General features: G+C 61.8%; 94 protein-coding genes (2 of these 94 running past the window's edge). 38 read left to right on the forward strand and 56 right to left on the reverse strand.

Annotated elements, in window-relative coordinates; translation table 11 throughout:
* Together I9018_RS15265 and I9018_RS15270 are read right to left on the reverse strand one after the other, a co-directional pair.
* Positions 1 to 314, reverse strand: the 5' portion of a protein-coding gene (locus I9018_RS15265; protein ID WP_124346828.1) for a paraquat-inducible protein A. The gene continues 343 nt to the left of window position 1, outside the view; 314 of the gene's 657 nt are visible here — the first part of the coding sequence; it begins with the start codon at positions 312 to 314; its stop codon lies beyond the left edge, outside the window.
* Positions 315 to 345: 31 nt separating this feature from the next.
* The gene (locus I9018_RS15270; RefSeq protein ID WP_241110150.1) at positions 346 to 909 is read right to left on the reverse strand and encodes a helix-turn-helix domain-containing protein; all 564 of its coding nucleotides are present in this window, start codon (positions 907 to 909) and stop codon (positions 346 to 348) included.
* A gap of 162 nt (positions 910 to 1,071) precedes the next feature.
* On the opposite strand from I9018_RS15270, the gene I9018_RS15275 reads away from it, so the two are divergent.
* Genes I9018_RS15275 through I9018_RS15300 form a run of 6 tightly spaced genes read left to right on the forward strand, consistent with a single transcriptional unit; the run spans position 1,072 to position 10,339 of the window.
* Positions 1,072 to 2,217 carry a MexC family multidrug efflux RND transporter periplasmic adaptor subunit gene (locus tag I9018_RS15275; protein ID WP_241109992.1) on the forward strand — a complete coding sequence of 382 codons (1,146 nt, stop codon included), beginning with the start codon at positions 1,072 to 1,074 and terminating at the stop codon, positions 2,215 to 2,217.
* A 27-nt stretch (positions 2,218 to 2,244) separates the two neighbouring features.
* A complete protein-coding gene (locus I9018_RS15280) occupies positions 2,245 to 5,376 on the forward strand; it encodes an efflux RND transporter permease subunit (protein ID WP_241109993.1) in 3,132 nt (1,043 codons plus the stop codon).
* A 5-nt stretch (positions 5,377 to 5,381) separates the two neighbouring features.
* Positions 5,382 to 6,821, forward strand: a complete 1,440-nt coding sequence (locus I9018_RS15285; RefSeq protein ID WP_241109994.1) for an efflux transporter outer membrane subunit — start codon at positions 5,382 to 5,384, stop codon at positions 6,819 to 6,821.
* Positions 6,822 to 6,880: 59 nt separating this feature from the next.
* The gene (locus I9018_RS15290; protein ID WP_241109995.1) at positions 6,881 to 7,501 is read left to right on the forward strand and encodes a paraquat-inducible protein A; all 621 of its coding nucleotides are present in this window, start codon (positions 6,881 to 6,883) and stop codon (positions 7,499 to 7,501) included.
* Positions 7,494 to 9,797 carry an MlaD family protein gene (locus tag I9018_RS15295; RefSeq protein ID WP_241109996.1) on the forward strand — a complete coding sequence of 768 codons (2,304 nt, stop codon included), beginning with the start codon at positions 7,494 to 7,496 and terminating at the stop codon, positions 9,795 to 9,797. The genes I9018_RS15290 and I9018_RS15295 overlap by 8 nt, the downstream gene beginning before the upstream one ends.
* Before the next feature lie 38 nt (positions 9,798 to 9,835).
* On the forward strand, positions 9,836 to 10,339 hold the full coding sequence (locus I9018_RS15300) for a transcriptional regulator (RefSeq protein ID WP_241109997.1): 504 nt from the start codon (positions 9,836 to 9,838) through the stop codon (positions 10,337 to 10,339).
* Between the two features lie 43 nt (positions 10,340 to 10,382).
* Here the strand turns inward: I9018_RS15300 and I9018_RS15305 are convergent, their stop codons facing one another.
* Positions 10,383 to 10,940 carry a transcriptional regulator gene (locus I9018_RS15305; protein ID WP_241109998.1) on the reverse strand — a complete coding sequence of 186 codons (558 nt, stop codon included), beginning with the start codon at positions 10,938 to 10,940 and terminating at the stop codon, positions 10,383 to 10,385.
* Between the two features lie 452 nt (positions 10,941 to 11,392).
* On the opposite strand from I9018_RS15305, the gene I9018_RS15310 reads away from it, so the two are divergent.
* Together I9018_RS15310 and I9018_RS15315 are read left to right on the forward strand one after the other, a co-directional pair.
* Positions 11,393 to 12,919 carry a sensor domain-containing diguanylate cyclase gene (locus I9018_RS15310; protein ID WP_241109999.1) on the forward strand — a complete coding sequence of 509 codons (1,527 nt, stop codon included), beginning with the start codon at positions 11,393 to 11,395 and terminating at the stop codon, positions 12,917 to 12,919.
* Between the two features lie 415 nt (positions 12,920 to 13,334).
* On the forward strand, positions 13,335 to 13,715 hold the full coding sequence (locus I9018_RS15315) for a helix-turn-helix domain-containing protein (protein WP_241110000.1): 381 nt from the start codon (positions 13,335 to 13,337) through the stop codon (positions 13,713 to 13,715).
* A 77-nt stretch (positions 13,716 to 13,792) separates the two neighbouring features.
* Here I9018_RS15315 and I9018_RS15320 read toward each other — a convergent pair whose 3' ends face one another.
* The 4 genes from I9018_RS15320 to I9018_RS15335 form a co-directional block, all read right to left on the reverse strand.
* Positions 13,793 to 14,041 (reverse strand): metalloregulator ArsR/SmtB family transcription factor, encoded by a 249-nt coding sequence (locus tag I9018_RS15320; protein ID WP_346780107.1) that lies wholly within the window; start codon positions 14,039 to 14,041, stop codon positions 13,793 to 13,795.
* A 327-nt stretch (positions 14,042 to 14,368) separates the two neighbouring features.
* A complete protein-coding gene (locus I9018_RS15325; protein ID WP_241110001.1) occupies positions 14,369 to 15,298 on the reverse strand; it encodes an MBL fold metallo-hydrolase in 930 nt (309 codons plus the stop codon).
* Positions 15,299 to 15,414: 116 nt separating this feature from the next.
* Positions 15,415 to 16,026, reverse strand: coding sequence for a glutathione binding-like protein (locus I9018_RS15330; protein WP_124346842.1), 612 nt, complete (start codon positions 16,024 to 16,026; stop codon positions 15,415 to 15,417).
* Positions 16,027 to 16,095: 69 nt separating this feature from the next.
* Positions 16,096 to 16,704, reverse strand: coding sequence for a glutathione S-transferase (locus tag I9018_RS15335; RefSeq protein ID WP_068576873.1), 609 nt, complete (start codon positions 16,702 to 16,704; stop codon positions 16,096 to 16,098).
* A gap of 132 nt (positions 16,705 to 16,836) precedes the next feature.
* Between I9018_RS15335 and I9018_RS15340 the strand changes: the two genes are divergently transcribed.
* Together I9018_RS15340 and I9018_RS15345 are read left to right on the forward strand one after the other, a co-directional pair.
* Positions 16,837 to 17,757 (forward strand): LysR substrate-binding domain-containing protein, encoded by a 921-nt coding sequence (locus I9018_RS15340; RefSeq protein ID WP_068576875.1) that lies wholly within the window; start codon positions 16,837 to 16,839, stop codon positions 17,755 to 17,757.
* Between the two features lie 85 nt (positions 17,758 to 17,842).
* Positions 17,843 to 18,919 (forward strand): saccharopine dehydrogenase NADP-binding domain-containing protein, encoded by a 1,077-nt coding sequence (locus tag I9018_RS15345; protein ID WP_124346843.1) that lies wholly within the window; start codon positions 17,843 to 17,845, stop codon positions 18,917 to 18,919.
* Between the two features lie 102 nt (positions 18,920 to 19,021).
* Here I9018_RS15345 and I9018_RS15350 read toward each other — a convergent pair whose 3' ends face one another.
* A complete protein-coding gene (locus tag I9018_RS15350) occupies positions 19,022 to 20,005 on the reverse strand; it encodes an acetoacetate decarboxylase (ADC) (RefSeq protein WP_124348357.1) in 984 nt (327 codons plus the stop codon).
* Between the two features lie 288 nt (positions 20,006 to 20,293).
* On the opposite strand from I9018_RS15350, the gene I9018_RS15355 reads away from it, so the two are divergent.
* The 4 genes from I9018_RS15355 (at position 20,294) to I9018_RS15370 (ending at position 24,835) form a co-directional block, all read left to right on the forward strand.
* Positions 20,294 to 21,019: a type 1 glutamine amidotransferase domain-containing protein gene (locus I9018_RS15355; protein ID WP_241110002.1), complete on the forward strand. Its 726-nt coding sequence runs from the start codon at positions 20,294 to 20,296 to the stop codon at positions 21,017 to 21,019.
* Positions 21,020 to 21,156: 137 nt separating this feature from the next.
* Positions 21,157 to 21,810: an XRE family transcriptional regulator gene (locus I9018_RS15360; protein ID WP_241110003.1), complete on the forward strand. Its 654-nt coding sequence runs from the start codon at positions 21,157 to 21,159 to the stop codon at positions 21,808 to 21,810.
* Between the two features lie 370 nt (positions 21,811 to 22,180).
* Positions 22,181 to 23,542 carry an amino acid permease gene (locus tag I9018_RS15365; protein WP_241110004.1) on the forward strand — a complete coding sequence of 454 codons (1,362 nt, stop codon included), beginning with the start codon at positions 22,181 to 22,183 and terminating at the stop codon, positions 23,540 to 23,542.
* A 9-nt stretch (positions 23,543 to 23,551) separates the two neighbouring features.
* Positions 23,552 to 24,835, forward strand: a complete 1,284-nt coding sequence (locus tag I9018_RS15370; protein WP_241110005.1) for an FAD-dependent oxidoreductase — start codon at positions 23,552 to 23,554, stop codon at positions 24,833 to 24,835.
* Here I9018_RS15370 and I9018_RS15375 read toward each other — a convergent pair.
* The gene (locus I9018_RS15375; protein ID WP_241110006.1) at positions 24,811 to 25,662 is read right to left on the reverse strand and encodes an oxaloacetate decarboxylase; all 852 of its coding nucleotides are present in this window, start codon (positions 25,660 to 25,662) and stop codon (positions 24,811 to 24,813) included. The genes I9018_RS15370 and I9018_RS15375 overlap by 25 nt on opposite strands.
* A 110-nt stretch (positions 25,663 to 25,772) precedes the next feature.
* Between I9018_RS15375 and I9018_RS15380 the strand changes: the two genes are divergently transcribed.
* On the forward strand, positions 25,773 to 26,666 hold the full coding sequence (locus I9018_RS15380) for a LysR family transcriptional regulator (RefSeq protein ID WP_241110007.1): 894 nt from the start codon (positions 25,773 to 25,775) through the stop codon (positions 26,664 to 26,666).
* A gap of 58 nt (positions 26,667 to 26,724) precedes the next feature.
* Positions 26,725 to 27,630 carry a LysR substrate-binding domain-containing protein gene (locus I9018_RS15385; protein ID WP_241110008.1) on the forward strand — a complete coding sequence of 302 codons (906 nt, stop codon included), beginning with the start codon at positions 26,725 to 26,727 and terminating at the stop codon, positions 27,628 to 27,630.
* 8 nt (positions 27,631 to 27,638) lie between these two features.
* On the opposite strand, the gene I9018_RS15390 is transcribed toward I9018_RS15385, so the two are convergent.
* On the reverse strand, positions 27,639 to 28,547 hold the full coding sequence (locus I9018_RS15390; protein WP_241110009.1) for an MBL fold metallo-hydrolase: 909 nt from the start codon (positions 28,545 to 28,547) through the stop codon (positions 27,639 to 27,641).
* A 203-nt stretch (positions 28,548 to 28,750) separates the two neighbouring features.
* Here I9018_RS15390 and I9018_RS15395 point away from each other — a divergent pair, with 203 nt between their 5' ends.
* Positions 28,751 to 29,362 (forward strand): LysE family translocator, encoded by a 612-nt coding sequence (locus I9018_RS15395; RefSeq protein ID WP_241110010.1) that lies wholly within the window; start codon positions 28,751 to 28,753, stop codon positions 29,360 to 29,362.
* A 201-nt stretch (positions 29,363 to 29,563) separates the two neighbouring features.
* Positions 29,564 to 30,160 carry a hypothetical protein gene (locus tag I9018_RS15400; RefSeq protein WP_068576893.1) on the forward strand — a complete coding sequence of 199 codons (597 nt, stop codon included), beginning with the start codon at positions 29,564 to 29,566 and terminating at the stop codon, positions 30,158 to 30,160.
* Between the two features lie 38 nt (positions 30,161 to 30,198).
* On the opposite strand, the gene I9018_RS15405 is transcribed toward I9018_RS15400, so the two are convergent.
* The 10 genes from I9018_RS15405 to I9018_RS15450 form a co-directional block, all read right to left on the reverse strand.
* A complete protein-coding gene (locus I9018_RS15405) occupies positions 30,199 to 30,597 on the reverse strand; it encodes a hypothetical protein (RefSeq protein WP_124346849.1) in 399 nt (132 codons plus the stop codon).
* A complete protein-coding gene (locus I9018_RS15410) occupies positions 30,594 to 31,160 on the reverse strand; it encodes a hypothetical protein (RefSeq protein ID WP_124346850.1) in 567 nt (188 codons plus the stop codon). The genes I9018_RS15405 and I9018_RS15410 overlap by 4 nt, the downstream gene beginning before the upstream one ends.
* 338 nt (positions 31,161 to 31,498) lie before the next feature.
* Entirely contained in the window at positions 31,499 to 33,331 is a 1,833-nt protein-coding gene (gene asnB, locus I9018_RS15415) for an asparagine synthase (glutamine-hydrolyzing) (protein WP_124346851.1), read from the reverse strand.
* Positions 33,332 to 33,480: 149 nt separating this feature from the next.
* The gene (phzG, locus tag I9018_RS15420) at positions 33,481 to 34,149 is read right to left on the reverse strand and encodes a phenazine biosynthesis FMN-dependent oxidase PhzG (protein WP_124346852.1); all 669 of its coding nucleotides are present in this window, start codon (positions 34,147 to 34,149) and stop codon (positions 33,481 to 33,483) included.
* On the reverse strand, positions 34,146 to 34,982 hold the full coding sequence (locus I9018_RS15425) for a PhzF family phenazine biosynthesis protein (protein WP_124346853.1): 837 nt from the start codon (positions 34,980 to 34,982) through the stop codon (positions 34,146 to 34,148). The genes phzG and I9018_RS15425 overlap by 4 nt, the downstream gene beginning before the upstream one ends.
* A gap of 2 nt (positions 34,983 to 34,984) precedes the next feature.
* The gene (locus tag I9018_RS15430) at positions 34,985 to 36,898 is read right to left on the reverse strand and encodes an anthranilate synthase family protein (protein WP_241110011.1); all 1,914 of its coding nucleotides are present in this window, start codon (positions 36,896 to 36,898) and stop codon (positions 34,985 to 34,987) included.
* Positions 36,895 to 37,518: an isochorismatase family protein gene (locus I9018_RS15435; protein ID WP_124346855.1), complete on the reverse strand. Its 624-nt coding sequence runs from the start codon at positions 37,516 to 37,518 to the stop codon at positions 36,895 to 36,897. Before I9018_RS15435 ends, I9018_RS15430 begins: the two co-directional genes overlap by 4 nt.
* A gap of 15 nt (positions 37,519 to 37,533) precedes the next feature.
* Positions 37,534 to 38,730 (reverse strand): 3-deoxy-7-phosphoheptulonate synthase, encoded by a 1,197-nt coding sequence (locus tag I9018_RS15440; RefSeq protein ID WP_241110012.1) that lies wholly within the window; start codon positions 38,728 to 38,730, stop codon positions 37,534 to 37,536.
* Positions 38,731 to 38,756: 26 nt separating this feature from the next.
* Positions 38,757 to 39,248 (reverse strand): PhzA/PhzB family protein, encoded by a 492-nt coding sequence (locus I9018_RS15445; RefSeq protein WP_178083967.1) that lies wholly within the window; start codon positions 39,246 to 39,248, stop codon positions 38,757 to 38,759.
* A 30-nt stretch (positions 39,249 to 39,278) separates the two neighbouring features.
* Entirely contained in the window at positions 39,279 to 39,764 is a 486-nt protein-coding gene (locus I9018_RS15450) for a PhzA/PhzB family protein (protein WP_241110013.1), read from the reverse strand.
* A gap of 428 nt (positions 39,765 to 40,192) precedes the next feature.
* Between I9018_RS15450 and I9018_RS15455 the strand changes: the two genes are divergently transcribed.
* Positions 40,193 to 40,918, forward strand: coding sequence for an autoinducer binding domain-containing protein (locus I9018_RS15455; RefSeq protein ID WP_124346857.1), 726 nt, complete (start codon positions 40,193 to 40,195; stop codon positions 40,916 to 40,918).
* Between the two features lie 40 nt (positions 40,919 to 40,958).
* Here I9018_RS15455 and I9018_RS15460 read toward each other — a convergent pair whose 3' ends face one another.
* Complete coding sequence (locus tag I9018_RS15460; protein WP_241110014.1) at positions 40,959 to 41,549, reverse strand: acyl-homoserine-lactone synthase; 591 nt, start codon at positions 41,547 to 41,549, stop codon at positions 40,959 to 40,961.
* A 184-nt stretch (positions 41,550 to 41,733) separates the two neighbouring features.
* Here I9018_RS15460 and I9018_RS15465 point away from each other — a divergent pair, with 184 nt between their 5' ends.
* A complete protein-coding gene (locus I9018_RS15465) occupies positions 41,734 to 42,339 on the forward strand; it encodes a TetR/AcrR family transcriptional regulator (protein WP_241110015.1) in 606 nt (201 codons plus the stop codon).
* Positions 42,340 to 42,375: 36 nt separating this feature from the next.
* On the opposite strand, the gene I9018_RS15470 is transcribed toward I9018_RS15465, so the two are convergent.
* Entirely contained in the window at positions 42,376 to 43,296 is a 921-nt protein-coding gene (locus tag I9018_RS15470; RefSeq protein WP_124346860.1) for an SDR family oxidoreductase, read from the reverse strand.
* A 408-nt stretch (positions 43,297 to 43,704) separates the two neighbouring features.
* Here I9018_RS15470 and I9018_RS15475 point away from each other — a divergent pair, with 408 nt between their 5' ends.
* Together I9018_RS15475 and I9018_RS15480 are read left to right on the forward strand one after the other, a co-directional pair.
* A complete protein-coding gene (locus I9018_RS15475; protein ID WP_241110016.1) occupies positions 43,705 to 45,396 on the forward strand; it encodes a SulP family inorganic anion transporter in 1,692 nt (563 codons plus the stop codon).
* A gap of 197 nt (positions 45,397 to 45,593) precedes the next feature.
* Positions 45,594 to 46,748 carry an ankyrin repeat domain-containing protein gene (locus I9018_RS15480; RefSeq protein ID WP_241110017.1) on the forward strand — a complete coding sequence of 385 codons (1,155 nt, stop codon included), beginning with the start codon at positions 45,594 to 45,596 and terminating at the stop codon, positions 46,746 to 46,748.
* A gap of 79 nt (positions 46,749 to 46,827) precedes the next feature.
* Here I9018_RS15480 and I9018_RS15485 read toward each other — a convergent pair whose 3' ends face one another.
* A complete protein-coding gene (locus I9018_RS15485; RefSeq protein WP_241110018.1) occupies positions 46,828 to 47,487 on the reverse strand; it encodes a hypothetical protein in 660 nt (219 codons plus the stop codon).
* Between the two features lie 173 nt (positions 47,488 to 47,660).
* Between I9018_RS15485 and idi the strand changes: the two genes are divergently transcribed.
* The gene (idi, locus tag I9018_RS15490) at positions 47,661 to 48,176 is read left to right on the forward strand and encodes an isopentenyl-diphosphate Delta-isomerase (protein WP_241110019.1); all 516 of its coding nucleotides are present in this window, start codon (positions 47,661 to 47,663) and stop codon (positions 48,174 to 48,176) included.
* Positions 48,177 to 48,236: 60 nt separating this feature from the next.
* Here idi and I9018_RS15495 read toward each other — a convergent pair whose 3' ends face one another.
* From I9018_RS15495 to I9018_RS15505, 3 genes are read right to left on the reverse strand one after another with little or no spacing between them, the layout of a single operon-like run.
* Positions 48,237 to 48,368, reverse strand: coding sequence for a hypothetical protein (locus I9018_RS15495; protein WP_241110020.1), 132 nt, complete (start codon positions 48,366 to 48,368; stop codon positions 48,237 to 48,239).
* 55 nt (positions 48,369 to 48,423) lie between these two features.
* A complete protein-coding gene (locus I9018_RS15500; RefSeq protein ID WP_241110021.1) occupies positions 48,424 to 48,921 on the reverse strand; it encodes a hypothetical protein in 498 nt (165 codons plus the stop codon).
* A complete protein-coding gene (locus I9018_RS15505; RefSeq protein ID WP_241110022.1) occupies positions 48,911 to 49,285 on the reverse strand; it encodes a hypothetical protein in 375 nt (124 codons plus the stop codon). The genes I9018_RS15500 and I9018_RS15505 overlap by 11 nt, the downstream gene beginning before the upstream one ends.
* 143 nt (positions 49,286 to 49,428) lie before the next feature.
* On the opposite strand from I9018_RS15505, the gene I9018_RS15510 reads away from it, so the two are divergent.
* The 4 genes from I9018_RS15510 to I9018_RS15525 all read left to right on the forward strand — a co-directional run bounded on the left by I9018_RS15510 (position 49,429) and on the right by I9018_RS15525 (position 52,635).
* Positions 49,429 to 49,911: a hypothetical protein gene (locus I9018_RS15510; protein WP_241110023.1), complete on the forward strand. Its 483-nt coding sequence runs from the start codon at positions 49,429 to 49,431 to the stop codon at positions 49,909 to 49,911.
* Positions 49,912 to 49,990: 79 nt separating this feature from the next.
* Positions 49,991 to 50,368 carry a cytochrome c gene (locus tag I9018_RS15515; RefSeq protein WP_068576910.1) on the forward strand — a complete coding sequence of 126 codons (378 nt, stop codon included), beginning with the start codon at positions 49,991 to 49,993 and terminating at the stop codon, positions 50,366 to 50,368.
* A 246-nt stretch (positions 50,369 to 50,614) separates the two neighbouring features.
* On the forward strand, positions 50,615 to 51,475 hold the full coding sequence (locus tag I9018_RS15520; protein ID WP_241110024.1) for an RNA ligase family protein: 861 nt from the start codon (positions 50,615 to 50,617) through the stop codon (positions 51,473 to 51,475).
* Positions 51,476 to 51,489: 14 nt separating this feature from the next.
* On the forward strand, positions 51,490 to 52,635 hold the full coding sequence (locus I9018_RS15525) for an AAA family ATPase (protein WP_241110025.1): 1,146 nt from the start codon (positions 51,490 to 51,492) through the stop codon (positions 52,633 to 52,635).
* A 117-nt stretch (positions 52,636 to 52,752) separates the two neighbouring features.
* Here I9018_RS15525 and I9018_RS15530 read toward each other — a convergent pair whose 3' ends face one another.
* Positions 52,753 to 53,835 (reverse strand): hypothetical protein, encoded by a 1,083-nt coding sequence (locus I9018_RS15530; RefSeq protein ID WP_225926535.1) that lies wholly within the window; start codon positions 53,833 to 53,835, stop codon positions 52,753 to 52,755.
* A 41-nt stretch (positions 53,836 to 53,876) separates the two neighbouring features.
* On the opposite strand from I9018_RS15530, the gene I9018_RS15535 reads away from it, so the two are divergent.
* Positions 53,877 to 54,443 carry a hypothetical protein gene (locus I9018_RS15535; protein WP_241110026.1) on the forward strand — a complete coding sequence of 189 codons (567 nt, stop codon included), beginning with the start codon at positions 53,877 to 53,879 and terminating at the stop codon, positions 54,441 to 54,443.
* Positions 54,444 to 54,555: 112 nt separating this feature from the next.
* Positions 54,556 to 55,521 carry a bifunctional GNAT family N-acetyltransferase/nucleoside diphosphate kinase regulator gene (locus tag I9018_RS15540; protein ID WP_241110027.1) on the forward strand — a complete coding sequence of 322 codons (966 nt, stop codon included), beginning with the start codon at positions 54,556 to 54,558 and terminating at the stop codon, positions 55,519 to 55,521.
* Between the two features lie 265 nt (positions 55,522 to 55,786).
* On the opposite strand, the gene I9018_RS15545 is transcribed toward I9018_RS15540, so the two are convergent.
* The 6 genes from I9018_RS15545 to I9018_RS15570 form a co-directional block, all read right to left on the reverse strand.
* A complete protein-coding gene (locus I9018_RS15545) occupies positions 55,787 to 56,947 on the reverse strand; it encodes a M20 aminoacylase family protein (protein ID WP_206600635.1) in 1,161 nt (386 codons plus the stop codon).
* Positions 56,948 to 57,037: 90 nt separating this feature from the next.
* Positions 57,038 to 58,216 (reverse strand): aminotransferase class I/II-fold pyridoxal phosphate-dependent enzyme, encoded by a 1,179-nt coding sequence (locus I9018_RS15550; RefSeq protein WP_241110028.1) that lies wholly within the window; start codon positions 58,214 to 58,216, stop codon positions 57,038 to 57,040.
* Complete coding sequence (locus I9018_RS15555) at positions 58,213 to 59,043, reverse strand: 2,3,4,5-tetrahydropyridine-2,6-dicarboxylate N-succinyltransferase (protein ID WP_068576924.1); 831 nt, start codon at positions 59,041 to 59,043, stop codon at positions 58,213 to 58,215. The genes I9018_RS15550 and I9018_RS15555 overlap by 4 nt, the downstream gene beginning before the upstream one ends.
* Positions 59,044 to 60,303, reverse strand: a complete 1,260-nt coding sequence (locus I9018_RS15560; RefSeq protein WP_241110029.1) for a diaminopimelate decarboxylase — start codon at positions 60,301 to 60,303, stop codon at positions 59,044 to 59,046.
* A gap of 34 nt (positions 60,304 to 60,337) precedes the next feature.
* Entirely contained in the window at positions 60,338 to 61,033 is a 696-nt protein-coding gene (locus tag I9018_RS15565; protein ID WP_068576926.1) for an oxin biosynthesis protein, read from the reverse strand.
* A gap of 16 nt (positions 61,034 to 61,049) precedes the next feature.
* Positions 61,050 to 62,447, reverse strand: coding sequence for a hypothetical protein (locus tag I9018_RS15570; RefSeq protein ID WP_241110030.1), 1,398 nt, complete (start codon positions 62,445 to 62,447; stop codon positions 61,050 to 61,052).
* A gap of 853 nt (positions 62,448 to 63,300) precedes the next feature.
* On the opposite strand from I9018_RS15570, the gene asnB (I9018_RS15575) reads away from it, so the two are divergent.
* From asnB (I9018_RS15575) to I9018_RS15600, 6 genes are all read left to right on the forward strand, one after another.
* On the forward strand, positions 63,301 to 65,166 hold the full coding sequence (gene asnB, locus I9018_RS15575; protein WP_241110031.1) for an asparagine synthase (glutamine-hydrolyzing): 1,866 nt from the start codon (positions 63,301 to 63,303) through the stop codon (positions 65,164 to 65,166).
* 48 nt (positions 65,167 to 65,214) lie between these two features.
* Positions 65,215 to 66,078, forward strand: a complete 864-nt coding sequence (locus I9018_RS15580; RefSeq protein WP_241110032.1) for a TauD/TfdA family dioxygenase — start codon at positions 65,215 to 65,217, stop codon at positions 66,076 to 66,078.
* On the forward strand, positions 66,075 to 68,159 hold the full coding sequence (locus tag I9018_RS15585) for a GNAT family N-acetyltransferase (RefSeq protein ID WP_241110033.1): 2,085 nt from the start codon (positions 66,075 to 66,077) through the stop codon (positions 68,157 to 68,159). The genes I9018_RS15580 and I9018_RS15585 overlap by 4 nt, the downstream gene beginning before the upstream one ends.
* The gene (locus I9018_RS15590; RefSeq protein WP_068576936.1) at positions 68,146 to 69,108 is read left to right on the forward strand and encodes a DMT family transporter; all 963 of its coding nucleotides are present in this window, start codon (positions 68,146 to 68,148) and stop codon (positions 69,106 to 69,108) included. Before I9018_RS15585 ends, I9018_RS15590 begins: the two co-directional genes overlap by 14 nt.
* Positions 69,105 to 70,364: an ATP-grasp domain-containing protein gene (locus I9018_RS15595; protein ID WP_241110034.1), complete on the forward strand. Its 1,260-nt coding sequence runs from the start codon at positions 69,105 to 69,107 to the stop codon at positions 70,362 to 70,364. The genes I9018_RS15590 and I9018_RS15595 overlap by 4 nt, the downstream gene beginning before the upstream one ends.
* Positions 70,365 to 70,472: 108 nt before the next feature.
* Positions 70,473 to 71,777 (forward strand): MFS transporter, encoded by a 1,305-nt coding sequence (locus I9018_RS15600; protein WP_068576940.1) that lies wholly within the window; start codon positions 70,473 to 70,475, stop codon positions 71,775 to 71,777.
* Positions 71,778 to 72,032: 255 nt separating this feature from the next.
* Here the strand turns inward: I9018_RS15600 and I9018_RS15605 are convergent, their stop codons facing one another.
* Positions 72,033 to 72,863 carry an alpha/beta hydrolase gene (locus tag I9018_RS15605; protein WP_022644483.1) on the reverse strand — a complete coding sequence of 277 codons (831 nt, stop codon included), beginning with the start codon at positions 72,861 to 72,863 and terminating at the stop codon, positions 72,033 to 72,035.
* A gap of 530 nt (positions 72,864 to 73,393) precedes the next feature.
* On the opposite strand from I9018_RS15605, the gene I9018_RS15610 reads away from it, so the two are divergent.
* Positions 73,394 to 74,839, forward strand: coding sequence for a tetratricopeptide repeat protein (locus tag I9018_RS15610; RefSeq protein WP_241110035.1), 1,446 nt, complete (start codon positions 73,394 to 73,396; stop codon positions 74,837 to 74,839).
* 48 nt (positions 74,840 to 74,887) lie between these two features.
* Here the strand turns inward: I9018_RS15610 and I9018_RS15615 are convergent, their stop codons facing one another.
* The 22 genes from I9018_RS15615 to I9018_RS15720 form a co-directional block, all read right to left on the reverse strand.
* Complete coding sequence (locus tag I9018_RS15615) at positions 74,888 to 75,658, reverse strand: hypothetical protein (protein WP_241110036.1); 771 nt, start codon at positions 75,656 to 75,658, stop codon at positions 74,888 to 74,890.
* A gap of 43 nt (positions 75,659 to 75,701) precedes the next feature.
* Positions 75,702 to 77,021 carry a hypothetical protein gene (locus I9018_RS15620; protein WP_068576946.1) on the reverse strand — a complete coding sequence of 440 codons (1,320 nt, stop codon included), beginning with the start codon at positions 77,019 to 77,021 and terminating at the stop codon, positions 75,702 to 75,704.
* Between the two features lie 15 nt (positions 77,022 to 77,036).
* A complete protein-coding gene (locus tag I9018_RS15625) occupies positions 77,037 to 81,071 on the reverse strand; it encodes a hypothetical protein (protein ID WP_241110037.1) in 4,035 nt (1,344 codons plus the stop codon).
* Positions 81,072 to 81,104: 33 nt separating this feature from the next.
* Positions 81,105 to 81,428 (reverse strand): hypothetical protein, encoded by a 324-nt coding sequence (locus I9018_RS15630; protein WP_068576948.1) that lies wholly within the window; start codon positions 81,426 to 81,428, stop codon positions 81,105 to 81,107.
* A 350-nt stretch (positions 81,429 to 81,778) separates the two neighbouring features.
* Complete coding sequence (gene gspD, locus I9018_RS15635; protein WP_241110152.1) at positions 81,779 to 83,980, reverse strand: type II secretion system secretin GspD; 2,202 nt, start codon at positions 83,978 to 83,980, stop codon at positions 81,779 to 81,781.
* A gap of 35 nt (positions 83,981 to 84,015) precedes the next feature.
* Complete coding sequence (locus I9018_RS15640; RefSeq protein WP_241110038.1) at positions 84,016 to 84,552, reverse strand: general secretion pathway protein GspN; 537 nt, start codon at positions 84,550 to 84,552, stop codon at positions 84,016 to 84,018.
* Complete coding sequence (gene gspM, locus I9018_RS15645; RefSeq protein WP_241110039.1) at positions 84,549 to 85,148, reverse strand: type II secretion system protein GspM; 600 nt, start codon at positions 85,146 to 85,148, stop codon at positions 84,549 to 84,551. Before gspM ends, I9018_RS15640 begins: the two co-directional genes overlap by 4 nt.
* A complete protein-coding gene (locus I9018_RS15650) occupies positions 85,123 to 86,220 on the reverse strand; it encodes a PilN domain-containing protein (protein WP_241110040.1) in 1,098 nt (365 codons plus the stop codon). The genes gspM and I9018_RS15650 overlap by 26 nt, the downstream gene beginning before the upstream one ends.
* Positions 86,217 to 86,930: a type II secretion system protein GspK gene (locus tag I9018_RS15655; RefSeq protein ID WP_241110041.1), complete on the reverse strand. Its 714-nt coding sequence runs from the start codon at positions 86,928 to 86,930 to the stop codon at positions 86,217 to 86,219. Before I9018_RS15655 ends, I9018_RS15650 begins: the two co-directional genes overlap by 4 nt.
* Positions 86,927 to 87,538, reverse strand: coding sequence for a prepilin-type N-terminal cleavage/methylation domain-containing protein (locus tag I9018_RS15660; RefSeq protein WP_241110042.1), 612 nt, complete (start codon positions 87,536 to 87,538; stop codon positions 86,927 to 86,929). The genes I9018_RS15655 and I9018_RS15660 overlap by 4 nt, the downstream gene beginning before the upstream one ends.
* Positions 87,535 to 87,915: a type II secretion system protein gene (locus I9018_RS15665; protein WP_124347607.1), complete on the reverse strand. Its 381-nt coding sequence runs from the start codon at positions 87,913 to 87,915 to the stop codon at positions 87,535 to 87,537. Before I9018_RS15665 ends, I9018_RS15660 begins: the two co-directional genes overlap by 4 nt.
* The gene (locus I9018_RS15670) at positions 87,912 to 88,376 is read right to left on the reverse strand and encodes a GspH/FimT family protein (protein ID WP_241110043.1); all 465 of its coding nucleotides are present in this window, start codon (positions 88,374 to 88,376) and stop codon (positions 87,912 to 87,914) included. Before I9018_RS15670 ends, I9018_RS15665 begins: the two co-directional genes overlap by 4 nt.
* A gap of 2 nt (positions 88,377 to 88,378) precedes the next feature.
* Complete coding sequence (gene gspG / locus I9018_RS15675) at positions 88,379 to 88,801, reverse strand: type II secretion system major pseudopilin GspG (RefSeq protein ID WP_068576964.1); 423 nt, start codon at positions 88,799 to 88,801, stop codon at positions 88,379 to 88,381.
* 12 nt (positions 88,802 to 88,813) lie between these two features.
* The gene (gspF, locus tag I9018_RS15680; protein ID WP_241110044.1) at positions 88,814 to 90,025 is read right to left on the reverse strand and encodes a type II secretion system inner membrane protein GspF; all 1,212 of its coding nucleotides are present in this window, start codon (positions 90,023 to 90,025) and stop codon (positions 88,814 to 88,816) included.
* A gap of 2 nt (positions 90,026 to 90,027) precedes the next feature.
* Positions 90,028 to 91,728, reverse strand: a complete 1,701-nt coding sequence (gene gspE / locus I9018_RS15685) for a type II secretion system ATPase GspE (RefSeq protein ID WP_241110045.1) — start codon at positions 91,726 to 91,728, stop codon at positions 90,028 to 90,030.
* 73 nt (positions 91,729 to 91,801) lie between these two features.
* A complete protein-coding gene (gene plcR / locus I9018_RS15690; protein ID WP_241110046.1) occupies positions 91,802 to 92,398 on the reverse strand; it encodes a phospholipase C accessory protein PlcR in 597 nt (198 codons plus the stop codon).
* A 17-nt stretch (positions 92,399 to 92,415) separates the two neighbouring features.
* Positions 92,416 to 94,605 carry a phospholipase C, phosphocholine-specific gene (locus I9018_RS15695; RefSeq protein ID WP_124347612.1) on the reverse strand — a complete coding sequence of 730 codons (2,190 nt, stop codon included), beginning with the start codon at positions 94,603 to 94,605 and terminating at the stop codon, positions 92,416 to 92,418.
* Positions 94,606 to 95,020: 415 nt separating this feature from the next.
* Positions 95,021 to 95,464 (reverse strand): phospholipase C accessory protein PlcR, encoded by a 444-nt coding sequence (gene plcR / locus I9018_RS15700; RefSeq protein WP_124347613.1) that lies wholly within the window; start codon positions 95,462 to 95,464, stop codon positions 95,021 to 95,023.
* A gap of 410 nt (positions 95,465 to 95,874) precedes the next feature.
* Complete coding sequence (locus I9018_RS15705) at positions 95,875 to 97,881, reverse strand: neutral/alkaline ceramidase (RefSeq protein WP_241110047.1); 2,007 nt, start codon at positions 97,879 to 97,881, stop codon at positions 95,875 to 95,877.
* A gap of 474 nt (positions 97,882 to 98,355) precedes the next feature.
* The gene (locus I9018_RS15710) at positions 98,356 to 98,550 is read right to left on the reverse strand and encodes a hypothetical protein (protein ID WP_068588115.1); all 195 of its coding nucleotides are present in this window, start codon (positions 98,548 to 98,550) and stop codon (positions 98,356 to 98,358) included.
* A complete protein-coding gene (locus I9018_RS15715; RefSeq protein WP_124347615.1) occupies positions 98,547 to 99,986 on the reverse strand; it encodes an efflux transporter outer membrane subunit in 1,440 nt (479 codons plus the stop codon). Before I9018_RS15715 ends, I9018_RS15710 begins: the two co-directional genes overlap by 4 nt.
* A gap of 62 nt (positions 99,987 to 100,048) precedes the next feature.
* Positions 100,049 to 100,864, reverse strand: coding sequence for a helix-turn-helix transcriptional regulator (locus I9018_RS15720; RefSeq protein ID WP_241110048.1), 816 nt, complete (start codon positions 100,862 to 100,864; stop codon positions 100,049 to 100,051).
* A gap of 309 nt (positions 100,865 to 101,173) precedes the next feature.
* On the opposite strand from I9018_RS15720, the gene I9018_RS15725 reads away from it, so the two are divergent.
* Together I9018_RS15725 and I9018_RS15730 are read left to right on the forward strand one after the other, a co-directional pair.
* A complete protein-coding gene (locus I9018_RS15725; RefSeq protein WP_241110049.1) occupies positions 101,174 to 102,871 on the forward strand; it encodes a cyclic peptide export ABC transporter in 1,698 nt (565 codons plus the stop codon).
* A gap of 461 nt (positions 102,872 to 103,332) precedes the next feature.
* Positions 103,333 to 115,343 carry the 5' portion of a non-ribosomal peptide synthetase gene (locus I9018_RS15730; protein ID WP_241110050.1) on the forward strand. It continues 7,231 nt past the right edge of the window, so the window shows 12,011 of its 19,242 coding nt (coding positions 1-12,011); it begins with the start codon at positions 103,333 to 103,335; its stop codon lies off the right edge, out of view.

Here is a 115,343-nt window from a genome sequence, read left to right on the forward strand (position 1 = left end):
CCCTGCATGCCGCTGTCATAGAGCCCGACCACGCCTGTCCAGAGCGTGTCGCTGCGGGTCTGCCCAAGTAGGGTCAGGTGCATGATCGGCAGGAAGTTGGCCGGTATGTAGAGGAGCAGTGCAGTCAGGACCAGGGCAAAGCAGCGACGCCGCCACTGATGGCGGTGCGCGGCCAATTCGTAACCGCAACGCGGGCAGCAGCTTTTTTCACCGGCCGCCAGAGGTTCGCGGCGCATGAGCAGGTCGCATTCATGGCAAGCGATCAGGTCCTGCAGAGGCAGATTGGGCAAACCGGTGGGCTTGGGGTGCGGCATTGAATGGATCCTGTCAGGGCATGGCCTGGATTTAAGCGGGTGGCAGGCTGGAAGCGCCATACAGAAACATCTGTTCGAGAGTATGGGCGGAGTTGGCACTGGCTGCCCGCCCGCGTCGCTCCGCATCGACCATGCCATAGACCAGGGTGAGGAAGAGCTCGGTGAACACCGCGGCGGTAACGTCGATGCGAAATACTCCGCGATGCTGCCCGCGCAGGAAGAACGCATCCAGTGAGTCGATGTAGGACTGCCAGCGGGCGCCATCGAACTCGGGGTCGAGGAAGTCGGGGCGGTACTGGAACACCAGGAAGATCAACACTTCGCGATGGGCCAGATGCTCCTTGATCAGGTCATGCAGTGCCGACAGGGGCTCGGCACTCTCAAGGCAAGAGGATTCGATGATCTGGTGCAACACGTCCTTGCCATAGGATTCGAGCATCTCGAGCAAGTGGTCACGGGTTCCACAGAAGCGATGCAGGGTAGCGCGGCTCATGCCGGCGGCTTCCGCCAGCTCCTTAAGCGTGGCTCGCGGATGGTCGACGATGGCAACGGCCAGCGCCTTGATGAATCGTTCGTCATGGGGCGTCAGGGTCATCAGCAGGTCCCAGTTGAATCTTGCAGTGCACATCCGTGCGCAAGAATTTCGTAGTGCTTCTTAAAGAGAGTTGAGACAAAAAAGCTCATGTGAGACGTTATTGACTCATTTATGGTTTGAAAGTACCATTCTGGACATTATCAATCAATAGTTGGGTGTGCCATGGTCGATTTGCGTGCAATAGGAAGGATCAGTGCATTGGCAGCTGTCATTGCGTTGGCAGGATGCGGCCCCTCGGCCGAGCAACCACAACAGGCGGAAATGGTGCTGCCGGTGGATGTCGTTGCAGTGAAGACCGAGTCCCTGGCTCTGACTTCGGAGTTGCCAGGACGTATCGAACCGATGCGGGTCGCCGAAGTGCGCGCCCGGGTGGCAGGCATCGTCATGAAGAAGCGCTTTGAAGAGGGCGCCGATGTCAAGGCCGGGGACCTGCTGTTCCAGATCGACCCCGCGCCGCTCAAGGCTGCGGTGTCCCGCGCCGAAGGCGACCTGGCACGAGCCCAGGCCGGCCTCAAGGAAGCCCAGGCGCGAGTCAAGCGCTACGAGCCGCTGGTGAAGATCGAGGCCGTCAGCCAACAGGACTACGACAAGGCCAGCGCCGACCTGAACAGCGCCCAGGCGGCCACTCGCTCGGCCCAGGCCGATCTGGAGACCGCGCGCTTGAACCTGGGGTATGCCTCGGTTACTGCGCCGATTTCCGGCCGGGTGGGCCGTGCCCTGGTGACCGAAGGCGCCTTGGTGGGGCAGGGGGATGCAACCTTGATGGCGCGTATCCAGCAGCTCAATCCCATCTATGCCGACTTCACTCAGACCGCTGCCGACGCCTTGCGCCTGCGTGAGTCGCTCAAGAGCGGCAGCCTGGCCGAAGGGGATGGCAAGGCCCTGACGATTCGAGTCGAAGGCACTTCTTATGAGCGCAAGGGCGCATTGCAATTCGCCGATGTGGCGGTCGATCCTGGTACCGGCCAGATCACCTTGCGCGGCAAGTTCGACAACGCCGATGGCGTCCTGCTGCCAGGTATGTACGTGCGGGTGAACACCCCACAGGGCACTGACAACCACGCCATCCTGGTGCCGCAGCGTGCCGTCAAGCGTGCCAATGACGGCAGTTCCCACGTGATGGTCGTGGGGGCGGACAGCCGGGCCGAGGCTCGCAGCGTAACCACCGGCACCATGCAGGGTTCGCGCTGGCAGATCACCGAAGGCCTCAAGGCCGGTGACCAGGTCATCGTCGGTGGCCTGGCCGCCGTGCAGCCGGGCGTCAAGGTCACTGCCAAGCAGGCTCAGGAAACCGAGCAGAAACAATAAGCCCGGTTACGACACGAGGATTTTTTGATGTCCGATTTTTTCATCAAGCGCCCGAACTTCGCCTGGGTGGTGGCTCTGTTCATCTCCCTGGCCGGCCTGCTGATCATCTCCAAGCTGCCAGTGGCGCAGTACCCCAACGTTGCGCCACCGCAAATCACCGTGACCGCGACCTACCCGGGCGCTTCGGCCAAGGTATTGGTGGAGTCGGTCACCAGCGTGCTCGAAGAGTCGCTCAACGGTGCCAAGAACCTGCTGTACTTCGAATCGACCAACAACTCCAGCGGTGTTGCTGAGATTGTCGTGACCTTCCAGCCGGGCACCGACCCGGACCTGGCCCAGGTCGATGTGCAGAACCGCCTGAAGAAGGCCGAGGCGCGCATGCCCCAGGCCGTACTCACCCAGGGCTTGCAGGTCGAGCAGACCAGCGCCGGCTTCCTGTTGATCTACGCCCTGAACTACAAGGAAGGCGTAGAGCGCAGCGACACCACGGCTCTGGGCGACTATGCCGCGCGCAACATCAACAACGAACTGCGTCGCCTGCCGGGCGTCGGCAAGCTGCAGTTCTTCTCCTCCGAAGCCGCGATGCGGGTCTGGATCGATCCGCAGAAACTGGTGGGTTACGGCCTGTCCATCGAAGACGTGAGCAATGCCATCCGTGGACAGAACGTGCAGGTTCCGGCCGGTGCCTTCGGCAGTGCGCCAGGCACCAGTGAACAAGAGCTGACCGCGACCCTGGCAGTCAAGGGCACCCTGGACAACCCTCAAGAGTTCGGCCAGGTCGTCCTGCGCTCCAATCCCGATGGCTCCACCGTCAAGCTGGCTGATGTCGCTCGTCTTGAAGTGGGCCAGGAAAGCTACAACATCTCCTCGCGCCTGAACGGCACGCCAGGCGTGGGGGGCGCGATCCAGTTGTCCCCGGGCGCCAACGCCATCGAGACCGCATCCCTGGTCAAGGCGCGCCTGGCCGAGCTGTCGCAATTCCTGCCCAGTGACATGCAGTACTCCGTCCCCTACGACACCTCGCGTTTCGTCGACGTGGCCATCGAGAAGGTGATCCACACCCTGCTCGAAGCCATGGTCCTGGTGTTCCTGGTGATGTTCCTGTTCCTGCAGAACGTGCGCTACACCCTGATTCCATCCATCGTGGTACCCGTGTGTCTGCTCGGTACCCTGGCCGTGATGTACCTGCTGGGCTTCTCGGTGAACATGATGACCATGTTCGGCATGGTGCTGGCCATCGGCATCCTGGTGGATGATGCCATCGTGGTGGTGGAGAACGTCGAGCGGATCATGGCCGAGGAGGGGCTGTCCCCGACCGACGCGACGATCAAGGCGATGAAACAGGTATCCGGCGCCATCGTCGGTATCACCCTGGTACTGTCCGCGGTGTTCATGCCGCTGGCCTTCATGAGCGGCTCGGTGGGCGTCATCTACCAGCAGTTCTCGGTATCCCTGGCGATCTCGATCCTGTTCTCCGGCTTCCTGGCCCTGACGTTTACCCCGGCGCTGTGCGCCACGCTGCTCAAGCCGGTCCCCGAAGGGCATCACGAAAAACGTGGTTTCTTCGGTGCCTTCAACCGTGGCTTCGCCCGCGTCACCGAGCGCTATTCGGTGCTCAGTTCCGGGCTGGTCAAGCGTGCCGGGCGCTTCATGCTGGTGTACGCCGGTATCGTCGCTCTGCTGGGCTACACCTACTTGCGCCTGCCGGAGGCCTTCGTCCCGAGCGAAGACCTGGGCTACATGATCGTCGACGTGCAACTGCCGCCCGGCGCCAGCCGCATGCGTACCGATACCACCGGCAAGGAGCTGGAGCAGTACCTCATGTCGCGCAAGGCGGTGGACGCGGTCTTTCTCGTCTCCGGCTTCAGCTTCTCCGGCCAGGGCGACAACGCGGCGCTCGCATTCCCGGTTTTCAAGGATTGGTCGGTACGCGGCAAGGACGAGTCTGCTGCTGCCGAAGTAGCGGCGTTGAACGAGCATTTCGCGCTGCCGAGCGACGGCACCGTCATGGGCGTTTCGCCACCACCCATCGATGGCCTGGGCAACTCCGGCGGCTTCGCTTTGCGCCTGATGGATCGTGGCGGCCTGGGACGCGAGGCCCTGCTGCAAGCACGGGACACGCTGCTGGGCCAGGTCAACGGCAACCCGAAATTCCTCTACGGCATGATGGAAGGCCTGGCCGAGGCGCCGCAGTTGCGCCTGGTGATCGACCGTGAAAAAGCCCGAGCCCAAGGCGTCAACTTCGAGACCATCAGTTCCACCCTGTCCTCGGCTTTCGGCTCCAATGTGGTCAACGACTTCACCAACGCCGGTCGCCAGCAACGGGTGGTGATCCAGGCCGAGCAGGGCGCGCGGATGACTCCGGAAAGCGTGCTCAAGCTCTACGTACCCAACAACAAAGGCAACCAGGTTCCCCTCAGCGCCTTCGTGACCAGCAAGTGGGAAGAGGGTCCGGTACAACTGGTGCGCTACAACGGCTATCCGTCGATCCGTATCGTCGGTGACGCCGGCCCAGGCTACAGCACCGGCCAGGCCATGGCCGAAATGGAACACCTGGCTTCGCAACTGCCACCGGGCATCGGCTACGAGTGGACCGGCCTGTCCTACCAGGAGAAGGTCTCTGCCGGCCAGGCATCGGGCTTGTTCGCCCTGGCGATCCTGGTGGTGTTCCTGCTGCTGGTGGCCCTCTACGAGAGCTGGTCGATCCCGCTGTCGGTGATGCTGATCGTACCGATCGGCGCCGTGGGTGCGGTGCTGGCGGTGATCTTCGTGGGCATGCCCAACGACGTGTACTTCAAGGTCGGCCTGATCACCATCATCGGTCTGTCGGCGAAGAACGCGATCCTCATCGTCGAGTTCGCCAAGGAGCTGTGGGAGAAGGGCTACAGCCTGCGTGATGCCGCTATCGAGGCCGCTCGCCTGCGCTTTCGTCCGATCATCATGACGTCCATGGCCTTCATCCTCGGCGTGGTCCCCCTGGCCATCGCCACCGGTGCCGGTGCGGCCAGCCAGCGCGCCATCGGGACCGGGGTGATCGGCGGGATGCTCAGCGCCACCTTCCTGGGCGTGCTGTTCGTGCCTATCTGCTTCGTCTGGCTGCTGTCGGTGCTGCGTACCAAACGGCCTGCTACCGAACAACCAGCCCTGACCCAGGAGTGATCAGCATGCGTATTCCTGCTTTTACCGTATCGGCGCTGCTGATCGCCCTGGCCCTGGGTGGTTGCTCCATGGCCCCGACCTATGAACGTCCGGCTGCGCCGGTCGCCGATAGCTGGAGCGGCGCGTCCGCCCAGCAGGGGCGCCAGGCCAGCGAACTGGATTGGCAGAGCTTCATTGTCGATCCGCAGTTGCGCAAGCTGGTCGGTACCGCCCTGGACAACAACCGTTCGTTGCGCCAGACCTTGCTGGACATCGAACAAGCCCGGGCGCAGTACCGCATCCAGCGGGCCGATCGCATCCCGGGACTGAACGCAGGCGCCTCGGGTAACCGCCAGCGCCTGCCGTCGGACCTGTCCAGCAGTGGCCGGGCCGGCGTGGCCAGTACCTATCAGGTCGGCCTGTCGCTGCCGGAGTACGAAGTCGACCTGTTCGGTCGGGTCAAGAGCCTCAGCGATGCCGCATTGCAGCAGTACCTGGCCACCGAGGAGGCGGGGCGCTCGGCACGTATCGCGCTGATCGCCGAGGTCACCCAGGCCTACCTGGTCCATGACGGCGCCCAGCGCCGCCTGGCCCTGACCCAGCAGACCCTGATCAGTCGCGAGTACTCCTTCGCCTTGATCAGTCGGCATCGTGCCGTGGGTAACGCCACCGCGCTGGACTACCAGGAAGCGCTGGGGCTGGTTGAGCAGTCCCGGGCCGACGAAGAGGCCGCCCTGCGCCAGAAACAGCAGGCATTCAATGCCCTGGTGTTGCTGCTGGGTACCCCGGATGCGGCGAAGTCGATTCCCCAGACCCAGCAAGACAAGCTGTTGCTGGTACAGGACATCGCTGCGGGCTCGCCGTCGTCGCTGATCGAGCGGCGTCCGGACATCCTGGCCGCCGAACACCGTCTGCAAGCGCGCAATGCCGACATCGGCGCTGCGCGGGCGGCGTTCTTTCCGCGGATCACCTTGACCGGCAGCTTCGGCACCTCCAGTGCACAGATGTCCGGCCTGTTCGATGGCGGCTCACGTTCCTGGAGCTTCATACCGACCCTATCGTTGCCCATCTTCGATGGTGGGCGTAATCGTGCAGGCCTGAGCCTGGCCGAGGCCCGCAAGGATTCGGCCGTCGCGGCGTACGAGGGCACCATCCAGACCGCGTTCCGCGAAGTGGCGGACGCCCTGGCGGCCACCGATACCCTGCGCCGCGAGGAGCAGGCACGCCGGGCCCTGGCCAACACCAGCAACGAATCGCTGAAGCTGGCCAAGGCTCGTTATGAAGGCGGTATCGATAGCCACCTGCGTTACCTGGACGCCCAGCGCAACAACTTCGCCAACGAGACGGCGTTCATCGAAGTCAGCACTCAACGGCAGATCGCCCTGGTGGACCTGTTCCGCTCCCTGGGTGGCGGTTGGAAAGACAACCAGGACCAGCAACTGGCGCAACGCCAGGCGCAGCCCTGATCGAGTGCCGGCGCCTACCCGGGGTCGCCTGGGCAGGTGCCGGTCAAGGAGGGTCATTGATGCGTGCAATCGATGCAGGCATTTGGGTCTGCGGTGAATGTCATCAACTCAACCCGGCCAGCCAGGAGCGATCACCGCGCTGCAGCCGCTGCAGTGCGGTGTTGCATGCGCGCCGCCCGAACAGCATCAGGCGCACCTGGGCCTTGCTGATCACCGCGATGATTTTGTACATCCCCGCCAACCTGTTGCCGATCATGACCGTCAACATCTTCGGCAGCGGGTCGCCGGCCACGATCATGAGTGGTGTGGTCAGCCTGGTCCAGCTGGGGATGATCCCCATTGCCCTGGTGGTGTTCGTGGCCAGCATCGTGGTGCCGACCTTCAAGCTGGTGGGCATCGCGCTGCTGCTTTATTCGGTGCAGCGCCACCAACCGATGTCCGCCCGCCAGCGGATCATCATGTACCGCTTCATCGAATGGGTAGGGCGCTGGTCGATGCTCGACATCTTCGTCATCGCCATCCTGGTGGCCCTGGTGAACTTTGGCCACCTGGCGCGGATCGAGGCCAATCTCGGTGCCGCCGCCTTTGCCAGCGTAGTGGTGCTGACCATGCTGGCCGCTGTGACTTTCGACCCACGACTGATATGGGACAACACCCAATTGGACAAAGAAAATGAGTGACTTGCCTGCCCCGAAAAAACACCAGACCAGCAACTGGTCGGCGATCTGGATCCTGCCCCTGGTGGCCCTGGTCATCGGTGCATGGCTGGGCTGGCGTGCCTACAACGAAGCGGGAGTGATCATCCAGGTCCGCTTCGAGAGCGGCGACGGTATCCAGGCCAAGAAGACCGAGGTGCTGTACAAGGGCATCTCGGTCGGCAAGGTGGTCGACTTGAATGTCAGCGAGGACATCAAGGGCGTAGTGGCCTCGATCGAAATGACCAAGGAGGCACAGGAGTACCTTAACCACGGCACCCGTTTCTGGCTGGTCAAGCCGCGGGTCTCCCTGGCGGGCGTGACCGGTTTGGAGACCCTGGTCTCGGGGGTCTATATCGCGGTGGATCCGGTGAAGGGAGACGAGGGCGTAGATTCATTTACCGCCCTCAAGGAACCGCCACCGATGTCCGAGCAGGTACCTGGCCTGCACATCACCCTCAAGGCCGACCGCCTGGGTTCCCTGGAGCAGGGCAGCCCGGTGTTCTACAAGCAGATCCTGGTGGGCCAGGTGAAGCACTTCCAGCTCGGCGAGGACCAGCGCACCATCGAGATCAAGGTCCATATCGAACCGGCCTACGCCGACCTGGTGCGCAAGCACACGCGTTTCTGGAACGCCAGCGGCATCTCGATCTCCGGCAGCCTGTCGGGCTTCAAGGTGCGCAGCGAATCGCTGCTGACCCTGGCCGCGGGCGGTATTTCCTTCGCCACGGCGGACAACCACCGCGACAGCCCACCCACCGACCCGACCAAGCCGTTTCGCCTGTATGAGGACTACGACGCGGCCCAGGTCGGCCTGCGGGTGAAGCTGAAGATGAAGGACCTGAGCGAAATCGAGCCCGGGCGCACCCCGGTCATGTACAACGGCGTGCAGGTCGGCCTGGTCAAGACCGTCGACATGAACCAGGACTTCAGTGGCGCCACCGCCGAGCTGGCGATGGACCCGCGGGTCGAGGCCCTGCTGCTGGAGGGCACCGAGTTCTGGACCGTAAAGCCGAATATCTCGCTGGCCGGGATCACTGGCCTGGATGCCCTGGTCAAGGGCAACTACATCGCCGTGCGTTTTGCCAAGAGCGGGGCGCCGCGCCGGGAATTCAGCACCCGCTTCAAGGCGCCGCCCATGGACATGAACGTACCGGGCCTGCATCTGGTGCTGACCAGTGACCGGCGCGGTTCGGTAGAGGTCGGGGCGCCGGTGCTCTACCGGCAGATCCGTGTCGGTAGCGTGCAGAGCTACCAGCTGTCGGCGGACAACCAGCAAGTGCTGATCGGGGTGCATGTCGAGCCCGACTACGCGCGCCTGGTAAACAGCTCCACGCGCTTCTGGAACGCCAGTGGCGTGACCCTGAGCGGCGACTTCACCGGGGTCAAGGTCAAGAGCGAGTCGCTGCAGACCTTGATCAATGGCGGTATCGCCTTCGACACCCTGGACCCCAAGGCGTCGTCCTCGGGCAAGGACCGCCGCTTCGCCCTCCACGACAGTGAGGAGGCCGCCATGGCCCGGGGCGTGGAGCTCCAGCTGGGTGTCGAGGACGCCGAAGGCCTGCGCGAAGGTACGCCGATTAGGTTCAAGGGGCTGGTGATCGGCAAGGTCGAAGGCATCGGCTTGAAGAATGACCTGTCCGGGGTGTTGCTCAAGGCGCGTCTGGGGGCCAATGGCGAACAGTTCGCCCGCAGCGGCACGCGCTTCTGGGTCGTACGGCCGGCACTGGGGCTGTTGCGCACGGAAAATCTCGGCACCCTGGTCAGCGGTCCCTACATCGAGGCCTTGCCGGCGAGCCGTCCGGGAGAGCGCCAGACGCGCTTCCAGATCCAGGAAGAAGCCCCGAACCTGCTCGGGCTCGGCGATGGCTTGCGATTGACCCTGAGCGCTGCGGACAAGGGCTCGATCAAGCTCGGCAGCCCGGTGACCTATCGCAAGATGCCGGTGGGCAAAGTCATCGACATGAGCCTGGGGCAACAAGCGGACCGGGTGCTGATCAGCATTCTTATCGAGCCGCGCTATGCACCGCTGGTGCACACCGCAAGCCGCTTCTGGAACGCCAGCGGGGTAGGCATCGAGGCGGGTCTGTTCAAGGGGGTATCCGTGCGCACCGAGTCCCTGGAGGCGCTGGTGGCGGGCGGTATTGCCTTCGCCACACCGAACAATCCGCAAATGGGCGAACAGGCCAGGCCAGGGCAGACCTTTGCCCTGTTCGATGCCGTCAATGATGAATGGCTGGAATGGGCACCGAAGATCGCGCTCAAGGAAGCCTCGTGGTGATCAAGCTGTTTTCAAGCCAATGTAAAAGGAGTCACGCCATGTCCAGGCGCTTGTTGTGTACCGCACTGTTCACCGCCGGCCTGTGTTTTGTCGCGCAGGCACAGGAGCCTTTGCCTTCGGTCCAGGAGGTAATGAGCGAGAACAAGGAGAAGATCAAGAACCAGATCGAAGCCCTCAATTACAAGCGCAAGCGCATGGTGGAGGCAAACATGGAACTCGATAGCGAGCAGGCCGAGGCCTTCTGGCCGATCTACACACGCTACCGCAATGAAATGGATGGGCTGAACAAGGACTCGTTCCAACTGCTGGTGGAGTATGCGCGGGCCTACGGCTCCGGGTCGGTGAGCAATGAGGAGGCGGCAGGAATGATCAAGACCTACAAGGCCCTGCACGAGAAGCAGCAGAAGGTCCTGTATCGCTACATTGATGAAGTCGCACGGCAGATGTCGCCAAAGATTGCCATGCGTTTCCTGCAGATCGAGGCGCAACTGGATGCTGCAGACGTACTGCAGACGGGGCAGCAAATACCGCTGCTCAAGTAAATGACAAACCATGGTCGGCTGGGGGCGACCCCGCCGGCCATTTTCATTCCGGCAGGTGGCTGGCGGCCGAGGCGACGCTGCCGTGGAGGAATATCTGCACCAGGGTGCTGGCCGACTTGGAGCTGGCTGCGCGCCCGCGGCGTTCGGCGTCGACCATGCCGTAGACCAGATTGATGAACAGCTCGGTAAAGGCGGCGGCGCTGATATCGATGCGGAACACCCCCAGGTGCTGCCCCCGCAGGAAAAATGCATCCAGGTCCTTGGCGTAGGATTCTTCGTGCTCCAGGGCAGGAGTCTTCGGACGGTTCTCGAATAGCAGCAAGGCCAGCATGTCACGGTGGGTGAGATGCTCCTTGATCAGGTACTGCAGGGCGTGCAATGGCTCGGCGCTGTGTAGCTCGGCGGTGCGGGTGATCTGTGCCAACACGCCCTTGGCGTGCGCCTCGAGCTGGTACTCCAGGTTCGCTCGAGTGCCGTAGTGGCGGTTCAGCGTCGCCTTGCTGACGCCGGCCAGCACGGCAAGATCCTTCATGGTCGCACGGGGGTGGTTGACTATCGCGGTGGTCAGCAACTTGAGAAGGCGTTCATCATCAGGGGCCATGGGATCATTCATTTCCAGACAGATCGGGAAGGGCTTTAGCAGCAAATTATTTTTGCTCGTATTGGGCATTGTAATTCAGAAATGAGTCTTTTTTGGTTCATTTGAGTCAAAAAATATGTTGCCTTGGCTCTTTGTCCTCCCGGGATCGTTCGATTCGTTCACCTGCCAGTCACTTGTCGCTCAAGTCGCGCCTTCACTGGCACAGCAGCAGTGCAGGCCCTTGAGGGGGCCGGGCATCGTCCAGCATTTTTTTCAGTGGTTACCTAAAGTTAATGCCTGCCGGGCAGAAAACCCTAGGCAATGGAAAGCCTATGCGCCCGGATGATCCCGGGTGTTTCTGTCTGGCCCTGATCCCGTGTATCGATAAGCTCCGGCAGCCTGCCTTCCTGGCGCTACTGGTGGCTGCCCGCCGTCACGGAAATCGGCCTATTCGATTCCCGGACCCCGCTCCCATGAATGCCTTGTTGTTCTCTCCGGTACTGCTGGGTACCAATATCCTGATTGCCAGCGCGATCATCTGCCTGGCCCTGTGGTACTACTCGCGGCCGTATCCCGGCCCAGGATTGTGGACCTTGGGAATATTGCTGCTAGTGCCGGGGCAATACCTCGTCCTGGGCGGCAGTTATTCCTCTTCGCTCTTGCAAACCCTGTTGAGCCACACCTTGCAGGTCTGCGGCGAGGCAATATTGGTCATCGGAGTGTTTCGCTTCCTCGGTCGGGTGGCACCCTGGTGGTTGCTGCCAGCGGTCTGCCTGAGCGCCGTACCCTGGTTGCTCTGGCACTGGCTGGTCAGGCCGTTGGAGCCTGAAGTCGTGATCGCACTGTATACCTTCGTTAGTGCATTCATTCGCGCCCTGGCCTGTCGAGCCCTGTTGTGCCTGCCTGGCGACCGGCGCTTGCGCAGCGTACAGGTCTTCGCCGCCTCGACCTTCGGGTTGCTAGCCTTGAGCGCCGTGTGGGGAGGCATTCTCAGCATGCTCGATGACACTCACGGCACCGGTGCTGTGCAAGGCTTCGAGTCGGTTTCTGAACTGCTTTCCTTCAACATCGGCTATCCGCTGTGGATACTCTGCCTGTTCGGCTTGACGCTCTTGAGCCTGCGGCGGTTCCTGCTGGCCTCCGAGCGTAGTGCCACACGTTTCGAACGCCTGATGAAGATCACCAGTGCCGGGGTGGTGATCGTCCGTGACGGACTGATCGTCGATGCCAATCCGATGCTCGACCGGCTCCTGGGGTGTGAGCGCAGCTACTACCATGAGCGCCCCCTGGAACACCTGTTCGAAACCGACGAAGACCTGCGCAACCAGTTACTCGCCCTCGATGGTGTGGCCCACGACCGGGTAGCCTTGCGCGGCGATGGCAGCCCGTTTGCCGCCGAGTTGACCGTGGCAGCCCTGGACGACGGTACCCATGTGGCGGAGATTCGCGATGTCAGTGGGCGCAAGTCCCTGGAGCAGGAGTTGCGCCTGAGTGCTTCGCGAGATGCATTGACTGGTGCCCTCAACCGTCGGGCATTCACCGAGCGAGCCTTGCACGAGTTGGCCCAGGCAAGGCGTCATGATCGTAGCCTATGCCTGGCGATCCTGGATATCGATCACTTCAAGCGTATCAACGACAGCCACGGGCATCTGGTCGGCGACGAGGCCCTGAAGACCTTCAGCTCGACCTGTGAGCGGCAGGTCCGACGCACGGACATCTTCGCCCGCTTTGGCGGTGAGGAATTTGTCCTCTTGTTGCCGGATACCCACTGCGAGCAGGCTTTTGCCTTGTTGGAGCGCTTGCGGACATCGTGGAGCGCCCAGCGTTTGCCGGTTCCGAGCGGAGAGTTGCAATCAACGGTTAGCATCGGCCTGGTCCGGGTCGGTGGCGAGGCCTCGCTGGATCACTGGATCAGCCTGGCCGACCAGGCGCTTTATCAAGCCAAGAACCAAGGGCGCAACCGGACACAGGTGGCTACCGAGGCCGATAGGTCGGTATGAGGCCAGACACTCCCAATACCCGGTGGTAGTCACCTAGCAAGCGCTCCATCGCTTTGCCCAACGATAGTGCTTTAGCCGAGGCAGAACGCTTGCCATTCATCGGTAGCCCAAGCCAAACGCCGCTGGACTTGCCTGAATCGTGCCTGGCCGACCTCCTGGTAGTCAGGCGTTGCAGCGCCTTCTCGAAATCCAGCAGGGCAATCTGGACCTCCTCTTGGTCCATCCTGACGAAGACATGCTTGAGGTGCACACAGCTATGCTGCCAACGGTGCAGGTTGAGCCTGGCCAGCACCTCCCTATTGATTGTCAAAACCATTGGCGTACTAAGGAACCCTTCAAGTGCGGCGGTGACCATCAGCGCCTGCCAGACGCCATGTTTCTTCCTGACCTGGCATAGACCACGTCGGGGGCATGGATGCCGATCTCCCAGACCGCTTTTTTGCCGCTGCTGGTGGAGCGCGAGCATGGCGATTCGCTGGTCAGCCAGGCGCAGCATTGGCTGCAAGGCAACATGCAGCATGAAATCCGCATGACGCAGCTGGCCAAGGCCTTGTGCGTGAGTGAAAGGACCCTGGTCCGGCGCTTCAAGTCAGCATTGGAGATGACACCGCTGAATTATCTGCAAAACCTCAGGCTCGATGCGGCCCGGGCGCTTCTGGAACTGGGGGATCAGAACATCGACCAGATCGCCATCCAGGTGGGTTACCTGGATGTCAGTTCATTCTCGCGCCTGTTCCGTGAGCGCATGGGCATCAGCCCGGGAAGCTATCGCAGTCGCTTCGCCATGGGCGCTTGAAAGCTGCTAGCGGCGTGAGGTCAAGCACCGTTGCCCATCACCCATGCTGCCCCTGGAACTGGCCGCATTTGTGCAGCTCACGGACGGTAGATGCTCTTGAGCGTGGCGATGATCTTCTCCACGTCCGGATTGTCGATGCGGTAATACAAGGTTTGTACTTCGCGGCGGAACGCCACCAAGCCTTCCTCACGCATTTTCGCCAGGTGCTGCGACAGCGCCGACTGGCTCAGCGAGATGCGCTGCAGCAATCCGCCGACGGTAATTTCCCCTTGCTCGATCAACAGGCACAGCACCTGCAAGCGGTATTCGTTGCTGATCGCACGCAGCCGGCTTGCTGGGCCACTTTGCGCATGGAGGTTGCGACATAGCCTTGGTGGGCGATCATTGTGACCACCGCCTGCAGCAACCGGGTGCGTTTTTGCTGGTGATTACCCACCGGCCGGCCACGACGGACCGGGGGCTTCGGCGCCTGAGATCACGACGTGAAGTTCGGCGCTGGGATTCAGGCATGGACAAGGAATGCATTCCACTGGAGGCCGGATGAACAAGGCACCAGCATAGAAAAATCTGTCCTAAAGCACCTGCTGGTAACCCTCTGGGCAAACCGGGTCAGCGCTGCTACAGACCCTGGTTACGCGGCCTGTAGTGGGGCATTAGCCGAGGTGATAGAGCCCCTGGTCGTCGCGCTGGACCTGGCCGCCGTGCTGCAACTCGTCCAGGTGTTGCAAGAGGGTCCGAGCCTCGGCAGCAGTCACCCAGGTCCCGGTAAAGCCTGTCGGGTACAGCAGGCGTTTCTCGACCATCTGGGCCAGGTTCAAGGGTCGCTCCTGCAACCAACCCAACAGGCGCCTCTCTCGCTCGTCGATCTTGGCGGTGAATGCCTGCAGATCCTCCAGGAAGCGCTGGCGGTCGGTGTAGACACCGCGATGGTGGGAAGTCACCCAGGTCCTGGCGGGAATCTGCGGCAGGCGCTGGAGGCTGCGTCGAAAATCCACCAGGTTCGAACTGGCATCGCCGTAATAGGGGCCGAAGCTGCTCAAGTCGATGTCACCAATAAAGGCCACGCCTTCCGGCTCCACCAGCAGCACGGTGTGGCCTGCCGTATGGCCGGGCAGGTGAACGGCATGGATGCTGGAGCCTCCCAGGTCCCAGGATGCACCGTCCTCATAACCCAGGGCATCGGGGCGTGGGGCATAGAAGAATTCATCCTGCAAGCGCTTGAGCATCTGCTGGATGGCACAAGCCTCGCTGAGGCCGAAGGCCGCGGCCATTCCTTCCCAACTGCGCGCTGCCGGCAAGTCTGCCTGGTGCACATGGACTTGCGCATCGGGAAGCCGATGCAGGCCGGCCATGTGGTCTTCATGGGCATGGCCCAGGACGACCAGTTCGGTCGCGTCGAACAGGGGGCCGATGCTGTTGGAGCTGATCGGGGTATCCAGGGCTGCCAGGGTGTCCGTGCCCTTGATCAGCACCTGGTTGCCGTCCGGGTATTTGCCGTTGCGCTCGCCCAGGAACACCGATACGCGCCCGAACGCCAGGTGGTCCATGCCATTGGTTGAGTCTCGGTGGTTGCCAGTCATCATCTCGGGCCTCGCACTCGCTTAGGGTATCTGGCGTCACTGTAATGATTTAGTGGCGATGATGGCGAGAAACATCACTTGGCGGCGAGCATCCTCGCAACGCTCGGGAAAACGGCGGCTCAGGCTTGCGCGCCCTTGGCATAGGCGCTGATGACTTCCTCCCGCGCAGCCAGGCGCTGCAGGTAGGCGGTGATATTGGGCAGGTCGTCGATATCCACATTCAGCTGGGCGTGGATGCGTAGCCAGGGATAGATGGCCATGTCGGCAATGGAATAGTCGTGGCAGATGAAATCCTGGTCCTGCAGGGCGTTTTCCAGCGTATCGAACAAGGCTGCAGTCTGCTTCAAATAACGGTCGCGGGCGTAATGGTGGGCCTGTGCATCGAGCTGGAGGAAATGATAATGCTGCCCGGCCATGGGGCCCAGGCTGCTGATCTGCCAGGCCAGCCAGTGCAATACCGCATAACGTTGCGTACCCACCGCTGGCAGAAAGCGCGAGTGAGTCTCCGCCAGGTACTGCAGGATGGCGCCTGACTCCGGGAGGACCAAGGCTTGTGCGTGGTCGACCAGCAACGGAATCTTTGCATGGGGCGTCAAGCGTGCGAAGTCCGCCCGATGCTGGTCGCCCAAGGCGAGGTCCAAGCGCTGGATTCGATAAGCAACGTCCAGCGCTTCCAGCATGATCAGGATCTTGTGGCCATTGGCCGTCGGCGCGAAATACAGGGTGTACATGGCGATGGCTCCCATGGCCGGGAATAGGCAGGGCGGCGCGGTCAGGCTGGCTCGATCCGCGCCGACGACTCAGGCGATGGGATAACGCTTGAACAGGTCGCTGCATTCCAGCCGCTCGGCATGGGCTCCCAAGCTCGGGAAGTCATCGGCCTTGACCACATCCGGGAGCATCAACTGCATGAAGGACCAAGCCACTGCGCTGGTGATGGCGGCCTGGTCGAGGCGTGGCTCTTGAGCCCGCTCGGCCAGAAGCTGTTGTTCCAGCTCGGTGCAGGCGGCCAGCAGTTGCCGGGTGACACGCTCGAGCCAGGGCTGATGCAGTTTCTCGGCTGGCCGAAGGTTGTGTTCATAGACGATCTGGACGGTTTTCTCGCAAGCCGCCAATGCCAGGCCCAAGGTACGCAGGGCCTTGGCCAAGGCCTGGGGTTGTTGGGGCAGCAGCTTGCCGGAGGCAGGGCTGGTGGCTTCGAAGTAGTCGAGGATCAGCGTCGAGTCCATCAGCACGCTACCGTCGTCGAGCACCAGGCTGGGGGCCTTCACCGCCGGGTTGATCCTGGAAAAAGCTTCGAAGGTGCTGAACACCGACAACGGCTCATGCTCGAACGCCACGCCGTACAGCTCCAATGAAATAGCCACCCGCCGGACATAAGGCGAATCCAGCATGCCAATCAGTTTCATTCGTCACTCTCCCTGGTTTGTATGGCGCGCTGTGTCACATTTCAGGCCACAGCTTCACTGTTTCTTACGTTAGGAGAATTTGGCCGACTAGAATATCGGTATTTCCCTTCATCAATGGTAAGTAGAGCTTACATGTCGAGCATCCCGCCGATTTCCTGCCTGCGCAGTTTCGAAGCCGTTGCCAGGCTAGGCAGCGTCACCGCCGCCTCCAGGGAACTGCACGTCACCCACTCGGCCATCAGCCAGCAGATCAAGGTCCTGGAGGAGTTGCTTGGCGTGACCTTGTTCGTTCGCGAAGGGCGTGGTGTGCGGGTCAGCGAAGACGGGCGCCTGTATGCCTTGCAGATCCGCGAGGCACTGGGCGGCATCGACGAAGCGACCCGAATGATCAAGACCCAGCCTAGGTCCACCGAGCTGGTGGTCGCCGTGTTGCCATCGTTCGGGCTGAACTGGCTGTTGCCGCGTTTGCCGCGCTTCCAGCAATTGCATCCTCATATCAATGTGCGCCTGCAGGCAGGACTGGCGGTATCGAACCTGAACCGGGAGTCCGTGGACCTCGCCATCCGCATGGGCAAGGGTGATTGGGAAGGGCTGGAGCAGCAGGTGCTGTTCCACGATGAAACGCTGGTGGTCGCATCGCCCCGGTTCAACGACGGGGTCCTGCCCAGAACGGCGCAAGAGATCATCGACAGCAGGATCGTCTTCAGCATGGAGTCATGGCAGCCCTGGTGCCAGGCCGCAGGGCTGGACGTCGATATCCCGCGGACCGGGCTGTGCAGCAATGATTCGAACCTGGTGCTGCAGGCGGTGCGCCTCGGCCAGGGTATCGCACTGGAGCGCCGCAGCCTGGTGCATGACGCCATCCAGCGTGGAGAGCTGGTGCAGTTGGGCCAGGTCACGGCGCCTTATCCCTATCCTTACTGGCAGGTGCTGCCCGATCGCGAGCATTCGAAGGCCAAGCAAGCGGCCTTCTCCAGCTGGCTGGCCGCCGAAGTCGAGGCCTACCTTGATGAGCTGGCCACGCAGGAGGCGGCGCTGGCAATTGCACCTTGACCTTGAACCAGGCTTCAACGTTAGCGTCGGTGACTGATCGAGGAGGGCGCCAATGCCGCCTCACCACCCTGTCAGGAGCAGCATCATGAACGAGCACGCCAGCCCCGAACCCACGTCATGGATGATCTATGGCGCCTATGGCTACACCGGCGAACTGATTGCCAGGGAGGCGGTCAAGCGCGGATTGCGCCCCGTGCTTGCCGGCCGCAGCCGTGCCAAGGTCGAGCCACTGGCTCGTGAACTGGGGCTGGCGATGCAGATATTCGGCCTCGATGATGCCGCACAACTGGCCACGGAGCTCCAGGGGCAAGCCCTGGTCCTGCATTGCGCCGGGCCATTCTCCGCAACGGCGGCGCCGATGATGCAGGCTTGCCTTGAGGCCAGGGCGCATTATCTGGACATCACAGGGGAGATTGCCGTCTTCGAACAGGCCCAAGCCCTGAACCTGCGGGCCCGGGAAGCCGGCGTGGTGATCTGCCCGGGCGTGGGTTTCGATGTGATTCCTACCGATTGCGTGGCCGCTGCGCTCAAGGCAGCACTGCCCGATGCCACGTACCTGGCCTTGGGGTTCGACTCGCGCTCGAGTTTTTCCCCGGGGACCGCCAAGACATCGGTGGAGGGGTTGGCGCAAGGCGGCAAGGTACGGCGCGATGGCAAGATCGTCTCGGTGCCGCTGGCCTATCAGGTGCGGCGCATCGATTTCGGCGCCGGAGAGAAACTCGCCATGACCATTCCCTGGGGCGATGTCTCCACCGCTTATCACACCACTGGCATTGCCAACATCGAAGTCTTTATCCCGGGTTCTGCCGGCATGGTCCGTGGCGCCAGGCTGGCTAACCTGGTGCGTCCCTTGCTCGGCCTGGCTTGGGTACAGAAGTGGCTCAAGGCGCGCATCAGCAAGACCGTGGTCGGCCCGGACGATACCAAGCGCGCCGACCAGGGCACCTTCGTCTGGGGAGAAGCACGCAATGCCCGAGGCGAACGCAAGGTGGCTCGCCTGCATACCGCCAATGTGTACAGCCTGACCATTACCGGCGCCCTGGCGGTGGTGGAGCATCTGCTGCAGGCGCGGCCCAGTGCCGGCGCCTATACCCCGGCGAAGCTCTTGGGGGCTGAGCTGGTGACCCGCCTGCCAGGATCGGGAACGCTGCGGATCGAGTGAGCCGCTCGCCCGTGCCGGCCAGGTTCATTCGCCGGCAGGAAGCGGGGTCATGACCCCGCTTCCTGCGCCGAGATTCCCCGACCGGCCGCGATCGGCATGACCTCAGTGAACGTCTTTCAGGCTGGCCAGGGGCTTGGGTGCATAGAGCGCGCTCTGGAATTCAGGGACGTACTCGTACTTCACCAGCTTGCCCAACTGCAATGAGCGGATGTAGGTCGACAAGCTGCCGTCACCGAGTATCAGGCGTGCAGCATCGGCACTGGAGCTGGAGGCGTGGCGGGTCTGTCGGGACGTGGCATAGCCGTAGGTCAGCTGGCCGTTATGGTCCAGGTTGGTGAAGCTGTTGGTCACCATGCCCACGTCGTGGGAGAGGTCATCGAGTTTTTTCGCCTTGAAGATCACGTCCACGTTGCCGGTCTGGCTATCGATGATGTCGTAGGAGAGGCTGGCGCCTTCCTCGCGACGGCTGATGTCGGTCAGCCACTTGGGCAGGTTGTAGCCCACGACACCCCGGACCCTGGCCAGCTCGGTATTGACCGGCAACTTGAGGACATAGCCCCAGAAGTCCTTCGATATGGCCTGGCCGACCAGGGTCAGTGGGCCAAGGTTGGATTGCCCAGGCTTGTTGGTGATGATCGACAGCGCCACCTCGTTGTAGCTGTCGTTGTCGCAGTAGTCGTAGGTATAGGCCGTGAAGGCCACCAGGCCGCGTCCAGGCCATACCTGCAGCGGCTGCACCTGTTCCAGTACCTGGGCCGGCATCAACTCGCGCAGCCGTGCAAGGTCTGCGGTGTAGACCGCGGTGATCCGGCTGTTCTTGTAGTAGAAGTTCGGCGAGTACGACTCGAACCCCATGTCTACCCGGGTCTTGGGCAGTTGCTTGAACCAGCTCAAGTCGAGCCCTGGCGCCTCGGCCTCGATCACCGACAGCGGCGGGTTGGAGCGATAACGCTCGTACAGGCCGCCCTTGAGGACTGGCACCGAGTGGCCGGCGATGTCGATCGTTGTAGTGCCGGCGGGGACGGGAGCGTCTGGCGAGCCGGCCAGGGCGGGATGTGCCAAAGGAGCCAGGAGGGCACCAGCCATTGCAGCGACAGTTCCGAGTTTCACGTTGGGTTCTCCAGAAAGAATGGCATCGCGCTCGATGCTTGTGACCCGGTATCGCGCTGCGGCGCCATGCTCGGGTACGCCTGGTGGGGCGTGAACAAACCCTAACGTTCAACTTAACCTTAATGTCAAGCGCCCATCTGTCCACCGTACAGGCGTTGATGGCCAGGCAGGGCACAAGGGCCGTCCCAGGCGCCCAGGCTGGGCTAACGTGTGGGGTATCACTGTCGCTCAGCGGATGAGCCATGCACCCGGAGCACCTCCCAAATGACCCCGCGCATATTGCATGTGGTGACCAATGTCGCTCACTACGCCGATCCCGACCAACCAACCGGCCTGTGGCTGGGAGAGTTGACCCATGCCTGGCAGGTATTTGCTGCCAGGGGGTACGAGCAGTGCCTTGTAAGCCCGGCGGGTGGGGCATCCCCTTTGGAACCCCGGGCACTCAAGTGGCCGATTTTGGACAGCACGGCCAAGTCCTGGTTGGCAGACCCGGCGAGCATGGCGCGCCTGGCCAGTACCGCGCACCCGGACGAGCTGGCAGCAGCGGATTTCGCTGCGATCTATTTCACCGGTGGTCATGGCGTGATGTGGGATTTTCCCGACTCCGCGGGCTTGCAGCGCCTGACTCGGGAGATCTTCGAGCAGGGCGGGGTGGTGTCGTCGGTGTGCCATGGCTATTGCGGATTACTCAATACTCGCTTGAGCGATGGGCGCTTGCTGGTCGAGGGACGCCGGCTGACCGGATATGCCTGGATCGAGGAGGTACTGGCGGGGGTGGCGGGCAAAGTGCCCTACAACGTCGAGGAGCAGATGCGCCGCCGGGGGGCGCACTATGAGAAAGGCTGGCTGCCGTTCACCTCGAAGGTCGTGAGCGATGGCCGCCTGGTGACGGGGCAAAATCCACAGTCGGCCAGGGCCACGGCCATGCAGGTCGTGGCCTTGCTGCAGGCTATCGCCGCTGGCACCGGCGACCTTCGAAAAGACGCATGACTATTTGCATAAAGAGAAATACATTCGTGGTTATCCAGTGTCTGGCCGATGCTTGAGTCATCGGCCTTTGCGTTTTCGCGAAGCTCCGGCCCGGACGAGAGATAGGTGCTAGAATGCCGGCCTTCAAAGGAGACGCCGTGAAGAACAAGACCTCCCGAGCTCCAGTAGCTCCGCACATGCTGAACCCCGAGATGCTTGGCATACGCTTGCGCACGGCTCGCAAGCAGCGTGGCTGGACCCTGGCCCAGGTCGCCGAGCGCTCCAATGTCTCGATTACCACCATCTCTCGGGCCGAGCGCGGGCAGCTGGCCCTGGGTTATGAGAATGTCGCCGCATTGGCCCAGGCCCTGCAGTTGGACATGGGCATCTTGTTCTCCCATGACTACGAGCAGCCACCGGCCGAACAGGGGCCGGTCATTACCCGTTCTGGAGAGGGGGTCGCCTATCGTGGCCTGTCCTTTACCTACGAGTTCCTCGCCACTGCCGCCAAGGGCAAGCCCATCAACCCGGTGTTGGGCACCATCCATGCGCGCCGGATCAACAGCCCCGAGGATTTCTCCCGGCATGCCGGCGTAGAGTTCGTCTATGTGATTTCAGGCCGCATCGAGGTGCATTTCGAAACCGGCGAAGTAGCGGCCCTGGACAAGGGCGACTCGCTGTACTTCGACAGTCGCATCGGCCATGCCTACATCTGTGTCAGCAAGCAGTTGGCCAAGGTCATCGGGGTGATCACCGCCGAAAGCGACCAGATCCTGCTTGCCCGGCAAGGGCACGACCTGCCGGGGCATTGACGCCTGAGCGGGCCCGTCCGGCGCCCGCTGTTTGCTGCGCCATTCCAGTGCGCTGCGCCCACTTCTTCCTTTACGTGATCCAGGCCCCACGAGTGCATGGAATACGTGCATGAATTTTCTTATACGCAAAAATGTTTGCAAAAAACATCCAGAGGTAGTCTCATTCAATTGGCGTATACGCAAATTTAGAAAGACATTGATCCGAGGCTACGGTGCTGGCCATGCCAGGGCTGTTGCCCCTGGCATGGCAAAAAGGAAAGCAGGGCAGCCAAGGACCGGGCGTGCAGGCAGCCGCAGGGCGCAAGTCGAACAGACGGCGCTGCGGGCAGCCAACAGCTAATGACCAATAACAATTAGGCTAACCAACAAAATGGCAAACAAACTCCTGAGCTCGCGCCAGATATCGTTCATGGCTCTGGGCATGTCCATCGGCGTAGGGCTCTTCCTGGGCTCGGCCTCGGCCATCAAGTCCGCGGGCCCCTCGGTCCTCCTGGCCTACATCCTCAGCGGAGGGATCATCTACCTGATCATGCGGGCACTGGGCGAAATGACCGTGCACAACCCGGTATCCGGCTCCTTTGCCGCTTATGCCCATGAATACCTGGGGCCTTATGCCGGGTTCCTCTCCAGTTGGAACTACTGGATCCTGATGGTTGGGGTTGGGGTCGCGGAGTCCACGGCGGTGGGCATCTACATGAAGACCTGGTTCCCCGAGGTGCCGCAGTGGCTGTGGGTCGGCGCCTCGATCGCTTCGATCTGTGCGCTGAATCTGCTGGCAGTGCGGGCCTTCGGCGAAGTCGAGTTCTGGTTCGCCCTGATCAAGGTCGCGACCATCCTCGCCCTTGTCGCCGGTGGCTGCATGATGATCGTCTTCGGTTGGGGCAACGACGGCGTGCCCCTGGGGCTGTCGAACCTATGGCAACACGGCGGCTGGTTTCCCAACGGCGCGAGCGGCTTGCTGGTGGCGCTGCCCATCGTCGCCTATGCCTTTGCCGGCGCGGAGATGATCGGTATCGCCGCCGCCGAATCGGACAATCCGCGCAAGACCATTCCACGAGCCATCAACTCGGTGGTGTGGCGCATCCTGCTGTTCTACGTGGCGGCGATCGCAGTGATCCTGGCGATCTATCCGTGGAATCAGATCGGTACCCAAGGTAGCCCGTTCGTCACGACCTTCGAGCGCCTGGGCATTCGCCAGGCGGCGGGCATCATCAATTTCGTGGTGATCACCGCCGCGTTGTCCAGCTTCAACTGCATCCTGTTCAGCGGTGCGCGCATCCTCAAGAAGCTGGCCGACGAAGGGCAGGCGCCGCGCCTGTTCCAGAAGGTCCGGGCCAATGGCATCCCGGCGCGTGCGGTCTTCGCCACCGTGGCCTGCATGACTTTTGGCGTGGTGCTCAACTATGTGGTACCCGACCAGGCGTTCAGCTACATGATGTCGTTGCTGGCATTCAACGTGGCCTCGACCTGGGGCATGATCGCCGCGACCTACCTGGCGTTCCAGAAGCGCGGCAAGCGCGAAGGCTGGGTCTGCGAGTTTCCCCTGCCGTTGTCCCGGGTAGCGCCGGCTGCTTGTCTGCTGTTCGTCGGCTTCGTCGTGTTCATGCTGGGCTACGAATCCGAGACTCGGGTTTCGCTGTATGCCGGGGCCGTCTGGACGCTGTCGATCTCGATCCTCTATGTCTTGAACTGCCGCGGCATGAAAGCGCGGGCCGTCTCTGCCCAAGCCTAAGGACCTGACATGCATATCATCGTTGTAGGCGCCGGTGTCACCGGGGCCGCCACCGCACTGGCGCTGATTGGCGAGGGCCATAGCGTGGAGATCATCGAGGCCGCGCCAGCCCCCGCGACCGGTGCCAGCTTCGCCAATGCCGGCCTGGTATCCCCCGGCCACTGCTTTAGTTGGGCCGAGCCGGGTGTGGTGAGCGTCGCGTTGAAGTCCCTCCTGGGCTTTGGCGACGGTTTTGGCATTCATGGTCCCTGGACCGGCGCCCTTGCAAGATGGGCGACCCTGTTCGCCCGCGAGGCGAGGCCTGAACGCTGGCTGGCCAATTCCAGGGCTGCTTTGGCCCTGGCCGGTTACTCTCGTGACTTGCAGTTCAGTGCGAACCTAGTCCTACCCAAAAGCTACGGCGGTCGACAGGACGGCATTCTTTATCTGTACGGCCAGGGGCAGGAGCCCGGTCCCCAGGACGCCAGCTTGCTGCAAGAGGCAGGAGAGTCGTTCCGCGAACTGGATGCCGCCATGCTACTGGAACGCGAGCCGTTGTTGCGCAGTGCGCGGGTGACCTTCGCCAAGGGTGTCTATTGTCCGGGAGACGGCACCGGGGATGCGGCCCGCTATACCGCGGCGGCACTCGAGCAGGCCGTGGCGCAGGGCGCGGTAGTGCGTTTTGCCGAGAAGGTGTCGGGGGTCGACATTAGCCATGGCGTCGCCAGGGCCGTGCACACCAACCACGGCGAGAGGCGCGGCGATGCGATTGTCGTCAGCGCCGGCCTGGCTTCGCGTAGGTTATTGGCGCCCATCGGCTTGCACCTGCCGATCCATCCCGTCACCGGCTATTCGATTTCCTATCGGCAAGGTGGCCAAGCGCGACCGAGCGTGGGGGCGGTATCGATTGCGCACAAGGTGGCCTGGGCCGCGTTCGACGACACACTGCGTTTCACAGGTTTCGCCGATGTGGGGATTCCCAGCGATTCGACGGTGGCCAAGCGCTTTGCCGCACTGCAACGCTTCGCCGCCCAGGTTTGCCCGGATATCGAGGCCCTGGCGCCGCAGAAGTGGGTCGGGCAGCGCCCGATGACCCCGGACAACCTGCCGTTCCTTGGCACCAGTCCGGTCCGCAACCTGCTGCTCAATTGTGGCCATGGCGCCATGGGCTGGACCATGGCCTGCGGTTCGGCACGGATCGTCAGCGACTTGATCGCCGCACGCCGGCCAGCCCTCGACCTGCAACCCTACCAGTGGGATCGCTACAGGTTGCTGGGCCGACGTCCGCGTCAGCCGCGGTCCAGTTCCAGGTAGTGGCGGGTGCGCACAATCTCCTCGCGTTCCTTGAAGCTGGTGAGCCGGCTGGCCAGGGCCGAGCTGTCGCCGGTGCTGCGGATCTGCGCCAGCACCTGCTGCGTCGCATGGATCGCTGCGCGCTGCAGGTCGGAAGGAATGATGATGAGCTGATAGCCCAGTGCTGCCAGCTCCGCGGCCGGCATCATGGGCGTCTTGCCGCCATGGAACATGTTGATCAGCTTGGGGCCGGGGATGCGCGCGGCGATTTGCCGGATCTGCTCGAAGGTCTCGGGCGCCTCGACGAAGATCATGTCCGCACCGGCGTCGATATAGCGCTGCGCGCGCTCCAATGCCGCTTCGAACCCTTCCACGGCAATGGCATCGGTACGGGCGATCAGCAAGAGGTCCGGATCGTCCAGGGCCTGGCGAGCCACGCGGATCTTGCTGCACATCTGCGCGCTGTCGATCAGGGATTTGTCGTCCAGGTGCCCACAGCGCTTGGGAAACGACTGGTCCTCAAGGTGCAGCGCCGCCACGCCCGCGCGTTGGAAGGCCCTTACGGTCCTGGCGACATTGGCGGTACCGCCGAACCCAGTGTCGGCATCGGCGATCACCGGCAGGGCGCAGCCGTCGACGATCTTTTCGACGCGCTCCAGGACTTCACTGAAACTCAGCAGGCCGATGTCCGGCAGGGCTGCGGAACGGGCAATGGCGCCGCCACTGGCATAGACGGCCGAGAACCCGGCCAACTCCACCAACCGGGCCGTAAGCCCGTCATAGGCACCCGGAGCGACCAGGCATTCGCCAAGGGCTAACAGGTCACGCAGTTTCTTCGTGCTTTTCATGGGGCCTCCCAAGGTCGAACTCTCTTGTTCAATGGATGAGGCGAGCTTGGACTTGGCTAATGGCTATGTCTAATATTCTATTTATTCACTATTGGAACCTTTTACATTCCATGGAACTCCGGCACCTGCGTTATTTCGTGGCCACAGCCCAGGCACAGAGCCTCACCAAGGCTGCACAGGCACTGCACATCGCCCAGCCACCGCTGGGCCAGCAGATACGTGCCTTGGAAGAAGAGATCGGCACGCCCTTGTTCCATCGCCAAGGCCGCGGGATAGTCCTGAGCGATGCTGGCAAGGTGTTCCTGGAGTGCGCCCGGGATATCCTGGCCCGCGCCGACGAAGCCAAGGGCAGGGCGCTGCGGGCCGCGCGGGGCGAGATCGGCACCCTGACGCTGGGCTTTACCGAGTCGGCCTCGTTCAATGAGGGGATGACTTCGTTGCTCAGCCGCTACCAGCAACGCTACCGGCATGTGCAGATCAACCTGGTCGAGGGTAATAGTGAAACCCTGGTCAACCGCCTGCTGCTCAGGGAGATCGACGCTGCCATTGTCCGGCCGCCTTTTGCCGGAATCGGCGATATCGCCTTCCAGGTGCTCAGCCAGGAGCCGCTCATGGTGGTGCTCCCTGATGGCCACGAGCTGCTGGAGCGCCAGGAGCTGAGCCTGGAGGACCTGCGTGACGAGCGCTTCATCCTCTACTCGCGCAAGTCCGGTTATGGCTTGAGCGCCGACATCGTCACCGAGTGTCGGGCCCGGGGATTCAACCCGAAGATCCATCAGCAGGCGCCGCAGGTCTCGTCGGCGGTCAATCTGGTGTCGGCGGGCATGGGTATCGCGATCGTGCCGGCATCCATGCAGAGAATGACGCGCCCCGGGCTCAACTTTCGCGCACTGGCGTTGGCCAGCCCGAGGGCGACCCTGGGCCTGGCCACACGCTCGGCGGCGCAGTCCGCGGTGATCGACGCTCTGCTGCAGTGTGCCCGGGACTACCTGGACGGTTGCTGATCGATCCGACGGCCCGGCAGCGATATCATCAGCCCCCCAATTGCCGTACTGGTGAACCATGGCTTTTGCGCCACTGAACAGCATCAAGGTCTTCGAGTCGGTCGCGCGCCTGGGCAACCTGGCGGCGGCAGCGGTCGAGCTGCATGTGACGGCGGGAGCGGTGAGCCAGCAGCTCAAGACGCTACAGGGCGCCTTGGCCGTCGAGCTGTTCGAGAAGCGTGGCCGGCAACTGGTCTTGACCGACGCCGGGCGAGTGTTCCATCAACGTATCGCCCATGCCCTGACGGATATCGGCGATGCGGTGGCGGTGTTGCAGGCTCCTGCGCAAGCGATGCCCGGCGTGATCGAGCTGACCCTTTCCCTGCCACCGCTGGAGGGCATTGCCTGGCTGACTCCCGCGCTGTTCCACTTCATGGAGCAGAACCTCGGGGTCAAGCTCAAGGTCATCTCGGCCAGTTACTTCAAGCAGGTCGATTGGCGCAAGGCCGATATCGCGGTGGTGTATGGCACGCCGCCCTGGTCGGGGTTCTGGTGGCGCTTGCTCCACGGCATTCGCCTGATGCCGGTGTGCAGTGCGCAGTATCTTCGGGGCCCACGGGCCATCCGCAGCGTGGCGGATCTGGCCCGACATCGCCTGCTCCATGAGGACAACGGTGCCCAGTGGGGCCAGTGGCTGGCGGAAGCGGGGGCGACCCTGGGTGGATTGTCCGATGTCTATTTCGAAGATTTCGGCCTGGTGCTGCAGGCCGCCCGAGAGGGGTTTGGCGTAGCCCTCAGCGATGAGCTGGTCTCGGTCCGTGACCTTGAAGAAGGGCGACTGGTCGCCCCCCTGGCCATCTCGTCGGCTGCCGTGCACAACTACTACTGCGTTTGCCCCGAGAGCCAGCGAGCCCGCCCCGAGGTCATGGGACTGATCGAGTGGCTGGCCAGCACCGTGCAGTCCCGGGCATCGAGCTCCGGCTAGGCGCGGGATCAGTAGCCAAACTCCCGGCCGTCGGTGAACTGGATTGCCGTCAGGATGCTGACGCCCTTGTCCACCTCGTGGAGCTTGGCCTGGCGGATGAGTTCGGGATCGGCAAATGCCTGGCCAGGGTCCTGGCCGGCACGGATTCGCTGCATGGCATCGCGGATCTTCACGACCTCGTCGCGATCCATGCGTGGCACCCGGTTGGGGTCATCACCGGCGTGAGCGCCATAAAGGACGGTGTCCTGGTCGATCGACTGCAAGGTCGCGTCAAGGGACGCCAGGTAGTCATCGAGGTTGCCGACCAGTAGCCAGGATGGGTAGAGATGGTCGCCGGTGAGCAGGATGTCATGGCTTTGGTCATACAGCATGACTTCATCCCGGGTATGCCCGGGGACACTGAGCATCTTCAGCTGCAGGCCGCCCAGGTCGATCACTTGTCCAGGCTGGATCAACCGCTCGACCTTGAAGGGGGACAGCACCAGGTTGTCGAACTGACCCAGGTGCACGGCTTCGGGAACCTGGTACAGGCCGTCGCTGCGTTGCAAGCTGCGGGTGAACGGCAGGTCGGGCAGGTAGATGCTGCTGAAATGGGGCAGGCCCCCCAGATGATCGAAGTGCAGGTGCGAGGGCAGGACGCAGACCGGCTTGTCCGTCAGTTGGCCGATGACCTGGATGATCTCTTCTCCCTGGTTGGCCCCGGCATCGAACATCAATGCCCGATCCTTGCCGATGAACAGGTAGGAGTAGTTCTTCTGGTAGTAGCCCGGCTCGCCCAGGGCATACAGGTGTTGGGCGAGGCGATGCACCACGAAACGGCCGGTTTGGCCGGCGTTATCGGCGCCATGGGCAAAGGCCGCGGCAAGCGCCAGGCCGATGCCGGCGAGCGCCCTGGGTAATCCTGCAAGTCTTGGCACGGTTGTGCTCCTGGTACTGGCCCGGACATCGGGCTTGATGGGGCGCCCATGTAATCCGAGCGCCGCGAGCCGTTACAAGCCATATGTTCTCAAGCAGCATGCTGCAGTTTTTCTAAAGCGTGGAGCCGAGAGGGGCATTGATCCAGTGGCCGGCTCAATGCGAGGATCCGGGACCACATGACAGTGCCTGGGAGATTTCACACATGAGCGTGACGGCTTCAATCTGGTTCTTCGCCGTGCCATTCGCGATTGCGGCGGCTATTCCCGGTCCTGCCCAGGCAGCGATGTTGGGGCAGGTGGTCGCCCGTGGGGCCAGGTCGACCTTGCCTTTCATCGGCGGCATGGTCATGGGCAACGCACTGTGGTTGCTGGTCGCCACCCTGGGGCTGGCCGCACTGGCATTACGCTTCGAATACCTGTTCATCGCCGTGAAATGGCTCGGCGTGGCCTTCATCCTGTTCATCGCCTGGAAACTGTGGTCGAACAACACCGCACAACCCCAGGAGCCACCGCAGCGTTCGGCCAGCCGAGGTTTGCTTGCCGGTGCGCTGCTGACCCTGAGCAACCCCAAGGCCGTGGTGTTCTTCGGTGCCGTGTTGCCCCATGCATTCGACCTGACGACGTTGTCCTGGTCCCAAGTGATCTTCATTACCGCACTGGGCGTCGGCATCGACCTCAGTATCCAACTGGCCTACCTGCTGGCCGGAGCGCGGCTCAAGCGGGCGATCCAGTCGCCCAGGGCCATGCGGCGCCTGAACCGGACCTCGGCCGGGGTCATGACCGGCTGTGCCGGCTGGATGGCGATCTCCCGCTGAAGCGGATGCAGTGCCTGGTCGGTAGAGGACCATCGGCATGACAGGGATTGGCCCGTGGTGCCGGATGGGGCCGTGCAAGCTGTGTCGCGAGTTGCAACACAGCTGTTTGAGCTGGCGTATCGCCGGCTAATGGCAAAGTGTGTATAAAGCTTGGCCCGAAGGGCAGCACTCCATGCCCGCGCCAAAGGAAAAACTCCCTCCATGCATCGGCTCCTGCCTCTCGTCCTGCTCCTGGCCCTTGCCGGGTGTGCTACCAAGCCTCCGGCAAACCCCGAAAATCTCTGCGAGATCTTCCGGGAAAAACCGAAGTGGCACGAAGCGGCGTTGAAGATGAACCAGCGCTGGGGCGCACCGATCCAGGTGCCCATGGCCATGATGTACCAGGAATCTTCCTTCAAGCACGACGCCTTGCCGCCGCGCTACTACTTCCTCGGGTTCATTCCCTGGGGCCGGGTCAGCACCGCCTACGGCTATGCCCAGGCCAAGGACGAGACCTGGGCCGACTACAAGAAGGATGCCGGTGGCTGGGGGGCGAGCCGCGACAACTTCGCCGATGCCCTGGATTTCATGGGCTGGTACATGCAGAAGAGCTACAACGTCAACCGCACCTCCAAGTGGGACGCCTACGGCCAATACCTGAACTACCACGAGGGCTGGGGCGGCTATCGCAATCGCAGCTATGACGCCAAGCCGTGGCTCAAGACCGTTTCGCAGAAGGTCCAGGCTCGCGCTTCGCTGTTCGGTGCCCAGTACAAGAGCTGTGAGCAGGAACTGTCGCGCGGTGGCTGGTTCTGGTGACGTTACGACGCTGAGCCGAGGTTGCCGTTGGCGCCTGCCTAGGGCTCCATAGCCACGCCGTAACAGCGGCCACTGGCGGAAAAGTCCCTGATCAGCCGGGCCTTGTCGACGATGGCCGAGAGGGTGCAACTGCCCGGATGGTTGACATCGTCCCAGTAGTTGGTATTGACCATCACGTTGCCTTGCATTTCGCTGGTGCTGCCGACCACTTCCTTGCTCACGTAGCTGGTATTGCGATACCACTGCATCGTCACCAGGCTGCGGTCGGCGGAGGGTTGCATGTCCGTGGGAGGACCGAGGAACTGGATGATTTCCTTTGCGTCGCGACCGTTCCAATGATGGCTGGCCTGCAGTTCCGGCAGGCTCTTGCAACCGGCCAGCAGTGATAGGAGCAGCGCCGGGAGCAGTCGGTAGCGGATCATTGTCGTGGATTTCATGGCGCGCTGTTGCCGAGCATCGTATCCAGGTCGCGCACTGCCTGGCTGTTGGCCTGGACGCCGCGCAGATGCATGAACATTTCCTTGACGGTGGCGACCATCTGCGCGTTGGTCATCTTGCCCAGTGGCAGCATCTGGTTGTTGCTGCGATTGCCGGGGGCACAGACGAAGGCAAAGGTACGCTGGAGCCAGTAGTCGGATTTCGCCGGGTCGATCCAGCCCTTGATAGTCGTCACGTCCTTGATGGCGTAGTCGAGGCGGCTCATGGCCCTGGCGCTGTCGAAACGCACCTGGCGTTCCTTGCATTTGTACTGGATCTCGTAGACCGCAAGTTCCGGCATCCTCCGGTCCTCGAAAATCTGCATCATCATGGCCAGCTGCACACCTTTGGGTTGTTGCTGGATGGCATCGGCATTGGCGATGAAGATTTCGTTGTTATAACGCTCGCCCTTGCCGTAGACGATCCAGTAGTCCCCGGTACCCTGGGCCAGGGCGGCGGTGCTGGTGCACAGCAAACCGAGTGATAACAGCACCTGCCTGGCGCAGCGCAGTGGGCTCTCCATGATGTTTCGTTCCTTGATTGATGAATCGTCGGTCCATCGACCGCGCAAGTAGATAACTATAGTCAGGCGCCGGGATACCGGTCGATTAGGGCAGATGTGCTAATAGCCCATGGCTGCCATGGATGGCTCGCGTTGTGCCCAGGAACAGTTCGCCAGGTGAACGACGGCCACGCCTGGGCTTGCCTGGAGCGCCAGGTGCGAAGTGACGGTAATTATCGGTGCCGGAGTGCAAGAGGCTTGCCGGGTTGGCGATGCACTTGCCGCAAGGCAAGTGCAGGCCAAGGTGGAGCGGGGTGGCCGGAATACTCAACCGGTGAACCGGCCGCCCCAGGTGGCTATCAGGCCGAAAGCCCGTGCAAGCGCAGCCAGGCATCCAGTGCCAGCGCGGTTTCCAGGCTGTGCCGGCTTATCTGTGTATTGAAATGGCCCTCGGGTTTGCGCAACTCCTCGGTGATATGGGCCTGGGATACGATGCCGAACACAGGGTTCCCGGTGTCCTTGAGCAACTCTTGGGCGCTGCGCCGCAGGAAGCGTTCATAGCCCAGATCGGCGGAGGTCGGATAAGGACTCTTGCGACGATTGAGAATCTCCTGCGGCACGTAGTCGGCGCAGGCCTGCTTGAGCAGCCATTTCTCCTCGCCATCCTTGCTCTTGATCGACCACGGCACGTTATAGATGTACTCGACCAGTTCGTGATCGGTGAACGGCACGCGTACTTCCAGGCTGTTGCACATGCTCAGACGGTCCTTGCGATCCAGCAGCATCACCATCCAGCGTTTCAAGTGCATGTGGCACAGCTCGCGCATCCGCCGTTCTTGCGGGCTGTCCTGGGCCAGGTGTTCGACCTGGCGCAGTGCATCCTGATAGCTCGCCTGCTGGTACTGCTCCAGATCGCACTGGCCGTTGAAGTCGGCATTGATGAAGCCCGCCGGCAATTTCACCCGCGACGACCACGGAAAGCTTGCGCCGGCCACGACTTTAGGATCGCGGAACCAGCCATAGCCACCGAAGACTTCATCGGCACCTTCGCCCGAGATGGCCACCGTGGAGTGCTTGCGGATTTCCCTGAACAACAGGTTCAGCGAGGTATCCATGTCGCCGAAGGTGAAAGGCACGTCCTTGGCGCGGAACACCTCTGCGCGCGCCAGGTCGGAGATCAGTGATTCGTTATCGATGACGACCGTCTGGTGCCGGCTGCCGATGAACTTGGCGGCCAACAGGGCAAAGGGTTGATCCTGGTCGGGACGCAGGTCGTCGCTCTTGAACTGCTCGGATTGGCCAGTGAAGTCCACCGAGAATGAATTGATGTCCCCACCGGTCCTGGCCTTTTCCAGACGCTGCCCGATAGCCGTGAGCGTGGTGGAGTCGAGCCCGCCGGACAGCAGCGAGCACACCGGAACGTCGGCATGCAATTGCGAACCCATTGCATGGGTGACCAGTTCGCGGGTCCTTTGCACGGTCGTCTGCAGGTCGTCCTGGTGCTCCTGGCGGCGTACCTGCCAGTAGCTCTGGACCTTGATCTGCCCATTGGGGCGCCAGGACAGGAGATGGCCGGGAAGCAACTCCACCAGGTTCCTGAAAGGCGTCTGGGCCGTTCCCTTCGACAGTGTGAGCACATCGACCAGTCCGGTCACATCCAGCCCCGCGCTGAACTCCGGGTGAGCCAGGATGGCCTTGATTTCCGAGCCGAAGAGCAACCCTTCACGGTGTTTTGCATAGAACAGCGGCTTGATCCCCAGGCGATCGCGCACCAGGAGCAGGTGGCCGTCGCGTCCGTCGAACACCGCGAAGGCGAACATGCCGATCAGGTGATCGCAGCAACGCTCGCCCCATTCCAGGTAGGCATGCAGCACCACTTCGGTATCGCTGCGGGTCTGGAACTCATGGCCCATCTGCCGTAGCTGGCTGCGCAACGCGTCGTGGTTGTAGACCTCGCCGGTGTAGACCAGCGACACCTCCTGGCCATCCGAAAAACGATAAACCATTGGCTGGGTACCACCGCTCAAGTCGATGACCGCCAACCGCCGATGACCCAGAAGGGCGTGCCGGTGTTTCCATACACCTTCGGCATCCGGCCCGCGCAGCGCGAGCGTGTTGGTCATGGCACGAATCGCCGGGTCTTCCCCGTCGAGCCTGCGCGTATAGTCTACCCATCCTGTGAGACCGCACATTTAGCAACTCCTGTTATTAGTCATTGAACCGCGCAAGGCCGGCGGGAAAGTCTCAAGTGACTCGTGCCAAGTGAAAAACGCAGCAACGGACATGTCCTCCCCAACGCCGTTCCTCAACGCGGCAGATCCCGTACAAACACTTGCATCATTCAGGGTTGCAAACGCCGCACCTGCCAGCCCGCATCGCAGCGGTCATAGCGCAAGCGCTCATGCAGGCGCTCTTGCCCGTTACCCCAGAACTCCAGGGACTCAAGCTGCAGCTCGAACACGCAATAGCCCTCGGGACGAGGCAGCGGTCCTTCGATGTCGGCCAGCTGGTTAGCGGCGTCGCGCATGGCCTGAATATCTTTCAGGTCCTCGCTCTGACGCGAGACCGAGGACATGGGGTGCGTGGCATAAGGCCGGTTCAGCCAGGCCGCATCGGCCTTGCTATCCGGCTGGCGTACGGCCCGACCGTTGAGGATGATCTGCTGGCTGGTCTCGCGCCAGTACAGCACCCCGGAGGCCCAAGGGTTCTGGGTCAGCTCGCGGCCTTTCTGGCTGCCCGCGTGGGTGCTGAACACCAGGCCTTTGTCGGTGATCTCGCTGATTACCACAATGCGCGTCGAAGGCCGCCCCTGGCTGTCGGCGGTGGCCAGGGCCAGGGCCTTGGGTTCACGGATGCCTACCCGGCGGGCACGCTCCAGCCAATTACGCAGAACCCCCATGGGGTCCTCCGGCAGGGTCTGGTACTCGGGAAACGGCGCATCCAGTGTGCCGGTCAGCGATTCCGACATGCCTTTGCCCAACAGTGGATTGCCTTGTGCTGAACTGCTCATAGAACGATGGTCCCCCTTCCGAACGTAACGCCGTTACCTGAAACTTCCACCTGCGTCAGCTGATCGGCACGGCCATCGGCCCTGGCGAACATCAGCGAAGGACGGCCGATTTCCACACCCTGGAGAATCTCGATCTGCTGGCCGAACTCGATCTGGCCATGACGCGCCAGGTGAATCGCCAGGGGCCCTGCAGCAGAGCCAGTGGCCGCATCCTCGACCACGCCATAGGCCGGCGAGAACATCCGGCTGCGCCAGCGGCGCCCCGAACCGGCAAAGCAGTTGATGGCCATGTCGTGGAAGTTCGACAGGGCACGGTGGTCGGGGTGCAGGGCGGACAACGCCTCGATGCTCGGCAAGCCGACGAACACATGGCGCGGGCCGTTGTGATAGATCTCGATGGGAAAGGTCGAAGACTCGATGCCCAGGGCCTTGAGCAACTCGGCATCGCGATCCAGGGCTTTCCAGGTCGGGATCGGCTGGCCCATGCTGGCGGCGATCACGGTGCCGTTCTGGCGCTCCAGCTCGAAGGCGATGGTGCCCATCTGGGTTTCCAGGTACAGCCGATGATTCTCGGTGTGGGCACCCAGGGCAACGGCCGTACCCAGCAATGGGTGGCCGGCGAAGGGCAGCTCATTGACCGGGGTGAAGATCCTGATCAGCCAGTCACCGCCATTGCGTGGCTTGAGCACGAAGGTGGTTTCCGACAGGTTCATTTCCCGGGCGATGCGTTGCATCTGGGTTGCGCTGAGGTCGTCGGCGTTGAAGAACACCGCGACCGGGTTGCCTTCCAGCGGGACGCTGGCAAAGGCGTCGATGATGACGTATTCGTGCATGGTTATCTCCCGGCTACCGAAGTGTTGCTGCCGGCGGTGGTATGGATGAGAGCGTGGCGCAGCAGGTCGGCCATGATCCGCGGACCTTCCTGGGTCAACAGCGATTCGGCGTGGAACTGCATGGAGGCGAACGCCGGCCCGCGCAGGGCATGTACTTCGCCGGTCTCGCTGTCGCGACTGATTTCGACGGTACCAATGCCGTCGATATCCAGGCGATCACTGCCGCTCTGGGCGGCGAAGGTGTTGTAGAAACCCACCCGCTCGGTATTGCCGAACAGATCGATCTGCTTTTGTACGCCCTGGTTGGGAATCGCCCGGCGCTGCAGCTCCAGGCCCAGGCACAGGCTCAGCACCTGGTGGCTCAGGCAGACCGCCACGAAAGGCCGCTGTTCATTGAGCAGGGTGCGGATGGCCAGGTGCAGGTGGTTGATCTTCGGCTGCTCGACCTCGCTGGGGTTGCCAGGGCCCGGGCCCATGATCACCAGGTCATAACCGTCGAAGCGGTAGGCATCGTTGTAGCTGCGTACCGTCACCACCAGGCCCAGGGCGCGCAATTGCTTGGCGATCATCGAGGTGAAGGTGTCCTCGGCATCGACGATCAGCACCTGGCGGCCATTGAAGTCGCCTTGCACTTGTTGGCGCTGCTGGCTGTCCATCAGCCAGAAGTCCGACACATAGGCATTGCGGCTGGCCAACGCGGCACGCACCTGCAGATGATTGCCGAAACGCGATGGGGTTTGGTTCTTCAACGCGGCAATCAGGCCGGCAGCCTTGGCCCGGCTCTCGGCCGCCTCGCCCAGCGGGTCGGAATGGCGAACGATGGTCGAGCCGACGCTGATTCGTACCTGGCCCTGGTCATCGATGTCCGCGGTGCGGATCAGGATCGACGAGTCCAGGGAACGCCCACCCTTGCCGTCGCTGCCGATCAGCGCCGCCATGCCGCTGTAGTAGCCGCGGCCCTGGGGCTCGTAGCGCTGGATCACCCGGCAGGCGCTCTCCAGCGGGCTGCCCGTGACGGTGGGGGCGAACAGGGTCTCGCGCAGGATGTCGCGTACATCGCGACGGGTCTTGCCTTCGATGAAGTACTCGGTGTGGGCCAGGTGGGCCATCTCCTTCAGATAGGGACCACGCACATGGCCACCGTCTTCGCAGATGAGCGCCATCATCTTCAGCTCTTCGTCCACCACCATGTACAGCTCTTCGGCTTCCTTGCGATTGGCCAGGAATTCCATGACCTCGGCCAGGTTGGGGCCGGCAGGCGGATAGCGATAGGTGCCACTGATGGGGTTCATCACCGCCAGGCCATCCTTGACGCTGATATGGCGCTCGGGGGAGGCACCCACGAAGGTACGGTCACCGGTGTGAATGATGAATGTCCAATAGGCGCCTTTTTCCCGCTCCAGCAGGTGACGGAAGAACGACAGGGCCTTGGCCGGGCCGTACTCGCTGATTTCCGCCAGGAAGGTGCGCTTGATCACGAAGTTGGCGCCTTCCCCGGAGCCGATTTCATTGGCGATCACCTGGCTGACGATCTCGGCATAGGCTTCGTCGCTGAGGTCGAAGCGTTCGCTGCCCAACTGGATCGACTCATCGGGCAACAACCCCAGCAGCTGCTCGATGCCGATGGACTGCTGCTCGGTGATGGTCATCGCCAGCAATGGCGATTGGTCATCCACCGCCTCGAAGCCACGTTCGGCGATCTGCCGGTAGGGAATCAGCGTCAGTACGTCCAGGCGCGGCTCGCCGATGTTGGTGGCCGGCAGCTCGATGTCGGCCAGGCGCTGCGGTTGCGACATCGTCCCCGACAACACGTCCAGCACGCCGGGACCATTGGATTCCGGACGGTAGAGCAGGGCAAAAGGCCCGGGTGCCGGTTGCAGGATGCGCTCGATGAGCGGGGTGTTGGCCTGGTTCATAGCACCACCTCATCGGTGGTCACGACCATGGCGCAGCGGCTGGCGGCATATTCGATGGCCATCCAGTGGTACTCCTTGCTGAAGTCGGCGATGGCATCAGCCACCAGGAACGGCTGGATATCGTTGGAATAGGCATCCACGGTGGAGATCAGCACGCCTACATGGGCATACACGCCACAGAGCACCAACTGATCGCGACCGCTGTCGCGCATGCGCTCGAGCAGGTCGGAATTGAAGAACGCGCTGTAGCGCCACTTGGTCAGTTGCCAGTCGCCGGGACGCGGCGCCAGGGCTTCGACCACCTCGCGGTCGCCGGGGCTGGCTTGCATGCCTGGGCCCCAGAAGTCCTTGAGCAGCCCGCGTTGTTTTTCGCTCATGCTGCCCGGTTGCGCGGTGTAGGCCACCGGTACCTGGTGGTCGATGGCCCATTGGCGAATGCGTGCGGCATTGCCCACTACGCTTTCGCGCAGGGGCTCGGGCAAAGGCCGCAGGAAGTAACGCTGCATGTCATGCACCAGCAGTACGGCGCGTTCGGGATCGATCTGCCATTGCGCGAGGTTGACGGGCAAGTCGCGGGAAGTGGGCAGGTCGTAGGGGACGATCGATGGAATGCCGGTCATGGCAACGAACTCCAGTCAATAAATGGCGGGGGAGGGCGAGTTTTGCCAGGCCATTACCGCCGTGACGGCTTGCCCTGGTGTCAGCCGCGGATCGCACAGGCTTTCGTAGCGGTTGGAGACCCGATCCAGCTCCCTGGCATCGAAAACGCACTCGCTGACATCATCGGGGGTGGTCTCCAGGTGCAGGCCGGCCGCCACGCCCCCCGCCGCGGTCACGGCGTGCTTGAAGGCGATGATTTCCTCGCTGATGGTGCGCACCATGCGGGTCTTGTTGCCGCAAGGGGCGACGATGGTGTTGCCGTGCATGGGGTCACTCAGCCAGATGACCTTGTGCCCGGCACTGCGCACGGCCTCCACCAACGGTGGCAAGCGATCGCCGACCTTGTGTGCTCCCATGCGGGCAATCAGGGTCAGGCGACCCGGCTCGCGCCGCGGGTCCAGTCGGTCGCACAGGCTCAGGATCTGGTCCCGGGTGATGTCCGGGCCAACCTTGCAGGCCACCGGGTTGAGCACTTCGCTGAGCAGCGCCACGTGGGCTCCGGTCAGTTGCCGGGTGCGTTCGCCGATCCATGGCCAGTGAGTCGAACCTAGAAAGACCCGACCCTGTTCATCCTGGCGAACCTGGGGCAGCTCGTAGTCGAGCACCAGCATTTCGTGGCTGGTCCAGGCCGGAGAGCCGGTGAGTGGCTTCTGGTCCACGGACTGGTTCCACCCCAAGTGCTGCATGATGTCCTGTGCCGCTCGATAGCCGCGGACCAGGCGCTGGGCGTCGTGCTGGCGATGAGTGTCGAGGGCCTCGCGGCCGTTGACCATGTCGCCGCGATACACCGGCAACTCGATATCGCCGATGCGCTCACTGTTGTTGGACCGCGGCTTGGCGAATTGCCCGGCAATTCGCCCCACCCGTACCACCGGTTGTTGGGTCACCAGGCGCAGAGCGCCGGCCAGCATATCCAGCACGGCAGCTTTACGGGCGACATCGCCGGGAGAGCTTTCATTCATGTCTTCGGCGCAATCACCGCACTGGATGACCATCGCTTCACCGGCCGCAACTCTGGCCAAGGTGGCACGCAATACCAGGACATCCTCGACTCGAATCAGCGACGCGCTGTCTCGCAGGTAGGTCTTCGCGTCGTGCAATTGCGAGGGTTCGCTCCATTGAGGTTGCTGGAACGCTTCACAACTAAGAACCCGTTTCAGTAAGTCTTCCATGATGCGATCACTCTCCCTAGGGGGAATTAAGTAGGTATGCCTTCACGCTTGATTTGCGGCACCGGAATACCCAGGGCGCGCAACTGCTGGAAGACATTCATGAACTCACGGTTTTGCTTGATCTTGCCGTCCTGCAACTCGAAAGAATGCAAGAAGTGGTTTTCGTAATAACCTTCGGGATACCCGGGGAAGAGGATCTTGCCGTGGCCATCACATTCGACCCAAATATGATTGGGATCATCGGTTTCAAATATCTGAATGTTGTACCACTCCCAATCCGGGAAGCACTTGAGCGACCAGACCGCATGTTCAGCCAACTTGGCCTTGCCGTTGATGGCAATTGGCGCCCCAGTATCGGTGGTCCACAGGCCGCCGGAGCCGTCTTCGGTGAACAGTTCGTGGCGGCGCAGGCGATCCTGGCCCTTGGTGTGCATGTATTGCTCTACCGTAGCGCGGTTCTTGCGCCGAAGTTCTGCAGTATCGTGTTCGTTTAGTTGTCGGGCTGCACTAGCTGGCATACTCATTCTCCAGTAAACGTGAGGGGGAATTTATGAGGCAGGAATGCCTTCGCGCTTGATCTTCGGCACATCAACGCCGAGGCCGCGAAGTTGATTGAAGGGGTTCATGAACTCACGGCTCTGGCGGATCTTGCCGTTGTCCAGTTCGAAGGAGTGGATGTAGTGATTCTCGCAATAACCCTCGGGGTAACCAGGTACCCGGGTCTTGCCGCGAGCATCGCTTTCTACCCAGAAATGATTGGGATTGGGGGTGGCGAAGATTCGGATATTGTGGAACTGCCAATCCGGAAAGCACTTCTCGATCCAGGCCCCAAGCGCTTCAAGTTTGGCATGCCCGGTGAACTCCATAGGCTCGCCGCTCTCGGTATTCCAGGAACCAAGACTGCCGTCCTCAGTGAACAGTTCATGACGGCGCAGGCGATCCTTGCCATTGGTATGCATGTACTGTTCAACGGTGGCTCGGTTCTTTTTGCGAAGTTCAAGTTGATCATTGAATTCGCTAGATGGCGTAGGCATGGACAGCATCCTCACTTGTTAGAACTGATGTTTTCTAAATTAAACTAGATGTTCGGTTAAGAAATCCGACCAGCACTATTTGCAGCGTTTAACCGATGTGCTGTTGTCGGGGTTCCAGACGGGGGATGTTTATACACTTGCGTTTCTGGCTGTTGGAACTACCAGATCTTGTAGGGAGGGCCGCGAAAGCCCCGGCCCGATGGACTGTTTCAGTATCGTGAAGAGAACAGGTACGTTCGTCGAAAGGAAGACTAGTAATGGCTCTATAACATCGGGAGGTGATGCTGGCTTACGGCTACTTAGTTTAACTAGATGGTACAATTCTAGAGTAAGCGCAAAGTGGTCTATGGCCCTCCAGTGTTAACGGTTGACATGAGTTCAGTTTGGTCTAGTCTCACGACCTCCTTCAAACGTTGGTGGTGTTCAAAATGGAATTAGGACAGCTGTTTGGATGGGATGCGTATTTTTACAGTATCTTTTCACAAGCTTCGGATACGGAAGAGTTCAAGGGCATTGCGATGGGAGCCCTGCAGGAACTGGATTTTGATTTCTTTGCCTACGGCACCTGTAGCGTGACCCCCTTCATGCGCCCCAAGACATCTATATATAGCAACTACCCCGAGCCCTGGGTGCAGCGCTATCAGGCGCAGAACTATGCCCTGATCGACCCGACAGTGAAGCACAGCAAGCTCTCATCGGCGCCGATCCTGTGGGGTAACGAGTTGTTCCGCGAGTGCCCGCAGTTGTGGTCCGAGGCCAGGGATTCGAACCTGTGCCATGGCTTGGCGCAACCTTCGTTCAACGCCCAGGGGCGTGTGGGTCTGTTGAGCCTGGCTCGCCGGAACAAGGCCATCAGTGCCGAGGAGTTCGAAGCGCTGAAACCGGTGACCAAGGCATTCGCCATGGCGGCCCATGAGAAGCTCTCTGAACTGGAAAACGATGACAGCTCGCTCAATGTCCAGGTCGAGTTCAGTGGCAGGGAGTGCGATGTGCTGCGCTGGACTGCCGACGGCAAGACCTCGGAAGAAATCGGCGTGATCATGGGGGTGTGCACCGATACGGTGAATTACCACCACCGCAATATCCAGCGCAAGATCGGTGCCAGTAATCGGGTACAGGCCGTGTCCTACGCGGTTGCCCTGGGCTACATCTGAGGAAGTTGCCGAGCCGACCGATAGGGCGACTCGGCGCTTGTCAGGCGATCTCTTGCAGTGGAAGGCTACGGGTGAAGGTAGCAGATGCGAGGGCGTGACGATGGTGCTCGCGGTGCGCCGAGAGCTGGATGGCGATGATCTTCTCGTTCTGGTGCACGGCGGGCGGGCCCAATCGTTGGTAATGCACGCCGTTGATCTGGTAGTAACGCTCCATGGTCCTGTTGACCACCCCGACGATGCTGTCCGCTCCCCTCTGGCTGGCGATCCTGAGGCTTCTCCAGAACAACGGCATCGCCAGCTGAGGTTCATTGGTGGTGAAACGGGTCATTTCCCAGACAGCCGGATCCCGTGGTGGCGTACCGGAGCAGGTCTGGCTGAAGACGCCTTCAAGCAGGGTAGGGAAGGTGCTGGGGATCAGGCGCGAGCAGCCGACGATGGCTCCCCGTTGATTGATGGCCAGGACGTAGCGGGCCTGTTCGGTATCGTATTGGTCCCATTCACACAGGCCAGGATGGGGATGGGCTGGCAAGCGCCACCCGAGTTTTTCCACGAACTGTTCGTATCGAAAGCGGCCCAGCATCAATTTCAGCTCGTCGCTCATCTCGCTCAGCGTGTGCTCTTCCATGTGCATGGCTGGATTTTCCTTGGCGATAGAGAAAGCATTTTTTTATAACGGACTTATTCAGGCCAGGCACCTACAAGATCTGGTAGTCGCCTCGGCATACTCTCGCGTGCCGTGCCGACACCTGGTTTGACGACCGGCATGGGGTTGATAGTATCGCGCCTCATTAATCCGCTTATCCATCAAGATCACCATGGCCCGTACCCGTAACGAACAACTGCATGAACAACGCCGCGGACAGATCCTCCTGGCCGCTGCCCGGGTGTTCAAGGAAAAAGGCTTCCATGGCGCCCGTACCGAGGACATTTGCGTCGGGGCCGGCATGAGTGCTGGAGCCGTGTTTCGCTACTTCAAGGACAAGCGCGAGATCATCGACGCGATCGTCGAGCTGGAGACCGAACGCTACATCACTCAAACCCGGCAGTTGCTCAGCAAGGAGGGCTTGCACCAGTTGGCCGACATCGGCGTACAAGAGCTGGTACAGGAGCTGTTGTACCCCGGCGAATTCGACCTCAGCCTGGACAGTTGGCTGGAGCTGGCGCGCAGTAATGAGCAGGCCCGCATCGTCGAAGCGGACCGGCAGATGCGCAAGGACCTGAGCGAGCTTTTGGCCATTGGCCAGCGCGAGGGCTGGGTCCGCCAGGGCCTTTCTCCCCAGGGGGCTGCAAGCCTGGTGTTTTCCCTGCTCAGTGGCCTGTGGCTGGAGCTGAACCTGGGGCTGAGCAGCGACGCCAATCATGCCGCCGCAGCACTGGGGGACTTTGTCCGAACCTACCTGTTTGCCCCAGAACCCCAATGACACCCCGGCCGGCAGTACCCAGGCCCACCTCTCATTTCATTCGTTGAGGACCTGTGCCAGCCCCTGGCGATAGGACGTGACCTGGAACTCTGGGAAACGCTGCTTGAACTTCGTGGAGTCGAACAGGTTGTCGTGCTCGTAGCGCGGCAGCAGCTCCCGGAGCTCACGAACCTGGCTGTTCACCAGGCCGGCCGCTGTCAGCATCCATTTACCCAGCACCTTGTAGGAGGGGGCCCGGCCCGAGAGCTCCGATGCCAGGGCGACAAACTGCCGGTAGGTCAGGCGATTGTCGTCACAGGGCAGGTGCCAGGTCTGCCCATAGGTGTCCGGTGCGTTGCCCAGGCCCGCCAGTGCGCGGCTGGCATCGGGAGTCCAGATCAGTGTCCGCAGCGTGTCGTCCCGGACCGGTACGCGTGGCTTCTTGCCAGCCTTGAGGTTGTCGATGACCAGGCTGTTGGTGATGCTCTGGGTCTTGCCCGGGCCATAGAATTCGGGTGCCCGACCGATGACCACGGGAATCTCGCCGCGGGCCATTTCCTGCAACACCATCGATGCCATCGCGGCACGGACCTTGCCCTTGCGTCCAACCGGCTCGAACGCCGCGTCCTCGGTCAGCACGCGATCATTCTGTGGGTACATGTAGGTGTTGTCGAAATAGACAAACCTGGCGTTGGCTGCGCGACTGGCCTGCAGGGCATTTTGCAGCATCAGCGGGAACTGCCTTTCCCATAACTGGGTGTCCGGCGGCAAGCCGGCGGTGAAGTACACGATGCTGCTGCCCTTGATTGCCTTGGCGGCCTGCTCGGCATCGAGCAGATCCGCCGGCAGCAGGGTATCGGTGGGGTTGACCTTGCTGGGGTTGCGGCTCACCAGCCGCAGGTCATCGGTGTGGCTACGGGATAACTCGCGTGCCAGTTCCACGGCGATCTGGCCGCTGGCTCCCAATATGGTTTGCATGCTGTGTCCTTGGATCGTTGAACAAAAATAGGTCGCCACGGCGTGGAGTACGAGCACTCCGCGGGGCATTCAAACGAGCTGTGCGACACCTTGAGCTTAGCGAATCGGGCCCGTGCTGCTGGACCCTCGGGGATAGGTACAAGGTGATCGGCCTGCGCAAACCCTAACTTTAAAGTTAACTTTAATGTCAAGCCTCTATCGCTGGACCGCTGATCTGACCGGGTCGGCACTCTCCAACGTCGCCGGAGCGCTTGCAAACAAGGGCGATAACTTGCGCAAAAGCTGCTCTGGCTCATGGCTATCACCGGTCCAATCCGCTTGAATAGCGCCTTGCATTCCATCGCAGCCCACGCGGCTTGCCAGTGCATGGATGAATAACAAGAACGGAACACTTCGAAAGGACCCTGCATGTTGCTCTTCCGCTATCTGTCCGGCCTGTCCAACTTGCTGCATTACCGCCGTGAATGGTTGCGCGCCGACCTGCGGGCCGGTTTGTCGGTGGCGGCGATCCAGATTCCCATCGCCATTGCCTATGCCCAGATCGTCGGGTTGCCTGCGCAGTACGGGCTCTATGCCTGCGTGCTGCCGATGATCGTCTATGCCCTGGTCGGCAGCTCGCGGCAGTTGATGGTCGGCCCCGACGCCGCCACCTGCGCCATGCTCGGCGGGGCCGTGGCGCCCCTGGCCATGGGCGACCTGCAGCGCACCGTCGAGTTGTCGATGATTGTCACCGTGCTGGTGGGGCTGATGCTGATCGCCGCGGGGATCGCCCGGGCCGGGTTCATCGCCAGCTTCTTCTCGCGACCGATCCTCATCGGCTACCTGAACGGCATCGGCCTGAGCCTGATCGCCGGGCAAATGGGCAAGGTGGTGGGCTTCAAGATCGAGGGCGAGGGCTTCATCCTCGGGTTGATGGATTTTCTCCAGCGCCTGGGCGAGATCCACTGGCTGACCCTGGCCATCGGCTTGGCCAGCCTGGGCTTGCTGATCGGCTTGCCGCGCCGCTATCCACGGGTGCCGGCGGCGTTGGTGACGGTGGCGGTGTTCACCCTGCTGGCCGGGGTCTTCGGCCTCGACCAGTTCGGCGTGGCGATCTTGGGCCATGTGCCTGCCGGCATCCCCGAACTGTCCTGGCCCAGCACCACCCTGGAAGAGAGCAAGAGCCTGCTGCGCGACGCCCTGGGTATCGCCACGGTGAGTTTCTGCAGCGCCATGCTCACCGCCCGCAGCTTTGCCGCACGCCATGGCTATGCAATCAATGCCAACCATGAGTTCATCGCCCTGGGCATGAGCAACCTGGCAGCGGGGGCCTCCCAGGGCTTCGCCATCAGCGGCGCGGATTCGCGCACCGCGGTCAACGACATGGTCGGAGGCAAGAGCCAGTTGGTGGGCATCATCGCCGCCGTGGCGATTGCCCTGATCCTGCTGTTCTTCACCGCGCCCATGGCCTGGATCCCGCAGCCGGCCCTGGGCGCGGTCCTGCTGATGGCCGGCTGGGGCCTGATCGACGTGAAATCCCTCAGGCAGATCCACACGCTCAGCCGCTTCGAGTTCTGGCTGTGCCTGCTGACGACGGTGAGCGTGCTGGGCCTTGGGGTATTGCCGGGGATCATGTTCGCCGTGACCCTGGCCATCCTGCGCCTGCTGTACAGCATCTACCAACCCACCGACGCGGTGCTGGGCTGGATGCCAGGCATCGAAGGCCAGGTCGATATCAGCAAGTACCCGCAGGCCCGGACCGTGCCCGGGCTGGTGGTGTATCGCTTCGACGACGCGATCCTGTTCTTCAACGCCGACTACTTCAAGATGCGCCTGCTGGAGAACATCGGGCATGACGGCAAGCCCGAGGTGGTGTTGTTCGATGCCGAGGCGGTCACCGATATCGATGTCAGCGGCATCGCGGTGCTGCGGGAAATCCGCGACACCCTGGCTGCCCAGGGCATTCACTTCGCCATCGCCCGTGCCCGCGGCACCTTCCTGAAGATGCTGGAACGCTCGGGGATGAGTGCACAAATGGACGAGCAGCTACTGTTCGGCTCGGTGCGTGCAGGGATCAGGAGCTACCGGATCTGGCGCAACAGCGTGCGCGGCAAGCAGTGAGGCGGGGCGGGCGACCCTGGTCATAAGCCCTTCGGCACCAGCCCTGCACTCATTCGCTGCGACTGCGGTCGTGACACTCCGGCCTTCATGGGCGGTTGCATCGCAATCATAAGTGAGCAGTCCCTCTGGGTTACCGAAGTGGTTGACGAGCGCGGCGGTTAACGACTCAATGCGCCCCCGGAGCGTATCGACAGAACATGGACCTGCACCTGATGACCGAGTGGCAACGACTGTACGAAGAACACGAGAGCCAGCTGGATCGCCTCTACGAGGATGTCCTGGAGGGCAGGCTGGAGCGATTGCGGGCCTTTGCCCAACAGTATCCGCAGTTGCTGGAGCTGCCCCGCTATGGCTCCGCCGGGGATATCGGCCTGCTGCAGATGGCCGCCAGCGAAGGCCAGGTCGAGGTTTGCCAGCTGCTGCTCGAGCTGGGCCTGGAGGTGGATCGGCCTGTGGAGGTCTGCGGCCAGGAAACGGCGCTGGGGCTGGCGGCCAGTGAAGGGAGCCTGCCGACCTGTACCGCGTTGCTCGACGCCGGCGCCAGTGCCAATGGCCTGCCATTGAGCATCTGCCCGCCACTTTACGCGGCCGCGTTGGCCGGCCATGAGCAGGTGGTCGCACTGCTTCTGGCGCGGGGCGCCACGGTCAACCAATTGCATCGGCGCTTCAACAACACCGCCCTGGATGCCGCGCGCGCCTGGGGCCACCCGGCGGTAGCAGAGCTGCTGCAAGCCAATGGCGCACAGAGCATCCTGGATATCGACGCCCCGGACGTCGAGGGGCCTGGGCAGGCGATCGCGACCTTCGTCCACAACAGCGCCGGCTGGGTGCTGCCGGCGCTGTTCGGTCCGCCCAGCGCGGACCCTCGGTTTTCGCTGCATATCAGCCTGCTCACCAAGGGTCGCTACAAGCTGTTGTTCACTATTGGCCTGTACCACACCACTCCCATGACCGAGCTGTTCGTCTGCCTGCCCGAGGACTGGGCGCTTCCCCAGCACGGCCTGGCGCAGCAGCCAGCCTGGTGCTTCCCGGTGCAGCTACTGGCTCGCCTGGCCCGCCAGAGCCTGGAGCACCAGGCCTTGGCCGAGGGGATGCTGGTACTGCGTGATGATCCTGGCTATGGGGACCTGGCCTGGCCCGATTCGGTGGATGCGATGCTGGCGGTGGACAAGCCATGGGACCCGGCATCCGCGGGCGAGGAGATTGCCGACGATGACCGGGTGGACCTGTTGTTGCTGGTCCCGGTGAAATTCACTGCCAAGGGCAGGCCCACCGGTGAGGCCCTGGATGCCCTGGTCGCTCGCAAGCGCAAGGCGAGCTGGAAGGTCCTGGCGCTCAAGTCCCCGGCCTGATACCCGGGCAAGGGAAATGGCGGCCCCCGTCGGCCCATGGGCGCCGACGGGGACAGTGCAGTGGGTCAGGCAGGGGGCGTTACTGGGTGATGGTCAGGCTGCCGGTGGCCTGGACCGAGCCATACCGAATACGCGAATAGACCGGGTCGCTGTAGCTGAAGTCCATGACGGTGCCCATGGAGCCAAGATGTATGGCCTGGCAGCTGAAGTTCACCGCCACTTGCCCGCCATAAGGCGTGACGCCGATGGCGACCTGGGTCGGCCCGGTCCATTCGATCTTGCAGCCCAGCGTGCTGCCCCCGGCGCTGGTGTTGTAGCCACGGCAATTCAAGCTGGCGTTGCCGTTGCTGGTGTTGGGCAAGCCAGCCCACTTGGCGATAGCCAGGTTGGCCGAGCAGGAGGTGTTGATGCTGCTGGCCCCCGGAGCAAGCTTATAGACCCCGGAAGGCGGCGCGAGGGTGGCGGTGACAGGTGTCAGCGGCAGTGGCGAGAATGTCGCCGCGGCCTGGTTTTCGACCACCGTCGTCCTTGAGGGCGGGAGCTTGCACACCACCACGGCGCCAACGTCGTCGGACTTCTTCAGCTCACCCAGGGCGGTAATGTCAGAGCCACCCTTGGACTCGCAAAAGAGCTTTCGCAGCTGGGCTTTTTCTTCGACATCGGCTGCGGATGAGGCGTGGGCCAGGGGGGTAAGTGCCAGGCCGATGACTCCTGCCAGCAACAGGCGTGAAAGATTCATGATCGATTCCTTATCGATGTTAAGACCGGGCGAAGGGTATGCCCGGCCTGTCGCCGATTTAATGACAAAAGCTCGGGTGTGAGCCTGTACTAAGCTGGACCGGAACAAGATCATTCGAGATGGGCCCTGGTATCCGGTGCTGAAGGCCCACTCGCCAACGCAAGGAATGTCACATGCCGCACATCGAGGTCATCCTGGTGGATGCCAACGACAGGGAAGTGGGCGTCATGGAGAAGCTGGCGGCCCACCAGGTCGGGGCCCGCCACCGGGCGGTATCGGTCTACGTATTCAACAGCCGTAATGAGTTGCTGCTGCAAAGGCGCGCAGCAGGCAAATACCATTGCGGCGGTTTATGGAGCAACACCTGCTGCGGGCACCCACTGCCAGGCGAAAGCACCGATCAGGCGGCGCAAAGGCGCCTGGAAGAAGAGATGGGGTTGACCTGCCCGATGACCAAGCGCTTGGAGCTCAGTTACTTTCTCAACCTGCCGGGAGGCTTGATCGAGCACGAATACGGGCACCTGTACTTTGCCCGTAGCGATCTTGAGCCCGTATTGAATCCTGCCGAAGCGGACGCCTTTTCTTATCGCTCCCTCGAGGAAATTCGCCAGGATATCCAGGCACATCCTGACGACTACACGCCCTGGTTCAAGTTCACCTTCCCCGAGGTCTTGACCCTCAGGCTCTAGCCCCCGCCGCTGATATCGCAGCGTTCGCACCGGCATTGGCGAGGCCCGCCAATGCGTGGCTCATTGGCAGGATTGCGCGGTCGTGGCGCGGATTCCGGCCGTGATGAAGGTGATCAGGTAGTTGGCCTTCACCTCGATATCCATGGTCTTGACCTCGCCAGCGCAGATCCGCTCGATGCGCTCATCGAACACGCTGATGACCAAGGCGCCGACAGCGAAGTGATAAGCCCAATGCGCCGCGGCCGCATCAAGCCAGGTTCCCTACATACAGCTCATTGAAGACCACATCGTCATCCAGATCGGAAAAACGATCGAAGTCGTCGATCTCATCCGGCATTGCGTAGTAGACAAGGTAATTTCTATCCAGGACCAGATAACCGCCCACAAGCTCCTGTCTTTTGGATCGCGCCTTGATTTCGCCTGCCGTTATCCCGGGGTAGAACCTTTTATCAAACCGACCCGTATAAGGAGGCTCGCAGCATAAGGAGACGATATTGCCGGCCTCGTTGGCGGAAAATGAGATGGCTCCGCCGTCGATCCTGTAGCAGGTGTACGTCATCCCGAAGTTTTCGAAATCAAAGGCTTGTACATCGAACTCATCCAGGATGTTCCAGACGATATCGTCTGCATTGTCTCCCAGGCAGATACCGCCAATCGACTTCCCAGGGACTATCTCGAGATCCAGGCCAATCACAATGTCATCTTCGCCATTCGCACGCCTGTGAATATCGTACTTAGTCGCCATCGGCCACTAGAACCTCGTCTTCCCTGATGGCGTTCTTCAGCAAGTGCACAAACTCGACAATCTTGTCTTCACTGCGCCCTTGCAGATAATCAACCAGTATTTGTTGATGGGCGGGGTAGATTCGCGTTGTTCCGTAGGGGTCTATACAGATTCCGGTTTTCTGCTCAAGGTCCAGAAAGGCAGGTTCCAGAAACTTGACGTCCCGGTCATGAATGGACAAAGAGGGTTTGTTGCCTTGGCTATCGGCCAAGTATGAAAAATCCAGCACAGGCAGCTCATTCAAAGTGTGGCGGGTAAGGTGCCGAATTGCCGGCTGGGCAAATAGAGCTTTACCCTCTTGGAGGCTCTGGATCGGCCAGTTCATATCACCGGAGCATGGTAGAATCCGCTGCCCAAAAGTGCGAGCCCCGCGAAATCGGGCGCCCAAAAACTGAGGCGACGCGCTAAAGGGTGGCCATGCCGAACCTGGGCCGGCAGTGATAAAAATAGCCGTGAGCGCTAGCGCATATGAAAGGACTGCAAGAGCGATGGAGTGATGGCCAGTTGATCGGCCTGGACATCATGTATCGCCAACCTGGGGTTATCGAGCCCATAGCGATCGACTCGATTGAAAACACCGAACTTACCCATACCTATGGCAGGGCCTACAGCCTTTCACGGCAAGCAAAGACCACGCTGGGTGAGTTGCTTGGTGAAGATGACGATGTATGGGCGCAAGTCCAGGTAAACCATAAGTTATCCCTGAGCAATGGCCAGGTCGTTCTATGCGGCGAGGGCGAAATGGGCAACGAGGGTTTTATCGCCAGGACCGATGCACGCAATCATTTGGAGTGGTTCCTGTTCTCGACCACAGCCAATCCATTCGTGGCGATCAAGCAAGAAGGCGACCTGGTTTACGTTCAGTCCACGCACAACTTTTGTGTCGTCTTGAACCTGTTGGACGATGACGTGCTCATTGTCAACGAAAGCGTTTTTCAAGCTGCCCGATAGCAGTTGCAGGGCCCCAATCACAGTGGCGACTGCAACTGAAAAGGACTTCATACCTGACCGAGGGAAATGCAAAATAAAAATGAAAAGATCATTGATCGCTTCACTGGCTGTTCTAGCGTTGATCCAAGTGCCGTTATCCTTCGCCGATAATGCCAACGGCAAAAACCTCTACCTGCAGCGATGTGCCGTGTGCCATGGCCCGGATATCAAGGGAACAGGGCCATTGGCCAATAAAAGCAATCCTCCTACCCCGGACCTCACGACATCCGCCTTCAAGAAACGCCTGAACGATTACCCGGGCGTCATCGTCTCCTCGGTGATACTGCGACCAAACGGCGACCTGATCCCAAGAACCTTGCGCGAGAACGGCGTGAAGATTGCGCCCTATGCCTGGAAGGTCCAGGACTTTCGTGATTTGCACCAGTACATGACTGGGGTGATCGCGAAAACTCGTTGACCTGGCCCAGCTCAACGTATCGCAGGGCTTGACCAGGTACCGCCGTCTGCTGTTGAATGCGCGCCCTCAAGCCCCTGCAACCTTTCTCCCAAGTGGTGAAGCCAGTGCCCTACGCCAGCCAACACGCCTGATACCGACGACGGTCCATCGTGCCTGATGGCTGCCCGCGCCTTTGCGCGGCGGCGCCTCATCGCTGTGCCTGCCTGATCCTGTCGTCGGTTTTTCCCTATTCCCAAGGAGAAACCCATGAACATGGATATTCGTGCCGACGCGCACTCCCTAGAACTGCTCAAGTACCCCCGTACCCCCCACCTGGAAAGCTCGCGCCTGCAGGATGGCGACACTGACGCCGGACAGGTTCGTTATGCCTCCCTGGCTGGCCAATGGCTGGTGGTGGAAGAAAAACTCGACGGTGCCAACGCCGGCATCAGCTTTACCGAGGGCGGCGAACTGCGCCTGCAATCCCGTGGCCACTACCTCACCGGAGGCGGACGCGAGCGCCAGTTCAATTTGTTCAAGCAGTGGGCCGCGGCCCACGAACACTGGCTGCTGGAGCGCCTGGAAGATCGCTTCGTACTGTACGGCGAGTGGCTGCACAAGAAGCACTCAGTGTTCTACGACCACTTGCCCCATTACTTTTGCGAGTTCGACGTGTGGGACCGCAGCAGCGGGTTGTTCTTGTCTACGGCCGCACGCCGCAAGTTGCTCAAGGATGGCCCCGTGCTGTCGGTACCGGTGCTGTACGAAGGCCCGGTGCCACGCCGGCAGGCCGAGCTGATGGCGCTGGTTGGCGATTCGCTGGCCAAGACTGCCCATTGGCGCGAGGCGTTCGAACACGTGGTGCAGCGCGAAGGCCTCGACCTGGCTCGGGCCTGGCGCCAGTGCGACCGCTCCAGTCGCATGGAAGGCTTGTACCTGAAGCTTGAGGACGCACAGCAAACCCTCAGCCGCTTGAAGTGGGTTCGCCAGGATTTCGTCCAGGCCATCCTCGATGCCGACCAGCACCATGCCAATCAACCGTTCATTCCCAATCAACTGGCCGACGGCGTCGACCTCTACGCGCCGCGCCTGTCCATGGACTGGCATGGCCCCTGCCGTGGCTACTGAAGGAGCTTTTCGAGATGGATATTCATCCACTGCAACACCTGGTGCCCGAGCCTGGGCACGCCATGGACAGCGCCGCCTGCCTGGCGGCCATCCCGGCCCTGGCGCGCCTGGCCGACACCCCGCAGGACCCGACCTACCACGCCGAGGGCGATGTGTGGATTCACACCCGCATGGTGGTGGAGGCGCTACTGGCCCAGCCGGCCTACCAGCAAGCCAGCGCCGAGCAGCGCTTCGTGCTGTTCTTCGCCGCCTTGCTGCATGACATCGCCAAGCCCGATACCACAGTGATCGACCCCGAGACCGGGCGTATCGGCCAACCCGGACACTCGCGTCGGGGAGCGGTGGATGCCCGGCTACTGTTATGGCGCGCCGCTGTGCCGTTCGAGCTGCGCGAGCAGATCTGCCGCATCATCGCCGTGCACCAGGTGCCGTTCTTCGCCCTGCAAGGCGATCGCAGCGGGCGCAGCACGGAGTTCCTGCTCCACAAGCTGTCCTGGGAACTGCCGGTGTGGATGCTCTGTGCGGTGGCCGAGGCCGACATGCAAGGCCGCGATTACGCTGGCAAGGCCGATGTCTTGAGCGCCATCGAACTGTGGCGTGAACTGGCGGCCGAGGAGGGCTGCCTGCACGGGCCGCGGGCGTTTGCCGACGACTACACGCGCATCCAGTACCTGCGTGGCGCCCGGGTGCATCCCGACTATGCGCTGCATGCACCGCAAGGCTCGCAAGTGGTGATGCTCTCCGGCTTGCCGGCCAGCGGCAAGGACACCTGGGCCGCGCGACATCATCCGGGCCTGCCGGTGGTCTCGTTCGACGATGCGCGCCAGGCCCTGGGCCTGCGCCATGGGCAGAACGAAGGCGCCGCCGCGCACTACGCCATCGACCGGGCCAAGGCCTTGTTGCGAGAGCAGCGGCCGTTCGTATGGAACTCGACGCACCTGTCGGCGCAGATGCGCAATCGCACCCTGGACTTGCTGTACGGCTACGGTGCAGAGGTGGAGATCGTCTACCTGGAAAGCCCGGAGAGCGAGATCATGCGGCGCAACCAGCAGCGCGACACCTCGCTGCGCAACGCGGATATCCGCCGCATGCTATTCAAATGGGAGGTGCCGCTGCCGACCGAGGCGCACCGGGTGAGTTACCAGGCGCTGACCAGCTGATGCCGGAGGAGGGCCGTGGAGGCCAGGGGGATGTAGAGAGTGGCGCCCTTGCATGATTACGCTGGCCAACCCCATGGCCAGGTGGAACAAGGCAAGGGCGCAGCGGGTTGGCCCAGGTTAGTTCTGCCAGCACTGCGCGTAGCGCTCACACACCCCGTAGCGCTTGTCCAGGTCGGCCATCCGGGTCCAGTGATCGGCCATCGTTTCTTTTTGCAGCTGCTCATCGAGCCGATGGTAGTACTGCAACATCGCGTTGTTGGTAGCCAGCGCCTGGGTGACATCGGTGGCCTGGGTGTCTGGCACCAGTGCCTTGATGGCTGGTGTATCCAAGCGCGAGAGGCGTGTGTGGTACTCGACCTTGTAGTGCTCGAGCGCGCTGGCCTTTACCCCTTGAGCCTGCTTCAGGTAAGTCGCTACGTTCTGCCGAAATTGGGTCCAATAGGCATCCGGCAGGTCCAGGTTCATCTGCCGCTTGCGTTTGTCGACCACCAGGTCGACGGCTTCGTTCTGGCTGCTCTCGCTCAAGGCAGGCCCAGGCTTCATCTCGCTGATGATGCTCTGCGAGACAATCTGCTCGATCATTTCGTCACGCTCGACGGTGGCCGGCAGGCCCTTTACGGGCGCAGGGAAGAGGGCGTTGGCGCCCAGGCAGCTTGCCAGGCCTTTATTCACCAGAGGGACAGGGGAGCGCACCACTTGGCCCTGCGCTTGGTGCAGGCGCTTGAGCGATGTCACGCACTGACTGCCGGCACGACTGAAGGTGAGTTCGTATTCAGCGCCACTTTGCGGCGTGAAGGTGAAGGCCATGCCACATACCGAGCCGGTGCCTTGGGTATTGAGGTGCAGCATCCGCTCTTTGTTCGGGGCCAAGCGGATTTCCAGGTAAGGCGTCTTCTGGGAGGCAGGAGGTATCGACATGTTCGCTCGCCGGCGAGAATCGGCGAGGAACAAGTTATTGAGAATCCCCGTGGTTTGCCCGTCACAGTTCTGCTCATCGAACACACCCAGCGTGGCGCTGCTCATGTCGCTGATAAAACGAAGCTTGGCGGCGTCTGCTTCGGTTGCATCCGGATAAGTGCCCGATAAACTGCAGCCGCTCAAGATCAAGGCGAAGGCCATGGCACCCGATACACGGCCGGTGAAAATACTACTCATAGTGGGTGTCATCCTTAACGCTTGATTTGAAAGGGGCAGCATCATAATGGGAAAGCCACATTTTGTTTCAATGGATCGAGTATCGAATGCGCAAGACAAGTCAGTTGTTGGTCGTTGGAGTTACAGCCTTGATGAGTGCCTGTTCGGCATTACCGCCTGAAATGGCCCTGGATTCCAAAGTCTATTCCACCGAAAACGCAGGCCTCGTCCTCGGTTCGCTGATCGAGGGCGGGCCCTACGGCACCTGGATCAGTTTTCGTAATGTGAATAGCGGCAAGACCTACGGCTGGGCTCCCAAGGACTATTACTCGGCATGGCTGCCTGCAGGTACCTATGAAGTGAATGACCTGGGTTCACGCCGCGGGCTCATGGGACCCTATTCGAAACCCCTGCGTTTTACCGTGGCCAACGGCCAACTCAATTACCTGGGCGAGATGGCGTACGGCTGCCCGGTCGCGGCCCACCCAGCTGCCGTCTATGGGGTCAAGAACTGCGGTTTCCTTACACTGGGAACCTGTACGGTGGACCGTCCCAGTATTGCCATATGTGTGACGGACAGGCAGGAACAGGCCGTTCGAACCTTCGTCAAACAGCACCCGCAATACTCCCAGCTTCCGGTCAGGCCGACCGTGATGTCGATGCAGCAGCCGTAACGACGGCCAACTCGCTTGGGCATCGATGACGGGTAGGGCAGGGAGCAGGTTGTGATCTTTTCGGCATTGCTCGCCTTATGCCTTAAGATGCCCGGTTGCCGAAAGAACCGTCATGGCCATAACCGCCATGAAGGGCTTTCATCCTTTACAAACAAGTGTGGTGAAGATGAACAAGCCTTTCATTTCGCTGTGCCCTGAAATCACTCGGGCACATGCGCTGACGTTGAAAGATTGGTTGGAAGATGAGCGCGTTACCTGTTACCTCAGCGATTCACGTGATGTTTCCCGTTCCATCGAACACGTCATCGATCGGACTCAACTGCCGATCCTGACCCATCTATTCAACCGAGGCGGCCGGTTCTTCATGGCCTATGACCGCCATGACGCCCCGGTGGGTTTTGTCCGTCTCGTCAAGACCGACTCCAATTGCGAGATCGTCCTGGTTATCGGCGACAGCGATAAATGGGGCCGAAACCTTGGCGCCCGGACCCTCCGCGAGGGCATGAAACTGGCCTTTCTCGACATGCGGGCCGAAAAGCTCATCGCCAAGATCCACCCGGACAACTCGCGCTCATTGAAAGCCTTTGTGCGCAGCGGCTTTGTGCTTGAGAACGAAACGCCGGCATTGAAGTCGTTTTCCATGACGGCGGGGCGCTATCTGCAGTTCTTGCGCGAAGGTGCCGCTGGCGACTCCACGGGGATCTACATCACCGAAATCGACAAGGCCAGGCTCGAGAGCCTGATCGTCTTCGAGCAAGGCCCGGCCGTTGTTGAACTCGAACATGAGCTTGAGCGAGCCATTGTCGTCAAGCCGCAGCAAGTGGCGCGCAACGTCGTCACGATGAACTCCAGGGCCTTGTTGCACCTGGACGACGAAGAAATCGAAGTAGCCCTGGTCTACCCAGACGACGCGGACAGCAGCGCCGGGAAGCACTCCGTGTGTTCCGACATCGGCGCCGCCATCCTCGGCTATCAGGAGGGCGATGCCATCGACTGGCGTATTTCTGATCGGACCCGCCGGATCGAAATCAGGAAAGTGCTTTATCAGCCGGAGGCCGCTGGCGATTTCCACCTGTAATTGCACCTTCAGCTCAGTGTTCGTTTATCAGGCAAAGGACGAGGTTGCGCTTTCCAGGCCTTAAGCTGCGCGTGCGCAACGGCGGACATGAGCCATGAGGGCTCCGATGAGATTAGCTAGGCGTCAACTCGCGGTCCTGCAGCTGATGCCTCTTGAGATGTTCCTCGATTCAAGCTCATGGAAAACGGGCCTGCGATACCCGCACGGCCCGTTTGGATAAAGCGCCGCTCCCTCCCGCAAATGCGCACCTGATCGGGGCCATTGCTCACACCTGTAGCCGGTGCCGGACGAGGGCGACCCAGTAGGCCACGCCCATGGGCATGATTTCGTCGTTGAAGTCGTAATGCGGGTTGTGCAACGAGCGACCGCCTTCGGCCGAACCGTTGCCGATCCAGATGTAGGCGCCAGGCTTGCGTTCGAGCATGAAGGCAAAGTCTTCCCCGGTCATGCTCGGTGCCACGGTAGTACCGACGTTTTCCCGCCCGGCCACGGCGCGGCTGGCGACCACGCAATGTTCGGCATGCACCGCGCTGTTGATCACCGGTGGCGATCCGAATTCGAAGAACTCCAGTGATGCGCGCACGCCCATTGCGGCCGCCAGTTGTTCGACCAGTTCGAGCATTCGACGCGATGCGATTTCGCCAGCCGCGGGGCGAAAGTAGCGCAGGGTGCCGGTCAGGCGGGCGGTGTCGGGAATGATGTTGTGGGTATGCCCGGCATGGAACTGTGTGATGCTGAGGACCAGTGCGTCGGCCGGGTCGATATTACGTGACACGATGCTCTGCAATGCCGTGACCAGGTGTGCCGCCGCCAATAGCGGATCAGTGCCTTGGTGGGGGATGGCGGCATGGCAGCCGCAGCCGCTGACGACAATTTCAAAGGGCCTGGCGCCTGCCATTGCCGCACCGTGATGCACCACGAATCGACCCGCCTCCAGGCCTGGCCAGTTGTGCAGGCCGTACACGCATTCGGCGCGAAACCTGTCAAACAGGCCGGCGTTCATCATCGCCTTGGCCCCCGTACCGATTTCCTCGGCCGGTTGAAAGATCAAGTGGACTTTGCCCGCGAAGCGCCGGTCCGTCGCCAGGCGGCTGGCAGCTCCCAACAGCATCGCGATATGGCCGTCGTGACCACAGGCATGCATCCAGCCGTCGTGGCGTGAGCGGTGGGCAAAGGTGTTTTCTTCCTGGATGGGCAGGGCATCCATGTCGGCGCGCAGGGCGATCTCGATGCCGGGTTGCTCGCCTTCGATCGTCGCGACAACACCGGTTCCGCCAATGCTCTCATGGGGCTGCAAGCCGAAACTGCGCAGTGTCTCGGCGATGAATGCGCAGGTCTTGCTCTCGGCGAATCCCGCCTCTGGATGCTGATGCAACCAGCGACGCCAGCCCACCATGCGTTCTTGCAGCCCTGCGTCCGTTGCCATTGCCATCTTGCTGTTCCTGTCCCTGAGGTGACTCTGAATCGGTATCGCATCCGCCAGGGGATGCAGTTGTGCGTTCCAGTCGCCGTCGGCCTATTGGCGGCTCAACCCGGTACGCAGGCGCCGCAGGGCCTCCCCCATGATCGATGACTGATGAACCAGGGCCAGGCGCACGAAGCCATCTCCGGGGTTGCTGGCGTCGCTGGCGGCATGACACAGATAACGTCCGGGCATCACTCGCAAACTCTGCTCGGTCCATAACCGCTGCGCGGTCGCCTCGCCATCGGCGACGGCCAGCCAGAGGAAGAAACCAGCTTCGGCGCGCTGGTAGCCGGGCACTTGGGCGAGGCAATCATCGGCCATGTCCCAGTTGCGTTGCAGGGCCTGCTGTTGCTGCTGCACATGGGCCTCGTCCTGCCACAGCGCGGCCGAGGCCGCGCACGTCGGCCAGGCCAGCGACACCCCGCAGGAACGATTGAACGCGGCATAGGCGGCAATACTCTGTGGGTCGCCGGCAATGAAACCGCTGCGCAAACCCGGCGCGGCGGAGCGCTTCGACAAGCTGTGCAGCACCACGAACGGGCACGGCGCGACCCTGCCGGCCTCGACCAGGCTGAGATAGCCGGGCGGTGCTGAATGCCAGAGCAGATCCATGTAGCACTCATCGACCAGCAGGCTGGCATGGGCCTGGTGTGCCCGGCGGCTGATTGCCGCCAGCGTATCGGCGCAGAGGATGTTGCCCAGTGGATTGCCGGGGTTGCACAGCACCACGGCCGCGGCGCTGTCGCCGGCCAACGCCAGTTGGGCGGCAAGGTTGGCCTCCAGCTGCCCATCGCAAAGATCGTAGAACAAGGCCCGCGCGCCCGCGGCTTCGGTTGCCGCGACATACGTGGGGTAGAAGGGATTGGGCAGCACCACCACCGGCACCGCCACACCCCGTGCCCGCGCTCGGGTGACCGCGAGGGCGATGCAGGTGGCGACCGCCTGCTTGGTCCCCGGGGTGGGTTCGATGGCAATCGACTTGCCGAGGCTGTCGGCGATGCCAAAACGGCGCCGCAGCCAGTGACTGTAGGCCTCGCGCAGTGCCGTGGTCGCCGCCAGCGGCGGGTAGCGGGTCCAGTCTTGGAGGTCCGACAACGGTGCCAGCAGCGATGTCGGATCGCCCAGCCTGCTTTCGCCCAGGTGCAGGGCGATCACCGACAAGCCTGGCGCGGGCGGCAGGTCATCCAGCAGGCCCTGCAGTCTGGCGAAAGCGTTGCCTGCGACGTTCATTGGCTGAGCACCCGGACCAGGTCGTTGAGCGCAGTTTTCGAACGTGTGCGCTCATCGACGTATTTCACGATTACCGCACAGGCCAGCGATACGCCCGGCAGCTTCGGATCGGCGCGATTGCCGGCGATCACCACCGCGTTGGCCGGCACCTCGCCGAAGCGCACTTCGCCACTCTCGCGGTCGATGATGGGCGTCGAGGCACCGAGGTAGACCCCCATGCCGATCACCGCTCCGCTGCGCACGATGACGCCTTCGGCTACCTCGCTGCGGGCACCGATGAAAACGTTGTCCTCGATGACCACGGGGTTGTCGCCGATGGGCTCGAGCACGCCGCCCAGGCCCACGCCGCCGGAGATATGGCAGCGTGCGCCGACCTGGGCGCAGGAACCGACCGTTGACCAGGTGTCGATCATCGTGCCTTCGCCGACGTACGCGCCGATGTTGATGAAGCACGGCATCAACACGGCGCCCGGGGCAATGTACGCCCCGGCCCGGACGACCGCGCCGGGGACCACTCGGATGCGCGCGTCACGGAACGCGGCGGCGTCCCATTGTTCGAACTTCAGCGGTAGCTTGTCGTAGCTTTTCGGCCGCCCGGGGTTGGTTTCGCCCAGGGCATTTTCGCGGGTCAGGAAGGACAGCAGAATCAGCTTCTTGACGTAGGCATCGCAGACCCACTGGCCATCCTGTACATAGGCTGCGCGCAACTCGCCACGCTCCAGGGCAGCGAGGCCGGTTTCGATCGACGGCACCAGGGCCGACAATTCTTGCGTCGTCAGCAGCGTGCGCCGTTCGAACGCTGCTTCAATCAATGCACGGTTACTCATTTAACGCACCTTGTGAGGGTTGAAGACGTCTACGGGTTGCCATTGAATCGGGCCGGTATGGTCATCGAAGGTCTCGGCCCGACGGATTTCGACGACATCGCCATCGTCGGTCAGCATCAATTCCGCCGGGCGCAACCGGCCGTTATAGGTAAAGCCCATGGCATGTCCGTGGGCTCCCGTGTCATGGATCAGTGCGAGGTCGCCGATGAACGGGGTCGGCAGCGGGCGATCCACGGCGAACTTGTCGAAGTTCTCGCACAGTGCACCGACCACATCGAACACGCCCTCGGGGCGTTGACTGGCGAAGGGCAGCGTCAGGTGGTGGTAGGCGCCATACAGTCCGGGGCGCATCAGCGCCGACATCGAGGCATCGAGGCCGACGATTTCCCGCGCCTTGCTGCAGCGGTTGATGACCCGGGACACCAGCACCCCGTGCGGGCCGCTGATGTAGCGACCCAACTCCATCAGCAGCTTGGGTGCGTGGCGGGGGAATGCCTGCTTCAGCGCGTGTTTCAGCGCATCGGCGTACGCGGTGAGATCGAGGGCCTGGTCGTCGGGCCGGTAGGGAATGCCCAGGCCACCGCCGATATTGATGTATTGGAGTTCGATGCCCGCCTCGCGAGCCACCCGCGCCCCGACCTCGATGACTTGCACACCGGCCTGCACCGCGGCCTCCAGCGACAGCTCGTTGGCGCACATCATGCCGTGGAGACCAAAATGCCGGGCACCGCGATCCCATGCCTCGCGATAGCCCTGAACCAGTTCGGCCTCGGGAACGCCGAATTTCGATTGCTGGGCGTTGCCCATCTGTGACGACCGGGCGATGACGCCGTGGGGCGACACGCGAAAGGCAACGATATCCGGCAAGGATGTCACTTGCTCCAGCATGCTGCGGTCGTCGAATGTGATCAGGGCGCCGGCCCGCAGCGCCATCTGGTATTCGCTGGGCGAGGTGTTGTTGGAGGTGAAGACAATGTCGTCACCCCGCGCGCCCAGCCGTTCGGCCAGCATTAACTCGACCGGCGATGAACAATCCAGCCCGCTGCCCTCCTTGAGCAGCAGGGACAGGATGGCTGGCGTGGGGAGCGCCTTGACCGCGAAGTACTGACGAAACGCGCTGTCGGCGAAGGCTTGCACCACGTTTCGATGGGTTTGGACGATGGCGCGCTGGTCATAGAGATGAAAAGGCGTCGGGTAGATCTTCGTCAGATCATCGAGCAGCGGCAACAAGCGTCGGGCGAAGCTTTCGGATATGGGCACGGCGGTTTCTCCTCGCGGCGCGGGCGTGATCGGCTCAGGGCACCAGTGCGATGCACAGGGTTCGATTGCGCAGGCCGCTGATCGGGCGCGTGTAGGGGAAGTAGTAGGACTCCTCGATCTTGAAGCCGGCCTCGATCAGTGCATCGCGCAGGTAGTCCCGGGAGATGAACCAGAAACCGTCGACCTTGTCGTGGGCGGCAAAGAGCGTGTCGGGATCGCGCGGCGAATCGTTGGAGAACACCAGGGTCGTGCCGGATTCCAGGTTCAACTCCTTGAGCTTGTCGAAGGTCGGCTTGAGCTCCAGCTCCGGATGGAACAAATGGCCGAGCAAGCCGTCGGCATAGACCGACTTGACGCCGGCGAGGGCGCCGGGCTCCAGCTTGAAGAAGTCGGCGGTGTACGCATCCACGCCTTTTTTCCGGCTCAGGGCCACCGCTTCATCGTTGAAGTCGATAGCCAGCACGCGGCGCTTGGCCTGCACCAGGTCGCCCTCGACAAAACCATTGCCGCAGCCAATGGAGAAAATCGTCGCGCCTTCCTGGGTCAGGGACTTGAGCTTGAGCCCCAGATGCGAGCGGTATTCGGGGCTGTAGGTGGAGGGGGTGATGGAATCGTTGAACGCTCCACCCTGTTCCCAGATCCCGTAGATGGTGGCATCGCTATCGCCAAACCGGCGGGTGGTGCCGTAGTAGTCTTCAACCTGTTTGAGGTCCTGCATCGGCTTCGTCATCTCTGTCTCTCCTTGTCTAGAGGCGGGCTTGCGCGCAGGTTGCGGCGCAGTCCGTGGGTACACGCACAGGCTCTTGCACGTATTCGATGGACTGCGCGGGCGTACTGGCCAACGCAGTGACCAGTGGTTGCAGCGGCTGCAGCCGTGCCGGTCCGTAAAACTGGTAGAAGGCGACAGCAGCCTCCGGATCGCCTGTGAGCAGGGCATCGGCCAGGACCCGGGCCAGCGAACGCAAGCCGGCGAGCAAGGCGCCGTGATCGACCAGCAGTTGCACGGGCTGCCCATCTTCATGCTGCAGCGTCAGGGCGCCGAGCTGGACGAAATAAGACAATTGCAGGTACATCCCGTCGCAGTCGGGGAAGAGTCCGAGCCCACGGTTCAGATAACGCAGGCACTCGCCCAAGTAGTATTCGAGCACCTGCTCGGGCGGGATCTGCAGCGCGGGTGCCCAGACCTGGGCGAGGATCAGGATGCCGAAAACATCCGCTGCGACTTCTTGCAACACCACCGAGGCCCAGCGATTGGCGTTGTTCAACGGCGAGTAGGTGGTCTCCTGGCGATGGACGAAATGGCCCAGTTCATGGCTGAGCACACCCAGTGTCGGGATGCGGCGAAAAGGCTCGCTCGCCGCGTCATGCTGGGCTCCGGTGGCCAGAAACCGGCGCGCCAGCGGCGCCGCCAGGTGCTCGACCATCGCGGCGTGGGTGTTCGCAAAGTAATAGGTCTTCTTGAACGGCGAGCGCTTGACGCCTTCGTCCTCCGGGAGGAAATAGGCAATATGCTTGGGGTGCAGGTTGCCTTCGCCGGCCATGAAAAACAGATCGGTGGCGGCGAAGGAGGGCACATCGCCCAGCCGCAAATGGGTATGCAGGCCCTTGAGGTATGCGGGCACTTGATCCACCAGCGCCATGGCCAGCTCCACGTCCCTTTGCCGGGCGGGATTGAGCTGGCAGCCGAAGGCGCTTGGCAACCCTCCTGTCTGTTTGCCATACCAGGTTGCCAACTGCCCGCTGACCAGCGCGACCTCTTCTTGCAGGCCGGCGAGGGTCTTGAGTATTTCGTCGTCGTAGCCGTGCTCGATGGCCTTGGCCCTGAGCAGCAGGGCTTGGCGATCATGGGGGCGCTGCAGATGGTCGCCCAGGGCGCGCAAGGCCTGGGCCACGGCGCGCGGATCGCTGAAACGGGTCCGTTCTGGCACGCCGTGCAGCTTGGCGTCGCGCCATTGCTCATCAATCACGGTCTTGAGCGCGTCCAGGCGTTCTTGCCAGGCATCGCCCATGGCAGGGTTCGCGGGGGTCAGGTCGAGCGAAGTCAGGTGATAACTGTCAGCCGGGGGCCAGAACGTATTGCGATAACCATGATAAGTACTGGCCCTGGCAAGGTTTTCCGAATAGTCGAACCGATTTACGCTCATAATTCCCTCTACGTGCTGAAGTACGCCAGCGCACACTTCGCCATCAGACAGGCGCGGGTGTGCACGGCTATTTGAACGGGCGGTGTTACGCAACCTGCGCATTAATACCGGCGACGATGCAATGGATGGCGATCTAGATACGCAGATTAAATCGGCATGGTCTGGATTGACTGGCGGACGCTAGCCACGCTGGCACTAACGCCCCAATGCAACCAAGTAAGGGCGGTGCTGCATTAATGGCCGATAGGGATAGATGATGTGCAGATGTATATCCATATACATTCCTTTACTCACATTCCATGTAAAAGTGTGGAACACGGGGCACCACGCTGCTTGTTGTGGAGCATAACAGCGATTTTTTTTGGGCCACAAGTAGGGGGAACTAAAAAAAACCAGCTGACGGCAAGGGTTTCGCAGTGCCGATCAAGAAACTCCTTAAATATTATAAAGTTGCTCGGCCAATAATATTTCCTGCGGTTTCTTTTGATATCACCGTCTACGCCGTGCTACGCGCGCGCCGTTTAAATGGATATTGGCCCTATATTTACTTGCACTTTTTTAGTGCGAGATTAACCCGTCAAGAGTTGCTGTGCGCCATCTTGGTGCTTTTTAGTAAATTATGCGATGGCATAAATAATCTTAAGTAATAGCCACCTCTTTTTTGGTTATTTAGACATTCAAAAAGACACTTGTCGCCGATGTATGGCTTGAAGTACTTTGTGCCCGGCTAGACAAATAGATCAAACAACAAGAACTGATCTACTTCGGTCCGTAGGCCGCGCACATTGATCTACATGGAGACGGTTACGCCAATAAAGGCGTTGCCCAGTAGGTAATTCGAAAGGAGCGTCATATGAGCGGCATGGCCGGTTGGGTCGACCTGCGTCACGGTGTTGGGCAACAAACGAATCTACCTCGTTCGAAGGTCGCCAGGATTGTCTCGGCGATGATCGCTGCAATGGCCGGGCGTGGTCCTGACGGGCAAGCGGTGTGGCTCGCTCCGGAGCTTGCACTGGGACATTGCCGCACGGTGACTTCGCGCTACGACGGCGAAGAGCAACCCTGGATCGGGGAAATTCGCGGCGCCACCATTGCCATCCTGTACACCGGGCAGATCTACAACGCCGGGCAGTTGCAGCACACGCTCACCGGTCTCGGCCCGGAACCGGACCGCTGGACCTACGCCGAAATCATTCGCCGCGCCTATGCGCAATGGGGAGCCGGCTTCGTCGAGCACCTTGAAGGCATGTTCGCCATTGCCCTTTGGGATAGTCAGAAACGCGAGCTGTTGCTGGCCCGTGATCGCCTCGGCCTGCAACCGCTGTATTACACGTTGACCGATGGCGGCATCATTTTCGCCAGCGTGCCCACGGCCATCGAGGCCCACCCTCAATTTACCGCCAGGCTGGACACGAGCGCGCTGGCCATCGTGCTGCAACCACGCATGGCACTGCCCGGCGAAACCCCACTGCAAGGTTTGCACGAACTGCCACCGGCCACTGTGCTGAGCTTCAGCGAACGCGGCCAGACGCAAAAGCGCTATTGGCGGCTGGAGAGTGCCCCGCACACCGCTACTTTCGAGCAGACCGCGGAGCAGGTACGCGCGCTGCTCGAGGGGGTTGTGGCGCGCCAGTACGAACATGAAGTGCCCAGCGCAGCGATGCTGTCCGGCGGCATCGACTCCACGTCGGTTGCCGCGTTGGTGATGAAACAACTGGCGGCTCGGGGCGCTGGGGCTGCACTCGATACCTTTTGCCTGAAATTCGACACCGACGAAGATGCCTTTACCTCAACCGAGCTGCGGCCGGACATCGATGCACCCTTCGCCGCATTGGCCGCCGAATACATGGGCACCCGCCATACCACGCTCAGCGCAACCATGCAGGACTTGCTCAATGTCATTCCGGCCACGCGCACAGCCCGTGGATTGCCGGGTTGGGGCCAATTCGATGCATCGATGTACCTGCTGTTCGAACGCATGCGCGGCAATTGCTCGGTGGCATTGACCGGAGAGGCCGCCGACGAGATCTTCGGCGGCTACCCCTACTACTTCAAACCGCAGTTACTGGCCCGGGCACAGTTCCCCTGGCTGGGCGATGGACCGAAGCTGGCCGACTATCTGTCGCCCGCCCTGGCTCCCGCGCAGTGGGTGGCCGAGGATGAACGCGCCCGCTACGACTACTGGCTCAGCCAGGTGCCGCGCCTGCCAGGGGAAAGCGCCGAGGCGGCGCGCATGCGCGAAGTCCTGTTCCTTGGGATGTCCGGACCGTTGTCGGTCATTCTGGATCGCAAGGAACGCATGAGCATGTCCCAGGGCCTGGAGGTGCGGGTGCCATTCTGCGATCCGCAATTGATCCAGTATGTGTGGAACGTGCCGTGGGAAATGAAATCCCGGGGTGGGGTCAAGGGCCTGCTCAAGGCGGCGATGCACGACATCTTGCCGCCGACCACCTTGTCGCGCAAAAAAAGCGCCTACCCGCACATTCAGGATACCGAGTACGACCGGGCGCTGATCAGCGAAGCGCGCTGGATCGCCACGGACCCGAAATCGCCGATTGCCTGGATGTTCGACACCCCGCGCCTGAGTGCGCTGATCGAACAGATCGCGGCCAATCAGCTCAACGCATCAATGCTACCGGGCGGGGCCAGCCCGGCGCATCTGTTGATCCAACTGGTGGAGATGCACCGCTGGATCGTCGACAACCGGGTCGCGGTGTAAGACACGGTCAGCACGGAAGTCTGGCCTTATGCAAATCAAGGAGGCGGCATGCTTGAACTCGTTCCCATTACCGATTCGATCGGCACCGAAGTCCGCGGCATCGATGTCAATTCCAAGCTCAGCGACGACACCATAGAAGCGCTTTACGAGGCCTGGATCAGCAGCACCATCCTGTTGTTTCGCGGACAGTCCATGAGCCCCGAGCAGCAGCTGGAATTCAGTCGCCATTTCGGCGAGCTGGTCAGCTACACACGCTCGCAGTTCAGCGAGAAGACCCAGCCGGAAATCCTCATCCTGTCGAACATCACCAAGGAAGGGAAGCTGATCGGCTCACCCGTCAGCGGCCGGGTCTGGCACACCGACGGCCACTACCTGGAGGTACCGCCGGCAGGGTCGATGCTACATGCATTGGAAATCCCGCCGGAGGGTGGCGACACCTGGTTCGCCAACATGTTTGCCGCCTACGCGGCATTGCCCGATGCGGTCAAACAGCGCATCGAACACCTCAAGGTGGTCATCAGCCGGACCCAGTCGCGGCCCTACAACTATCCCGACCGAGCGGCGCCCTCGGCGCAGGAACTGGCCGACTGGGTCGACGTGGCGCAGCCATTGGTGCGTCGCCATGAGGTCAGTGGGCGCAAGGCACTCTACGCCGGCGGCAATGTGCCGTGGCGCATCGAGGGTCTAGCGCTTGAGGAAAGCGCACCACTGGTCACGTTCATCCAGGAGTTTTCGGTGCAGCCGCAATTTACCTACCGGCACCGCTGGACGCCGGGAGACATCATCCTCTGGGACAACCGCAGCGCCATGCACAAAGCCACGGTGTACGACGATAAATACCGGCGGCTGCTGCATCGCACCACCATCGGCGCCCGCACCGTCGAGTCTCGGGACAGGAAGCGCCAGGCATGAACGAGTACGACTACATCATTGTCGGCGCAGGCGCCGCAGGCTGCGTGCTGGCTGCACGCTTGAGCGAAAACCCGGATATCCGGGTGCTGCTGCTCGAAGCCGGTGCCGAACGCCGCAGCCCCTTGTTATCGATACCCGTAGGCGAAGTCCTGCTGATGGGCAATCCCAAGTACGACTGGTGCTTCGAAACCCGACCGGACCCGACGCTAGGCGGGCGCCGCCTGCAGATTCCCCGGGGGCGCCTGCTGGGCGGGTCGAACCTGATCAACGGCATGATCTTCGTCCGAGGGCAGCGCGAGGACTATGACGAGTGGGCCAGCCAGGGGAATGCGGGCTGGGCCTGGGATGACGTGTTGCCGTATTTCCAACGCCTGGAAACCAGTGTCGACGTGCACGGTGCGGCCCGTGGCCAGCACGGGCCGATCCACGTGGCGCTGCCGCGCGAGCGCGACGAACTGTGTGATGCCTTTCTCGCTGCCGCCACCGAGGCCGGGCACTCGCGCAATCCCGACTACAACAGCGGCGAGCAGGAGGGCTTCGGCTATTACCAGGTCAACCATGATCAGGGACGGCGCTCCTCGGCTTATGGTCGATACCTGCTGCCAGCGCGCCAGCGGGCAAACCTGACGGTCGTCACTGAGGCGCCCGTGCAGAAACTGCGCCTGGAAGGCAAGCGCTGCATTGGCGTCGACTACCTGGCCGGCACATTGCAGTTCGCCAGGGCCCGGCGTGAAGTGATCCTCAGTGCGGGGGTGATCCAGTCGCCACAACTGCTGGAGTTGTCGGGAATTGGGGCACCCTTGGTACTGGAAAAAGCCGGTGTCGCCGTGCAGCACGTGCTGCCCGGCGTCGGTGAGAACTTCCGCGATCACTTCGCCTCCCGGTTGAAGTGGCGCATTCGCCAGAAGATCACCTTCAACGAACGTACGCGCGGCTTTGCGCTGTTCAAGGAAGTCCTGCACTACCTGACGCGCCGGCGCGGTGTGCTGAGCCTGCCCATCGCTCTCGGGCACGGCTTCGTGAAATCCCGCGAGCAAGAGCCGCGGCCCGATCTGCAGTTCCATTTTGCCCCGGCCAGTTATGGTCCCGGCTCCAGTCGGCGGCTGGACACGTTGCCCGGCATGACCGTGGGGTTGTATCCGTTGCGCCCGGAATCCACGGGCAGCATCCACATCCTTTCCAGCAATCCGGCGGTTGCGCCGGCCATCGAGTCGCGCTTCCTGGAACATGAAGAGGATCAGCGGCGGATGATTGCGGGTATGCGTATCTTGCGCGAAATCGCTGGACAACCGGCCTTGCGGGCCTATTGCGACCATGAGTTGTCGCCGGGAAGCAAGGTCGAGTCAGACGAAGAGTTGCTGGCGTTTGCCCGCACCCAGGGCGACACCTCCTACCATCCGGTCGGCACCTGCCGCATGGGCAACGATGAGCTGGCCGTGGTCGATCATCGCCTGCGTGTGCGTGGCCTGCAGGGGCTGCGGGTGATCGACGCATCGATCATGCCGACGATGGTCTCGGGCAACACCAACGCCGCGTCCCTGATGATCGCCGAGAAAGGCGCGGACATGGTGCTGCAGGATTACCCCTCATCGGCAACGTTCGGCCAGGAGCCGTTCAGCATCGACGAAGGCGACCCCGAGGAACAGCAGGTCGCCGCGCTGCTGCAACGTTCGGAAGATTACGCGCGCTCACTGTATCCCGCTGAGAGTGTGCACATGCTCGACGTGGCGCAACTCAAGGCCCCGGGTGTCAGCTTTATCGTCGCCCGCGAATTGCACAGCGGCGAGGTGCTCGGTTGCGGGGCGGTGGTGAGCATCGGTAACGACGAGGCCGAGCTCAAGCGCATGTTCGTTGCCGACAATGCCCGCCGCCGTGGGGTCGGTGTGCGCTTGCTCAAGCGCCTGGAGCAACTGGCCCGGCACAACGGCGCCAGAACGCTGCTGCTGGAAACCGGCGTAAGCCAGCCTGAAGCGATTTCACTCTATCGCCGCGCAGGTTTTCGCGATCGCGGCCCCTTCGCCGATTATCGAGAAGATCCGCTAAGCGTATTCATGGAGAAGACCGTCAATGAACAAGCCTGAAGCAAGCCTGGCCGGCATCGCCACGCCGGTAAGCCGCTGGGGCGGGCGGGCAGGGGTGCTGTACGTGGCTGCGTTCCTGGTACTGGCCAACGCGAACGCGGTCTTTTCCGGCAACCTGCTGCAGCAGCTGCATCCGTTCACCTTCCTGTTCTGGAGTTTCGTCATCACCAGCGGCTTCTTTCTGACGCGCTTGTTGCTCAGTTCCGGTACTCGCGGACTGGCAATCGGCACCAACGCCGCAGGCCCGCTGACCGTGCTGAATTTCACCAGCGCCTTGAACTGGATCGGCTATTTCTACGCCTTGCGCTATATCGAACCGGCGATTGTCAGCGCCATCATGGGCGGACTCGGCCCGGTGAGCACGATCCTGCTGGAGCGAGTGGTGCGTCGCCGGCAGTTGCCGCTTTACACCTACGCGGTGGCGGCGGGCATCCTGTCGGGCACGGCATTGCTGGCCTGGGCGTCGCTGGTGGGGCTGGCGGGGATTCGTCCGATCAACGTCGGTGACACCCTGATCGGCCTCGCCGCGGCGGCAGCCGGTGGTGCGTCCCAGGCGCTGAACACCATCGCCACCAAGCAACTGGGTGAGCGCAGCTGGACCGCCACGCGAATCATGGCCCACCGTTTCTATTTGCTGATCATTGTCGCCGCCGTACTGGCCTACAACGGTCCGGGCCTTGTGATCGCCTCCGGCACGCAAGTCGGCGGCCTGGCGATCGCCACCTTGCTCGGGGTGATCATCCCGTTGTGGTTGCTGCAGCGTGGCATCCTGCTTTCGGAACCCTTTACCGTGGCGGCACTGCTCGCGTGGGCACCGCTGCTCACCTACGTATTCCAAGTATTCGATGCGCGAATCCAGTGGTCGATGACCTCTGCGTTGGGCTGCTCCGTGATCGCCCTGGTCACGGTGTTCGGCACATGGATGAAATTCAAGGGAGACAGAAAATGACACAAGCCAAGGAAAAGATCCTCGTGGTAGTCGATGGTTATTCATCGGGCTCACAGCTGCCGACGCTGATGGCCGAGTCCGGCTGGAAGTGCCTGCACGTGAGCAGCTCGGCCAATCCGCCGGAATACTACCTGCGCACCTACCACAAGAATGAGTACATCGCACACTTCGAGTATCAGGGCGACATCCAGCCGCTGGCCGATGCCGTGGAGGCCTGGCGCCCGGCGGCGGTACTGCCGGGGACCGAGAGCGGGGTGATAGTCGCCGACCTCCTGGCCGCGGCCCTGCGGCTACCGGGCAACGCACCATCGACCAGCCTGGCTCGACGTGACAAATACACCATGCACGAGCGACTCAAGGCTGCCAGCCTGCGCAGCATGGACCACTTCCTGGCTGTCGAGCGCAGTGCCCTGAGCGCCTGGGCCGAGCGCGGCAGCTGGCCGGTGGTGATCAAGCCTCAGGCCAGTGCGGGCACCGATTCGGTGACTTTTTGTGCCGATCAGCGTGAGCTGCTGGAAAGCTTCGACAAGCTGTTCGGTACCGTCAATCAACTGGGTGAACGCAACGACGCGGTCCTGGCGCAGCGCCTGCTGGTTGGCCCGGAGTATTTCATCAACGGCGTCAGTGGCCATGGCAAGCATCTGATCACTGAAATCTGGCGCGCCGACAAGTTGCCGGCACCAGACGGCGGCTGGATCTATGACCGTGCCGTGCTGTTCGATCCCACTTCCCCTGAAATGCGGGAAATCGTCGAGTATGTCCACGGCGTGCTGGACGCCCTGGGCATCCGCTACGGGGCCAACCACACCGAATTGATCGTGACCGCCGACGGCCCGACATTGATCGAGTGTGCCTCGCGGTTGTCCGGCGGGCTAAATCGTCCGGCGGCCAACTACGCGGTCGGCTCCAGCCAGCTGGACCTGGTGGGCAAGCTGGTCAGGGAAGGGGAGTCGGCCATCGATGACATTCTCCAAACCTGGCAACCCCATCGCTATCCGCTGTGGCAGGTGCAGTTCATCTCCAACCAGGAAGGCGTGGTCGCGCGCTCCTCGTACGACGAATTGCTCAAGACGTTCAAAAGCAAGGCCTGGCTGCAGCGTGCGCCGAAAGAAGGCGACACGGTGGTCAAGACCATCGACCTGTTTTCCAGTCCCGGCATTGTGTTCATGAGCCATGCCGACAGCAATGTCCTGCATGAGGACTACAAGACTGTCCGGGAGTGGGAGCGCACCTCGCGCCTGTTCACCGTCCAGTAGCCTTGGGAGGGTGACTGCTGACCGGGCCTGCTCAAGGGCCCGGTACGCCGCCGCATCCAAGCCCCCCGTGCGCGCAGGGTTGCGCGTCTACGTCTGGAAATCATCGCCATGAAGCCAATGGACTCGCCGCGGCAGCAGCGCAGGATGCTGCTGGCCGTAGGGATAGGCACGACCCTGGAATGGTTCGACTTCACCTTGTTCGCGATCTTTTCTCTGTACATCGCCAAGGCGTTCTTCCCGGCCCAGGACCAACTGATGTCGCTGCTGGCCACCTTCGTCACCCTCGCGGTGGGTTTCGTTGCCCGGCCGCTGGGGGCGTTTCTCATCGGTCGCTATGCCGATCGCCACGGACGCAAGAAAGCGCTGATCCTGACCATGAACATGATGGCCGCCAGCACGGTGCTGATTGCCCTGTGTCCCGGCTACAGCATGCTGGGCTATGGCGCCACGGTGCTCTTGGTGGTAGCGCGGATTGTCCAGGGCCTGGCGGCAGGGGGCGAAATCGGCAGTGCGCTGGCCTACCTGTGTGAAGCGGCGCCGGTTTCGCGCCGAGGCTTTTTTACCGCCTTCCAGCAGGTCGCCCAGGCAGGGTCCTTTTTGCTCTGTGGCTTGTTCGCGAGCATCCTGGCAACGCTGCTGACGCCTGAACAGCTTGGCAGTTGGGGCTGGCGTATTCCGTTTGCTTTGGGTGTGCTCATCTATTTTGTCGGTGTCTATGTGCGCCGCACCCTCGACGAGAGCCATGCGTTCCAGGCCCATGCCCGCCAGGGGGTAGAGGTGCCAGCCCGGGAAATCCTCCGGCACTGGCGCAGCCTTGCCCTGGGAATCGGCTTTGTTGCCTTGTGGACGGTGTGCACCCAACTGATCAACTTCATGCCGGCCTACGCCCAGGCCATGCTCAACCTGGATGCCGGGAAAGCCTATTACGGGATCACCCTGGTCGGCTTCATCACCTTGCTCAGCCCGTTGGGTGGCTGGCTGTCGGATCGCTGGGGGCGATACAACGTCATGCTGCTCGGGGCGCTGGGGGTGTTGCTGCTGGCGTATCCGGCATTCCTGGCACTCAAGCACAATCCGCAGGACAGCGGCTTGATGCTGCTGCAAGCCGGGCTGGCCATGTTGATGGTGTTGTACGCCGGCCCGGCGTCGGCAGCGTTGGCCGAACTATTCCCGGTGGCGGTGCGTTCGACGGGCATCAGCGTGGCCTACGCCAGTTCCGTGGTGCTGTTCGGCAGTTTCACACCCACCCTGGTGACTGTGCTCTACCGCTATACCGGCGACCCGATGATGGCGGCGTATTACTTGCTGGCCGCTGCGCTGGTGAGTTTTTTCGCCTTGATGATCGCGTACCAGTCGCAGCTGTCGGCGGCTCGCCAGCGTATGGCCGGTTCGCGGCTGGAACTTGGGGAATAGTTCCTGGGGGGCATTGAGGCATCCATTACTGCGCTTTTATACCTGGAGCATGGGCCAGAAGGTTTTCTGCCCGAATCAACCATCGGGTAAGTTTTACATGAGGCTAAATGCGTTATCCCCAAAACTCATGGGTGTCTTGTCAGCAACGACAAACACTACGCGAGTATTTTCTTCAGAACGGAGCATTTTTAGCATCAAAGCCTAGACCGACCCGCATCCTGCAGGCCGGCAGTGGCTGGAGTACGTGCTATTGCGTCAGGCGTTTATGAACGCCAGCAGGTCGGCATTGACCTGGTCCGCGTGGGTAGTCGGAATGCCGTGCGGCGCTCCTTTATAGGTGTGGAGTGTGCCGTTCTTGACCAACTTGGCAGAGAGCACGCCGGAATCCGCGTAAGGCACGACCTGATCGTCATCGCCATGAATCACCAGGACGGGGATGGAAATAGCCTTCAGGTCCTCGGTGAAATCGGTTTGTGAGAACGCGACGATGCCATCGTAATGCGCTTTTGCGCTCCCCATCATTCCCTGGCGCCACCAGTTCCAGATCACCGCTTCCGATGGCTTGGCGCCTGGGCGGTTATAGCCATAGAAGGGACCTGCGGGAACATCGTAGTAGAACTGGGCGCGGTTAGCCGCGAGCGCGGCTTGGAAACCGTCGAACACGTCTTTGGGCGTTCCACCCGGGTTGCTTGCCGTCTTGACCATCAGTGGTGGAACCGCGCTGATCAGCACGGCTTTTGACACCTTGTCCTGTCCATGTCGAGCGATGTAGCGCACCACTTGCCCGCCACCCGTCGAATGCCCGACATGCATTGCACCTTGGGTCCCGAGCTTCTCGACGACCGCCGCGACATCGTCCGCGTAGTGGTCCATATCATGGCCGTCCCAAACCTGGCTGGAGCGGCCATGGCCACGTCGATCGTGGGCGACCACGCGAAATCCCTTGTTCACGAAGAACAGCATCTGCGCATCCCAGTCGTCTGAACTGAGTGGCCAACCGTGGTGGAAATGGATGACCTTGCCGTCCCGCGGGCCCCAGTCCTTGTAGTAGATCTCAACGCCATCTTTGGTCGTGACAGTGCTCATATTCCGAGTTCCTTCATGATCTGTACTTGTGGATCGAGTGACGCCCAATACCCGGGCGGGGAGTGCAGGTGCATCCCCGATATCTTGGTAACGCCGTTGGACCAGGAATGCGTCCGGGTCTAAGCCTAGTAGTGAAACAAGCGTTATGGCCGGCTCACTGCCTGCGACCGCATCCATCACGGCGATCAGGTCGGCCACTCCGACGCGCCTTGGCAAGACTGCAAGTACTGAACCAGGACTGTAAGTAACCTCTGGCCGCCACTTTTGCTGCGGTTCCCTTGCAAGATTGCGCGCCCTGTCTATCGTTCACGCACTGCACTTGACCCAACACACCAAGATGATCTAAACGACCAAAGGCGGTTTCTGCATGCGACCCAAGGCCGGGAGCCTGGCGGGTCTGCGCTTAACGACACTCGCCAGGCCGGGCAACAGATCGATCTTGGGAGTCCTGCGCTGGAAACAACCGTCAACCAGGCCATTATCGATGCCATGCAACTGAGCCAGAGACTGAAACAATCCCGGGGGTTCGCTTGACGGCACCCGCATCGAGCCCGCGCTACGGAACGGCACAAGCGCCCTCGGCCTTGTGGGCCGCAAAACGCTTTGCGGAGCAGGTGCTGGCGCAGAACGACGAAGGTCATCGGTTGTGCCTGCAAGGCTGTTTCGAGGCCGCCGAAGCCTGCTTTCGATACGCCGTGGAACACCAACCGGACTGGTCCATTGCGCACAACAACCTGGGTTGGGTATCGCAAGCCCAGGGCCGCAACGAAGACGCCATCAGCAGTTACAAGTGCGCCCTGCGCCTGGAACCCGGTTATGTGCTGGCCCGGGCCAATCTGGCCTATCTGCTTGCCCACCTGTATGTGCATCTGGGGCAGTACGACGCCGCGCGGGGGATGTGGCAGGTGCTGGTCGAGCTGTATCCGCAGGATCCTGAAGTGCTGGACAACCTCACGAGCACGGCGCTGCGGGTCAATGACCTTGGCGCAGCGGGACATTGGGCCTTGCGTCATGCCGCGGTCACTCGCGGCAGTACCTGGCACGCGCTGCCAGGCGATATACCCGACGTTCCCAGGCCCGCGCCGAAACTCAGCCGGAGCAAGCTGAGCCATGACCTTGAGCAGATGCGCTACCTGCGTGATCGGCAGTTGATAGGTCCGCAACTGGATGCCGTGATCGACGGCTATGAAACCGCGTTGCAGCGCTTCAACGAGAGCGACAGCCTCTTGCAACAGCAGTTGCTCGCGTCATGGCCACTGTCCTCCACCTACGGTCGAGTCATCCATCATCTGCCGGCCGCACATCTGGATGAAGGTGCGTTGAACGATAGCCCGGCGCTGCGTGGAGCGGAGCAGGATTACCAGCAGAGCCCGCTGGGCATCGTAGTGATCGATGACTTTCTAACACCGCAAGCATTGCAGCAGTTGCAAGCGTTTTGCCTGCAATCCACTGTCTGGCACACCAACCGTTATGCCCATGGCCGCCTGGGGGCGTTCTTCAGGGAAGGCTTCAACTGCCCGTTGCTGCTGCAAGTTGCTGAGCAGATCCAGCAGTACTTTCCCAAGGTGATCGGCACGCGGCATCCGCTGTTGCAACTGTGGGGATTCAAATATGGGCACGACCAGCCGGCGACCTATCCGCATGCCGACTTCGCTGCGGTGAACGTGAATTTCTGGATCACCCCCGACGACGCCAACCTGGACAAGAACTCGGGTGGGTTGGTGATCTACGACGTCGAGGCCCCAATGGACTGGGACTTCGAAACGTACAACCGACAGGGTGATCGGATCGACGCTTTCCTGCGGGCCTCAGGGGCACAGCCGCTGGTGATTCCCTATCGCTGCAATCGTGCGGTCATCTTCAATTCGGACCTGTTTCATGCCACTGCGCCGCTGGCGTTCCGTCCTGGCTACACCAGCGCGCGCATCAACATCACGCTGCTTTACGGTGAACGCGAGCGTGCAGGGCAGGGATAGTAGGGAGTGCAGGCGTGCCCGGCACCTTGCGATACCAGGCTGGCGTGCTCAGTTCCCCTTTGTTTGCAGGCTTACTTGCAGTGTGCCGACGTTGTCGCGCAAACCTACGCCGTAGACCCCATCCAAGTCATCGTTGATACACAATTGCAGCGGTCCCGACTGACCCGCTGGCGCTTGCACGTAGGCTCCTACGAGAAATGGCCCATTGCTGCCGATCTTGCCGATCAGTGCGCCTTCCGGTGCACCCGGCAAGGTGTAGCGTGCGGGGGCTTTGAAGCGAGAGTCGCCGGCGGGACCCACCATGCCGTTGGCGGGGTTGGCGGTCCACGACCCTTGGGCACTGATCAGCGTGACCTGGCGGCCGGTCACATTCAGCCCGCTGGCCTGCCAGGCCTGGTTGGCCTGTACGGTCAGGGTGATCGGGTACAGCACATTGACGGCATCGCTGGTGCTATTGGCATCGAAACCCGCGCCAGCCAGGGCACTGGCCATTTCGGGCGCTGGCGTGCCGGGCAAGACGTTGGGCGCGAGGATGATTCCACCTATTTCAAGGGCAGTCAGATTCGGATAGGTCTCGCGCAGGATGATCGCCAGTGCTGCGGCAGTGATGGGCGAGAACACGTTGTGTACCGCTTCGGCCACCACGGCGCCGTTGTGAACGAACGCCTGCTGCGGTAGCGAGAACGCCCTGGCGCCGACGCCGGTTGCAGCCGATGCCGTTGCCGATGCCAGCGCCACGCGTACGGCCTCACCCGGCCCCATGCCCTGCTCCTTGAGGGGTTGCAGAAGCTTGCTCAAGGTTGGTACGTCGATTGTCATGCGGGTATTCCTCTTAAGGATTAAGGAGGGGCAGAGAGGCCGATCAGCCCTGCGGTGGAGGGCTGGTGCGCGTCCAGCCGGCCCAGTCACCACCCGGTGATCCTTGGGCGATCTGCCACAGCTGGTTATCGTTGTCGACAGCCCAGAGCAGTACGCAGCCCGTGTTCTGCAAGGCCGCCGCCACTTTCTTCATGGGCGCCGGCTGTTGCTTGAAGCCGGGGCCTTCCCAACGGCTCCAGGGGCCGCCGGCAGTGGTCTGGTACAACGTCCACAGCTGACCACTGGCACCAATGCCCCATAGTTCCACACCCCGGTTGCCGAGCTGTTCCGAGGCAGCGATAGCGGTGAAGGGTTCGGGCTGGCCGACAAAGCCAGGGCCTTGCCAAGCACCCCAGTCGCCACCCGGCGACTGTTGGCCGATGCCCCACAACCGACCCTCGCGGTCCAGCCCCCAGAACATCACGTTGCCATTGTTCTGCTGCGCGGCTGCCAGTTTGAACAGAGGAGTGGGCTGGCCCTTGAATCCGGGGCCCTCCCAATGGCTCCAGGCGCCGCCTGCAGTGAGTTGGTACAAGGTCCAGACTTGCCCGTCAGCACCGGCGGCCCAGAGCTCGACGCCCCTGTGGCCACCTTGTTGCGAAGCCGCCAGTTGCTCGAAGGCACAAGGCTGGGCACCTACGTTGGGACCATTCCAGGCGTTCCAGTCGCCGCCGGGACTGCCCTGGCCACAGGTCCAGACGCTGCCTGCGCCGTCCAGCCCGGCAAACAGTACGTTTCCATTGTTCTGTAGCGCAGCGGCCAGTTGCATCAATGGCTTGGGCTGGTTCTTGAAGCCCGGCCCCTCCCAGGCGCTCCAGTTTGCGCCTGGGGTTCGTTGGTACAAGGTCCATACCTGCCCGGGTGTGCCGGCTACCCACAATTCGATGCCTCGGTTGCCGCCTTGCATCGAGGTGGCAATCGCCGCGAAGGGCTCCTGGACGGGTGGAGCGGGGTAGAGCTCCTTGATGGCCTGCGCCACTGCTGCCGGTGAAAAGCCTGCCGAAACCAGCGCACTCTGCATTTGCTCGGCGGTGGTATGGGGGAACACACCCGGCGCCAGCAGGATCTTGCCGACCGCTACCGGCCCGAGGTCCGGATAGAGCTGGTGCAGGATGCTGGCCATCTCGGGGAGCGTGACAGGCGCATAGACCTGAACCAGCGCCTGGACCAGGGATACGTGTGGTCCGAATGCATCGGCTAGGCGTGCGCCAGCGCTGCCGGTGTTGAACTGTGCCAGCACGGTATTCGCGGCTTGCACGGCAGTCATGCCTTGCTGGCGCAAGGGCTGCAGGAGCCGGATCAGGCTCGGGACATCGGTTGTCATACAGGGCTCCTTGCTTCAGTGGTAAGCGCTGACCAGCGCGGTGGACAGATCCAAGGGAGACAAGCCGGGCAACGCCGCCTTGAGCCCCGCGCCGGTATCTTCGGCGGGGTATCCGGCTTGCGCCATGGCGGCGGCCAAGTCCTTGGCGAGCAGTTCGGGGAATGCCTTGTGCAGAGCGATTGCACAGGCCGCGCCGGTCGCACCCTGGGCTCGTAGCGCACGAGCCGTTTGCACGGGACCGGGGTACGCCTGGATCAGCGCCTCCGCCAAGGCTTGCGGTGGCGTCTGTGGCCAAGCCGCGAGCAAGCCCTTGCTGGTGTCGGCCACAGCGTAACCGCCCCCGGCCATGGCACTGGCCAGGGTGTCGAGGGTCAGGGCAGGGAACGCGTGGGCCAATTGCGGCCCACAGTCGACACCGGCTACGCCTTGGGCCCGCAGACGGCTGGCCATCTGCACCGGGTCCGGGTAGGCCTGTGCCAGCGCGGCCGCCAGGTCCTGGGGCGAGGTCTGCGGCCAAACGGCCATGAGGCCCTTGCTGGTGTCGGCCATGGCGTAACCGCCCCCGGCCATGGCGCTGGCCAGGGTGTTGAGGGTCAGGGCGGGGAACGCGTGGGCCAATTGCGGCCCACAGTCGACACCGGCTACGCCCTGGGCCCGCAGACGGCTGGCCATCTGCACCGGGTCCGGGTAGGCCTGCGCCAGCGCGGCCGCCAGGTCCTGGGGCGAGGTCTGCGGCCAAACGGCCATGAGGCCCTTGCTGGTGTCGGCCATGGCGTAACCGCCCCCGGCCATGGCACTGGCCAGGGTGTCGAGGGTCAGGCTCGGGAAGGCGTCCAGCAATTGTTGGGCGCAATGGACTCCATCGACCTTCTGGCTGTTAAGAGCCGTCGCCATCTCTAGAGCGCTGGCGTACAGCGTGATGGTGACGTCGACCGTGGTCGAAGGCACACCGGGCACGATGTCGTTCTGGCCCTCGGCAGGGATGGCCTGGACCTGTAGTTGGTAGAGTCGTGGCGAGCCGGCGGCACCGGTGAGGGTCAGTTTCGCAACCCACTCTTGGCCCTGGGCACTGGCTTGCAACGGGGTCACTTGCAACGGACTGCCGGCGCTGTGTATGACCGCCTGATAGCGTGTGGCATTGGCCACTGCTTGCCAGCGCAGGGTGACGTTGCTGCCGGCACTGCTGGCTTGCAGGTTCAACGGCTGGTCCAGGCGAACCAGGGTCAGCACGTCGCTGGCCGGGCTAGCCACGGTGGTGCTGCTGCCATGTGTCACCAGGCTGAAGCCAAAGTTGCCGGCAGGCGCCGCCGCCTCGAAGGTGACGACGCACTGCGTAGGCGGTGGCTGTTGCGGTTGGGGGGGCGTAATGTTCCGGTCGGGGACCCAGGTGCTACCGCCATGCACGCTGGAGAGGACATAAGACTGCGCTTCGGGCACGGCCGCCCAGCTCAGCATCACTCCACAGTCAGGTGCGATGATGCTGCTCTCGTTGTGCGCCTGCAGGGCTGTCGGCGCGGCAAGACGCTGGAATGATGCACCGACCCATACCGTCTTGGCATCGCCATGAGTACCCTGCACCTGGGCCTTGTAAGGGCCGGGGAGCCATTGGGCGTCGAAATCGAAATGGGTGTCGCGCGCGGCGACGTCCAGGCCAGGTTGGTCGAGCAGGACTTTTGCTGCGCTGTCGAGCAGTTGCGCATGATAGCCGGCGTTCCCCTGGCCACCGCCCCAGGCGAGTGTCACTACCCGGTTGGCGACGCTGACGCTGGGGTGGTCGGGCGGGCTTTGGGTGCCCGTCCCCGTGCCGGTGCCCGTTCCAGTGCCTGTGCCCGTACCGGTTCCAGTACCTGTGCCGGTTCCAGTGCCCGTCCCCGTACCGGTTCCGCCGACGATCGCGATGATGCTCGCAACCGCACCTGCTACCGCCGCCGCGGCGCCCGCGGCTCCAGCGGCGGCCGCTTCGGATGCGGCCAGTGCCGAAGCTGCGGTTGAAGCCACGGCGTCGGCGGCGGCGCCGTCTATCAGTTGCTGGCATGCCAGCGTGGCTGCGTAAGAGGCGGCAGCCTTGCCCGCCGTCAGCGCAATCAAGGTGGCAATGGCCTCGCTGTTCTTGAGCAGGCCTTGCACGAACGATTCCGCCGCGCTGGCCAGGGCGCGGTCGATATAGGCCCCGAGCTCCGACATCTTGATCGAGTTAGGCAGGGGAATCGAGACAATGCCAGGGAAGGGGATCGCTGCGGCGGTCAACGAGGTGTCGGCGATCGTCAGGGTGTACTTGCCATCCAGTTGCAGGCTGACGCCGTTGTCCTGCGTGCTGAACGACACGCTGATATTGAATGTCGATTTGAGCAAGGTCTTGAAGGCGAAATCTACCAACTTACCGCAGCCGGAACTGCCTTGTTCGGACAGCTTTTGCAGTGTCTTGATGAAGTCTATCGCCTGGGTCAGGTAGTCGAAGCTTGGCCAGTTGGTGACCTGGAAACCACCATCCTTGCTGTAGCGCACACCCAGCGAGACATTTTTCGGCAGAAACGGCGAGTAATCGGACAGAGAGGTGAGCGTGCCGTCGATCTGCATGTTGCCCTTGCTGTTCTTGCTGGTCATCACGCTGACATCGACGCCGAACGATGCCTGCATGAACCACAAGCTGCCAGCAAACCCCATCGACTGCTTGCCCGAGACCGTGGAGATGGCGAGTGCCGGGCCACCAGTGGCGCTGGTCGCCTTCGGCGCGGCAATGGTCAGGATGTAGATGTCGATGGGATTGCCCAGGGCGATGGAAGCGGTGACACCGTCCTTGGCGATCTGGATGTTGCCAACCACCTCGAAGGTGGTGACCAGCGTCAGGTCAAACAGCGCCTGGATATTGAAACCCGGTTGGTAGGCGATGCTGCTGGCCGGAGGCGTGGCAGGCAATGTGCCCGGCGCGATGGGGCAGGCGAACGTATCCAGGCTCAATGGCTGGCTGCCGGCCGTCTTGCAGTAGTAGAGCTGGCTGCCGGCCTTGAACACGATGTTGATCAGCGAACTGGGCCACACCGCCTCACCGATGCATTGGTTGAACACATCACCGATCGAGAGGGTCTTGTCGACTTTGACACTGGCCACCTGAGGGGTGGTGTTCTGCAGGTAGATGTATCCGGTGAGCTGGGCCGACCCCACCTTGACGGTGCCTTGTACCTGAAAGTTCTTCTGCGCGCTGGGGCCGCCATAGCGAGCGAAGACGCCGAACATCAGGTTGCTGAACGAGATACCGGTCATGGCCCCACCGAACAATGTGGGGATGCTGGCGTCAGGCGTAGCCGACTGCAGGCAGGCCGCGAAGGTCTTGTTTACATCGTCGGAAACCAGCGCACCACTAAAGGCATAGTTGTTGTCGAACACCGAGACGCTGAGGTTGCCGATGACGCTCAGTTGCCTGGCCGTGGTGAACTGATAGTTGATTTTGATGTTCTCAAAACCGAACAGGCCAAACAGCTTGATATTGGGAAGCGCCGCCGCGTAGAACGCCTGCTTGACTGCGGTGCCAGCCGCGCTGCCGCTGGCAAGTACGGCAGACAAGGAGAGCGTGTCACCGGCGCCTGCCGAGGTGTCGTAACCGATCTGCACCAGGCTGCCGAACAGTTCTATGTCCTTGAGGCTGACCGTCAGCCAGAACCCGCAGGTGTTATCCATGGTCAGCGTGGTTTTCGCCACGCTCGTGGGAACCGGCGTTTGTGGAAAAATGCTGAACAGATTCGTGCCGCTGGGCGGCGTACCGCTGCCGAAATGGCTGAAGGTGAAGAAGCCTGCATCCTGTACCAGTAAGCGGCCAGTGGGCAGTTGCGTATTGAAGGCGTTGTTGATCAGCTCAAGAACATCCATCCCGCCAGAATTAGCGGAGGCCAGGTCCGCGTAGATCAGGCTGTATTGGCGTGACAAGTCCAGTTGGCACTTGCTCTGGGTGGCGAACTTGCCACCGAAAATCTCTGACCAAGCAAAATGTGCCGATACGCGGATATCCATGGGCGAGCGGCCCTCCCGCAGGCGAGGTACGAAGTAGTGGGGCAATGACTCTTGCCCCTCCACGTAGGCGAACGTGAATCAGCTGAAGGTGTGGGTCTTGGAATTGTAGGTACCTTCCGAGACGACCACGTTCAGGTCTTTGACCACATCGCTGCCGATCGCGCCCGAGATCACGTCCATCGGTGGCGACACGGCGACGTACACCTGATTGGTCGTGCCCACGGCGACTTCCAGCAGGGTTTCCGGGTCCGGCGTCTTGCCGCCAGCTTCGGGAGCCTGGGAAACGACGCTGAACAGGAACGGTGCTGCCGCTGTGGGGGCGGAACTGGGGATGGCGAGCGAGGCAGTGTAGGTTTTGTTATCGATGTTGAAGACTGCGTTTACGACAGCGCTGATGGCCATTATGAGAACTCCATTCTGCATTGACTGGCGATTACGATGGGTGCCCAGCTTTCTGGTACCCGACGGTGACGCAAGATCACTGTAGTCGGCATGGTTAATAGCAAATAGCCATGCGACAAACGGTCATTACTGGGGCGTTCAACACCCACTTTTATCTGGCAGGGAGGAACGCTGAACCAGCCCAGAGATGCGGTCCGGGCTGCGTATTACGAGCAGTGATCGACCGCTCCCGTTCAACGATGGATGCCCCCAGCTCAGGCCGAGAAAAACTCAACGCGGTGCCGGGATGAGGTGACCACTGCAATTGAGCCTGGACAGTCGCTGCACAGGCTTTTCAGCGCCCTGATCTTTCAAAGTTTTTGCAGTGGCTGGATAAGCTGGAAGCGCTGGCGATACTCATCCGTCACCTGGCGCGCCTCGCTGTTGCCGGTGATCACCCGTGGGGTGATGAGCACGATCAGTTCCGACCGGTCGTCATTGCGGGTGGTTGTGCCGAACAGCCACTTCAGGCCTGGCACCTTGCCCAGGTACGGTACGCTGCGATTGGCCTCTACCTGGTTTTGCTTGATCAGGCCGCCCAGCAGGACAGTCTGGCCGCTTTGCACGGCGACTTGGGTAGACACCGCGCGGGTCGAGATGGTGGGGTTGGCCGGTGGCGTCGCCGTCGTGCCGGTTCCGCCGCTGGCGGTCGGCGTGGCGTCGCTGACCTGCTGCTGGATGTCCATGTACACCAAGCCGCCGGGGTTGATGCGTGGCACCACATTGAGGATCACCCCGGTCTGTACGTACTGCACTGAGCTGGTCTGGATGGCTCCGACCCCGGTATTGATAGTGGTCTGGCTAATCGGGATGTTGTTGCCCACCTGGATCCGCGCTTGCTGGTTGTTCATCACCACCAGCGAGGGCGCCGAGAGCACCTTGGTGTTGCCGCTGGTTTCCAGCGCGCGCAAGGCCACCTGGAAGTTGTTGCTGACAAAGGAGTAGAACAGCGAAGCCGATTTCACCTCGACGCCGCCTCCGCCCAACGCACCCTGGCTACCCGAGGTGTTCTGCACGCCAGGAGTGGTCGAGTGGCCCGCCAGGTTCCCCAGGTACCATTGCACGCCTTGCTCCAGAGAACCGGTCAGGCTGACTTCGAGAATGCGTGTTTCGATCTGCACCTGCAGGGGGGGATTGTCCAGGCGTTGTATCGCCGACTCGATTTCAGCCCATTGCGCCGGCCGGCTGCGCACCAACAATTGGTTGCTGCTTTTCTGGGCCGTGATGCGCACCGAATTGTCGAATGTTTCGTTGCTCGTGGCGTTTTCGGCCTGCGCCTGATCCTCGCTGCTGGCCTCGAACTCTTCTTCCGGCTGTGCCGCGTTGGTGCCTTCAGCGTTGCCGTTACCACCGATCCCATTGATGCCCGATGGCAGGCCTGAAACATTGCCGCTGCTGTCGCTGCCAGTACCGTAACCATTGCTCGACAGGGTGACCGTACGCAGGCCGGGCGCTACCTGGGCGGCCGGCTCATCGGTGATTTTTGCATTGCCGTAGATCTGCCGCAGGTACTTGGCAAGGTCAGTGGCCTTCATGTTGCGCACGTCGTACACATACATTTGCGGTTCATTGCCGCCGCCCTGGTCAATGGCTTCGATCCAGCGCCCGACATCACTGAGGTACTGCGGCTGAGAAGAGATCACCACGATGGAGTTGGTGCGTTCGATCGGCAGGAAACGCAACATCCCGGCCAGGGGTGTCGTGCTTTGCGCTCCGAACAAATGCTCAAGCTCAGGCATCAACTTGCTGACGTTGGCGTGCTTGAGCCCGAAGACGCTGACGGACATGCCCTTGAGCCAATTGACATCGAAGGTGTCGATGGTCTGCTGATAGTTGTTCAGCTCATCGGGAGTGCCCGCCATGATCAGCAGGTTGCGGGCGGCGTCGACCTGCACGAAGGCATTGTCCCGGGCCATGGGCTGCAAGAGCTTTTGCATTTGCGGTGCGGAAATATAGTTGAGCAGAAAGAACCGGGCCGTCATGCCGCTGCCGGGTTGTGGCAATGCCAGCTGCGGCGCGAGCCGGCCGGCGATCGCCGTGTTCGCCGGCAGCACAACGTAACTGCCGTTCTGCCGGATAATGGCGTTCCTGGTCAGCGCCAACAGGGTTTCCAGGATCGAGAAAGCCTGGTTCTTGTCGACGGGCCTGGAGGTCGAGAAGGTGACGTCGCCCGCCACACCCGGGGCGATGCTGTAGTTCTCCTTCAGCACATCACCCAGGATGGTGTTGGCCACGGCCTGGATCGAAACATTGGCGAAGTTGAAGGTGACGCCTGGCTCTTGCGATGCCGTCGCGGCTTGGGGCGGCGCTGACGGTTTTTTATTGATGAAGTGCTGGTTGCCCTGGACAACCCGGGTCGTGGTCGGCGGTGTGATGATCGCCATTGGCGATGCTTTTGGCGCCGGGATCGGCAGTGGTGTGCGATCAGTACCGGTGCCGGACAAGGCTTCCTTGATCAGCTTGTCGTCCCGGGCGCTGTCGGTGGCGGGTGTTGTACAACCACAGAGCGCCATCGCGCCGGCCAAGCCAGTGTAGATGAATCGTTTTCTCACAGATCGCTGTCCTTGGAAGTGTCAGGCAAAGAGGGGAGAGACGGTGTGTTCTGCGGCACTTTCAATAGCAGCAGCTTCAGCGTTTGGATGTTGGCGCCCTGGGTCAACGTGACGTGTGTCGGTTCGATCCGCTCGACTCGCCAGCCATTGGGCAGTTGTTGCTGTTCGAGGGCTGCCAGCTGTTGCCCGTCGCTGGTCTTGAAAAAGGCCTTGCGCAGGGCTCCGGAAGCGATGACGCCGGTCAGGCTCAGGCCGTTGAGCGACGATGGCGCCTTGTCGGTGGCTGGGGAGGATGGCGGGTCAGGCTGCCTATGGGCGTTGAACAGTGGCTTTTTCCAGGTGTATTCATATGCCGACAGCGCCACGGGCATGGGCCCGGCAGTGACGGCCGCTTTCACCGGGGCTGCCGATGGATCGAGTGCAGGTAGCCACTGAACCTTGGTTCCAACGCCGTTGAGCAAGGTCAGGAGTACCCCCAAGAGGCCCAGTACGGCTGCAATCAGCCAACGAAGCGAGGGCGACAAGCGCGTCATGGCGTCGCTCCTTTTGGCGTTGGGTTTTGCAGGTAGGCGCTGATCAGCAGTTGTGCGGCCAGGCGATTTGAGCTGGCAAGCTGGCCCCGGCTTCTCTCGATCCGCAAGGACTCGATGAACAGCGAGACCTTGCCGTTTTCCAGGCGATGCAGCAGGCCGGCCAGAGGCTCGATGGCGCATTCGAGGTTGATCCGCACACTGACTTGCCGATAGGGCCCTTGCTGGGTGACCGGCACCGGGGTTCGATTGGTCAGCGTGCAGCCATCGCCCACCGTGGCGACTACCTGCAAATCGGCAGCGATCAACTGCATCAGTTGTGCGGTGGCCGCGCCCATGTCGGAATCGGCCAGCAGGTTTTCATTGCCCACGGATGAGCGCCTGACCTGGGCCAGCGAGTGTTCCAGTGCAGGACGCTGGCTGGACAATGCCACGTAGCGTTGCTGGTTGTGGCGTAGCAGCGCCATCTCATCGGCAATGGCCAACAAAGGCTGGCTGAACCAAACATGCAAGGTCAGAAAGTACCCCCCGACCAGGCTCAAAGCGGCCAGGGCCAGGGCCAGGGCGCGCTGGCTAGCGGGGTTTGGTCGCAGGCGCATGGCTGGCCTCCGCTTTGCGTAGGGTGGCGAGCATGCTGAAGCGGTCCTGGCCGGTGACGGGGTCTGGCTGGATGACGCCCTGGAAATTGATGCCTTCCAGGCTACGGCAGGCTTTCATGGCGCTGATCAGGGCGCTGGCCTGGCTGCTTTGGCCGATCAGGCTGACCTGGCCGTCCGGATTGATGTTCAGGGACTCCAGGGTGGTGTTCAGCGGGATGCATTGGCTCAACTCATTGAGCAGCGCCGCCATTGAGGTGGTTTGTGCCCGCCGTTCCACGACATAGCGTTGAGCATCGAGGGTGTCGTCGATCTGCTGATTGAGCGCCTGGACCTGTTGCGTTTGTTGTTGCAGGGTCTTGACCTGCTGCCGCATGTCTTCAAGGGCCTGCTGGCGGTTGTGCAACCAGAGTTGCAGGCAGGCCAGCGCCATGACCAGGGCGACCAGCGCGAGGGCCGGAGCTGGCCGCATCAGCGAGCGGCGTATGCGGGCCCGGCGATGGGGTGCCAGCAAGTCGACGTGCAAACGTGTGCCGTGCTCATCCAGCACATCAACCGCCATGATCGAATGACCGGCCTGTTGCGCCTGATCGAGCAGTGAATCCAGCCGTTCACGGCTGACCACGGCCAGGCGAATGCGGATCAGCGAGTCGTGGGCAGAGGGCAGGCGGACACAGTCGAAATAAACCTGGCTGGCCTTGAATGGGGTGTATTTGTCCATCTCGAACGACAGCATCGAGGTAAGGTCCTGGGCCACCGCCGCTGGCAGCGACACTTCATGGAGCAAACGCTGGTGCGGCAACAGGACCAGGATCGGTGTACCCGATGTCGATGGGGAGGTGGCCGGTTGCAGTTGCCCAACGTCCCCGGTCCAGAAACGCTCGTCCCGTGAAAACAGCAACGGCTGTTTTTTCTCGGGGTTGATCCTGGCTCGCCAGGAGGCGGGCAGGCAGGCCAGGAGCTCTGCCCGCCACCAAGCAAGGAATCCGGGCAGCGGCGACCCTCGCCAGCGCAGCAGTAGCCAGCGGATCAAGGGCTGTAGCCGGTCAGCCAGGGGCTGGATCAGCAGATTCATTCTTTCCAGCGCAGCACCCGATACGGTCGTTGACCGCTTCCTTGTGGTGAGAGAAAAACCACGGCCTCCAGAGAAGCCGAAACCTGATTCTCCAGCGTCGCCAGGACTCGCACGTTAACCACCGACTCAGGGCCCCGCTGGAGCGCGACCTTTGACCGTGACAGTTTGAGCAAGGCCAGCAGTTCGGGGCTGGCCGCATCCACATCCGGTACCGTAAGGCCGGACCATAACGTGAGGTGCGGTAGCAAGCGCTCATACAGGCGTGCCTCCATGCCCGGTAACTGCTGCAACTGTTCGAGTGCTTTAAGGGGGCCGATGCTGCGCTGTTGGCCCAGGCTTTCACTCCATTGCCGAGCCTGTTCGGCGGTTGCCCCGAGGCCATGGGCCAGGCGTGCGAAGCTGTCCAGCGCGGCAAAATTCAAATCCAGTTTGCCGCGCTCGCTGCTGACTTTAAGGCTCAGCGTGGCCTGTTCGAAGGGCAATGAGTACACACGCCCGTCAGCCACCGTGCGCGCCGGATAGGCAAACAACCCTTCGACCGCCAACGCCAAGCCCGCTTGTGCGGCCAGCAGGGCGCGGCTGTGTTGCAGTGCAAAAGCGCTCTGGCGGTTTTCCAGGCGCAGTATCTCGACCAGGCTGCCCATCATCAGTCCCAGCAGGGCGATGGCCCACAAGACCATGATCAATGCGGCGCCGCGCTGGCGACTCATGGGGTCACCTCGGAATCCAGGCGCAAGGCCACGATTTGCGTGGGCCACAGGCCGGCTCCGCGGGTATCGACGTCGATACGCACGGCCTGGGGCAGACGGTCCGGCCAGGGCCAGCGCTCCAGCCAGGCGGTCGGCTGGTGGTTGGGGTCCAGGCCTCTGTAGCTCAAGCGCAGACCCTGGGCCTCCTGCACCAGGATCTGGGGATTGCCCCAGGGATGCGGCCCATCCGTGCGGTCCTGGCTGAAACTGATTTGCAAGCGACTGACACCAGCCGGGCCGGCCACCACTTCAAGGGTATGCACCTGGACGCCAGCAGCGAGTTGTGCGGGCAGCGGAGAAACGAAACGCATGCGTTGTCGCTCTCCTTCGAACACCTGTTCTTGATCCGCCGCGTGGCCAAAATCTTCGGCCAGCGCCTGCTGGAGTGCACTGCGCAGAAAGTTCTGCGCGGTCCTCACTTGGGTCAGGCGATCGGTGTGTTTTTCGCTGAGCAGCAGCAAGTGATTACCGGAGCCCAGGGCGGAGCCGACCAACACCATCAGCAAGCCGAGGAAGCTCAGGGCGAGCAGCACTTCCAGCAGCGTAAACCCGCGCTGGCCTTGCCTCATGGCAGGCCCCCCGCAGGACGCTTGATGGCCTTGAGCGTGACAAAGCGTTCCTGCCGGCTGTCCTTGACCAGCATGAGTTCTAGCTGGTCAAGGACAATGGCCCCCTCACCCCTAAGTGGGGTGGCGCTCAGGCGCCATTGGATACCGTCGCGAGTCCCTTCCAGGTGGGCGCCGCTGCCCAGGCCTTCTCCATACTCGGCCATCAGCGAAGTGGCCATCAGCGCCATTCGGGTTGTCTGACCATCCCTCGCCAGTGCCTGGGTGGCGTAACCCAGGGTGTTGAGTACGACTGCAAACCCAATGCTCAGGACGACAATCGCCGCGAGTAATTCGACCAGGGTAAAGCCACGCTGCTGGCGGGGAGGCAAAGGCGTCATGGCTGTTGCCCACCCCGCCAGTCGACCCGTCCGGTGAGCCAGTCGATATCAATGCGCGTCGCTTGGCTGCCGCGCGCCAGATACAGGTGCCCGCCAGTGGAGCCGCCGTTGGGGTAGAAGGTGATCAGCCCGACTGCCCCTCCATCGCTATCGGCAGTGGCCGCCGTCGTCAGGCGCAGGGTCATGCCGTCCGGCAAGTGGCGCGGTGTCTTACCGGGCATCTGATAGCTGTTGCGCAGCACATCCAGGCGCAGGGAGGCCGGTTGTCCAGTACTGATGGCTTGGCTTCGGACCTGGCGTAACGCCAGGCTCAGATCACGTTTGACCTGACGCTCCTGGGCACTCTTGAGCCCCTGGGAGATACCCGAGGCCAGCAGGCCGAAACCCACGGCAACCAGGAGCAGCACCACCAGCATTTCCAGGAGGGTGAAGCCCTGTTGAGCCGGCCGGATGGCAGGCATGGCTATTCCCAACTGCCCAGGTCCTTGTTGTAGCCGTCGCCGCCGGGCTGGCCATCCTGACCGTAAAAAATCAGGTCGAACGAACCGTGCTGGCCGGGTGTGCGATAGCCGAATGCATGGCCGAACGGGTCCTTCAGATCACTGGCCTTGGCGTACGGACCGTTCCAACTGGACGCATTGGCGGGGCGGGCAAGCAGCGCATCGAGGGTGGGCGGCGGTGACCCGGCGTCCAGCGCATAGCTTTCGATTTTCATCGACAGGCTGGCCAGTTGCGCCTTGCCGGCACCGTACTTGCCCTTGTCGACATTGCCACCGACCTGGCGAACGACGATGGTCGCGACAATGCCGAGCAAGACAATGACCGCCAGCATCTCCAGCAAGGTGAAGCCGCGTTGGCGCTTGGGCAGTGAACGAGTGGTTTTCATTAACGTCTCCGGTCAAAGGTTACTGGTCAGGCTCATCAGCGGCAGCATGATGGCCAGCATGATCACCGCCACCAACGCCGCCATGACCACGGTCAGGCTGGGGACCAGCGCGGCCAACAATCGGTCGATGCTGCGCTTGGCCTCTTCATCGAAAATGCTCGCCACTTTCAACAACATGCCATCGAGTGTCCCGGACTCTTCACCCACTTCGATCATCTGGATCGCGAGGTCAGGCAACCGTTGTTCCGCCTCCAATGCCGTCGACAGCCGCTGGCCGTCCTTGACCTTGACCGTGGCGTTTGCCACGGCGGCGTTCATCGCCAGGTTATTGGCGACTTGCCGGCTGATGTCCAGGGCATTGATCAGGGGTACTCCTTGGGCCAGCAAGGTGCCCAGGGTCCGGGCGAACCGAGCGGTTTCCAGGCGTTTCAACAAGCCGCCGGCCAGGGGTGACCGCAGCAGGTATCGATGCCATTTCAAGCGGTTTGCGGGCCGGCCCATGTAGCTCAGCGCTGTCCAAGCCAGCCCGAGAAGCAGCGCCAATGCATGCAGGCCATAGCTGGAAATAAACTGCCCGAGGTCGAGGATCAGCTGGGTCAGCAGCGGAACAGGCACCCCCAGGCCGTCGAAAATCGGCACGAACTGCGGGACCACATAGGCCAGCAGCAACACCAGCGAGCCGAGCACTCCCACCACCAGGAAGGCCGGGTAAATCAAGGCGTTGATGACTTCGGTGCGAATGGCCTGCGTCCGCTCCAGGTAGCTCGCCAGTTGCCCGAGGCTTTGATCCAGCAACCCGGCGGCTTCGCCGGCGTGAACCAGGCTCAAGTACAGCGGGGTAAAGGACGACTGTTCGACGGCCATGGCTGCTGACAGCGTCTGCCCGGCCTTGACCCGGTCGCGAATGCGCTCGATCAATTGCCGAGCCGCGGGTTTGCCGGGTTGCCGAATCAGGATACCCAGCGCCCGTTCCAGCGGCTGATCAGCCCCGAGCAATGTCGCGAGCTGCTGGGTAAAACGGCTGAGCTCCTCGCGGCTGAAGGGGGAGGAGCGCAACCAGGAGGGGCGAGACAAACCCGTAGCGCCGCTGGCACGTTGTACCCGCAGGACCAGCAGGCCACGCTCTTGTAACTGGCTCGCGGCGGCCTGCGGGTCGCTGGCCTCAAGATGGCCGTTCACGGTGTTGTGGTCGGCATCCAGTGCCTTGTATTGATACTGTTCCATGATCAGTCATTGCGCGTGATGCGCAATACCTCTTCCAGTGAGGTGATACCCGCCAGGGCCTGGCGCAGGCCTTCCTCATGCAAGGTGCGCAAACCAGCAGCGCGAGCGGCCTGTTCCAAGGTAGCAGCGTCGGCGTGACGCATCAGCAGCGAGCGGATTTGCTCATTCATCACCAACAACTCGGTGACGGCACTGCGTCCGCTGTAACCGGTTCCCGGAGCGTCGGCCCTGGGGCGGTACAGCCGGATCGGACGCTCATTGGTGTAGCGATCCAGCTGGTGCTCGGCGATGAGTTGCGCCGGCGCCTCAAAGGCTTCGCGCCATTGCGGGTCCAGCCGTCGCACCAGGCGCTGAGCGAGGATCCCGCTGACGGTCGAGGCGATCAGGTAGCTCTCCACGCCCATGTCCAGCAAGCGGGTAATACTGGCGGCGGCGCTATTGGTGTGCAAGGTCGACAACACCAGATGGCCGGTCAATGACGACTGGATGGCGATCCGACAGGTTTCCAGATCGCGTATTTCACCGATCATGATCACGTCCGGGTCCTGGCGGACAATCGAGCGCAACGCCCCGGCGAAGTCCAGGCCGATGGCCGGCTTGACCTGAATCTGATTGATCCCCGCCAATTGGTATTCGACAGGATCCTCGACGGTGATGATCTTCCGTTCGCTGGTATTGAGTCGGGTCAATGCGGTGTACAGGGTGGTGGTCTTGCCCGAGCCGGTGGGGCCGGTCACCAGCAGAATGCCATGGGGGCGCTCGAGCAAGTCGAGGAGCTGCCGGAGGCGCTGGCCATCGAAGCCCAGGCTGGGAAAGTCGAAGGTCACCTTGTCCCGGTCCAGCAGCCGCATGACCACCGATTCGCCGTGCCGGGTCGGCACCGTCGAGACCCGCAGGTCCAGCTCCTTGCCTTGAATCCTCAACATCATGCGCCCGTCCTGGGGCAGGCGTCGTTCGGCAATGTCCAGGTGCGCCATGATCTTGATCCGGGAAATCACCGCCGCCGACGAACTGACCGGAGGCGCCTCGCCTTCCTGCAAGGTTCCATCGATGCGGTAACGCACCTTGAGCTGGTTTTCGAAGGGTTCGATATGAATGTCCGAGACGCCCAGTTCGACCGCTCGTTGCAACAACAGGTTGACGATCCGGATCACCGGGGCTTCGGAAGCCAGGTCCTTGAGGTGTTCGATATCGTCGCTCTTGTCGACGCTCTCGCCGAGGTTTTCGATCAGCGTGCCCATGGCCGAGCGGCCCTGGCCGTAATAACGCTCGATCAATTGCTCAATCTCACTGCGCAGGCCGATCGACAGGCGCGCCGTGAGCTGGCTGGCATATTCCAGAGCCAGGATCGGATAGCGCTGGGCCGGGTTGCTCACCAATATGTGCAGTTGATGGTCGAAGGGCGGCAAAGGCACCACGCCGTAGTGTTTCAGAAACCGTGGCGAGACGTCCGGCAAACCACCTTCCAGCGGCGGCGCGTCGCTGCCATGCAACAAGGGAATGTCCAGCAGGGTCGACCAGGCCGTTGCCAGGTCTTGTTCCGAGAGCCGGCCGAGTCGAATCAGCAACTCGGGCAACTCGTGTTGTTGCGCGTCGGCCTCCAGCTGCCTGGCTTGTGCAACCTCGGCCCCTTTCAAGTGCCCCTGTGTTACCAGCCAGTCGATAGCTTGCGTGGTCAGTGTGGGTGAGTCGGCTATGGCCATCAGCGGATTCCGTCGGTGAACAGACCTTGTCACCCCATGGCGACCGTGCGTCGTCACGGGGTGACAAGGTGCCTTAATGGCTCAGCGGCTGCGGGGCACTGCTGCCGAAGATCTCCAGGCGCAGCGCCTTGAGTTTTTCCTCGATGGCGGCGCGTCGAGCCTCGTCGCCATCGACGGTCTTGAGTACTTCGTCAATCGCTTGGTTCGCCGCCTGCTGGTAGGTATCCAGTTGCTGGCGCTGGGCAGGCGAGGGGGGAGCCGGTGGTGTGGCGTGGTCTTTCATGTCCATCCAGATGCTGTAGTTCAGGCTCTCCAGTGACTTGGGGTCGGACTCGATGTTTGGCGTCAGTCGCTCGACCTGGGCATAGGCGCTCTTCAAGTCCTCGCCGTTGCTGACCGAGGTTTTCAGCTCGTTGATCAAGCGCTCGGCGACCTGGCGGCGCTCGGCGGCCGGCAAGGTGTTGGCGGTTTGCGAAAACGCGGCGATTTCCTGCTCCAGCGACGCTGGCGCTTGGCTGTCGGCGGCTGACGCAGGCACGGCCGGCCTGGTATTGCTCTCCGGGCTTGAGGCGACGCTGGGCGCTTGTTCCACCACGGTGTCCGCCGGCTGGCGAAAGAGCACCAGGTAGGCGATCAGCGCTGCACACACCGCTAAAAGAATGGCTTTCATCTGGAAGGTTCCTTTCATCAGGACGGCATGATGTCCAAGAGTGGATCGGTCCGGCTTGGCAAACCGGTTTCAACATGCCCAGCCAGCCTGCGCGAGAAGTTGCTTTCGGTGTTGGTGGCTGTAAGGGTCAGGTCATACCAGCCGGAACTGCTGCGCAGCAACCAGACATCGGTCAGGCTTTCACCCGGCTTGAGCTCATGGGTGTGCACCGTATCGCCCTTGTACGCGGGGTTGGATTTCACCGTCACCGTACAGGCCAGTACCCCGGTATTTTTGATCGTCAGGACAATCTGCATCCCCTGGTAGCTGACTGAAACTTCAGGCCGGGCGAGGGTCTTGGCCAACTGGTTATTGCCGGTAAATTCCCGATAGAAGCCATTCGGTGCACGTACTTCAAAGCCGTAGCGACCGTTCGCGTCGATACGATCCTTCAGGTTTTCGATAACGGTCTGGCCGCGGCTTCTACGGTCTGTTTGTGCATAGATATCGTAGCTGGTCACCGTATAGAACGCCGGGGCACCCCGTTCGTTGGAGTGCACCTGAAAGACCGCAGCCGAACGTGCGTAAGGGTTTTCCGGCAAGACCATGCCGTCGTTTCTCAAGCTCAGCAGCAAGCTGCCATCGCTGGCGGCGACGCTGACCTCGGCATGCAACTCATAGGGCACTGCCAGGGCGTCGCGCTGGCCGGTTTCCTGGCCCGGCAAAGTCTTCGGGTTGGTGTAATAAGGGTAGGAGCGATAGTACTGCTTGTAGTAGGCGTCATCCTGACGGGCTTTGGTTTCAGTCAGGTTGGTCAGGTTGGCGGGAACGCTGCTATCGGTTTTCCCGGTGAAGTCGAAAAGCGAGGTCAAGTCACCGCAAACCGCCCGGCGCCAGGGGGAAATATTGTCCGCGGTAACGCCGAAGCGTTTTTCGAGGAATCTGAGCACAGAGGTGTGATCGAAGACTTCGGCACTGACCTTTCCACCTCGGGACCACGGCGATATCGCCAGTACCGGCACGCGCGGACCCAAGCCAATGGGCAACTGGGTGGCGCTTTCGATTTCGCCTTGGGTGTCGACGGCCGAAATGCCGGTGCCCGGTTTCCATGGCGGCACGGCAGCGGACACATGGTCGAAATAACCGTCGCCTTCATCGTAGTTGATGATGAATACGGTCCTGGCCCAGACCTTGGGGTTGCTGGTCAGGGCTTCGAGAATCTTCGATACGTAGTATTCACCGAAGGAGGGACCCCACCAAGGGTGTTCCGAATAACAGTACGGCGGCACGATCCAAGACACTTGTGGCAAGGTGTTGTTTTGCACGTCTTCGCGCAACTTGGTCACTCCGCGAGCGACCATGGCTCGTTGCCACAAATCGGAGTCGGGTTTTGACTCCTTGAAGCGTTTAAACCAGGCCAGGGCATTGCAGTCGTAATTGTTGTCCTCCTGTATGAGCCACTTCCATTTGAGATCGAGGTAGAGCCACCAGAGTGAAGACGACTGGTAGCCGCCTTCCTGGTAAATACGCCAATTGATATTGGCTTCGCTCAGGCGTTCGGGGTAGGTGGTCCAGTCCACAGAACCACTCACACCGATGGTGCCGTCGCCCATGCTGTTGGTGTATTGGACATTCTTGCCATCGCCGGTGGGCGCGGTGCGGCCGGTCATGTGATACAGGCGATTGGGGTTGGTGGGGCCCATGATCGATTGGTGATAGGCCTCACCCAAGGTAAAGGCGTCTGCCAGGGCATAGTAGTACGGGATGTCATCCCGCTTGAAATGGCCCATGGCGGTGTAGTCCTGGATCGCCGTCCACTGGTCGTTGCGGCCTTCGTTCCAGGTCCCGTGAAACGCCGACCATTCGTGGTTCTGCGAACCTAACCATTGGGCGTGAACGTTCTTGGTGTCGAAGTGATAAGGCAGGTATTCGGTGGTTTTGTAGGTTTGATGCATCACCGACTTGCCATCGGCGCGCTTGATAACCCGAGGGTCGTTGAATCCACGAACGCCATTGAGGTGGCCGAAGTAATGATCAAACGAGCGGTTTTCCTGCATCAGGATGACCACATGGTCGACATCCTTAAGGGTGCCGCTGCGCACATCCGGCTCAATGGCCAGTGCGCGTCGTATGGTTTCGGGAAAAAGTCCGGACATTCCGGCCAGCGCTGCAGCTTGTGCACTGCCTTTCAAAAAAGTACGACGATGAAACTTTGGGGCGTCTGTCATCGATAAGCTTCCTGTAAGGTGCGTTGGGGAAACGCCCTCATAAAAGGTCGACCTTATTGTTCTTTCTTGATGTTTTTATTAAATAGACCGCTATTTTCTCGAAGCTCTAGTCGCAAGTGCCAGGCTATGCTCTGCTGCAAAGTTAAGCCCTGGTATTTCAAATGCGACAGTTACTCATAGTAAAGACGACACCCAGGCAGCTATTCAAGGCATGAAATCCAGCAAAGGATAAGATGCACTTTTATGGGGCATGGCTATTTTTATCGGCCCAATAAGCGCTTTCTTCCAAGAGGCTCCTATCGTTTCTAATCTGAGGGCTGCGCCGCAAATACTACCAGGGCATTAAAGGACAAAAAGCGGACTTTGAAAGACACAGATTTGATTTTTAAATAGTCGACGTCCCACTAGCGGCCCTTTATTGCAGCAGGAACTGAGGTTCTTCCATGCCAAAGATCTGCTTGCGCAGTGCGCTGAGCCTTTCTTCGATAAGGCTGTGCTGTTGCTCTTCGTCTTCAACGCTACCGAGCACCTCATCAATCACCTGTTCGGAGGCTTTCGCGTAGAGGCTGATCTGCTCGCGCTGAGCGGCGCAGGGCAGCGGCGGCGGGGTATGGCTGTCCTTGAGCTCCATCCAGAGCTTGTAGTTCAAGGCCTCCAGGGAATTGGGCTGAGGCTCGATGTACGGCGTCAGTTCCTGAACGTGGGCGTAGGCCTGGTTCAGGTTCGCCCCTTTGGCGACGGCACTTTTTATTTCCTCTATCAAGTTTTCCGCGCGCTGCTTGCGCTCCGCCTCCGGCATCGCGCTGGCCGATTGAGAAAACGTGGTGATATTGGCGACTAGCACTTTGCTTTCAACCATGGTTGGTTCCCTGAAGAAAAGAGTGCGTGTGTTGTCGAGCTCGAGCCGATTTAAGCCCCTGTACTCAGTGGCCGGTAGGGTAGGGTACAAATATTACAAAACAACTCATCAATACCCAGGTTCCTGGGTAAGGCCGGCACTCATTGATAATGACTGCCGGGTCATAATAACAACGAGTCAAGAGCAGCCAGATTCAGGTCATGTCCAACGGGGTGAGTGGACAGTTGTTTTCAAGTAGGGTGGCGCTATCTTGAGTGGCGATATTAAAGAGAACCATCTTGAAAGCGACGCTTATTGATAGCGAATGCGACGAGAGTATCAAGTGCAGGCCAGGCGACCAGCACTTGATAGTCATCCCTGATGAACAAAAAAACGAACCCTGCCAGAAGTAACGTATTACCAGCCGAGGGTCAATCAGCCACCACTTCAAACTTCCGGGTAGTTCCTGTAAAGGCACTGATAGTCCCCCAGACATTCTTCTGATCACCGCCATGGCTGATGTAGTAGAAGCCGGGTTTGGCATCCTGCGGAACATCCCAGGAAATAGTCGCCTTCGATGCGGAAATACCGACCCGTTCCCAGCGGTATTTGGTTTCCCAGTCGTTGTCGGTCGCCACGCGTATCGCCAGTTTGTCACGGGTGGGGTCGGCTGAGGTGTAGTACACGCTCAGGAAGGTGTCTTCGGTATGCAGGTTGTTCTTCGGGTGTCCGGTGACGAAGGCCACCGTCACGGTTTGTCCCCGGTGGTAGATCTTTTCCGGTTGCTGCAATACATCGCCGAACGAGGTGCCGATATAGGGGGCATCGGTGACGACGCCAGTCTGGAAGTTCAACAAGCAGCAGGACAGGTCAGGTGGCTGGGCGGTACTGGCGACCGGCCGATTGTCACGCATGGCGCTGGCCATGTCGGTGAACAGCTGTTGATAGGCGGCCTGGGTCCAGGGGCCGAAGATCGTCGAGCCGCCTTCATATTCCTGGACGCTGTATTCCTCGCGAGTGGTGACGTAACTGGAGTAGGCGTTGGCATAACCATTGAAGATCACATGGTTGATTCCCATGGGGGTGACGATGGCTTGTACCGCCCGGCGAATGCGTACACCGGACATCACCGTAAACTCGGCCGGTGCACCCAGCACGGCGAGTTGGCCGATGCGGAACATCTGGATCGGCAGCACATTGGGGGTCCAGGGAAAGGGTTTTTTGTTGCCGGTATCGGCCAGTATCTGTTTTTCAGCCTGGCACTTCTTCAGCTCTTTGGACGGCACACCGGTGAGCAAGCCGCCGAGGAAAGACAGCAGCGGATTATTGCTTTCACTGATGCCCAGTGGGCCAGGGCCATCCTCCGTACTGCCGGCCGCCAGGCTGCTGCCCAAGGCGGCAATACACAGTGTTTTCGGTGTGCCATCGGTGTAGTCAGGGCGTACGGTCAGGCCGTGGAAGTCGACAAACTGAAAGCGGTTGTCGAGCCTCCCGGTCACTTCCTCGGTCGGCCCGGTGGCCAGTTCATAGGCTTTGTTGAACTGCCTCAAGCCGATCTCCTTGGTGTTGGCGAATTCGTTCTCGGTCGGCCCGGAGCCTGGGCGCAAGTTCAAGTTGGGCGACAGATTGCCGGCATTGGTCTGGGCAAAGGCGGCGATAAACCCCGGTTTCTTGCTGATGTCGTGTTCCCAGTGGTAAGACGCATAGCCTTTGTTATCAGAAGAAATCAGATGATTGTTATTGGTCATGGACGTGGCGTGCACAGGGAACCAACTGATGACTCCGGCCATCTCGCCCTGTTGGTCGACGAACTTCAATACCGTCATTTCCGGGTCGATACCATCTAGGTAGCCGGCAATATCCGGATTGCGCTGGTGGGAGAGCAGCGACCTGTTCTTGCTGGCATTGGTGAGATCACCCTTGGCATAAAACAATCGGCCAGGCTGCATGTGTTGATGGGCCTGATCAATTGAGCGCACGATGCCATCGACAATCACGTTAAAGGTCTTTTCCTGAAAGCCCAGTATCGACAAGTCGTAGATCGTGTAATGGGAAAAGCCACCGGGACCTGAGTGAGTGTGAGTGGCCGCCAGCATCACATTGTTTTCGTTATAGATCCCAGGGTATTTCTTCTCCAACGTGCGCAACACACTTTGCTGCACCGCTTGGAAAATCATGCCCAGGTCGGTGTTGACGTACACCAGCCGCTTGCCCGTGGCCGCATCTTCAATGATGAACGCCCTCGACCATTGCCGCGTATGAATTCCACCGGTCTTCTGGTCGGTGGAGGAGTACCCCATCATCCCGACTTCCGCTGCTTCGCCGGTAATATCGGCTTTGCCCAAGCCGAATCGATAAGGTTGTTCGCCAGCAAAGCCGGTTGAACATAACAAGCAGGTGATGACAACGAGAACAGAACGATACAGTCGGATACTCATTTGAATCTCCCTGTGTATTGTTTTTGTGTGCGAAAGATAACCCAGCGTTACCAGGCTCATTGGAAGCGAGCCTGCACTGAAGACCGAGCCGCTGATCAGGGGCTGGTAGAAACTAGAACAGTCCGGTTCATAGGGATGGGGTATTTACGGACACAAACGGGACTCTCAGGGCCAGCTGTAGCGTTATAAGGAATCGGCCACGCTTGAGGCGGCCCAAACGGATATTGCGCACCCGGGCGAATCAGTGCGCGAGCGATCTGGTGTTGAAGTCAGGCTTCGGTAACCAGAGCCACAAACGCAGCAGCCTGTTCATCGGCTATTTGGATGGGTGCTGCAATGCTGTGCCTGGCGGTGCTGGTGCGGGCGGTCTGGGGGAGGGCAAGGCGCTGGAACAGGTGGCCAGGCCGTTGTCGCAAGCGAGCGACTGAGCCGGTCAGCATAAAAAAACCACCTCGGCTGTGTGCCGGGGTGGCTTTACTGTTGAGGGTCGCTCGCCAGCTTCAGGTTGGTGGCGATGTAAAACCCCTGCACCGTGCGTTTTTTCTCTTCGTGCTCACACAGCACCAGTGTGGAGTGCGGCAATGGCGTCGCCTCCGGTGGCGGTTTGACCAGCATCCTTTTGCCCCCCGAGCGCAGGCGCACATATTGCCCGGGCTCGAAGGTACTCATGGCCGCGTCTCGGCAGCAGCCAGTTGGGTCGGTTCCCCCCATGCGCCGCCGAGGGCGGTGTACAGGTTGACTTCGGCGATCAACTGCGCCAAACGGTCGGTAATCAGCCCCTGCTGTGACGAAAACAACGAGCGCTGCGCGTCGAGGAACACCAGGTTGCTGTCCAGGCCCAGGCGGTAGCGGCGTTGAGCTAAGTTGTAATAGGTCTGGTCGGCCTGCACCAGGTCGCGTTGGGCGTTCAGTTGGTCGTCGTAAGTCTGGCGTGCCGCCAGGCCGCTGGACACTTCCTGGAAAGCGGTCTGGATAGCCTTCTCGTACTGGGCCACGCCAATGTCTTTTTGCAGCTTGGCGTAGTCGAGACTGGCGCGCAGGCTGCCGGCGTTGAAGATGGGCAGGTTGATCTGCGGCTGGAATGTCCAGCTGCCGGAACCACCCTTGAACAGGCTCGACAGTTGCGAGCTGGACGCGCCGGCGTTGGCGGTCAGGCTGACACTGGGAAAGAACGCTGCGCGGGCCGCACCAATATTGGCATTGGCGGATTTGAGCTGGTATTCGGCTTGCAGAATGTCGGGGCGGCGCTGCAGCAGGTCCGACGGCAGGCCGGCGGGTACCCGGGCGATCAGGTTGCTCGACAGCGGCAGGCTCGGCAGGGATTCCGGCAGTGCGGTGCCAACCAGCAACGTCAGGCTATCGCGGTCCTGGGCTACTTGTCGCTCATAGCGCGCGAGGTTGGCGCGGGCGTTCTCGACACTGGTTTGCGCCTGGGCGGCATCCAGCGACGACGCTGTACCCACCTGCAGGCTGCGTGTCGTCAAACGCAGGCTTTCCTCATAAGAGGCGAGGGTCTGGCGTGTCAGCGCGAGTAATTCCTGATCGGCACGCCAGGTCAGGTAAGCATTGGCCACGCTGGCCACCAGGCTCAATTCGGCGCTGCGCTGCGCTTGCTCGGTGGCCAGGTACGCCTGCATCGCCTGCTCGCTGAGGCTGCGGATGCGACCAAAGAAATCCAGCTCATAGGAACTGATGCCCAGGGTCGCGGAATACGTCGAAGTGATCGCCGCCTTACCGGTCTTCGTGATACTGGCCGGTACCCGCTGGCGGGTGCCGCCTGCCGTCGCCGAGACCGCCGGGAACAGGTCAGCGCGCTGGATCTGGTACTGGGCGCGGTACGCCTCGACATTCAGCGCCGCCACACGCAGGTCACGGTTTTCGGTGAGGGCGGTCTGGATCAACTGCCGCAAGGCGGGGTCATGGAACAATGTGCGCCAGCCCTGGCGGGCAACCTCTTCGCTGACGGTACCTGCAGCGGCGGCATAGGCCGGGCCTTGCGGGTATTGCGTGGTCACCGGAGCTGCCGGTTGCTGGTAGTCAGGGATCAGTGAGCACCCGCTCAGTACCACTGCAACCGCCACCGCAGAGAAAGCAAACTTGTTCATTGGCCAGCCTCATGTGAAGGGGAACACGGGTTGCAGCGCAGCAACCCGCCTCTTGAATGTCGTCAGGCGCCGACCGCCCACTTGGTCAATCCATGTCGGCCGCTGACCCCAAGCTTTGCTGTTGCACGCTTGAGATAGGTTTCGATAGAGCTGTTCTTGAGACGTAGTTTCTCGGCTATTTCCGGCACGGTTCCGCCGTTGAGCAAGCCGAGGCAAACTTCCTGTTCGCGGGTTGAGAGCGTGATATCGCACAGCGACAGACGCTTTTGAAACTCACGATGAATGTGCGACGGTTCGGTTTCGCTGAGCGGGATCGCCATCCAGCTGCCAATTTTGCGCAGCGCACTTTGGCGGTTGAACTGGGCATAGCTTTCAATCAATGGCAGCAAGGCTTCGGAGAGGTTTTTCAGACGCGACAATTCGCTCAAGGAAAAATCCTTCTGCGTCTGGGACCGATACAGCATCACCACACAGCGCCGGCTGCCATCGCGCGATACCAGTGTGCATTCGTGCGCCGCAACGCGTGGCACCTTGCCCGCGGCCCCTTTGGTTCGCGTATTCAGGCGAATCAGCAACGAGCCCTCCATCTCCTGCACTTCCTTGAGCAGGGGAGGGTTGGCGTTGGCGCCGTTCGCTTCTTGTACGGGGATGTCGGCAGGGTCGCCGGCGGTGCCCAGAGGCTTGATATCGACCAGGCTGCTGTTTGACTCGTCCAGGGTCCACTCGCTGAGTGTCAACGCCGTGACCGGCAGGAACTTGTCGATCAGCTTGAGCATATTGAGTGCGAAGTGATCCTGGTCGGTACTGGAAACCAGTTCGCCGAGTACGAAATAGAAGTGTGGGCTGTCCGCATTTTGAATGCTGCTCGTCATTTCCATAGTCCAATCATCCTTGGTAGCGAAGAGGTGGGTGAGCGATCAGAACAGCCATCTTCACTACTGAAGGGTCCGGCTCGGGACCGTATTAGGCCCATTCATGCTGCGCCGGTCTGCAATGGAAAGCTGGGACATTCGGAGGGCCGTCCGCCTCGGCGGTGTGTTTTGTCTCGGTCCATGTTTTGTACAGGCTTTCGGGGACATCCGAATTTGCGCCAATCCGTACACTTGGCGGCGCCGGCAACAGGGCCGGTAGCAGCGGCTTGTGTGGCAGGCCATGCCCGGTCTTGCGTGTATTTGAGGAGTTGGTCCATGAACAAAGAGCATGAAAAGCCGCCCAAGCCGGGCTCGGTCTTGCGCCTGCTTTGGCAAAATCATCCCTGGCTGGCGTTCTTTTCCCTGGTCACCGGCATCGTCAGTGGGGTGGCGGCGATCGCGGTGGTTAACGTGGTCAACCAGGCTATCTACGAGCAGGGGTCGCGCTTGCACCTGCTGTACTGGTTTATTGGCTTGAGCGTGGTGGCGCTGGCGTTTCGTAACGGCGCGACCTTGTTTCCCGCTTACGCCAACATGAAGCTGATGACGCGCCTGCGCATCGCGCTGTGTCAGAAAATCCTCTCCTCACCCCTTGAGGAAGTCGATCGGCGTGGCCCACCCAATGTGCTGACACTGTTGACCACTGACATTCCGCAACTCAACGCCACCTTGTTGGTGATGCCGGTGATGCTGGTGGAATCCACGGTATTCATGTTCGGCCTGGCCTACCTGGCCTACCTGTCATGGACGGTGTTTGCGTTGACGCTGGCGCTATTGGTGCTGGGCGCGGTGTTGTATGTGTTTCTGTTCCTTGGTGGGGTGAAGTTCACTGGCCGCGTGCGTGATGAGTTCACGGCCTTCAACGAGCATACCCACGGTCTGGTCTTTGGCCTCAAGGAACTCAAGCTCAACGGCATCCGTCGGCGCTGGTTTGGCCGTTCGGCGATCAAGGAATCGTCGACGCGGGTAGCGCGTTTCAACTTCATCGAACACCTGTGGTACCTGGGTGCGGAAAACATGGGGCTGGTCACTCAGTCCCTGCTGATTGGCAGCCTGGTGTTTGCCTTGCCGCTGCTGACCAGCACCGACAGCCAGGTGCTGACCGCCAGCGTCCTGACCGTGATGTACATCCTCGGGCCGCTGGGCCTTTTGATCAGCACCATGCCGGTGGTCGCGCAGGGCCGGATTGCGATCACCCGCCTGGCCGATTTCGGCTTCCTGATCAATGAGCACCATGCCGAGCAAGGCGAGCCGGAAACCAGCAATGTCCTGCGCCTTGAACACAAAAAGCACTGGCAGGAAATCACCCTCAAAGGCGTGGTGATGAACTACCGCGGTGCCGAGGCCGAGAGCGGCTTTGCCCTCGGGCCGGTCGACCTGACCATCAACCGCGGTGAGTTGATCTACATCATCGGTGGCAATGGCTGCGGCAAAAGCACCCTGGTCAAGGCCTTGTGCGGGCTGTACGTGCCTCAGTCCGGGCAGATCCTGCTGGATGGCGTTGCCGTCAATGATGATAACCGCAGCGACTACCGCGACCTGTTTTCCGCAGTGTTCAGCGACTTTCATCTGTTCAACCGGTTGATTGGCCCGGAAGGCGAAGAGGTCAACCCGGACCTGGCGCAAAAGTACCTCGGCGCGCTGGGGCTGGCCGACAAGATCAAGATCGAAGGGCTGGGTTACTCCACGACCAAAGAGCTGTCCTACGGCCAACAAAAACGCCTGGCCCTGGTGTGTGCCTACATGGAAGACCGCCCGGTGTATGTGCTTGACGAGTGGGCGGCAGACCAGGATCCACCCTTCAAGCGCTTCTTCTATGAGGAGTTGCTGCCGGAACTCAAACGCCGCGGTAAGACCATTCTGATCATCACTCATGATGATCAATACTTCCAGTTGGCCGATCGAGTGATCAAGCTGCTGGATGGCCATATTGTCTCCGATGTAAGCCTCGTCGCCCAGGATCGCCGCGCCTGATTCCAGGCGTTGCCGCAGGCCGTCCATTTGCACGACGCCCGTAGCCTTCAAGGCTATCGGCCTCGTGCTTTTTTTGTATTTAAAAAATCATATTTATCAAATAGATAGAGCGGATTTTAAAAAATAATTCAATGTCCGCCGATTGTCCGGGTTTGGGGTGACATACAGCCAAAAAACCGAGTGCTTAAATTTGCCAATGCGCTCATCAGGTCGTGCTGTGGGTGGCTGTTTCAGCCGCGTGAAGCTCTGCTGGCCAGCCCACCCTTGCTGATGTTTTGAGTTGGCGTTTTTAACAATTTTTTCGCCTCAACTTCCCTCGCTGCTGCGCTGTGACCCAGGTGGCACTGACAAAACTCTGAGAAGGCTTTTATGAAACGTTTTTCTGCAGTGGCCATGGGCGACCTTGTCGCGAAAAAACTCCTTTCCAAACTCGTTTTTGCCGCTGTGGCGCAGGTGATCGTATGAAGCCTCAAACCTTCCCGCTGACCGCCGCGCAAAAAGCCATCTGGCTCGATCAGATCAGCCAGGGTGATTCGCCGCTGTACAACATCGGCAACTACCTGGAAATCCAGGGGCCGATCGTCCCCGAAGTGATGCAGCGTGCCGTGCAGTTGATGGTGGACAAGCACGATGCCCTGCGCCTCACCCTGGTTGACGAGACGGATGCCGATGGCGTGCCGTTGCAGGCGTTCGTGCCGGCGATCAAGGTCGATGTGCCATTTCTGGATTTCTCCACCCAGGCCGATCCCGTCAGCACGGCCATGGCCTTCGTTGAAGAGCACATGGCGCGGTCATTCCCCATGACCGAGGCGCCGCTGTGCCGGTTTTTCCTGATCAAACTAGCCGACACCCATTACTGGTCGATCAACCAGGCCCACCACATCATCCTCGATGGCTGGGCCTTCGGTGAGATGCTGCAATCGCTTGGCGCGCTGTACAGTGACCTGCTCGAAGCGCGGCAGCCGGATATGGAAGCCACGTCTTACGTGGACTTCATCCACGACGACCTGCGCTACCGTGAGTCGGCGCGCTATGCCAAGGACCGTGAATACTGGCAGGCGAAGTACCAGAGCCTGCCGGAGCCGCTGTTCACGGCGCGCCATCACAACCAATTCGCCAAGGGCAAGGCCCCGGGTCGACATTACGCACGGCCGTTCCCGGTGGCTTTACATGAGCGCATGGGAGAGCTGGCCAAAGACTTCCAGGCCTCGACCTACCATGTGCTGCTGGCTGCCATGTATGTCTATTTCACCCGCGTGACGCAGCGCGATGAATGGGTGGTGGGCCTGCCCTTGCTCAACCGTACGGGCAAGTTCAAAGGCACCGTTGGCATGTTTACCCAGGTCAGCGCGGTGCGCTTCAGCCTCGGTCGCGAGCTGACTTTTGGCGAGGTGATCTGTGCCGTGCGCGACGGGCTCAAGCAGGATTACCGGCACCAGCGTTTCCCCTTGAGTGGCTTGAACCTGCGCAACGAAAGCGGGCAGCTGTTCGATGTGACCTTGTCCTACGAACAGGACGACCATCTGTACCAGTTCGCGCAAGGGCTGGGCGACTCGGTCAAGGTCACCAACAGCCACGAGCAGATGCCTCTGGCTTTTCACCTGCGTGCGAGCAACCTGAAAGACAAGGCATGGGCCCACTACGTCTATAACGAAGCGTATTTCAATGCCGAGGAAATCGAATGCCTGGCGGAGCGCTTCACCTACGTGCTGGAGCAAGCGCTGGAGAATGCCGCGCTGGCGGTGAATGACTTCTCGCTGACCACCGAGCGCGATCGCGCGCTGTTGCAACAGTGGAACGCCGGCTCCAGTACGCCGGCCAGCGATGCCACCCTGCATGGGTTGTTTGAAGCCCAGGCGGCTTCTCGACCCGATGCGACCGCCGTGGTTTTCCACGAGCAGCGCTTGAGCTACGCCGAATTGAACCATCGCGCGAACCGGGTGGCCCACCGCCTGTTAAGCCTGGGTGTGCGCCCGGATGACCGGGTGGCGATCTGCGTTGAGCGCGGCCTGGAAATGATCGTCGGGCTGCTGGGCATCCTCAAGGCCGGCGCCGGTTATGTGCCGATCGACCCGGCGTATCCCCAGGAACGCATCAGTTACACCTTGCAGGACAGCGCACCGGTGGCGGTGCTGGTGCAGGCGGCGACCCAGGCACTGGTGGCCGAACTTACGGTGCCGGTGATTGATCTGGACGCGACGAGCCTGCACCAGGAATCGATACAGGACCCGCACGTTGCAGGCCTCACCGCAGCCAGCCTGGCCTATGTGATTTACACCTCAGGCTCTACCGGTTTGCCCAAAGGCGTGATGATCGAACACGGTAACGTCACGCGGCTCTTTACCGCCACCGATGCCTGGTTCAGTTTCAACGATCAGGACGTGTGGGCCTTGTTCCACTCGTTCGCCTTCGATTTCTCCGTGTGGGAAATCTGGGGGGCGCTGATTCACGGCGGCCAATTGCTGGTGGTGCCGCAAGTCACCAGCCGCTCGCCGGACGAATGCTACGCGCTGCTGTGCAGCGCGGGCGTCACCATCCTCAACCAGACGCCGAGCGCCTTTCGCTCGTTGATCGCCGCGCAGGGCCAGAGTGCCTTGAAGCACTCCCTGCGCCAGGTGATTTTTGGTGGCGAAGCCCTGGAGCCTGCGATTCTCAAGCCCTGGTATGCGCGCATGGCCAACGGCGGCACGCAACTGGTGAACATGTACGGCATCACTGAAACCACCGTGCACGTGACGTACCGGGCGTTGGAAGCAGCGGATGCGCAATTGGTCGGTACCAGCCCCATCGGCGGGCGTATTCCGGACTTGCGCCTGTACGTCCTCGACGCCCAGGGCCGGCCGGTGCCCCACGGTGTCGAAGGGGAGCTGTACGTGGGCGGTGCGGGCGTGGCCCGTGGCTACCTGAACCGCCCTGAACTCAACGCCGAGCGCTTTGTGCATGACCCCTTCGACCCCACGCCCGGTGCGCGTATGTACCGCACCGGCGACCTGGGGCGGTGGCAGGCGGATGGCAGCATCGACTATTTGGGGCGTAACGACGACCAGGTCAAGATCCGGGGTTTCCGTATTGAACTGGGTGAAATCGAAGCCCGTCTGGCGGCCTGCGACGGCGTGCGTGAAGCGGTGGTGGTCGTGCGTGAAGACGAGCCGGGTGATAAACGCCTGGTGGCCTACCTGATTGCCGCCGAGGGTGCCCAGCCTTCAGCCGCCGCGTTGCGCACGCAGTTGTTGGTGTCCCTGGCCGATTACATGGTGCCCAACGCCTTCGTAACGCTGGACAGCTTCCCGCTGACCACCAACGGCAAGCTGGATCGCAGGGCGTTGCCGGCACCGGATGCCGAAGCGTTTGCGCGGCGTGAATATCAGGCCCCACAGGGCGCGCTGGAAACTACCTTGGCGGGGCTTTGGAGCGAGTTGCTCGGGGTCGAGCAGGTGGGCCGCCACGACCAGTTCTTTGAGCTGGGCGGCCACTCGCTGCTGGCGGTGAAGTTGATCGAGCGCATGCGCCAGGTCGGCCTTAACGCCGATGTGGGCGTGCTGTTCGGTCAGCCGACCCTGGTCGCACTGGCGGCGGCCGCCGGCAACCGGCACCAGGTGCAGGTGCCCGTCAATGCCATTGCGCGCGACTGCCAACGCATCACCCCGGACATGCTGCCGCTGGTCCGGCTGCCCCAGGCTCAAATCGACACCCTGGTCGCCGGCATTCCCGGCGGCGTGGCCAACGTGCAGGACATCTACGCACTGGTGCCGTTGCAGGAAGGCATTCTGTTCCACCACCAGACCAGCACCGAGGGCGACCCCTATCTGCTGCAAGCGCTGCTGCGCATGGAGAGCCGCGAACGCCTTGTGGATTTCGTCGAAGCCCTGCAACAGGTGATCGCCCGTCACGACATACTGCGCACGTCGGTCGCCTGGCAAGGCCTGGACGAGCCGGTGCAAGTGGTCTGGCGTGAAGCCCGCCTGCCGGTGCAGGAGGTGCAACTGGCGCCTTCGGCCGAAGATCTGGCCACGCAGCTCACCCAACGCTTCAACCCGCGTCACACACGCATGGACCTGACCCGTGCGCCCATGATGGCGTTGCATTTCGCCCAGGAACCGGGCGGTGAGGGCTGTGTCGCGGTGCTGCAGTTCCACCACCTGATCGACGATGCCACCTCGCTGGCGCTGCTTGGCGCGGAAATCGAAGCCTGCCTGCAGGGGCGTGCTGACCAGTTGGCGCCTTCGGTGCCCTACCGCAATTATGTGGCGCAGACCCGGCTGGGCATCAGCCAGGCCGCCCATGAAGCGTTTTTCCGCCAGATGCTCGGCGACGTCGATGAACCGAGCCTGCCGTTCGGGCTTCAAGACGTGCAGGGCGATGGCCAGGGTATCCAGCAGGCCAACTTGCCGGTGGCCGCGCAACTGGGCCAGCGCCTGCGCGCCCAGGCACGGCGCCTGGGGGTCAGTAACGCCAGCCTGCATCATTTGGCCTGGGGCCAGGTGGTGGGGCACTTGTCCGGTCGCCGCGACGTGGTGTTCGGCACGGTATTGATGGGCCGCTTGAGCAGTGGCGAAGACGCCGACCGCGCCTTTGGCATGTTCATCAACACCTTGCCGTTGCGCGTCGAGGCGGGCGGTCAGGGCGTGGAAGACGCGCTGAAAACCACCCACGCGCGCCTGGCTGCCTTGCTCGGCCACGAACACGCGCCGTTGTCCCTGGCCCAGCGTTGCAGCGGTGTGGCCGCGCCTACACCGTTGTTCAGCGCCTTGCTCAACTACCGGCACGCGGCAGTCGGCGCGCAGTCGGCCGAAGATGCGGGCAAAGCCTTGAAGTGGGCGGGCGTGGAAATGCTCGGCGGTGAAGAACGCACCAATTTCCCGCTGATGCTGTCGGTGGACGACCTCGGCGACTCGTTTGGCCTGAGCGTGCAGGCGGTGGCGGGTGTCGACCCGCAACGCGTGTGCGGTTACATGCACCGCGTGCTGGAAGCCATTGCCGACGCGCTCGAGCACCAGCCGGAGCAAACCCTGCACAGCCTGGCGTTGTTGCCCGATGCCGAACGGCAACACCTGCTGGGCGACTTCAACGCCTTCGACACCCAGTACCCGGCCACGGCCACCGTGCATGCGCTGTTCGAGGCCCAGGCGCTGCGCCAGCCTGACGCCATTGCGGTGACGTACGAAGGGCAGGCCTTGAGCTACGGCCAATTGAACAGCCTGGCCAACCGCATTGCCCATCGCCTGGTCGCTGATGGCATCGGTGTGAATGATCGTGTGGCGATCTGTGCCGAACGCGGCCTGGAAATGGTTGCCGGGTTGCTGGCGATTCTCAAGGCGGGCGCGGGCTACGTGCCGCTGGACCCGGCCTATCCGGACGAACGCCTGGCCTACATGCTCCACGACAGCGCGCCCAAGGCGCTCTTGACCCAGCAATCCCTCATGCCGCGTTTCGGCGCGGCGGGTGTGCCCACCTTGTGCCTGGACAACCCGGCCGGCATCGCCGCACAACCTGCGCACAACCCACTGGTGCAAGGCCTGCAGGCTGACGCCCTGGCGTATGTGATCTACACCTCCGGCTCCACCGGCCAGCCCAAGGGCGTGGCCATGCCCCACGGGCCGCTGGTCAACCTCATGCAGTGGCAGATCGCGCAGACCGTGGCGGATGGCCGCGAGGCTCAGCGCACGTTGCAGTTTGCGGCACTGGGTTTTGACGTGGCATTCCAGGAAGTCTTCAGCACCCTGTGTGCCGGGGGTGAACTGTCGTTGATCCATGGTGATGTACGGCTTAACTTCCGCCAGCTGTTCCGTCATATCTGCGAGCAGCGCATCCAGCGTTTGTACCTGCCGTGCATCGCCTTGCAGGCGCTGGCAGAAGCGGTGGCCGATGAGCCGGAACTGGGCGCTCTGGCCTGTGCACTGAGCGATGTCATCACCGCGGGTGAGCAGCTGCGCATCAGCGCGCAGATGCGTGCGTTGTTCCAGCGTCTGCCGGGTTGCCGCCTGCACAACCACTATGGCCCGACCGAATCCCACGTGACCACGGCCCTGACCCTGGACGGCGATGCCGCCTCATGGCCGGTGCTGCCGTCCATTGGCGTGCCGGTGGCCAACACCCGAATCTACCTGTTGGATGAACAGCTGCAGCCTGTACCACTGGGCGTGGCCGGCGAAATCTACATCGGCGGCGTCTGTGTGGCGCGCGGTTATTTGCACCGTGATGACCTCACGGCCGAGCGCTTCCTGGCCGACCCGTTCGTGGCGGGCGGGCGCCTGTACAAAACCGGTGACCTGGGGCGCTACCAGCCCAATGGTGAAATTGATTACCTGGGCCGCAACGACGGCCAGATCAAGATCCGCGGCTTTCGTGTGGAGCTGGGCGAAATTGAAGCGCGCCTGGCCCAGTACGCCGGCATTCGCGATGCCGCGGTGCTGGTGCGTGAGGACAGCCCGGGTGACAAGCGCCTGGTTGCCTACTTTACGGCCGAGGCCGAACGCGCATCGCCGGGCATTGATGAGCTGCGTGCGCACCTGCAGGCACTGCTGCCCGACTATATGATCCCGGCCGCCTATGTACAGATGGACCGGTTGCCGCTGTCGCCCAACGGCAAGCTGGACCGTCGTGCGTTGCCGGTGCCGGAGGTCGAGGCGTTTGCCAGCCGTGAGTACGCGGCCCCTCAAGGCGCCACTGAAACGGCCCTGGCCGACCTCTGGGCCCAGGTGCTGGGCGTCGCCCGTGTGGGCCGCCATGACAATTTCTTCGAACTCGGTGGCCACTCGTTGCTGGCGGTCAAGCTGATCGAGCGCATGCGCCAGTTGGGCATGAGCGCCGACGTGCGCGTGCTGTTCGGCCAACCGACCCTGGTAGCACTAGCGGCTGCGGTGGGCGGCGGCAGTGAAATCCAGGTGCCGGCCAACCGCATTCCGGCGGACTGTACGCAGTTGCGCGCCGACATGCTGACGCTGATCGAGCTGAGCCAGGACGAGCTCGAGCGGATTGTCGCGCGGGTGCCCGGTGGTGCGCGCAACGTGCAAGACATCTACCCGCTGGCACCTTTGCAGCAGGGTATTCTCTACCACCACATCACCGCCGAGCAGGGCGACCCGTACCTGCTGCAAGCCACATTTACCCTGGGCAGTCGCGAGCAGCTCGACACCTTTGCCCAGGCCCTGCAAGCGGTTGTCGAACGTCACGACATCACCCGCACTGCATTGTTGTGGGAGGGCCTGGAACGCCCTGTGCAAGTGGTGCTGCGCCACGCTGAACTGGCCCTTGAAGAGCTGCATTTCGATACCGCCCAAGGCAGCGTGCTGGAGCAGTTGCGCGCGCATTTCGACCCGCGCCTCACGCGTCTTGACCTGGGCCGCGCACCGCTGATGCACCTGGCCTTCACCCATGATGAAGCCAATCAGCGTTGGCTGGCCCTGTTGTTGTTCCATCACATCGCCATGGACCACACGGCCCTGGATGTCATCAGCGAAGAAGTCCAGGCTTTTCGCAACGGCGAGTTTGCGCAGTTGGGCGCGGCCATGCCGTACCGGAACTACGTGGCCCAGGCCCTGCTGGGCGTCAGCCAGGCGCAGCATGAAGCGTTCTTCCGCGAGATGCTGGGCGATGTTGACGAGCCAACGTTGCCGTTCGGTTTGCAAGAAGTGCAGGGCGATGGCCTGGGTGTCAAGGAAGCGCGCCTGAACCTGGACCCGGACCTGTGCCGCCGCCTGCGGGCCCAGGCCCGTCACCTCGGCGTCAGCGCCGCCAGCCTGCACCACCTGGCCTGGGGCCGCGTGCTGGCCAGCGTCAGCGCACGGGACGACGTGGTATTCGGCACGGTGCTGCTGGGCCGCATGCAGAGCGGCGATGGCGCCGACCGCGCCCTGGGCCTGTTCATCAATACCTTGCCATTGCGCGTGGATGCCGGCGCAGCCGGTGTGCGTGCAGCGGTGCGGGCCACCCATGGGCGGCTGACCGCCTTGCTCGGTCACGAGCATGCGCCGCTGGTGGTGGCGCAACGTTGCAGCGGCGTACCGGCGACGTCGCCGCTGTTCAGTTCGATCCTCAATTACCGCCACAGCCCATTGCTGGAAAGCGAAGGGCCGCAGTACTGGGCCGGTACCGAAGTGTTCGAAGTGCGTGAACGCACCAACTACCCGTGCATGCTCTCGGTGGATGACCAGGGCGAAGGCTTCCAGCTGGGCGTACAGGCCACGGGCGTGGACGCTGCCCGTGTAGCGGCTTACATGCAAACCGCCTTGCACAGCCTGGTCCAAGCGTTGGAAAACGCACCGAATACCGCCGTGCAGCACCTGCCGGTATTGCCCGATGCCGAGCGTGAAACCCTGTTGGTGGCGTTCAATGCCACCGCCCGCGATTACCCACTGCAACAGACCCTGCACGGCCTGTTCGAAGCCCAGGTTGAACGCACCCCCGAGGCCATTGCCGTGTTGGCCGACGGCCAGCGCCTGAGCTACCGCGAGTTGAACGCCCAGGCCAACCGCCTGGCCCATCACCTGCAGGCGCACGGCGTGCAGCCGGATTCGCCGGTGGCGATTTGTGTCGAGCGCAGCGCCGACATGGTGGTCGGCCTGCTGGCGATCCTCAAGGCTGGCGGCGCGTATGTGCCGCTGGACCCGGCCTATCCGCAGGATCGCCTGGCCTACATGCTTGAAGACAGCGCCCCGGCTGTGGTGCTGGTGCAAACCGCCACCCGTAACTTGCTGGGTGACATCGGCGTACCGGTGGTGAACCTCGATCACGCCACCTGGCAGCACCTGCCGTCAAGCAACCCGTCGGTTGCCGCGTTGAACCCGCAGCATGCGGCTTACGTGATCTACACCTCCGGTTCCACCGGCAAGCCCAAGGGCGTGATCAACGAACACAGCGCGGTGGTCAACCGCCTGCTGTGGATGCAGGAAGAGTACGGCCTCGGTGCCGACGACACCGTGCTGCAGAAAACCCCGTTCAGTTTCGACGTGTCGGTGTGGGAGTTCTTCTGGCCGCTGTTCACCGGTGCGCGCCTGGTCATGGCGCGCCCTGGCGGACACAAAGACCCGCAATACCTGTGCGATATCATCGAGGCCGAGCAGGTCACCACCTTGCACTTTGTGCCGTCGATGCTTGACGTGTTCCTGGCCCATGGCGATGTCAGCCAGGCGGCCGGGCTGGTGCGGGTAATGTGCAGCGGCGAGGCGCTGCCGGGCAGCGTGGTGCGGCGCTTCAAGCAGCAACTGCCGGGCAGCCAGCTGTTCAACCTGTATGGCCCGACCGAAGCGGCAGTGGACGTCACGGCCTGGGATTGCAACGCCGCGCTGGCCCCGGACAACACCCCGATCGGCAAGGCCATCGCCAACACCCGTATGTACGTACTCGACCCGCACATGCAGCCGGTACCGCTGGGCGTCAGCGGCGAGCTGTACATCGGTGGCGTGCAGGTCGCCCGTGGCTACCTGAACCGCCCGGACCTGACGGCCGAACGCTTCCTCAAAGACCCGTTCAGCGAAGGCCGTCTGTACCGCACCGGTGACGTCGGGCGTTTCCTGGCGGACGGCAATATCGAATACCTGGGGCGTAACGACGATCAGGTCAAGATCCGTGGCTTGCGTATCGAGCTGGGGGAAATCCAGGCACGCCTGGGCGAATTCCCGCAGATTCTGGAGGCCACGGTGCTGGCCCGCGAAGACGTGCCGGGCGACAAGCGCCTGGTGGCGTACTACACCGGCGCGCCGGCGGCCACTGACGAGCTGCGCACCCACCTGCTTGCGCAACTGCCGGAGTTCATGGTGCCGCAGGTGTTTGTGCACCTGGACGCGTTCCCGCTGAGCCCCAACGGCAAGCTGGACCGCAAGGCGCTGCCGGCCCCGGACATGGCCGCGCTGCGCACCCATGAATACGAGGCGCCGCAAGGTGACACCGAAATCGCCCTGGCCCAGCTCTGGGCCGAACTGCTGAACGTGGAGCGGGTAGGGCGGCACGACAACTTCTTTGAACTGGGCGGCCACTCACTGCTGGCGGTCAGCCTGATCGGGCGCATGCGCCAGAAGGGCCTGAATACCGATGTGCGGGCGTTGTTCGGCCAGCCGACGCTGGCTGCGCTCGCAGCCTCTATGGGCAGTGCGCGAAGCCACGTGATGGTGCCGGCGAACCGCATCGGCGCCGATTGCCAACGCATTACCCCCGACCTGGTGCCGCTGGTGGCGCTCGACCAACCCACCCTTGACCGCATCGTCGAGCAGGTACCGGGTGGCGTGGCCAATGTGCAAGATATTTACCCGCTGGCCCCCTTGCAGGCGGGCATCCTGTTCCATCACTTGCAGTCTGCCGAGGGCGATCCGTACGTGCTGCAGGCCATGATTGGCCTGAGCAGCCGCGAACGCCTGGATGCCTTCAGCCAGGGCTTGCAACGGGTGATCGACCGCCACGATGCCTTGCGTACCGCCGTGCTTTGGGACGGTTTCGCCGAGCCGCTGCAAGTGGTACTGCGCGAAGCCCGATTGGTGGTGCAAACGTTGACGCTGGACCCGGCGCAGGGGGCCATCGAGGAGCAGTTGCGGGCGCGTTTCGACACCCGCCATCACCGCCTGGACCTCAGTGAGGCGCCGCTGATCCGCATCGCTTGCGCTGCCGACCCGCAGAACGATCGCTGGCTGGCGGTGCTGATGTTCCACCATATGATCATGGACCATACGGCACTGGAGCTGCTGCGCCAGGAAGTGCAGGGGTACCTGCAAGGGCAGGCCGCGCCGTTGGCCGAGGCACAGCCTTATCGCAACTACGTGGCGCAGGCCCGCTTGGGTGTCAGCGAGGCGGAGCATGAGGCGTTCTTCCGCGACTTGCTGGGCGATATCGTCGAGCCGACGCTGCCGTTTGGCGTTCGCGATGTGCAGGGTAATGGCAGCCAACTGCGCGAGTCGGCCTTGCCGCTCGAGGCCGAGCTGAGCCAGCGTCTGCGCAGGCAAGCCCGCCAATTGGGGGTGAGTGCGGCCAGCCTGTTCCACCTGGCGTGGGCCCGGGTACTGGGCGCGGTGTGCAGCAGCGACAACGCCGTGTTCGGTACGGTACTGCTCGGTCGCCTGCAAGGTGGCGAGGGGGCTGAACAGGCCCTGGGCTTGTTTATCAATACCTTGCCTCTGCGCGTCGACGTCGGCTCCGAGGGCGTGCACGCTGCGGCGCAGGCGACCCATGGCCGTCTCACCGCGCTGTTGAGCCATGAGCATGCGCCACTGGCACTGGCCCAGCGTTGCAGCGCGGTGGCGGCGCCACAACCGCTGTTCAGCGCACTGCTCAACTACCGACACAGCGCCATTGCCGCGGTGCAACAGGATGAGCGGGCGTGGCAAGGCATCGAGTTCTTCGCCGCCCAGGAGCGTACCAACTACCCGCTGACCCTCAGCGTGGACGACTTGGGTGATGACTTCAGCCTGGTCGCCCTGGCCGTGGACGAGATCGGTGCAGAGCGTATTTGCGACTTTATGCACACGGCCCTGGCGAACCTGGTGACAGCGCTGGAACACACGCCTCAGGTAGCGGTGAATCAGTTGCCGATCCTCTCGGCCCGCGAGCGCCAGCGGGTGCTGCAGGACCTGAACGCCAGTGCCAGGCAATACCCGGTTGGCCAGACCATTCACGCGCTGTTCGAAGCCCGCGCCGTGCAGCAGCCCGAGGCCATTGCCGTGCGCCAGGGCGATGCTCAACTGACGTACCGTCAGCTCGACAGACGTGCCAATCAATTGGCGCACAGCCTGCTCGAACACGGCGTGAGCCCGGACGATCGGGTCGCCATCTGCGCCCGTCGCAGCCTCGAAACACTGGTGGGCCTGCTGGCGATCCTCAAGGCCGGTGCGGCTTACGTACCTATCGACCCGGCCCACCCGCAGGAACGCATCAGTTACCTGTTGCAGGACAGTGCCCCGCAGGTGGTTCTGGCCCAGTCAGGCACCCGCGACTTGTTGGACGACACCGACAGGCCGGTGATCGCGCTGGACGGCGATCAGTGGCACCACCAGCCGACCAGCAACCCGAGCGTGGCCGGTTTGACCCCGACGAACCTGGCTTATGTGATCTACACCTCCGGCTCCACCGGTTTGCCCAAGGGCGTGATGGTTGAACATCGCACCCTGGAAAACCTGGTGAACTGGCACTGCGACGCGTTCGACCTGCACGCCGGCAGCCATACCTCCAGTGTCGCCGGTTTCGGCTTTGACGCCATGGCCTGGGAAATCTGGCCGGCCCTGTGCGTGGGCGCCACCCTGCACTTGCCACCGGCACAACAGGCCCACGAGGACATCGATGCATTGCTGTCATGGTGGGCCGCGCAGCCGCTGGACGTCAGTTTCCTGCCCACGCCCGTGGCTGAATACGCTTTGAGCCAGCACCTTGGACACCCGACCCTGAAAACCCTGCTGGTCGGCGGTGATCGTCTGCGTCACTTCAGCACGCCGCAGCGTTTTACCCTGGTCAACAACTATGGCCCGACCGAAGCCACGGTAGTGGCGACTTC

It is taken from the genome of Pseudomonas sp. MPFS, from assembly GCF_022537035.1.
Lineage (GTDB): Bacteria > Pseudomonadota > Gammaproteobacteria > Pseudomonadales > Pseudomonadaceae > Aquipseudomonas > Aquipseudomonas sessilinigenes.

Coding starts and splice junctions, on each gene's coding strand:
- I9018_RS15270 (WP_241110150.1), bottom strand. CDS start 909: ATGACCCTGACGCCCCATGACGAACGATTCATCAAGGCGCTGGCCGTT.
- I9018_RS15275 (WP_241109992.1), top strand. CDS start 1,072: ATGGTCGATTTGCGTGCAATAGGAAGGATCAGTGCATTGGCAGCTGTC.
- I9018_RS15280 (WP_241109993.1), top strand. CDS start 2,245: ATGTCCGATTTTTTCATCAAGCGCCCGAACTTCGCCTGGGTGGTGGCT.
- I9018_RS15285 (WP_241109994.1), top strand. CDS start 5,382: ATGCGTATTCCTGCTTTTACCGTATCGGCGCTGCTGATCGCCCTGGCC.
- I9018_RS15290 (WP_241109995.1), top strand. CDS start 6,881: ATGCGTGCAATCGATGCAGGCATTTGGGTCTGCGGTGAATGTCATCAA.
- I9018_RS15295 (WP_241109996.1), top strand. CDS start 7,494: ATGAGTGACTTGCCTGCCCCGAAAAAACACCAGACCAGCAACTGGTCG.
- I9018_RS15300 (WP_241109997.1), top strand. CDS start 9,836: ATGTCCAGGCGCTTGTTGTGTACCGCACTGTTCACCGCCGGCCTGTGT.
- I9018_RS15305 (WP_241109998.1), bottom strand. CDS start 10,940: ATGGCCCCTGATGATGAACGCCTTCTCAAGTTGCTGACCACCGCGATA.
- I9018_RS15310 (WP_241109999.1), top strand. CDS start 11,393: ATGAATGCCTTGTTGTTCTCTCCGGTACTGCTGGGTACCAATATCCTG.
- I9018_RS15315 (WP_241110000.1), top strand. CDS start 13,335: ATGCCGATCTCCCAGACCGCTTTTTTGCCGCTGCTGGTGGAGCGCGAG.
- I9018_RS15325 (WP_241110001.1), bottom strand. CDS start 15,298: ATGATGACTGGCAACCACCGAGACTCAACCAATGGCATGGACCACCTG.
- I9018_RS15330 (WP_124346842.1), bottom strand. CDS start 16,026: ATGTACACCCTGTATTTCGCGCCGACGGCCAATGGCCACAAGATCCTG.
- I9018_RS15335 (WP_068576873.1), bottom strand. CDS start 16,704: ATGAAACTGATTGGCATGCTGGATTCGCCTTATGTCCGGCGGGTGGCT.
- I9018_RS15340 (WP_068576875.1), top strand. CDS start 16,837: ATGTCGAGCATCCCGCCGATTTCCTGCCTGCGCAGTTTCGAAGCCGTT.
- I9018_RS15345 (WP_124346843.1), top strand. CDS start 17,843: ATGAACGAGCACGCCAGCCCCGAACCCACGTCATGGATGATCTATGGC.
- I9018_RS15350 (WP_124348357.1), bottom strand. CDS start 20,005: ATGGCTGGTGCCCTCCTGGCTCCTTTGGCACATCCCGCCCTGGCCGGC.
- I9018_RS15355 (WP_241110002.1), top strand. CDS start 20,294: ATGACCCCGCGCATATTGCATGTGGTGACCAATGTCGCTCACTACGCC.
- I9018_RS15365 (WP_241110004.1), top strand. CDS start 22,181: ATGGCAAACAAACTCCTGAGCTCGCGCCAGATATCGTTCATGGCTCTG.
- I9018_RS15370 (WP_241110005.1), top strand. CDS start 23,552: ATGCATATCATCGTTGTAGGCGCCGGTGTCACCGGGGCCGCCACCGCA.
- I9018_RS15375 (WP_241110006.1), bottom strand. CDS start 25,662: ATGAAAAGCACGAAGAAACTGCGTGACCTGTTAGCCCTTGGCGAATGC.
- I9018_RS15380 (WP_241110007.1), top strand. CDS start 25,773: ATGGAACTCCGGCACCTGCGTTATTTCGTGGCCACAGCCCAGGCACAG.
- I9018_RS15385 (WP_241110008.1), top strand. CDS start 26,725: ATGGCTTTTGCGCCACTGAACAGCATCAAGGTCTTCGAGTCGGTCGCG.
- I9018_RS15395 (WP_241110010.1), top strand. CDS start 28,751: ATGAGCGTGACGGCTTCAATCTGGTTCTTCGCCGTGCCATTCGCGATT.
- I9018_RS15400 (WP_068576893.1), top strand. CDS start 29,564: ATGCATCGGCTCCTGCCTCTCGTCCTGCTCCTGGCCCTTGCCGGGTGT.
- I9018_RS15405 (WP_124346849.1), bottom strand. CDS start 30,597: ATGAAATCCACGACAATGATCCGCTACCGACTGCTCCCGGCGCTGCTC.
- I9018_RS15410 (WP_124346850.1), bottom strand. CDS start 31,160: ATGGAGAGCCCACTGCGCTGCGCCAGGCAGGTGCTGTTATCACTCGGT.
- asnB (WP_124346851.1), bottom strand. CDS start 33,331: ATGTGCGGTCTCACAGGATGGGTAGACTATACGCGCAGGCTCGACGGG.
- phzG (WP_124346852.1), bottom strand. CDS start 34,149: ATGAGCAGTTCAGCACAAGGCAATCCACTGTTGGGCAAAGGCATGTCG.
- I9018_RS15425 (WP_124346853.1), bottom strand. CDS start 34,982: ATGCACGAATACGTCATCATCGACGCCTTTGCCAGCGTCCCGCTGGAA.
- I9018_RS15430 (WP_241110011.1), bottom strand. CDS start 36,898: ATGAACCAGGCCAACACCCCGCTCATCGAGCGCATCCTGCAACCGGCA.
- I9018_RS15435 (WP_124346855.1), bottom strand. CDS start 37,518: ATGACCGGCATTCCATCGATCGTCCCCTACGACCTGCCCACTTCCCGC.
- I9018_RS15440 (WP_241110012.1), bottom strand. CDS start 38,730: ATGGAAGACTTACTGAAACGGGTTCTTAGTTGTGAAGCGTTCCAGCAA.
- I9018_RS15445 (WP_178083967.1), bottom strand. CDS start 39,248: ATGCCAGCTAGTGCAGCCCGACAACTAAACGAACACGATACTGCAGAA.
- I9018_RS15450 (WP_241110013.1), bottom strand. CDS start 39,764: ATGCCTACGCCATCTAGCGAATTCAATGATCAACTTGAACTTCGCAAA.
- I9018_RS15455 (WP_124346857.1), top strand. CDS start 40,193: ATGGAATTAGGACAGCTGTTTGGATGGGATGCGTATTTTTACAGTATC.
- I9018_RS15460 (WP_241110014.1), bottom strand. CDS start 41,549: ATGCACATGGAAGAGCACACGCTGAGCGAGATGAGCGACGAGCTGAAA.
- I9018_RS15465 (WP_241110015.1), top strand. CDS start 41,734: ATGGCCCGTACCCGTAACGAACAACTGCATGAACAACGCCGCGGACAG.
- I9018_RS15470 (WP_124346860.1), bottom strand. CDS start 43,296: ATGCAAACCATATTGGGAGCCAGCGGCCAGATCGCCGTGGAACTGGCA.
- I9018_RS15475 (WP_241110016.1), top strand. CDS start 43,705: ATGTTGCTCTTCCGCTATCTGTCCGGCCTGTCCAACTTGCTGCATTAC.
- I9018_RS15480 (WP_241110017.1), top strand. CDS start 45,594: ATGGACCTGCACCTGATGACCGAGTGGCAACGACTGTACGAAGAACAC.
- I9018_RS15485 (WP_241110018.1), bottom strand. CDS start 47,487: ATGAATCTTTCACGCCTGTTGCTGGCAGGAGTCATCGGCCTGGCACTT.
- idi (WP_241110019.1), top strand. CDS start 47,661: ATGCCGCACATCGAGGTCATCCTGGTGGATGCCAACGACAGGGAAGTG.
- I9018_RS15500 (WP_241110021.1), bottom strand. CDS start 48,921: ATGGCGACTAAGTACGATATTCACAGGCGTGCGAATGGCGAAGATGAC.
- I9018_RS15505 (WP_241110022.1), bottom strand. CDS start 49,285: ATGAACTGGCCGATCCAGAGCCTCCAAGAGGGTAAAGCTCTATTTGCC.
- I9018_RS15510 (WP_241110023.1), top strand. CDS start 49,429: ATGAAAGGACTGCAAGAGCGATGGAGTGATGGCCAGTTGATCGGCCTG.
- I9018_RS15515 (WP_068576910.1), top strand. CDS start 49,991: ATGAAAAGATCATTGATCGCTTCACTGGCTGTTCTAGCGTTGATCCAA.
- I9018_RS15520 (WP_241110024.1), top strand. CDS start 50,615: ATGAACATGGATATTCGTGCCGACGCGCACTCCCTAGAACTGCTCAAG.
- I9018_RS15525 (WP_241110025.1), top strand. CDS start 51,490: ATGGATATTCATCCACTGCAACACCTGGTGCCCGAGCCTGGGCACGCC.
- I9018_RS15530 (WP_225926535.1), bottom strand. CDS start 53,835: ATGATGCTGCCCCTTTCAAATCAAGCGTTAAGGATGACACCCACTATG.
- I9018_RS15535 (WP_241110026.1), top strand. CDS start 53,877: ATGCGCAAGACAAGTCAGTTGTTGGTCGTTGGAGTTACAGCCTTGATG.
- I9018_RS15540 (WP_241110027.1), top strand. CDS start 54,556: ATGGCCATAACCGCCATGAAGGGCTTTCATCCTTTACAAACAAGTGTG.
- I9018_RS15545 (WP_206600635.1), bottom strand. CDS start 56,947: ATGGCAACGGACGCAGGGCTGCAAGAACGCATGGTGGGCTGGCGTCGC.
- I9018_RS15550 (WP_241110028.1), bottom strand. CDS start 58,216: ATGAACGTCGCAGGCAACGCTTTCGCCAGACTGCAGGGCCTGCTGGAT.
- I9018_RS15555 (WP_068576924.1), bottom strand. CDS start 59,043: ATGAGTAACCGTGCATTGATTGAAGCAGCGTTCGAACGGCGCACGCTG.
- I9018_RS15565 (WP_068576926.1), bottom strand. CDS start 61,033: ATGACGAAGCCGATGCAGGACCTCAAACAGGTTGAAGACTACTACGGC.
- I9018_RS15570 (WP_241110030.1), bottom strand. CDS start 62,447: ATGAGCGTAAATCGGTTCGACTATTCGGAAAACCTTGCCAGGGCCAGT.
- asnB (WP_241110031.1), top strand. CDS start 63,301: ATGAGCGGCATGGCCGGTTGGGTCGACCTGCGTCACGGTGTTGGGCAA.
- I9018_RS15580 (WP_241110032.1), top strand. CDS start 65,215: ATGCTTGAACTCGTTCCCATTACCGATTCGATCGGCACCGAAGTCCGC.
- I9018_RS15585 (WP_241110033.1), top strand. CDS start 66,075: ATGAACGAGTACGACTACATCATTGTCGGCGCAGGCGCCGCAGGCTGC.
- I9018_RS15590 (WP_068576936.1), top strand. CDS start 68,146: ATGAACAAGCCTGAAGCAAGCCTGGCCGGCATCGCCACGCCGGTAAGC.
- I9018_RS15595 (WP_241110034.1), top strand. CDS start 69,105: ATGACACAAGCCAAGGAAAAGATCCTCGTGGTAGTCGATGGTTATTCA.
- I9018_RS15600 (WP_068576940.1), top strand. CDS start 70,473: ATGAAGCCAATGGACTCGCCGCGGCAGCAGCGCAGGATGCTGCTGGCC.
- I9018_RS15605 (WP_022644483.1), bottom strand. CDS start 72,863: ATGAGCACTGTCACGACCAAAGATGGCGTTGAGATCTACTACAAGGAC.
- I9018_RS15615 (WP_241110036.1), bottom strand. CDS start 75,658: ATGACAATCGACGTACCAACCTTGAGCAAGCTTCTGCAACCCCTCAAG.
- I9018_RS15620 (WP_068576946.1), bottom strand. CDS start 77,021: ATGACAACCGATGTCCCGAGCCTGATCCGGCTCCTGCAGCCCTTGCGC.
- I9018_RS15630 (WP_068576948.1), bottom strand. CDS start 81,428: ATGGCCATCAGCGCTGTCGTAAACGCAGTCTTCAACATCGATAACAAA.
- gspD (WP_241110152.1), bottom strand. CDS start 83,980: ATGGCGCTCTGTGGTTGTACAACACCCGCCACCGACAGCGCCCGGGAC.
- I9018_RS15640 (WP_241110038.1), bottom strand. CDS start 84,552: ATGACGCGCTTGTCGCCCTCGCTTCGTTGGCTGATTGCAGCCGTACTG.
- gspM (WP_241110039.1), bottom strand. CDS start 85,148: ATGCGCCTGCGACCAAACCCCGCTAGCCAGCGCGCCCTGGCCCTGGCC.
- I9018_RS15650 (WP_241110040.1), bottom strand. CDS start 86,220: ATGAATCTGCTGATCCAGCCCCTGGCTGACCGGCTACAGCCCTTGATC.
- I9018_RS15655 (WP_241110041.1), bottom strand. CDS start 86,930: ATGAGTCGCCAGCGCGGCGCCGCATTGATCATGGTCTTGTGGGCCATC.
- I9018_RS15660 (WP_241110042.1), bottom strand. CDS start 87,538: ATGAGGCAAGGCCAGCGCGGGTTTACGCTGCTGGAAGTGCTGCTCGCC.
- I9018_RS15665 (WP_124347607.1), bottom strand. CDS start 87,915: ATGACGCCTTTGCCTCCCCGCCAGCAGCGTGGCTTTACCCTGGTCGAA.
- I9018_RS15670 (WP_241110043.1), bottom strand. CDS start 88,376: ATGCCTGCCATCCGGCCGGCTCAACAGGGCTTCACCCTCCTGGAAATG.
- gspG (WP_068576964.1), bottom strand. CDS start 88,801: ATGAAAACCACTCGTTCACTGCCCAAGCGCCAACGCGGCTTCACCTTG.
- gspF (WP_241110044.1), bottom strand. CDS start 90,025: ATGGAACAGTATCAATACAAGGCACTGGATGCCGACCACAACACCGTG.
- gspE (WP_241110045.1), bottom strand. CDS start 91,728: ATGGCCATAGCCGACTCACCCACACTGACCACGCAAGCTATCGACTGG.
- plcR (WP_241110046.1), bottom strand. CDS start 92,398: ATGAAAGCCATTCTTTTAGCGGTGTGTGCAGCGCTGATCGCCTACCTG.
- I9018_RS15695 (WP_124347612.1), bottom strand. CDS start 94,605: ATGACAGACGCCCCAAAGTTTCATCGTCGTACTTTTTTGAAAGGCAGT.
- plcR (WP_124347613.1), bottom strand. CDS start 95,464: ATGGTTGAAAGCAAAGTGCTAGTCGCCAATATCACCACGTTTTCTCAA.
- I9018_RS15705 (WP_241110047.1), bottom strand. CDS start 97,881: ATGAGTATCCGACTGTATCGTTCTGTTCTCGTTGTCATCACCTGCTTG.
- I9018_RS15710 (WP_068588115.1), bottom strand. CDS start 98,550: ATGAGTACCTTCGAGCCCGGGCAATATGTGCGCCTGCGCTCGGGGGGC.
- I9018_RS15715 (WP_124347615.1), bottom strand. CDS start 99,986: ATGAACAAGTTTGCTTTCTCTGCGGTGGCGGTTGCAGTGGTACTGAGC.
- I9018_RS15720 (WP_241110048.1), bottom strand. CDS start 100,864: ATGGAAATGACGAGCAGCATTCAAAATGCGGACAGCCCACACTTCTAT.
- I9018_RS15725 (WP_241110049.1), top strand. CDS start 101,174: ATGAACAAAGAGCATGAAAAGCCGCCCAAGCCGGGCTCGGTCTTGCGC.